We start from the raw sequence: 97,184 nt of genomic DNA, 5'->3' as shown, positions 1-97,184 counted from the left end.
ACAAGGGGGGCGGGGTGACGCCCGGCTGACGCCTAGTGCCCGGCCCCGGTCACGATCGCCTCGATCAGCTGCCGCGTCGCCTCGGCCCGGACGGGGTTGGGATAGTTGCGGTTCGCCAGCACGACGACGCCGATCCGTTCGGACGGCACCATCGCGACATAGGCGCCAAAGCCGGTGGTCGCGCCGGTCTTGTTCAGCAGGACCGGCCCGGCCAGCGCAACAGGGTCGTGAGGCGTCACCGGCTGCGGTTCCAGCGCCATCGGGGGCGCGTTGCCTGCGGCCAGCCGGGCGGGATCGACGGGCCAGGGATAGGCTTCCCACACCAGGCCTTGGGCGAAATGCGCGCTGTCGTGACGGGCGACGCGGGTCTTTGCCAAGGCCTTTGTCATCTCATCGGGCAGGTCGGGATCGCCCAGATGCGCCTCCAGGAACCGCGTCATGTCGGCCACGCTGGATTTGATGCCATAGGCCTCGGCGTCCAGCAGGCCCGGATTGACGCGGACCGGGCTGTCATCATCGACCCGATAGCCAAGGGCATAGCGGTCCGTCGCGTGATCCGGCACGGTGACAAAGGTGCTGTCCAGCCCCAGATCGGGCAGCAGGTGCCGGCCAATCGCGTCCTCGTACCCGGTGTCAAAGCTTGCGGCGGCGATCTGGCCCAGCAGGCCGATGCTGACATTGGAATAGGACCGCGTCGTGGCGGGATCGGTCGCGGGGGTCCAATCCGCCAGATAGCGGTTCAGGTCGGCCCCGCTGGTGACGCTGTCGGGCACCTGCAGCGGCAGATCGCCCGTCGCATGGGCGGCGAGATCATTCAGGGTGATCCGGTCAAAGGCGCCGCCCGCCAGATCGGGGCGTTCCTGCGACACGGGCGCGTCCAGCGACAGGCGCCCCTGCCCATCCGCCAGACCGGCCAGCGCGACGGTGAACAGCTTGCTGACCGATCCCAGCTCGAACAGGGTATCGGTGTCGACGGGGCGCTGCGCCTGCCGGTCGGCCAGCCCGTCGGCAAAGAAAAACTGTTGCCCGTCCAGCGTCACGCCGATGGCGATGCCGGGAATGTCGAACTCCTCGATGACCGGACGAAAGGCCTGTTCGGCCATGTCCTGAAAGGCGGCATCGGTCAGCGCAAAGGCATGGGCGGGCGCGGCGATCAGACCGATCGCCAGCCCCAACGGGCGAAAGAGCGTCATAGCGTATCCTTGTCCTGCATCCGGTGCGCGCAGCGTGGCGCGGCAAAAGCGTGTGTTCATGCAGGCCGGATTACGGCCCCGATGCCTTGGCATCAAACCATCAATTCTTGACCCTGACCCAAGAAAAACTAAAAGTTGCCCCATGGACCGACCCAATATCCCCCTGAACGCCCTGCGCGTGTTCGAGGCGGCGGCGCGCCATCTGACCCTGACGCAGGCGGCGGTCGAACTGTGCGTGACGCCCGCAGCGCTCAGCCATCAGATCCGGAAGCTGGAGGACCGGCTTGGCGTCACGCTGTTCCGCCGGGTGCCGCGCGGCCTTGTGCTGACGGATGAGGGCGCGGCACTGGTGCCGGTGCTGACGCAGGCCTTCGACCGCATCGGCGACACGCTGGACCGCTTTTCCGGCGGGCGCTATCACGAGGCGCTGCACCTGGGCGTCGTGGGCACCTTTGCCGCCGGTTGGCTGATTCCCCGGCTGGATGCGTTCGAGACGGCGCATCCCCAGATCGACCTGCGCGTCTTGACCAACAACAACCGCGTCAGCATTCCGGGCGAGGGTCTGGATCTGGCGATCCGCTTTGGCGACGGATCATGGCCGGGGCTGGAGGCGGTGCCGCTGATGCGCGCGCCCCTGACCCCCATGTGCGCGCGCCACCATGCCGCCCGGCTGACCCATCCGTCGGACCTGAGCGGTCAGCGGCTGCTGCGATCCTATCGCGCGGGCGAATGGGAGGGCTGGTTTCAGGCCGTGGGCCTGCCCTGCCCGCCCTTGCGCGGGCCGATGCTGGACAGCTCGATCGCGCTGGCCGAGATGGCAGCCCAGGGCCATGGCATCGCCCTGCTGCCCCATCCGATGTTTGCGGCATGGCAGGACAACGGGCGGCTGGTCCGGCCTTTCGGGCAGACCGTCGATGCGGGCCGCTATTGGCTGACCCGGTCGCAGGCCCGGCCCGAGACGGCGGGCATGGCCGCCCTGCGGCACTGGCTGCAATCGATCTGCCCGGCGTGACCGGCCCCTAGACGGCGGCGATCTGCGCGAAGGCGTCGGTCATTGCCAGATCGAAGCGGTGCAGCAATTCGCGGATCTCATCCTCGGTGATGATCAAAGGCGGGCAGAAACACACCGCCTCGCCCGAGACGCGCAGGATCAGGCCGTGATGCTGGCAGGCCGCCATGACCGCCTGCGCGGCAAGGCCCACGGGCTGGAACCCGGCCTTGGTCGCCTTGTCCGACACGAACTCGACCGCCGCGATCAGGCCCTCGCCGCGCACCTCGCCCACCATCGGATGATCCTTGTATCGCGCCAGCCCCTCGCGCAGGATCCGGCCCATGCGGGCGGCGTTCGATACCAGATCGCGTTCCTCGATGATAGAAATACATTCCAGACCCACCGCCGTCGCCACCGGATGCCCCGAGGTGGTATAGCCATGCCCGAAGGTGCCCAAGGTCTCGGACCCGTCGGCGATGCCCTGATAGATCGCATCGCTGAACACCACCGCCGCCAGCGGCTGATATGACGAGGTGATCTGTTTCGACAGAACGAGGATGTCGGGTTCGATGCCATAGGTCTCGCAGGCGAACATCTTGCCGGTGCGGCCGAACCCGTTGATCACCTCATCGGCCACGATCAGCACGTCGTATTTGCGGCAGACCGCCTGAATCTTGGGCCAATAGCCGCGCGGTGGCACGATCACCCCGCCTGCGCCCATCAGCGGCTCTCCGATAAAGGCCGCGACGGTGTCGGGGCCTTCGGTCAGGATCATCTCCTCCAGCTCGGCGGCCAGACGGTCCGAATACTGATCCTCGGTCTCGCCCTCATGGCCAAAGCGCCAGTAATGCGGGGTCGAGACATGGCGCGCGAAATCCAGCGGCAGATCAAAGCCCTTGTGATTGGCGGGGATGCCCGTCAGCGAGCCCGCCGCGATGGTGATCCCGTGATAGCCCTTGATGCGGCCGATGAATTTCTTTTTCTCAGGCCGTCCGATGGCGTTGTTATAGAACCAGACCATCTTGATGACGGTGTCATTCGCCTCGGACCCGGAATTGGTGAAATGCACCCGGTCCAGTCCCTTGGGCGTCATCTGCACCAGCTTTTCGGCCAGCAGGATCGACGGCTCGTGCCCCTTCGAGGCGAAGAGATGCATGTAGGGCAGCTGATGCAGCTGACGGATCGCGGCCTCGACCAGCCGCTTTTCGGAAAACCCCAACGCGACGCTCCACAGTCCGGCCAGTCCCTCGATATAGTCCTTGCCGCTGTCGTCAAAGACATGGACCCCCTCGCCCCGGGTGATGACCAGCGGACCGGTCCGTTCATGCGCGCGGGCATTGGTCACCGGATGCAGCAGATAGGTGATGTCGCGGCCCTGCAGGGAATTGGGAAGATGGGTCATCAAAGCGTCCTGTCGGTTGGTGCGCACCCGCGTCCCGGCCTTTGCGGGATCGGTCGGGTGCCTGCGGGAATGGCAAGGCAAGGAACCGGTGCGCTGCGGCGCGGGCGGTCAGACGTGCTGGCCCCCATTGATATGGATTTCGGCGCCGTTGATATAGGCGGCCGCATCGGTGCACAGGAAATGGATGGTGCGGGCGACCTCTTCGGCGGTGCCAAGACGCTGCAGCGGCACCTCGCGTTGGACCAGCCCTTCAGTCCCCGGCGACAGGATCGCGGTCGAGATCTCGCCCGGAGAGATGGCATTGGCGCGGATGCCGCGCGGCCCGAATTCATGCGCCAGCTCGCGCGTCAGGGCTGCCAGCCCGGCCTTGGACGCGGCATAGGCGGTGCCCGCAAACGGATGGACCCGTGACCCGGCGATGGATGTCACATTGACGATCGAGCCCTTGGCCCGCGTCAGTTCGGGCAGCAATTCGCGCACCAGCAGCGCGATGGACACCAGATTGACGTTCAGCACCTGCGTCCAGACATCGATCCCGGTCTGCGAGACGCCCAAACGTGCACCGCCCTCGCCCTTGGGCGAGATGCCCGCATTGTTGACCAGCGCCGCCAGCTGCCCGCCCTGCAGGCGCGATCGCACATCCGCGGCCAGCGCAGGGATCGAGGACAGGTCCGCCAGATCGGCCTGAATATGGCTTTCGCGCGCCATGGGCCAGCGGCATTCCTCGGAAAACGGCTGACGGGACACGGTCAGCACCCGCCACCCCTCGCTTTGCAGAACCTTGACGGTGGCATGTCCGATGCCCCGGCTGGCACCGGTCAGCAGGCAGGTTTTCGTCACGCGCGTCCTCCTGCAAAAGCCGGATCATCGGGGGGAATGCGGACAGGATAAAGCGAACTGAACCGGCCACAATGGAAATCGTCGGGATCAGGGGGATCATGGTCGCGCGGGCCGGTCTGCGGGATGCCGGCTGCCTCATCGCCGGGCTGATCCTGCCTGCCGGGGATGGTCCAGCGTCGGACTGGATTGTAACCCAGTGCGCAAGACCGGCTGGCAGGCCTGTGGGTGACCGGCCCCCGCAGCGGTCATCCGGCTGTCGTCAAGAACGAGGGGGTGCCCTGACCTCAGCGTTGGTACTTGATGAAGGGCGTCACATGGGCGACGCGATCATACAGTTGTCGGGCCTGTGCGTTGAATTCCTGCGTCAGCCAATAGACGGTCGGCGTTCCATTGGCATCGGCTGCGGCGTAAACCGCCTCGATCAGGGCGCGCCCCGCCCCGGTGCCCCGGGCCTCTGGCGCGACATAAAGATCCTGAAGATAGAAAACATCCTCGATCCGCCAGTTATGCGGATGCCGGATCACATGGACAAGGCCGACGGCCCGACCGTCCGCCTCGGCGATCAGTGCGAAGCGGTCGGTGATCGCGGGGTCGGTCAATCGGGCAAAGGTGGTCGCATAGACCTGTTCCGGCACCGATGTGTCGTAAAATTCCAGATAGGCTGTCCACAACGCCCTCCACTCCGTCTCGTCTTGCGGGGACAGGGGACGGATCGTGACGGGCATGGATGGCAGCTCCTGTTGGGCAGCACCCCGCGATGGATGGGGTGCGTTCTGTGCGCGCTTGGGGCAAAGCCTAGTCCGGCAACCGGCGGTCTGCAAAGGGCGAAAAGTTGCGCGGCATCCATGCCGGACCACGGGTGGCCCCGGACGGGGCCGCGCGGCGCCTAGACCCCCGGCATGCCATCCACGATGGTGACCGAGGCGGTGGCCGCCCCCGCGCGGACCTGACGGGCGCGCTGATATTCGTCGGAGCGATAACAGGCCTGGGCCGAGGCCAGATCGGGAAAGCGGATGATGACATGGCGTTCATAGACCGGGCCTTCCAGCACCTCGGACGTGCCGCCGCGCGCCAGAAATTCGGCGCCGAAACGGGCAAAGGCCAACGGCGCCAGCGCCTGATACCCGGCATAGGCATCGGGGTCGGTGACGGTCACATGGGCGATCCAATAAGCGCTCATGCCCCGGCGCCCCCGGCGGTCAGGCGCATTTCCTCGGCCAGCAGGCGGTTGGCGATGGCGGATGCCTCGGTCAGGTGATCCTCGACCGCGCGGGCGGCGCCTGCGGCATCGCGCGCCAGAATCGCCTCGGCGATCCGCCTGATCCGGGCCTGTCCGGAAACGTGACGCTCTTTCGAGGCCAGCGTCAGCGCCCGCAGGCGCGAGATGCGGCCGTTCAGGCGCTGCACGATCTCCCATGCGATATGATGGCCTGCGGTGGTGAAGATCACCTGATAGAACCGGGTGGTCGCGTCGATCAGTTCCTGCGGCTCTGCGGCGCTTTGCGCGCGTTCCAGCCGGGCCAGCGCGGCGCGCAGATCGACGGCGCTGGCGCCGTCCAGATGCCGCGCGCAATCCGCCGCCGCCGCCGATTCCAGCCGCAGGCGGATGTCATAGATCTGCCGCGCCCGGTCCCAGTCCAGCGTCGCCACGACCGGGCCGCTGCGGGGCGCCAGTTCGACCAGCCCCTCGGCCTCCAGATAGCGGATTGCCTCGCGGATCACCGATCGCGACACGCCCAGCTGATCGACCAGCGTGCGTTCCACCAGCCGGTACCCCGAGGGCAGTTGCCCCGACACGATGGCCCCGCGCAGCCGCCCGACCGCGATTTCGCGCAGGGTTTGCGGGACATGGTCGATGCGCAGACCGGCAAGATGATCGTTTGTCATGCAGCCAATCTAGCCCGGTGCCTGCCGCTCGGCAAGATATGATTGACAGATGGTATGTTGGTATACCACGCTGAGGCAACGAATCGAGACGAGGACGATCATGGCCGCCGCAATCCGAAAGACCTTGCTGACCATCGAAACGACGCTGATCGAGGGGGGCCGTGCCGCCCCCGTGCCCCTGCGGCTGATCACGGCGGCGGCGGTGGTCCGGAACCCCTGGGCCGGGCGGGGTTTCGTCGACGACCTGCGCCCCGAAATCCACGATGTCGCCCCCGAGCTGGGCGCATTGCTGACCGGGATGATCCTTGACGCGGCAGGCGGCGGCGCAGCGGTCGAGGCCTATGGCAAGGCCGCCGTGGTCGGTCTGGACGGAGAGATCGAACATGCCAGCGCGCTGATCCACACGCTGCGGTTTGGCAATCATTTCCGCACGGCGGTGGGCGCGAAATCCTATCTGGCTTTTACCAACACGCGCGGCCCGGCCAATTGCCCGGTGATGATCCCGCTGATGGACAAGAATGACGAAGGACGCCGGTCGCATTACCTGACGATCCAGTTCGCCATTCCAGACGCTCCCGCCGCCGATGAGATCGTCGTGGCGCTTGGCGCATCGGTCGGCGGGCGTCCGCATCACCGCATCGGCGACCGCTATCAGGATCTGAAGGATCTGGGCCATGACGCCTCGAACCCTGCCGCTGTGTGACGGCGCGCCGGTCCGGCTGATCGAGGCCGGGCCGCGCGAACCGGGACGCCGCGATGCGGTGCTGCTGATCCACGGCGTCGGCATGCGGGCCGAGGCCTGGGCCCCCCAGATTGACGCCCTGTCACAGCATTTCCGCGTCGTTGCGGTGGACATGCCGGGCCATGGCGGCAGCGCGCCGCTGCCCCCCGATGCGCAACTGCCCGATTTTGTCGCATGGGCCGCCCGGCTGATCGAGGCGCTGGCGCTTGGCCCGGTCAATCTGGCGGGGCATTCGATGGGCGCGCTGGTCGCTGCCGGGCTGGCGGTCGAACGCCCCGATCTGGTCCGCCGTCTGGCGTTGCTGAATGCCGTGCATCGGCGCGATCCGCAGGCGCGCGCCGCCGTTCTGGCCCGCGCCGATCAGATTGCGCAGGGGCGGGGTGATGCCACCGGCCCGCTGTCGCGCTGGTTCGGCCGCAGCGGTCCGGCGATCCGCAACCGGGTGGCGGGCTGGCTGGAAGCCGTCGATCCGCAGGGCTATGCCACCGCCTATCGCGCCTTTGCCACCGGCGACGCCACCTATGCCGACCGGTTGTCGCAGATCGCCTGCCCCACGCTGGTCCTGACCGGAGAGGGCGACCAGAACTCGACCCCGCAGATGAGCCGCGACATGGCCGGGGCAATCCCGCAAGCCACGCCGCTGATCGTCGCGGGGCACCGGCATATGGTCAATCTGACCGCCCCCTATATCGTGACCGACGCGCTGAAGGATTGGCTGCAGCGTCCGGTCGCCGCGGATGACGCGCCGCCGCCCCTTGATCCACGCGCGCTGCGCGATGCCTTTGGCTGTTTCATGACCGGGGTCACGGTCGTCACCACCCTTGACCGGGACGGAAAACCCTTGGGCTTTACCGCCAACAGCTTCAGTTCCGTCTCACTGGACCCGCCGATGGTGCTGGTGTCGATCGCGCGCACATCACGCAACTCTGCGCATTTTCAGTCCGCTGCGGGCTTTGCCGTCAATATCCTGTCCGAGACGCAAAAGGACATCTCGGCCACCTTCGCCCGCCCGGGCGAGGATCGCTTTGCCACGATTGGCTGGGCGCCCGGCCCCTGCGGCGCCCCGGTGATCGAGGGCGTCTCGGCCTGGTTCGACTGCGCCATGGCGCAGGTTGTCGAGGCGGGCGATCATGCCATCCTGATCGGGCGGGTCGAGGCCTTTGCCGCATCGAAGGAACCGGGTCTGGGCTATTATCGCGGCGCCTATATCACCCCCGCCGCGACATCGGCGCAGATGCCCGCAGGCCCCGAGGTGCTGATTCAGGCGATCATCGAATGCGCGGGTGCGGTGCTGATGATCGATGACGGGCAGGCCGGGCTGTCCTTGCCGCAGACCCGCGTGGGCCGTCAGGGCCTGCAACCCGCGCTGCAGGCCTTGCTGGATCAGACCAGCCCCGGCGCTGCGGCAGGCGAGATCTATGCCGTCTACGAGGGCGAAACCGAGGGGCGCCAGCACATCGCCTTTCGCTGCCCCACCACCACCACATCGGCCCTGCGGGGCAGCTTCGTGCCCTTGGACGAGGACCGCTTGCAGGCCGTCGCCGATCCCGCCTCGGCCGCGATGCTGCGGCGGCTGGTCGCCGAGGTGCGGCTTGGCGATTACGGCGTCTATTTCGGATCGCACGCGCAGGGACAGGTCACCCGCAAGCAGGCCACCACCGGCAAACAGAAGGACAGGGCATGAAATTCTCTCTTTTCGTCCATATGGAGCGGGTGTCGGCCAGCGAGGATCAGCGCCAGCTGTATGAGGACATGCTGGAGCTGTGCCGCATCGCCGACGAGGGCGGGATGCACGCCATCTGGACGGGCGAGCATCACGGCATGAATTTCACCATCGCGCCGAACCCGTTTCTGAATTTAATCGACATCGCCCGGCGTACCAAGAATGTCCGCCTTGGCACCGGCACCGTCATCGCGCCCTTCTGGCACCCGATCCGTCTGGCCGGAGAGGCGGCGATGACCGATCTTCTGACCCAGGGGCGGCTGGATCTGGGCATCGCGCGCGGCGCGTACATGTACGAATATCAGCGCATGGTGCCGGGTCTCGATGCCTGGGGGGCGGGGGCGCGGATGCGCGAACTGATCCCGGCGGTGCAAAAGCTGTGGGCGGGCGATTACGCCCATGACGGGGAATTCTGGCAGTTCCCGGCCACCACGTCATCCCCGCTGCCCGTCCAGCAGCCGCATCCGCCGATCTGGGTCGCCGCCCGCGATCCCAACAGCCATGAATTCGCGGTCAGCCATGGCTGCAACGTGCAGGTCACGCCCCTGCATCAGGGCGATGAAGAGGTGGTGAACCTGATGGCCAGCTTTGACGCGGCCTGCGCGAAATTCCCCGAGATTCCGCGCCCGAAAATCATGGTGCTGCGCCACACCTATGTGGCCGACAGCGAGGCCGATGCCCAACAGGGCGCCGAAGAGGTGAACCTGTTTTACAACTATTTCGGCGCGTGGTTCAAAAACGAACGCCCCGTCAGCATGGGCCTGATCGATCCGATCTCGCCCGCCGAGGTTGCCGCCAACAGCTTTCTGTCGCCCCAGATGATGCGCCGCAACCAGATCATCGGCGAGGCCCCCGAGGTGATCGAGCGCATCCGGTCCTACGAGGCGCTTGGATATGACGAATTCAGCCTGTGGATCGACAGCGGGATGAGTTTCGCGCGCAAGCGCGCCTCGCTGGAACGGTTCATCCGCGATGTCATGCCGGCATTCGCGTGATGCAGCGGTTTCAGCATTATATCGACGGGCAGTTTGCGGATGGCGCGCGCCGCTTTGACAGCATCGACCCGGCGACCGGCACCCCTTGGGCGGTCATGCCCGATGCGGATGCCGGTGACATCGACCGCGCCGTGCGCGCCGCCGACCGGGCCTTTCGCGCCCCCGCATGGGCCGGGCTGACCGCCACGTCGCGGGGCAGGCTGCTGTCACGGCTGGCCGATCTGATCGCCGGGGCCGCCCCCGATCTGGCCGCGCTGGAGACCCGCGACACCGGCAAGATCATCCGCGAGACCAGCGCCCAGATCGCCTATGTCGCCGACTATTACCGCTATTACGCGGGCCTCGCCGACAAGATCGAGGGCGCGCATCTGCCCATCGACAAGCCCGACATGGAGGTCTGGCTGAGGCGCGAACCCGTCGGCGTGGTCGCGGCCATCGTGCCGTGGAACAGCCAGCTGTTTTTGTCGGCGGTCAAGCTGGGGCCAGCGCTGGCGGCGGGCTGCACCGTGGTTCTGAAAGCCAGCGAGGATGGCCCGGCGCCGCTGCTGGAATTCGCCCGCCTGGTCGATCAGGCGGGGTTTCCGCCGGGCGTGGTGAACATCGTGACCGGCGGGCCGGATGCGGGCCGGGCGCTGACCAGCCATCCTTTGGTTGCCCATATCGCTTTCACAGGCGGTCCGGACACCGCGCGCCATATCCTCCGCGCCTCGGCCGAAAATCTGTCGCGGACCTCGCTGGAGCTGGGTGGCAAATCGCCCTTTATCGTTTTTGACGACGCCGATCTGGACAGTGCCGCGAACGCTCAGGTCGCAGGGATCTTTGCGGCCACGGGGCAAAGCTGCGTTGCCGGATCGCGTCTGCTGGTGCAGGCGGGCGTGCGCGATGCGTTGCTGGCGCGGCTGGTCGCCAAGGCAGAGGCTGCCGTTCTTGGCCCGCCCGGCGACATGACGACCGAGATCGGGCCGCTCTGCACCGCCCGCCAGCGCGACCGGATCGACCGGATCGTGCAGGACAGCATCGCGGCGGGCGCAGTCCTTTTGACCGGCGGCGTGGTGCCCGAGGGGCCGGGGTTCTTTTATCCGCCGACCATCCTCGATTGCAGCAACGCCCCCGACGCGCCCTGCGTGACGCAGGAACTGTTCGGTCCGGTCCTGTCGGTCCTGACGTTCGAGACCGAGGATCAGGCCCTGCATCTGGCCAATGACACGCCCTACGGCCTTGCCTCGGGCGTCTTCACCCGCAGCCTGACCCGCGCGCACCGGATGATCCGGGGGCTGCGGGCGGGGGTGGTGTGGGTCAACACCTATCGCGCGGTGTCGCCCATGGCGCCCTTTGGCGGGCATGGTCTGTCGGGCCATGGACGCGAGGGCGGGCTGGCCGCGGCGCTGGATTTCACGACGATCAAGACGGTCTGGCTGCGGATCTCGGACGATCCGATCCCCGACCCTTTCGTAATGCGATAACGACCGCGGCCCATCGCAGGCCACGGCAGCACCCCCCCTCAACAGCGGAGTTCTCGACAATGACCCTCAAAGCCTTGGCTGTATTGGCCCTGACCTCGGCGCTGGCCGTTCCGGCAAGCGCGCAGCAGATGGTGTTTACCTCTTGGGGGGGCACGACGCAGGATGCGCAGGCCGAACACTGGGCCGCGCCCTTTACCGAAAGCTCTGGCACGGCCGTGGTGCAGGACGGCCCCACCGATTACGGCAAGATCCGCGCCATGGTCGAGGCGGGCGCCACCAACTGGGACGTGGTCGATGTCGAATATGACTGGGCCCTGCAGGCAGGCGATGCAGGCCTGCTGGAGCCGCTGGATTTCGACGTGATCGACCGCGACGCGCTGGACCCGCGCTTTGTGTCCGATTACGCGGTCGGCTCGTTCTATTATTCCTTTGTGCTGGGCTGGAACCCGGCGCAGTTCTCGGGCGACCAGCCCGCCACGCTGGCCGATCTGTTCGACACCGAGAAATTCCCCGGCAGCCGCACCTTTTACAAATGGTCGGCCCCCGGCGTGATCGAGGCCGCGCTGCTGGCCGATGGCGTCGCGGCGGACGCGTTGTATCCGCTGGATCTGGACCGCGCCTTCGCAAAACTGGACAGGATCAAATCCTCCATCATCTGGTGGGAGGGCGGCGCGCAAAGCCAGCAATTGCTGGCCTCGGGCGAGGCGCCGATCGGGCTGTTCTGGAACGGACGTCTGGCGGCGCTGCAGGCGGACGGGATGCCTGTGGGGATCAGCTGGGATCACAACATCACCGCCGCCGATGCGCTGGTCGTGCCCAAGGGCGCGCCCAACCGCGACGCCGCGATGGCCTTTATCGCGCAGGCCACGGGGGCCGAGGCACAGGCGGGCTTTGCCGCCGCCACCGGCTATGCGCCCATCAATACAGGCTCGGCCGATCTGATGGAGGCGGATCTGCGCGCCACCCTGCCCGATGCGCAGACCGCCCTGCAGGTGAATGCCGACATGGCCTATTGGGCGGCCAACCGCGACGAGATCGGCAACCGCTGGTATGCTTGGCAGGCCCAGTGACCGCGATCCGGGGCGCGATCCTGTCGCCCCGGTCCCCGCCGCGACGGAAAGGTGATCCGATGCTGTCCCGTTTGATGCCCGCCCTTCGCAGATCCGGCCTTGGGCTGGCGCTGCCCGCGCTGGTGCTGCTCTTGGCCTTTTTCGTCGTGCCGGTCACGATGCTACTGACCCGGTCGGTGACCGAGCCGCAGCCGGGCCTGCAGAACTATCAGGCGCTGCTGGGTCAGGCCACCTATCTGCGGATCTTCGTGAACACGTTTCTGGTGTCGGGCACGGTGACGCTGGTGACGGCGCTGATCGCCTTTCCGGTCGCATGGCTGCTGGCGATCATCGGCCCGCGCATGGCGGGCGCGCTGTTCGCGGTCATCCTGCTGTCGATGTGGACGAACCTGCTGGCCCGCACCTATGCCTGGATGGTTCTGCTGCAACAGACCGGGCTGATCAACCGGATGCTGATGGGGGCGGGCATCATCGACCAGCCGCTGCAGCTGACCAACAACCTGATCGGGGTGACGATCGGCATGGTCTATATCATGCTGCCCTTCATGATCCTGCCGCTATACGGGGTGATCCGCAAGATCGACCCGGCGATCCTGCAGGCGGCGGCCTTGTGCGGCGCCAGCAAGGGGCAGGCGCTGCGCCGGGTGCTGCTGCCGCTGGCGGCACCCGGCGCAGCGTCGGGGGGGCTGATGGTCTTTGTCATGTCGCTTGGCTATTTCGTCACGCCCGCGCTGCTGGGCGGCACCGCGAACATGATGCTGGCGGAACTGATCGTGCAACAGGTTCAAAGCCTTGGGAACTGGGGCATGGGGGCTGCGGCGGCGTTCATCCTGCTGGTCGCGACGCTGATCCTTTACGCGCTGCAACTGCGCCTGTTCGCGGAAAGGACCGCCTGATGCTGATGAATTTCGACAAGCTGGGCGCGTGGCGGTGGGTGCTGGGGATCATCGCGGTGCTGATGGCGCTGTTTCTGCTGTTGCCGATCGTCTTCATCGTGGCGCTGTCCTTTGGCGACAGCCGCTGGCTGATCTTTCCGCCGTTCGGCTGGACCCTGCGCTGGTATCACGACCTGTTCGCCGATCCGCGCTGGCTGCAGGCGGCCTGGACCTCGGCGCGGATTGCGCTGGTGGTGATGGTGCTGTCGGTCATTCTGGGGCTGCTGGCATCCTTTGCGCTGGTGCGGGGTCAGTTCCGGGGCCGCGCGGTGCTGCGGGCATTCTTTCTGACGCCGATGATCCTGCCCGTGGTCATCCTTGCGGTGGCGCTTTACGCGTTCTTTCTGCGCATCGGGCTGAACGGCACCTTCGTGGGCTTTGTCGCCGCGCATCTGATCGTCGCCCTGCCTTTTTCCATCATCGCCATCACCGGCGCACTGGAAACCTTTGACCCCGCGATCGAGGATGCCGCGATCCTCTGCGGTGCCCATCCGTGGCAGGCGCGGTTCCGCGTCACCCTGCCCGCCATCAGTCACGGGGTCTTTTCAGCGGCGATCTTTTCCTTCCTGATCTCCTGGGACGAGGTGGTGCTGGCGATCTTCATGGCCTCGCCCACGCTGCAGACCCTGCCGGTGCGGGTCTGGACCACGCTGCGTCAGGATCTGACGCCGGTGATCGCCGCCGCCTCGACCCTTCTGGTGGGGCTGACCATCGTCTTGATGATCGCCGCCGCCCTGATCCGCAAAGGCAAATCCAGATGAGCTATCTGCATATCGACGGCATCCGAAAGACATTCGGCACGGTCATCGCCACCGACCATGTTCAGCTGACCATCGAACAGGGCGAATTCATGACCTTTCTGGGCCCTTCGGGGTCAGGGAAATCGACGACGCTGTATATCGTGGCGGGGTTTCAGGATCCGACGGCAGGCGACATTACCCTGCGCGGGCAATCGATCCTGAACACGCCGTCGCACAAGCGCAATATCGGCATGGTGTTCCAGCGCTATACCCTGTTCCCGCATCTGAGCGTGGCCGAAAACATCGCCTTTCCCCTGCGCGTGCGCCGCATGAACCGCGCTGATATCGATGACAAGGTCCGCCGCGCGCTGGCACTGGTGCGGTTGGACGGGTTCGGCGATCGCATGCCCGCCAGGATGTCGGGCGGTCAGCAGCAACGCGTCGCACTGGCCCGGGCGCTGGTCTATGACCCGCCCGTCCTGCTGATGGACGAGCCGCTGTCGGCGCTGGACAAGAAGCTGCGCGAGGAGATTCAGCACGAGATCCGCCGCATCCATCAGGAAACCGGCGTCACCATCCTGTACGTCACCCATGATCAGGAAGAGGCGTTGCGCCTGTCCGACCGCATCGCCGTCTTCAATCAGGGCCGGATCGAACAGGTCGGCACCGGGCCACAGCTTTACGCCAGCCCCGCCACCCGATTTGTCGCCGATTTCGTGGGCGACAGCGCCTTTCTGGGCGGTCGGTTGCTGCAGGTCGCAGGCGACGGGGCCGCCATGCGCTTTGCCGATGGGACCGTGCTGACTGGCCTGCCCATGCATGGCGCGGGCCGGATCGGCGGGGCGGCCGATCTGATGCTGCGTCCCGAACGGATCGGGCTGTCCGCCACGGCGGGTCCGGATGGCGCCTCGCTGCCCGTGACGGTCGAGGATGTGACCTTTCTTGGCAACAGCAGCACCGTCAGCGCCCGCACCGGGTGGGGAGAGGCGCTCGGCGTGCGGCTGAATTTCGGCCATCCGATGCTGGGACAGGTCCGGCGCGGCGACCGCCTGCATGTCCATTGGCAGGCCGAGGATGCCCACGTCTTTGCCCGCGCCTGAGGCAGGCTTGGGTCACCACCAAGCCCGCTGACCCCGATCCCGGTCAGCGCCCGGCGCGGCCCCCCGCGGACCCGGCACGCAGGGCATGGCGCCGTCGCGCCGGAGGCAGCCCGAACCGCGCCGCATAAAGGCGCGAGAAATGCGCCGCCCCGGCAAAGCCGGTGACCTGCGCGATCTCCAGCATGGACAGCCCGGTCTGGGTCACCAGCGCATCGGCCCGGACCAGCCGCATCTCGCGGTAATGATCGCTGAGGGTCCGGCCCAGTTCGGCCCGGAACAGCCGCTGCAACTGGCGGGTGCTGCAGCCGACCTGCGTGGCGATCTGGCCGGGCGACAGGGGCTGGGCCAGATGGCTGAACATCAGATCGACCGCGCGGCTCAGGCGCGGGTCGTGCAGATCCAGCCGTTCGGCGACGGGCATCAGCTGCGGCTCGTCGGCCAGACGCGGGCGGGTGTGGATGAACCAGTCGGCAACCTGGCGCGCAAATGCCGCGCCGTGATCGCGGGCGATGATGGCGCACATCATGTCCAGCGCGGCGATCCCGCCCGCACAGCTTTGCCGGTCGCGGTCGATCACATACAGCGCGCGTTCGATCAGCAGGTCGGGCATCAGTTCGGCCAAAGCCTCGATATGCGCCCAGTGCAGCGTAAAGCGCCGCCCGACCATCAGACCCAATCGCGCCAGAATCGCCGCCCCGCCCGAAATCCCGCCAAGCGCCACCCGCCGCGCCGCCAGCCTGCGCAAGCCGCGCGCCAACCCGGCATCGTGATATTGCAGCGGATTGCCCCCGGCCACGACCAGCGCCAGATCCAGCGGCCCGGCCTGTGACAGCGGCTGGCTGTCGAACCCCCCGCCCGAGGTCGAGGCCGCGAACCCTCCGTCAGGCGTCAGAAACACCATCCGGTACAGCACCCGCCCGGCCAGAAAATTCGCGGCCCGCAACGGCTCGACCGCGGCGGCCAGCGACATCAGCGAATAATCGGGCACCAGCACGAAACCGATCGTCAGCATTGTCCGGCCCCTTGTTCGCCCTGCCAGAGATATTCTGACCATGATGGCCGGGATATGCAATCCAATGTCCGTATTGGGCAAATAGGCGCACCCGCAATCGCCTAGCCTTTGCCGATATGCATCAGAATCAGGGCGGGCAGCGGGTGCGATATTCAGGCTTCAAGGTCATCGGGCAGGCGCTGACGGGGCATCGGGGCTGGCGGCCCCTGTGGCGCAATCCCGATCCACAGCCGACCTATGATTATGTCATCGCCGGCGGTGGCGGGCATGGGCTGGCGACGGCCTATTATCTGGCGCGGACCTTCAGGCAGGCGCGCATCGCGGTGCTGGAAAAAAGCTGGCTGGGGTCGGGCAATATCGGGCGCAACACGACGATCATCCGATCGAATTACGGCCTGCCCGGCAATCAGCCCTTCTACGAGTTTTCGATGAAGCTTTGGGAAGGGCTGGAACAAGAGCTGAACTTCAACGCGATGATCAGCCAGCGCGGGGTGCTGAACCTGTTTCACAGCGACGGCCAGCGCGACGCCTATCGCAGGCGGGGCAATGCCGCGATCCTGTCGGGGGCCGATGCGGAACTGCTGGATCAGGATCAGGTCCGCCGCATGTATCCGTGGCTGAATTTCGACAATGCCCGCTTTCCGATCAAGGGCGGGCTGTTGCAGCGCCGGGGCGGAACCGCGCGCCATGACGGGGTGGCCTGGGGCTATGCGCGCGGGGCCGATCTGGCCGGGGTCGATCTGATCCAGAATTGCGAGGTCACCGGATTTCGCATCGATAACGGGCAGATCCGGGGGGTCGAGACCTCGCGCGGCTATATCGCGGCGGGCAAGGTCGGCGTGGCGGTCGCGGGATCGACCAGCCGGGTAATGGCACAGGCGGGCATGCGGCTGCCGATCGAAAGCCATGTGTTGCAGGCCTTTGTGACCGAGGGGTTGAAGCCGGTGATCGACGGCGTGATCACCTTTGGCGCCGGGCATTTCTATGTCAGCCAGTCCGACAAGGGCGGGCTGGTCTTTGGCGGCGATATCGACGGCTACAACTCTTATGCCCAACGCGGCAATCTGGCGGTGATCGAGGATGTGGCCCAGGGCGGCATGGCGCTGATGCCGATGATCGGGCGGGCGCGGCTGCTGCGGATCTGGGGCGGCATCATGGACATGTCGATGGATGGCAGCCCGATCATCGACCGCACGCCGGTCGCGGGCCTCTATCTGAACGCGGGCTGGTGCTATGGCGGGTTCAAGGCCACGCCCGCCAGCGGCTATGCCTTTGCGCATCTTCTGGCCACCGACACCCCGCATCCGACCGCGCGCGCGATGCGTCTGGACCGGTTCGAACGCGGGCTTCCCATCGACGAAAAGGGCGTGGGCGCCACGCCCAACCTGCATTGAGGGCCATGACATGCTGATCCCCCACCCCCTTCTGGGCCTGCGCGACGCATCCGAATTCACCTGTCTGGGCGATGCATCCCTGCTGGACCGGCCCGACGGCATGGCGTCTGATGCCGCCGCGCGGTTTCACGATTATGTCCATCTGCGCGACAATCCGGCAGGCGTACATCGAGAGCTGTGGTTTCACGAACAGGGCGACCGCAGCTGGCTGGTGGTGACCCGCAACACCGTCACGCACGAGGTTCTGGGCGCAGAACTGGCCCGCGACGTCGCACGGGGCGGTGCCGCATGAGCCGGCTGACAGGCGGTCTGATCGACCGCAGCCACAGCCTGTCCTTCCGCTTCGACGGCAAGACCTTTGACGGGCATCCGGGCGACACGCTGGCCTCGGCCTTGCTGGCCCATGACGTGCGGCTGATGGGCCGCAGCTTTAAATATCACCGCCCGCGCGGCGTCCTGTCCGCCGGTTCCGAGGAACCGAATGCGCTGGTCCAGCTGGGCCGGGGTGCGCGGCAGGAACCCAACACACGCGCCACCGTGGCCGAGCTGTTCGACGGGTTGCAGGCCACCAGCCAGAACCGCGTGGGGTCGCTGTCCTTCGATCTGATGGCGGTGAACGACCTGCTGGCGCCGGTCTTTGCGGCGGGGTTCTATTACAAGACGTTCATGTGGCCGCGCGCCTTCTGGGAACGGCTCTACGAGCCGCTGATCCGCCATGCCGCCGGTCTGGGGCGCCTGTCGCGGCAGCCCGATCCCGATGCCTATGACACGGGGTTTCTGCATGCCGATCTGCTGATCATCGGCGGCGGGCCTGCCGGTCTGGCGGCGGCACTGACCGCCGCGCGGGCGGGGGCCGAGGTCATTCTGGCGGATGAGGATTTCCGCCTTGGCGGGCGCCTGCTGGCCGAACGCGATGCGCTGGACAGGCCCGCGACTGACTGGATCGCGGCGCTGGAGGCGGAATTCGCGACCCTGCCCAATCTGCGGGTGATGCGCCGCACCACGGTCTGGGGGGCGTTTGACCACGGCGTCCATGGCGCGGTGGAACGCGTCTCGGACCACCTGCCCGACCCCGGCGACCGCGTCCGCCAGACCCTGTGGCGGATTACCGCGAAACGCACGATCCTGGCCTCGGGCGCGACCGAGCGGCATATCCCCTTTGCCGATAATGACCGCCCCGGCATGATGCTGTCGGGCGCGCTGCGGGCCTATGCCAACCGATGGGCGGTGACGCCAGCCAAACGCGTGGCGATCTTTACGACCAACGAGGATGGCCACCGCACCGCCCGCGATCTGGCCGCCAAGGGGGTCGAGATCGCGGCGGTGATCGATGCCCGCCCCGATGCGCCGCAGACCGATTACCGCACCATCCGCGGCCATGTCACCGGATCGCGCGGGCGCCTTGGGCTGCGGGCGGTTCAGGTCACGGGCGATGGCGGCCAGGACTGGATCGACTGCGGGGCGCTTGGCATCGCGGGGGGCTGGAACCCCAACATCCAGATCGCCGCGCATCATCGCGGACGACCGGTCTGGGATGCGGGGCTGCAGGCCTATCTGGCCGGTCCGGGCGGACCTGTCGGCCTGACGCCGGTCGGGGCTGCGGCGGGACAGGGATCGACCGCGCAGGCGCTGGCTTCGGGCGCGCAGGGGGCGGTGGCGGCGCTGGCCGATCTGGGGATCGCTGCACATCTGCCCGACCTGCCCGGGGCCGAGGATCAGGCGCCCCGCGCCCACCCCCTGTGGCATGTGCCGGGCAAGGGCCGGGCATGGGTCGATTTCCAGAATGACGTGACCGTCAAGGATATCGCGCTGGCCCATCAGGAAAACATGCGCCCGGTCGAGCATCTGAAACGCTGGACCACGCTTGGCATGGCGACCGATCAGGGCAAGACCGCCAATGTCACCGCGATCGCGGTGATGGCCGAACTGACCGGCCAGCCGATGGCCGCGACCGGCACCACGGTCTTTCGCCCGCCCTATACGCCCGTCGCGCTGTCGGTTCTGGGCGGCGGCGATACCGGCGCCCATTTCCGGCCCCGCCGCCTGACGCCGACCCACCATTGGGCCGTGGCGCAAGGTGCCGTCATGACCGAGGCCGGGCCATGGATGCGCGCCCAGTATTTCCCCCGCCCCGGCGAGACGACATGGCGCCAGACGGTGGACCGGGAGGTTCGCGCGACCCGCGCGGGTGTGGGCATCTGCGATGTGACCACGCTTGGCAAGATCGACGTGCAGGGCGCGGATGCGGGCGCGTTTCTGGACCGGGTTTATGCCAATGCCATGGCCTCGCTGAAGGTCGGCATGGTCCGCTATGGGCTGATGCTGCGCGAGGATGGCTTTGTCTGGGATGACGGCACCTGCGCCCGGCTGTCCGAGACGCATTACGTCGTGACCACCACCACCGCCAATGCGGGCGCGATCTATCGACACATGGAGTTCTGCCGCCAGGGTCTGTGGCCCGATCTGGATGTGCAGTTGATCTCGACCACCGACGCATGGGCGCAGCTGGCGGTCGCGGGGGCAAGGGCACGGGATCTGATGGCGCGCATCGTCGACGGGTTCGATCTGTCGAATGCGGCCTTTCCCTTCATGGCCTGCGCGCCCCTGACCGTCTGCGGCGGGTTGCGGGCACGGCTGTTCCGCATCAGCTTCTCGGGCGAACTGGCCTATGAGGTCGCCGTCCCCGCCCGCTATGGCGCGGCGCTGATGGATGGGCTGCTGGCCCTTGGCGCGGATCTGGGCGCCACCCCCTATGGGACCGAGGCGCTTGGCGTCATGCGCATCGAAAAGGGCCATGCGGCGGGCAACGAGCTGAACGGCCAGACCACGGCCCAGATGCTGGGCTTAAGCCGCATGGTCAGCAGCAAAAAGGACAGCATTGGCGCGGTGATGTCGCGGCGCGCGGGGATGGTGGCCGACCGCCGCGTTCTGGTCGGCCTGCAGCCCGTCGATCCTGCGGATCCGGTGGTGGCGGGGTCGCATCTGTTCACCCAAGGGGCGGTGCAGGATACCGACTCGGATCAGGGCTGGATCACCTCGGCCTGTCATTCGCCGCATCTGGGAATGGCCATCGGTCTGGGCTTTCTGGACGACGGCGCCGCGCGGATGGGCGCGGTGATCACCGCCGCCAACCCGCTGCAGGGGCAAAGCGTGGCCTTGCGCGTGGTGTCACCCCATTTCATCGACCCTGACGGAGGACGCGTCCGTGACTGATCTGACCCCCGTCTGCGCCCTTGGTGCCCCCGCCCCCCGCAGCCGCCGCATCGGCGTGCTGAGCCTGACCGAGGATGCGGGGCTTGGCCTTGCCTCGCTGGCGCTGCGCCGCGATGCGCCCCCGCCAGACATCCCCTTGCCGGGACCGGGCGAATGGGTAGCAGGCGCGGGTCTTGCCGTCTTCTGGACCGGCCCCGGCCAGTGGATGGTCGAATATCCCGGCGGTGCAGATCGTGATGTCGCGGCCGATCTGGCCGCCCGGGCGCCGGCCTGTTCCGTCACCGAACAGACCGACGGTTTCGTGTCCGTCGATCTGCATGCCCCGGCCCCGGCACTGGACCGGCTGCTGGAAAAGCTGGTCAATCTGGACCCGCGCCGCTGCGGGCCCGGCACCGCCAATCGCACGGGGTTTCACCATCTGGCCGTCTTTGTCATCCGCCGCGCCGGGGACCATCTGGCGATCATCGGGCCACGGTCCGCCGCCGACACGATCTGGCACGGGCTGATCCGCGCCGCAGAACAGCAGGCGCTGGCCCCATAAGACAGGCAGGGATCGCCGCAACCGGCGGCCCTGCCCTGCCCCCCATCCTGCGGGCGCCCTGCCCGCCCGCCAACCGATCGCAAGGACCAAGATGCGCCGATATTGCCTGACCGTCACCTGCCCCTCTCGCCGCGGCATCGTCGCCGCCCTGTCGACCAGCCTTGCCGCGCAGGGCTGCAACATCACTGATTCCAGCCAGTTCGACGACGCCGAGACGGCGCGCTTTTTCATGCGCGTCAGCTTTGTCGCGGAAACCGGGACCGGCCCCGTCCAGCTGCGCGCCGGCCTTGACGCCGCCGCGCGCGAATTCGACATGCAACTGGCCATCCATGACGAGGCGGCGCGGATGAAGGTGGTGATCATGGTCAGCCGCTTTGGCCATTGCCTGAACGATCTGCTGTATCGCTGGCGGATCGGGGCGCTGCCGATCGACATCGTGGCCGTCATCTCGAACCACATGGATTACCAGAAGGTCGTCGTGAACCACGACATCCCGTTTCATTGCATCCCGGTCACCAAGGACGACAAGCCGCAGGCCGAGGCCCGCATCATGGACGTGATCGACGAAAGCGGTGCCGATCTGATCGTGCTGGCGCGTTACATGCAGGTGCTGTCGGCCCGGATGTGCGAACGGATGTCGGGGCGCATCATCAACATTCACCACAGTTTTCTGCCCAGTTTCAAGGGCGCCAACCCCTATCGGCAGGCCTATATCCGGGGGGTCAAGCTGATCGGCGCGACCAGCCATTACGTCACCGCCGATCTGGACGAAGGCCCGATCATCGAACAGGACACCACCCGCGTCACCCATGCCCAATCGCCCGAGGATTACGTCAGCCTTGGCCGCGATGTGGAAAGTCAGGTTCTGGCCCGCGCAATCCATGCCCATATCCACCGCCGGGTGTTTCTGAACGGGCACAAGACGGTGGTGTTTCCGGCATCGCCCGGCAGCTATGCCTCGGAACGGATGGGCTAGGCGGCGCCTAGCGGCTTTGCGGATAGGTGATGATCGACAGATAGCGCGCGGGCAGTTCGGTCAGATCGACCGGGCCATGCGGCGCATCGGCATCGAACAGCAGCGTGTCGCCCGGCTCCAGATCATAGACCTGATCGGCGTGGCGATAGCCAAGCCTGCCCTCCAGCATGTACAGCATCTCGATCCCCTCGTGCTGGAAGGCGGGAAAGCGGTCGCTGTCGGTGGTCAGGACGATCATATAGGGTTCGACCACGACGCCGGAACTGTTCGACCCGATATGGCCCAGCAGGTGATACTGATGCCCGGCGCGGGTGCCGGCGCGCCCGATCTCGACCCCTTGGCCGGATTTCACATGCATGGCGCCGCGCGGTTCGGCATAGCCCTGAAACAGTTGCACCAGCGGCACCCGCAGCGCATTGGCCAGCGCCTGAAGGGTCGCCAGCGAGGGCGAGATGACGCCATTCTCGATCTTGGACAGCATGCCGACCGAGATGCCGGTCTGTGCCGACAGCTCCGCCCCGGTCAGCCGCTGCCGTTTGCGCAGCTCGCGCACCGCGCGCCCGATGGCCACCTCCAGATTGCGTTCCGACGTGTCGCGCAGGGCGTGGGGGTTCTGGCCTAGCGGTTTGGCGGCGTCGGTCATGGCGGGCTTTCCTGTCAGGAAAATCATTTTGACCCCTGCGTCAGAGGAGCGCAATGGGGCAAGACCCGTCCTGCCATCCACGACATCGTCACCGCCGCGCTGACATGATCGTCGACGGCCAGCGCCTGCCATGCCTGGAAGGCAGCAAAGGAAAACCGCCACGCGGCCAGGCCGAACCGCGCTTCGGGGCGGGTGGCGGTCCATGCGGCGATGTCGCGATCCTCGCCCCGCGACCAGCCCGGCGCTGTGCATAGGGATGCTGCGCGCGGTCCAGATCAGAGGTCTGCAGGCTTTCGACCACCCGGCCCGCAGACGGCATCAGCACCCGGTCGCAGAAATTGCAGACAAGGTTCAGGTCGTGACTGATGACGATCGGTCCGATCCCCCGGTCGCGCACCAGCGTGTCCAGTATCGACAGAACCTGCATACGCGCCGTCACGTCCAGCGCGCGGGGCCTTTGCGCCGCGATGCGGGGCGCGGTTATGGGCCAGCCATGCCTGGGCCACCTGATCGCCGACCTTGCGGATTGGGTTCAGCGAGAATTTGGGATCCTGCAGGATCTTCGACATCCGCCTGCCCCGGGTGCCCAGCATCCGGGGTTCGGATGTGGCCAACAGGTCCACGTCCTGAAAACGCATCCGGTGGGCGGTGATGTCGGCGCTGTCCAGCAGCGGTCATGAGGTCAGGGCGACGCTTTCAGTCGGCGCGGGATGCGGTCAGAAACGCGCGCAAAGCCGCCGTGAATGGGGGCGCGGCCTCGATCGTCACGATATGGCGGCCCGGCAGCGACAGATGGCGGCCCTGCCGGACACCCCTTGCCAGCGCCCGCAGATCGGCGGGCGGGCAGACCGGATCGTCATCGCCCGAAATCGCCAGCAGCGGATGGCCGATCCGGTCCAGCGCGCCGCGGAAATCGGCCTGCGCCAGCGCGGCGCAGCACCCGGCATAACCATCGACCGAGGTGCGGGCGAAACTGTCCAGAACCGCCTCTGCCGCTTGAGGTTGCGCAGCGCGAAACTCTGGCGAGAACCAGCGATCCGCCGTCGCGGGAACCAGCGGGCGCAGGCCGCTTGCGCGCACGTCACCGATGCGCGCGGCCCAGCTGTCGGCGGTGCCGATCCGCGCCGCCGTGGCGCACAGAACGATCCGGTCAAGCCGCGTGGGGGCGTGCAGGGCCAGCCACTGGCCCGTCAGCCCGCCGATGGACAGGCCGCAGAAATGCGTGCGGTCGATGGCCAGCGCATCCAGCAGGGCGATCACGTCGCCGCCCAGATCCGCCATGTCATAGGGCGGCAGCGGTGCCTCGGACCCGCCATGTCCGCGCCGGTCATAGCGCAGAATGCGGAAATCGCCCGAAAGATCAGCGATCTGGGCGTCCCACATCTGCAGATCGGTGCCAAGAGAGTTGCACAGGGTCAGCCACGGCTTGCCCTTCTGGTCTCCGTCGATGCGATAGTGAAGCCGATGCGTGGGCAGGGTCAGGTGGGGCATGGCGCGGTCTCCGGATAAGGGGATGCGCGCAACCGTCCGGCTGCGCGCGGTCACAGGGCTGTCAGACGGTCACCAGCTGTGCCCTTTCAGTGCTGCGGGCATTGCTGAGGGCAAAGACCATCATCGCAAGGGTGGCGATGGCCGCAGGCAGGGCAAAGATCAGAAAGTTCTGACCCAAAGGCAGCTCTCGGGCCAGCAGCACCCCGCCCATGGTCGGCCCGACGATGGCCCCGATCCGACCCACGCCCGAAGCCCAGCCCAGACCCGTCGAGCGGACCGACAGGTTGTAAAGCTGCGCCACACTGGCATACAGCAGGATCTGCGTACCGATGGTCGTGGCGCCTGCCACGAAGATCAGCGCGAACAGCAGGCCCGGCGCCGGATTGACCCCGATCAGCGCGATGAACAGTGCGGCGGCGGCAAAGAACCCGACGACCACCCGGGGCAGACCGAACCGGTCGCCCAGCCTGCCGCCCATGATCGCCCCCGCCATGCCGCCGAAGTTCAGCGAGAACAGCGACAACAGGCTGGCGCGTTCGGCATAGCCTGCCTCTTGCAGCACCTTGGGCAGCCATGACGACAGCAGATAGACCAGCAGCAGGCAGCAGAAAAACGACAGCCACAGCATCAGCGTGCGCAGCAGACGCCCGTGCCGGAACAGTTCCGCGACGGATGCAGAGGCGCCCTTGGCCTCGGTAAAGACCAGCTGGTCATCGGCGGCCAGCGGGGTGGCAGGGTTGATCTTGCCAAAGATGTGACGGGCCTGATCCTGCTTGCCCTGCTTGATCAGAAAACCAAGCGATTCCGGCAGTCTCCACAGGATCAGCGGCAGCAGCAGCAAGGGCACGGCGGAGACGAAAAACATCGGCTGCCAGCCAAAGCCGGGGATCAGGCCGATGCCCAGACCCGCCGCGACCATGCCGCCCACCGAATAGCCCGAGAACATCAGCGCCACCATCGTGCCGCGCAGCCGCTTGGGCGCATATTCGTTCATCAGGGCGACCGCATTCGGCATCAGCCCGCCGCAGCCCAGCCCGGCGATGAACCGGAAGACCTTGAACTGGCCCGGCGTCTCGGCAAAGCCGGTCAACACGGTGGCCGAGGTGAACAGCACGAAACTGATCGCCACGCCCTTTTTCCGCCCGATCCTATCGGCCAGCGGCCCCAGGATCAGCGCGCCGAACATCATGCCGAACAGCGCCCAGGCCTGCAGCGCACCCGCCTGCGGTTTGGTCAGGCCCCATTCCTGAATCAGCGTCGGCAGCACCGTGCCCGCCACGAACACGTCATAGCCATCGACCACCAGCAGCGCGCCGCAAAGCGCGACCACGCTCCATTGAAACCGTCCGAACGGGCTTTGATCGATCGCCTCGGTCACATCGATTGTTCGCATATGGTGAATTCCTCCCTTGTCTTGATGATGTTTCAGCCGTCAGCCCGTGTCGCCTCCCGCGACGGGCAGGACAGAGCCGGTGATGTAGGACGCCTCGTCCGAGGCCAGAAACAGGATCGGCGCCACCTGTTCATCGATGCTGGCGTAGCGCCCCAGAAAGCTGGACCCCGTCACCTGATCCCTGACCTGAACCATCCATTGCCGTTCCGCCGGGCTGTCGCCTGCGGCATTGCGGGGGATGCGGCGGGGCGGGGCGTCGGTGCCGCCCGGTGCGGTGGCCACGACCCGGATATTCTGGCCCGCAAGCTCCATCGCCAGCGAGGCGGTGATCGCGTTCACGCCCCCCTTGGCCGCCGAATAGGGCACCCGGTGAATGCCCCGAGTCGCGTTGGACGACACGTTGACGATGGTGCCGCCGCCCCGCGCCGCCAGATGCGGCAGGACCGCGTGGCAGCCATACAGCGTCGGCATCAGCGACCGGCGGATCTCGGCGTCGATCTGGGCGGGCTCGAAATCCGCAAAGGGCCGCATGCGGATCGCGCCGCCCACCACGTTGATCAGGATGTCGATGCCGCCAAAGGCATCGACCGCATGACGCATGGCGGCGTCCGCGCCGGCCCATGTCTCAAGATCGGCGACAAAGCCCGCCGCCCGACCCTGCGCGCCGGCAACGACCTCGGGCAGGAACTCGGCGCGGTCCACCAACAGGACGCGGGCCCCCTCGGCTGAGGCGCGCAGGGCGACGGCCTGCCCGATGCCCTGCGCGGCCCCGGTGACCACCATGACCTTGCCCGCAAAGCGCCCGGCAAAGAAAGCGGCGGTCATGCGCTGGCCTTCAGCGGGGCGTTGGGGGTGAATTTCTCATAATAAAAGCTGGCCGGTTCGATGCGCTGGTCGTCCAGATAGCCGCGCACGGCATCGACCATCGGCGGCGGCCCGCACAGATAGATGTCGACGCCGCCCGCCGCCAGCATCTCGTCGGGCATATGTCCGGTGACCCAGCCCTTGCGGGGGTGATCGGACGCAGGGTCGGCCACCACGGTGGCAAAGGTCAGGTTCGGCAGGCGTTTTGTCAGCGCCACGATCTGATCGACCAGCACCAGGTCCAGATCGCGGGTGACGCCATAGATCAGGTGGATCTGACGCCGTGATCCGGCGCGGGCCAGAGTTTCCAGCATAGACAGGAACGGCGCCAGCCCGGTGCCGCCCGCCAGACACAACAACGGACCGTCGCCGCCGCGCAGATAAAAGCTGCCCATCGGGCCGGTCAGCTCCAGCCGGTCGCCGGGTCTGGCGCGGGCCAGCCAGCCGCTCATGACGCCGCCGGGGATCGTCCTGATCAGGAACCCCAGCCTGCGATCGCCCGGTGCATTGCTGAAGGAATAGGACCGGTGCGCGCCGCTGCCCGGCACGGCGATGTTCACATATTGCCCCGGCAGAAAGGCGGGCGCGGCCTCGTCGATGTCCAGTTCCAGCACGATGGCCGCGTCGTGATGCGGCTGGATCCGGGCCACGGTCGCGGCAAAGACCTGCTGGCCTGTCTTGCAGGCCTGCGCGGTCACCGGCACCGACAGCACGCAATCGGACGAGGGCACCATCTGGCAGGTCAGGACCAGCCCCTGGGCAGCCTCGTCCCCGGTCAGCGCATCGTCGATGTAATCATCGCCCAGATCATAGGCGCCGCTTTCAGCCCGGCATTTGCAGGTGCCGCAAACGCCGTCAGAGCAATCCATCGGCAGGTTGATCCGGTTGCGGAACGCCGCATCCAGAACCTTTTCGCCGGGCTTGCAGTCGATGATCCGGGTGATCCCGTCCTCGAAATTCAGGGCTATGGTATGGCACATGGTCGCCTCCTCCTTGCGGTTGTGCGGGGTCGGGGCGGTCAGACGTGATATACGTCGATGACCTGACGGATGTAGTCGTTCTTCAGCACGATCTTTTTCGCGGCGATCCGCAGCCCGCCATCGTCCTGCCGCAGGGTCACGAACATGGTCCCAAAGAACTGATCGGTCGCCTTGTAGCGGTGGTTCAGGGTGTGGAAGTTATAGCGGACATCGACCTCGGCCCCGCGATCGGCGATCACCTCGACATTCTGGACAGCATGGCTGGTGCGGGGTTCTGGCGTGGATGCGCCGGACCGTTCGGTCTTGATGCGGAAGACCCGATCCTCCAGCCCCTCTCGGTTGGGATAATAGATCAGCGAGATTTCGGATTGCGGATCCCGGGTCGTCTGGTCGTTGTCGTCCCATGCGGGCATCCAATAGGGCGCGTCAGGCGCATAGCAGGCCAGCCAGTCGTCCCATTGCCGGTCGTCCAGCAGGCGCGCCTCGCGATACAGGAACGCGCAGATGGCGGGGTAATCGATGCTCATGCCATCTCTCCGGTCTTTTCGCGGGCCAGAGCGTCGCGCATGACGCGGGCCCAGTAGTCGTGCTGGCAGACGAACAGGCCTTCATCCTCGCTGCGTTCGCCCGAGATCAGCGGGTTCAGGCCCATGCGGCGGGCATTGTCATCCGCGCCGTGGATCCACAAAGGCGCACCGCGCGACATGTCGTTCCACAGGCGCGCGCTGCCGGCATAGGCGGTCTGGCAGGCGCGGAATTCTTCAAGGTCATCCGAAGTGCCCATGCCGGACACGTTGAAGAAATCTTCGTATTGGCGGATGCGGGTGGCGCGGTCCCCGGCGCTTTCCCCCTTGGGGGCAAAGCAAAAGATGGTCACCTCGGTCCGATCGACGCCAAGCGGGCGGATCACGCGGATCTGGGTGCTGAACTGGTCCATCAGAAAGACGTTCGGATAGAGGCACAGATTGCGCGTCTGGTTGACGATGAAGGCCGCCTTGTCCGCACCCAAGCGCGCCGCGATATCCTCGCGCCGGTTCCAGACCGGGCGGACCTCGGGGTTGGCGGTGTTGGTCCACAGCAGGATATGGCCGTTGTCGAACCCATAGACGCCCGCGACCGATTTGCTCCAGCTGTTGGCATCGACCGCCTTGGTGCCGGTCTCGCTGCGCCGGTCCATGGTCGTGGCATAGTTCCAATGGACCGAGCTGACGTGATAGCCGTCGCAGCCATTCTCCATCTGCAGCTTCCAGTTGCCATCGTAGATATAGGATGAATTGCCGCGCAGCACCTCCAGCCCCTCGGGGGCCTGATCGACGATCTGGTCGATGATCACGGTGGTGTCGCCCAGATAATCGGCCAAAGGCGCGACATCGGCATTCAGGCTGCCGAACAGGAACCCGCGATAGCTTTCGAACCGGGCGACCCGGGTCAGATCATGCGATCCGTCCTTGGCGAACTGGTCGGGATATTGCGTCGTCCGGGCATCCTTGACCTTCAGCAGCGTGCCGGTATTGGCAAAGGTCCAGCCGTGAAAGGGGCAGGTGAAGCTGCCCTTGTTGCCCTGCTTGCGGCGGCACAGCATGGCGCCCTTATGCGCGCAGGCATTGATCACGGCGTTCAGACCGCCGGTCTTGTCGCGGGTGATGACCACCGGCTGGCGACCGATCCATGTGGTATAGTAATCGTTGATCTGGGGGATCTGGCTTTCATGGGCCAGATAGACCCAGTTGCCTTCAAAGATGTGCTTCATCTCCAGCGCGAACAGATCTTCGTTGGTAAAGATGTCGCGGCGGCAGCGGAACAGCCCGGCCTGTGCGTCGTCCTGCACGGCATGGGCCAGCAGATGGTCCAGATCGCGGGCCTTGTCGATAATCGCAGACATGCGTGGTCCTTTCCCAAGGCTGCGCCGCATGCGGGCAGGCCTTGTATGGATGTCATGAAGAAAACAGGAGGGGATGGGGCGGGCCGGGGGCAGTCCCCCGCGACCCCGGGTGCGATCAGGCGGCCGCGCGGCGGCGCTGTTCGTTCAACTGGTTGTCCACGCCGTCGATCAGGGCGGTCAGGTGGATGTCGAATGCGATCTCGGCAAAGGCGCCGGTCAGGCTGTGGGCCGCGATGCTGTCGGCGTCGCTGCGTTCCATGACAGGGGGCACCAGCCCTTCGCGGGTGGCAAAGGCGAAATCGTCGTCGATCAGGGGATCGCCCTCGATATTGATCTGGGTGGTCAGCTTGCGATGGCCATCACCGCTGACGAACAGGTGGATATGGGCCGGGCGCTGGCCGTGGCGTCCAAGCGCGCTCAGCAGCGCCTCGGTCGGGCTGCCGGGGGGCACGCCATAGCCACTGGGCAGGATGCTTTGGAATTTGTAGCGGCCCTGATCGTCGGTGATGATCGTGCGGCGCATGTTGAAGGGTGCCTGCTGGCCGGTCGGGTCGAAATGCGAATAAAAGCCGCGCGTGTCGCAATGCCAGACCTCGACCCTGGCGCCCGCCATCGGCTGGCCGTCGGCGCCGCGCACCGTGCCATGCATGAGCAGCGTGTGGCCGTCGGTGTCACGCCCGTCATCCAGCCGGGCAAAGCCCACGGCCTCGGGTGCGCCTGCCACATATAGCGGGCCTTCGATGGTGCGCGGCGTGGGGTTCTCAATGCCCAGAGCGGCGTCGATGGCATCCAGCCGTTCATCCATGAAATGATCGATCCCCAGCCCCGGAGAGACCAGCCCCGCCTGCCCCGCCGCGCCCAGATCGTTCAGCCATGCCATGCCCTGCCAGTATTCGTCCGGCGTGATGTCCAGATCGTCGATCGCGCGGAACAGATCCGACATCAGCCGGTGCACGATCTGCTTCATGCGCGGATCGCCGTCACTGTTGGTCAGGCCGCTGAGGTCTTTCAGGAAATCCTGAATGTCGGGTCGGTCAAAGATCGTCACGGTCATGGGTTTCTCCTCCTGGATTCATCTTGAAACTTGGTCGGCAGGGCTCCCTTTCCTGCCGGTGGGCGGTCTTAGCGGTCATCCTCGCGGATGGCCGAAGGGTGGCGCAGCAGCGGCGTCACCCGGATGTCCATGAAATCGAACAGGGGCAGGCCGGACAGGATGCGGTGCAGCTCGTCATGGTCCTGCACGTCAAAGACGCTGTAATTCGCGTATTGCCCGGCGATCCGCCAGATATGGCGCCATTTGCCGCTGCGTTGCAGATCCTGCGAATAGGCTTTTTCGCGGGCCAGAATCCGGGCGGTTTCGTCGGCGGGCAGATCGCGCGGCAGGGTCACGTCCATGAACACATGATACAGCATCGTCATATCCTTGCTTGGGGCAGGCTGATCGTCTTGCGCAGGCCGTCGCGGGCGAAAAACGCCACGCGATCGGAATCCAGCGTCAGGCCGAGGCCGGGGCCGGTCGGAACGGTCAGTTCGAAATCGCTGTAATCCAGCGGCTCGGTCAGGATCTCTTCGGTCAGCAGCAGCGGGCCGAACAGTTCGGTCCCCCATTGCAGATTGGCAAAGGTCGCGAAGACATGGGCCGAGATGACCGTGCCCACCGCCCCCTCCAGCATCGTGCCGCCATAAAGGCCGATCCCCGCCGCATCCGCGATGGCCGCCACGCGCAGGGCGTCGAAGGCGCCGCCGCTTTGTTCCAGCTTGACGGCAAAGACATCGGCGCCCTGCACACGGGCGATCTGGAAGGCGCTGTCGGGGCCGGTCAGCGATTCATCAGCCATCAGCGCGATGGGAAAGCGGCGCACCAGACGGCCCATCGCGGCGGCGGATGCGACGGGCTGTTCGACCAGTTCGCAGCCCACATCGGCAAGGGCCGCCATGCCGAACGCGGCCTGATGTTCCGACCAGGCCATGTTCACATCGACGCGGATCGAGACCTGGTCACCAAGCGCCCGCCCGATCGCCGCGACATGGGCGATATCCTCGCGCAGCCCGCGCGCGCCGATCTTCAGCTTGAAGACGCGGTGGCGGCGCAGATCCAGCATCCGTTCCGCCTCGGCAATGTCGCGCGCGGTATCGCCCGAGGCCAATGTCCAGGCCACCGGCAGGCGGTCGCGCCGCCGCCCGCCCAACAGCTCGCTGACTGGCAGGCCGACCCGCTGGCCCTGGGCATCCAGCAGCGCGCATTCCACCGCCGATTTGGCAAAGCGGTTCTCGCGCACCATCCGTCCGATCCGCGCCATCAGCGACCCGACCCGCGTGGCATCCTGACCGATCATCACCGGGGCGAACCATGTGTCGATATTGGTCTTGATGCTTTCGGGGCTTTCGCCGCCATAGGCCAACCCGCCGATGGTCGTGCCCTCGCCCAGACCGGTGACCCCGTCGCTGCAATGAAGGCGCACAAGCGTCACGACCTGCCCGGTCATCGTCGCGACCGACAGCTTGTGCGGGCGGATGGTGGGCAGATCGAGGATCAGCGTCTCGACCCGTGAAATCACGGGGGCGGCGGTGGCGAGGGGGGCGAATGACTGGTTCATGTCGCCAGAATGCCGGTCCGGGGCCGCTGCGTCCAAGACCGATTTGGTTTGATGCGATACCCTGTGGGTATTATGATGGCGAAACGCCCCGCAATCATCTGCGCGCTGCAGTGCAGCATACCCAAAACGATGAAAAAGAGACCCGATGGATCTGCGTCAGTTGCGCTATTTCGTGGCCGTCGCCAGCGCCCGGAACTTTACCCGCGCCGCCGAACAGCTGAACATCGCGCAGCCGCCGCTGAGCCGTCAGATCCAGCTGTTGGAGGATGAGCTGGGCGTGACCCTGATCACCCGCAAAAGCCGCCCCATCAAGCTGACCGATGCGGGGCGGCTGTTTTACGAACAGGCGCTGCAGGTGCTGGGGCGGGTGGATCAGATGAAGGATGCGACGCGCCGGGTGGGCATGAACCGCAACCGGGTTCTGTCGATCGGCTTCGTCGCCTCGACCCTTTACGGCGGGCTGCCGGTGCTGGTGCGCAAGCTGCGCCGGAACGCCCCGGAACTGGACATCCAGCTGTTGGAGATGCTGTCGATCCAGCAGGTCGCGGCGTTGAAGGAAGGCCGCATCGATATCGGCTTTGGCCGGATGCGGCACAGCGATCCAAACGTCGCCAGCACCACCCTGCGCGAGGAACGGCTGGTCGTGGCCCTGCCCCCCGACGCGGCCCTGGCACGACAGGCGACGCCGATCCGGCTGGCCGATCTGGCGGGCCAGCATCTGATCGTCTATCCCAAGGAACCGCGCCCCAGCTATGCCGATCAGGTCATGACCCTGCTGCAGGCCGAGGATATCCGCCCCCATGACGTGCTGGAGGTGCGCGAGATCCAGACCGCGCTTGGTCTGGTCGCCGCCGATTCCGGGATCTGCATCATCCCCTCATCCGCGCAGCAGATGCGGACCGACCTGCGCTATCGCGTGATCGACAGCCCGCGCGCGACCTCTCCGGTTATTCTCAGCCACCGGGCGGGCGATACATCCCGCGATCTGGATCTGGTCAAGCGCCTGATCCGCGAGATGTATGCCGAAAAGCCCGCCTGGCTGCAGGCCAACAACCTGACGCCCCCGGATGCCGACGAGGGCTGAGGTCAGACCCGCTCCAGTGCCAGCGCGATGCCCTGCCCCACGCCGATGCACATCATCGACAGCGACCGCTTGCCGCCGCTGCGCATCAGTTCCAGCGCCGCGGTGCCGGTGATGCGCGCGCCGGACATGCCCAAGGGGTGGCCAAGCGCGATGGCGCCGCCATTGGGATTCACGCGGGGATCGTCATCGGCAATCCCCAGATCGCGCAGCGTGGCAAGACCCTGAGAAGCGAAGGCCTCGTTCAGTTCGATCACGTCGAAATCGGCCTGGCCCAGGCCCAGTCTGGCCATCAGCCGGCGCGACGCGGGCGCCGGGCCAAAGCCCATGATGCGTGGTTCAACCCCGGCCACGGCCCCGCCCAACACGCGGGCGATGGGGGTCAGGCCATGCCTGCGGGCCCCGGCCTCTGACGCGATGATCAGGGCCGCCGCCCCGTCATTGACGCCCGAGGCATTGCCCGCCGTCACCGTGCCACCCTTGCGGAAGGGAGCCTTCAGCCCGGCCAGCGTCTCGATCATAGTCTCGCGGGGATGTTCGTCCTGCGTGACCAGTCTGGGATCGCCCTTGCGCTGCGCGATGCTGACGGGCGTGATCTCGGAGGCCAGCCGTCCATTGGCCTGCGCCCGCGCGGCCTTTTGCTGCGAGCGCAGGGCAAAGGTATCCTGATCTGCGCGGCTGATCGCGAAATCGCTGGCGACGTTCTCCGCCGTCTCGGGCATGGAATCGACGCCGTACTGCGCCTCCATCTGCGGATTGACGAAACGCCAGCCGATGGTCGTGTCGTGAATGGCGGCGCTGCGGGAAAAGGCGGTGTCCGCCTTGGGCATGACGAAGGGCGCGCGCGACATGGATTCCACCCCGCCCGCGATCATCAGATCGGCCTCGCCCGCGCGGATGGCGCGGGCGGCGGTCATCACCGCGTCCATGCCCGACCCGCACAGCCGGTTGATCGTGGTGCCGCCCAGCCCGACCGGAAGGCCGGCCAGCAACAGCGACATGCGCGCGACATTGCGGTTATCCTCGCCCGCCTGATTGGCGCAGCCAAAGATCACGTCGTCGACCGCCTGCCAGTCCACGCCCCCGTTGCGGGCCATCAGCGCGCGCAGGGGGATGGCCCCCAGATCATCCGCCCTGACCGATGACAGCGCGCCGCCATAGCGGCCGATGGGCGTGCGGATATAGTCGCAGATGAATGCGTCGGTCATGTCACAGCTCCGGTACGGTCAGGTCGGTCACGGCGCCATCGACATGCAACGCGGCGCCGGTCAGCGATTGCAGATCGTCGAATGACATCACGGCCAGCTTTTCGCGCAACACGAACCGGCCCGCTTCGATATCCACCACCGCCAGCGAGGTATAGACGCGGGTCACGCAGCCCACCCCGGTCAGCGGCAGCGTGCAGGCCTGAACCAGCTTGGGCTTGCCATCCTTGGTGACGTGATCGGTGATGACGGCCACGCGTTTGGCCCCATGCACCAGATCCATCGCGCCGCCCACGGCGGGCACGCCCTTGGGGCCGGTGGACCAGTTCGCCAGATCGCCGTTCTGCGCCACCTGATAGGCGCCAAGAATCGCCACATCCAGATGCCCGCCCCGCACCATCGCAAAGCTGTCGGCATGGTGAAAGAACGCCGTTCCGGGCCGGATCGTCACGGCCTTCTTGCCGGCATTGATCAGATCCCAGTCCTCGTCCCCCGGCGCGGGGGCGGCGCCGAACCCAAGGATGCCGTTTTCGGTGTGAAAGATCGCCTGACGGCCGGGCGGCTGAAAGCGGGCGACCATTTCCGGAAAGCCGATGCCAAGGTTCACATAGGCGCCGTCATGGATATCCTGCGCGGCGCGCCACGCGATCTGGGCGTTGGTCAGTCGGGTCGTCATGCTGCCCCCTGCGGGTAATGCGCGCCTGCGCGGTTCAGATCCTCTTCCTGCGCGGGATCGGGCACATGCACCACGGCATCGACAAAGATGCCGGGCGTGATCACGGCCTCGGGGTCGATGCCGCCGGGCTGGGTCAGATGGCTGACCTGCACCACGGTCCGCGCCGCCGCCATCGCCATCAGCGGGGCGAAATTGCGGGCCGCCATGCGATAGGTCAGATTGCCAAGGGGGTCGCCGGTTTCCGCCTTGATCAGCGCGACATCGGCCTTCAGCCAGCGTTCCTGCACATAGGACCGCCCTTCGAATTCCGCCACAGGCTTGCCCTGCGCCAGATCGGTGCCGAAACCGGTGGGCGTGTAAAAGGCCGGAATGCCTGCCCCGCCCGCGCGGATGCGTTCGGCCAGCGTGCCCTGCGGCACCAGGTCCAGCGCGATATCCCCGGCCAGATAGCGGTCGGTGAAGACGCGCGGATCCGCGGATCGGGGAAAGGAACAGATCATCCGTGCGACCATCCCCTGTTCGATCATCGCCGCGATGCCGACATGGCCGTTGCCCGCATTGTTGTTGACGACGGTCAGGCCTCTGGGGCTGCCCGTGGCCAGAAACCGGTCGATCAGGGCGTGGATAAGTTCGATCGGCGCGCCCGAGCCGCCGAAGCCGCCGATCATCACCGTGGCGTTGTTGGGGATACCGGCCACCGCTTCGGGCAGGGTGGCAATGCGCTTGTCCATGATCGCTCCTGTGCTTTGGACAAGGGTTAGACCGGGGAACAGCGGCAGACCAAGTATTTTGTTCGCATCTTGAGCTTTGTTCGGATACCGAATAATCATGTGCGCATGGCGAACAAAACCGACATCATCGGATCACTTGGCAAGGGCCTGCAGGTGATCGAGGCGTTCGGCGCGGATCAGCCGCGCCTGTCGATCTCGGACGTGGCGGCGGCGACGGGGCTGGATCGCGCCACCGCGCGGCGCTGTCTGCTGACGCTGCACGATCTGGGCTATGCCGATTACGACGGCAAGTTCTTTACCCTGACCGCGCGGGTTCTGCGGCTTGGCATGGGGGCGCTGGCGGCGATGCCTCTGGCGCAGCTGGTCCAGCCCTGGCTGGATCAGCTGTCCGACAGGATCGGGCAATCGACATCCGTATCGATTCTGGACGGGGCCCAGATCGTCTATCTGGCCCGCGCAGCGCAGCGGCGGGTGATGTCCATTGGCCTGATGCCCGGATCGCGCCTGCCGGTTCACTGCACGTCGATGGGGCGGGTGCTGTTGGCCGCCCTGCCCCGCGATCAGGCCCGCGCGATCATCGAGGCCTGCGATCTGACCCCCCGCACCCCCCACAGTCTGACCGACCCGGCCGAGATCATGGCCCGGATCGATGCCGCGCGTGACCAAGGCTATGCCGTCATCGATCAGGAGGTCGAGCCCGGCCTGCGATCCATCGCCGTGCCGCTCTATTCGGTGCATGGCCGGGTGATCGCCGCCCTGAACACCGGCGTCGCCGCGGTGCAGTCCGGGGCGGGCGATCTGACCGGTCTGTATCTGGAACCGCTTTTGAAGGTGCAGGAGGGGCTGCGGCGCATCCTGCGCTGACCCACCCTCACGGGCCCACGTCAGGGACGTGCCCGGCTATGCTGCGCCCGGCCCGGCCCGGCGTGTGCGCAGGGTGGTCTTGTGGCGCAGAAAGAACCGCAGCATCTCTTGCGAGGCATCGGGGCCTGCGGGGTCCACAAAGCGGCCCGTGCGCGAACCGCCCGACCACGCGTGACCCGAACCTTTGATCAGCCAATGTTCGACATAGGACCGTCCACGCCCGACCCGGTGACTGGTGCGGACATAGGCGCGTCCATCCGCGATCTGGCGGGCCTGTTCGGTTACCTCCAGCCGGGCAAAGGGTTCCAGCGCGCGCAGGGCGACAAGCCTTCCATTGCGGGGCGCGACGACGCGATCATCGCCCCCGTGAAAGATGATGGTCGGCAGGGGGTGGTTCAGCCGGATGCCCGAATTGCCCTGTTTCATCGCCATCAGGGCCGATCCATGGTCGCGCGCCGCCCCCATCGGCAGACCGGAATGGCACCCCACGGCGGCAAACAGATCGGGATAGGCGTGGGCCAGCGCCATCGCCGCCGATCCCCCCGCCGACAGCCCCGCGACATAGACGCGGGCGGGGTCGATGGGCTGCTGGGTCAGGATCTGGCGGACCATGCCAGACAGGATGGCAGGCTCGCCCGCGCCGCGCCCCTGATCCCCCTCGCGGAACCAGTTCCAGCAGCGGTTGGGATGCGCGTCGCGCGATTGAGCGGGATACAGAACGATCACGCCACGCTCTTCTGCCAGTGCGTTCATGCGGGTGCCCTTGGCGAAATCGTCCGGCGTCTGCCCGCAGCCATGCAGCATCACGACCAAGGGCAATGGCCCTGTGGCGGTCGATGGCACATACAGCTTGTAGCTGCGCGTCCCGGCCTCGCAGCCATAGCTGCCCGAGGTAAAGCGCGCCGTCTTTGGCACCGCCGCCACCCTGACCGGCGCCACCCGCACCGATGATGCAGGTTTTGGGGCGGCCTTGGGTTTTTTCGCGGTGACCTTGGGCTTTTTCGCGGCAGATCTGACGGCAGCCTTGGTCGCGGTCGTGGCCGCCCTTGTCATCGCCTTGGCGGTCGATCCGATCATCGCCGCCATCAGCCCGCCCATCGCGCCGCCCAGAGAGCTGCGCCGGGCCTTGCCGCGACCTGATCTGAGACGGGAACGTTTGACCACAGTACTGACCCGGTATCAGGAACAAAATCCTGCGTCGCATGGGCACGCCCCTGCCGCAAGCGGCAAAGCGGTCCACGCCCCGACGCCCCGACGCGCTGGCAGGCAGGCTGGCAGTCTGGCAGTCTGGCCGCCGATGATGGGTCCGCCGCCGCATCTGCCCAAAGGATAAGCCCGGACCGGCTGGCGCGAACGGAATGGTTTGCCCCGGACTGCGCCCCGGTTGTCCCTGCCGCCGATCCTGCCTAAGCTGACCGCGTGGCGCCATGGCGCAACCGCGACAAATGAGATGTGATCGATGACCGTCCCTGACAAAACCCTGCCGTTCCGCTGCGACAAGCGGTCTGTGACGGGGGATCTGGGGGTGGTCGCGACCAATTCTCCGCTTGGCTCGGCGGCGGGCTCGGCGATGCTGGCGGCGGGCGGCAATGCCGTGGACGCCGCCGTCGCCGCCCTGCTGACGCTGAGCGTGGTCGAGCCGATGATGGTCGGCATCGCCGGGGGCGGGATCAGCCATCTGCGGCTGGCCGACGGGCGCCATGTGATCGTCGATGCGCTGTCGGTGGCGGGGCAGAACGCGCGGTCCGACATGTTCACGCCCGTCTCGGACGAACCGCCCGATGACATGGACACGGCCGACCGGCGCAACATGCTGGGTGCATCCGCCGTGGCGGTGCCGGGCAATCTGCGCGGCTGGTCCCAGATGCAGCGCCGCTATGGGCGCCTGCCCTGGGCCGATGTGGTCGAACCCGCGATCAATGCCGCCGCGCGCGGCTTTGCCGTCAGCCCCTATCTGAACGGCGCGCTTGGCGAACATGGGGCCGATCTAATGGCCGATCCGGTCATCGCGGGATTGTTCATGCCGGGCGGGGCGCCGGCCCCGGTGGGCAGCCGGATGATCATGGGCGATTACGCCGAAAGCCTGCGTCTGGTGCAGGCCGAGGGTGACGAGGCCCTGCATGGCGGCGATCTGGGCCGGGCGCTGGCCGACCGGCTGGCCACCGGTGGCCCGGATGCGGGCCATGTCACGCTGGCCGATCTGACCCGCTATCGTGCCATCGAACGGCAGGCGATCATGGGCAGCTATCGCGGTTATCAGATTGCCGGGCCGCCGCCGCCCGCATCGTCGGGGGTCCATATCGTCCAGATGCTGAACATGCTGGAGGCGCATGATATCCGCGCCATGGGCTTTGGCTCGGCCGAAACGATGGCGCTGTTGGCCGAGGTGATCCGCGTGGGGTTCGAGGACCGGCGCGCCGCCTCGGGCGATCCCGATTTCGTCGATGTCCCGGTGGAGCGGTTCATTTCCAAGGAATATGCCGATGTTTGCCAGAACCGCCTGCACATGCGGACCGGGGCGCTGGCGCCCGGCGGGCAGGAAAGCCGCGACACCACCCATGTGACCGTGGCCGATCGCGACGGCAATATCGTCACCGCCACCCATACGCTGAACGGGTTGTTCGGGGCGCGTTTCATGGTGCCGGGGACCGGGATCATTCCGAACAATTACATGATGAACTATGACCCTCATCCCGGGCGGGCGCTGTCGATCCGGCCGGGCAAGCGGGTGCCGACATCGATGGCGCCGATGATCGTGCTGCAAGGCGGGCGGCCCGTCCATGCGCTTGGCCTGCCCGGCGGGGTGCGGATCTTTCCCTCGGCCCTGCAGGCCATCGTCAACCTGATCGACCACGGGATGAGCCTGCAACAGGCGGTCGAGGCGCCGCGCCTGTGGACCCAAGGCCAGCATCTGGAGCTGGAGCCCGCCTATGTCCCCATGGCCCCCGCCCTGCGCGCGATGGGATACGAGGTGCGCCTGCCCAAGACCATCGGCGGCGGCATGAATGCCATCAGTTTCGGCCCCGAGGGTCCGATGACCGGGGCTGCCTGCTGGCGGGCCGATGGCACGGTCATGGCCCATGGCGGCGGGCTGGCCCGGCCCGGCGTGCGCTTTACTCTTTGACAGGGAATTAGATTTCATGCCCCGCATCGTCCTTCTGGACCCCGCCGATCCCGCACGGCTGGACCGCATCCGGCCCTTTCTGCCGCAGGGCTGGGATCTGACCACGGCGCGGTCGCGCGAGGAGGCCGATCAGCGCGACGCCTTGCAGGGCGCCGCTTTCGCGATCACCGGCGACGTGCCCGTCACCGCCCCGATGATGGCCGTGCCGGGCCTGCGCGCGGTGCATAAATGGGGCGTGGGCTTTGACGGCATCGATCTGGACGCCGCGGCCCGCCACGGGGTCCGGGTGCTGCGCACGACCGGGTCGAACGCGGTGACGGTGGCGGAAACGACGCTTGGGCTGATATTGGCGGTGAACCGCAACATCGCGCGCGGCCATCTGGGCATCCAGCGCGGCGGCTGGCCCAAGACGGAACTGGGCGCCACCTCGATGCGGCTGTCGGGGCGGGTGGTTGGCATCGTCGGCATGGGCCATATCGGCATGGCGCTGGCACGGCTGCTGGGCGGTTTCGGCTGCGACATCCTCTATACCAAGCGCCATCCCCTGACCCCCGAACAAGAAGTCGCGACCGGCGCCCGTTTCGCGACCCTGCCCGATCTGCTGGCGGCCTCGGACGTCGTCACGCTGAATTGCGAGCTGAACGACAGCACCCGCAACCTGATCGACGCCAACCGTCTGGCCCTGATGAAGCCCGATGCCATTCTGGTCAATGCCGCCCGCGGCGGGGTGCTGGTCGAGGCCGATCTGGCCGCAGCGATCCGCGCGGGCCAGCTGCGCGGCGCCGCCGTCGATGTCTTTTCGGTCGAGCCGATCACCCCCGATAATCCCCTGCTGGGGCTGGACCGGGTGATCCTGACGCCGCATCTGGCCGCCATTTCTTCGGACGGATTTGCCCCGACCCTGCAGCGGATGATGGATAACCTGCAGGCCATCGCCGAAGACCGCGCGCCACGGGACGGGGATGTGCTGGTCTAGGCGGTTCCCGCCCCGTCCGGCAGACACAGCCCTTCGTGCAGCGCCCTGATCAGCCGCGCATCGGGCGCCGGCCGAGGGCCGACCCTTTAACCCAGGGCATAGCCCACGCCGCGCACGGTGCGCAGCGGATCTTCGCCGCCGTTCTTCATCAGCGCCTTGCGCAACCGGCCGACATGCACGTCGATGGTGCGGCTGTCGACATAGATGTCGCGTCCCCAGACCCGGTCCAGCAGCTGTTCGCGCGTCCAGACCCGGCCCGGCTTTTCCATCAGCGTGGACAGCAGCCGGAACTCGGTCGGGCCCAGATGCAGGGTCTGACCGGCGCGGAAAACGCGATGTTCGGCGGCGTCCAGGATGATGTCGGCAAAGGACAGCCGTTCCCCCATCGTGGCGGGGCGGGTGCGGCGCAGCTGGGTGCGCAGCCGCGCCAGCAACTCCACCACCGAATAGGGTTTGACGACGTAATCGTCGGCCCCGGTTTCCAGACCCCGGACGCGGTCGACCTCTTCGCTGCGCGCCGACAGCATGATGATGGGGATGTTGCGGGTCGAGGGATCGGCCTTGACCTGACGGCAGACCTCGATCCCCGAGACCTTGGGCAGCATCCAGTCCAGCACGATCAGATCGGGCTGTTCCTCGGCCACCAGCAGCAGCGCATCCTCGCCATTATCGGCCATCACCACGTCGAAGCCTTCGGCTTCGAGGTTGTAATGCAGGACTTCGCGCTGCGCGCCCTCATCCTCGACCACCAGCACGCAGGGGGCTTGCCGTGCCATCGGCCTAGACCCCCGCCATCGGGGCGACGACGCTGCTGCTTTTCGGGCGCGCCTCGTCTGGCAGATCGCCGGTGACCAGATAGACCACCTGTTCGGCGATGGATGTCGCGTGATCGCCCATCCGTTCGACATTCTTGGCGATGAAATGCAGATGCATGCAGGGGGTGATGTTGCGCGGATCCTCCATCATATGGGTCAGGAATTCGCGAAACAGCGCGTTATACATCTGATCCACCTCCAGATCGCGCTGGCGCACGTCATGGGCCAGATCGGCGTCGCGGCGGATATAGCTGTCCAGCGCGTCCTGCAGCATCTTGTTCACCGCCTGGCTCATCCGGCGCAGCGCGATGCCAGAGCCTTCCATGGCGGGCATCTGCGACAGGACCGAGGTGCGCTTGGCCATGTTCTTGGCGTAATCGCCCACCCGCTCCAGCGAGGCCGAGATCTTGATCACCGCCAGCACCATCCGCAGATCGGTGGCGGTGGGCGCGCGCAGCGCGATCAGGCGCGCGGCATCCTCGTTGATCTGCATCTCCATCAGGTCGATCGCCTTGTCGCGGCGGCGCACGTCATCGGCCAGATCCTCGTCGCGCGTGTCCAGCGCGGTCGAGGCATCGGTGATCGCGGCCTCGACCATGCCGCCCATCTTCACGACCAGCGCCTGAATGGTCTCCAGATCGCGGTCGAAGGCTGAAGAGATATGCTTGTCGCGGTTCATCGTGATGTCCTTTCAGGGCCGTGGCAAGGTCCGGCCTCAGCCGATCCGGCCCGAGATATAGGCTTCGGTGCGGCTGTCGCGGGGCTTGGTGAAGATGTCGTCGGTGTCGCCATATTCGACAAGGTTGCCCAGATGGAAAAACGCGGTCTTCTGGCTGACGCGGGCGGCCTGCTGCATCGAATGGGTCACGATCACGACCGAGAATTGCTGGCGCAGCTGTTCGATCAGTTCCTCGACCTGACTGGTGGCGATGGGGTCGAGCGCCGAACAGGGTTCGTCCATCAGCAGAACCTCGGGGCTGGTCGCCACGGCGCGGGCGATGCACAACCGCTGCTGCTGGCCGCCCGACAGGCCGGTGCCGGGTTCGGACAGCCGGTCCTTGACCTCGTTCCACAGGGCCGAGCCGCGCAGCGAGCGTTCGACGATCTCGTCCATCTCGGCCTTGTTGCGGGCCAGACCGTGGATGCGTGGGCCGTAGGCGACATTGTCATAGATCGACTTGGGGAAGGGGTTGGGTTTCTGGAATACCATGCCGACCTTGGCGCGCAGCTGCACCGGGTCGATGCGCCGGTCATAGATGTTTTCGCCGTCGATGGTGATCTCGCCCTCGATCCGGGCCGTGTCGATGGTGTCGTTCATGCGGTTGATGCAGCGCAGAAAGGTCGACTTGCCGCAGCCCGAGGGACCGATGAAGGCGGTCACGGTCTTGTCCAGAATCTCGACGTTCAGATCCTTGATGGCCTGTTTCTGGCCATACCAGACCTGTACGTTGCGGGCCTGGATCTTGATGGTTTGCTGGTCCACGGCATTCTCCGGTCGGGTGGTGTCGTACATGGTCATGTCTCCTGTGGGGCCGCGCTACCAGCGGCGCTCGAACTTGCGGCGCAGATAGATCGCCAGCAGGTTCATGCACAGCAGGAAGATCAGCAGGACGATGATGGCACCGGAGGCGCGTTCGACAAAGGCCGGATCGGCGCGCTGCGTCCAGTTATAGACCTGAACCGGCAGGGCCGAGGCCGGATCGAACAGCCCTTCGGGCGGGGCGGCGGGATATTCGCGCACAAAGGCGACCATCCCGATCAGCAGCAGGGGCGCGGTCTCGCCCAGGGCCTGCGCCAGACCCAGAATGGTGCCGGTCAGGATGCCGGGCATGGCCAGCGGCAGGACGTGGTGGAACACCGTCTGCATCCGCGACGCCCCCACCCCAAGCGCCGCATCGCGGATCGAGGGTGGCACCGATTGCAGCGCCGCGCGGGTGGCGATGATGATCGTGGGCAGGGTCATCAGCGTCAGCACCAGACCGCCGACGATGGGCGCCGAGGCGGGAAGCCCGGCAAAGTTGATGAACACCGCCAGCCCCAGGATGCCGAAGACGATCGAGGGCACGGCGGCCAGGTTCGCGATATTGACCTCGATCATGTCGGTCCAGCGGTTCTTCGGCGCAAATTCCTGCAGATAGATGGACGCGCCGACCCCGATGGGCACCGACAGGACCAGCACCACCAGCATCATGTAAAGCGACCCCAGAATGGCGACGCCGACGCCCGCCGCCTCGGGGCGCTGATCCGAGGCATCCGGCAGGGTCAGAAAGCCCCAGTTGAACCGGGTGACCATGGTGCCATTATCGGCCAGCGCCTGCGCCAGCAGCAGTTGCTGGGGCGAGACGTTGGCATCGCGCGCCGCCGTCTCGGCGGTGACGCGGCCTTTGAAATAGCCGTCGATCCGGCCGTTCACCAGCACGTTCACATCGACCACCTGCCCGACCAGTTCGGGATCGCTCAGCACACGGTTGCGCAGCTGCGCCGAGGCATCGCGCGAGATCAGCCGGTTGGCATCGCCCGCGCCCAGACCCTCGATGGTCAGGTCCAGCGCGGCGATTTCCGTTTCCAGCGCGCGGTCCAGCACCTGCCCATAGGACAGCGTCAGGACCGAGGCCATCTCGGCGGGATCGCGGTTGCCCTTGGGGTCCAGCACCTGCGCATCCAGCGCGACGGGCAGCGACAGATAGGTCTGGGTGAAGGCGCCCGAGCCGTTGCGCAGGATGGTAAAGACCAGCATCGCCAGCATCAGCACCGCGATGATGATCGCCGTCAGCCCATAGGCGCGAAAGCGCTTTTCGGCGGCGTTGCGGCGGCGGGTGCGCGCGTCCTGCACATAGAGCGATTTGCGCCCGGCAGGGGTGGTCGATGAGATGTCGGTCATTCGTACTGCTCGCGATATTTGCGCACGATGATAAGCGCGATGACGTTCAGGGCCAGCGTGATGACGAACAGCGTCAGGCCAAGGGCAAAGGCGACCAGCGTTTCGGGCGACGAGAAATCATTGTCGCCGGTCAGCTGGCTGACGATCTTGACGGTGATGGTGGTCATCGCCTCGAACGGGTTGCCGCTGATGGTGGCGGCGGCACCGGCGCCCAGCACGACGATCATCGTCTCGCCGATGGCACGGCTGGCGGCCAGCAGGATGGCGCCGACGATGCCCGGCAGGGCGGCGGGAATGACGACGCTGCGCACCGTCTCGGACGGGGTCGAGCCCAGCCCCAGGGCGCCGTCGCGCAGGCTTTGCGGCACGGCGTTGATGATGTCGTCGGACAGCGAGCTGACGAACGGGATCAGCATGATCCCCATGACCAGCCCCGCCGTCATGACCGAGCTGCCCGAATTGCCCAGACCCATGGGTTGGGCGATCCAGTCGCGCAGCATCGGGCCGACCGTCACCAGCGCGAACAGGCCATAGACGATGGTCGGGATGCCCGCCAGAACCTCGACCGCGGGCTTGGCAAAGCCGCGCAGGCGGGGGCTGGCATATTCCGACAGATAGATCGCCGCCAACAGGCCGATGGGCACCGCCACCAGCAGCGCGATGAAGCTGATATACAGCGTCCCCCACAGCAGCGGCAGCATGCCAAGGCGCGAATTGCCCTCGAAGCGCGGCGACCATGTGGTGCCGAAAAAGAACTCGGTCAGGCTGTACTGGCCAAAAAAGCTGATGGTTTCGAAGATCAGCGACAGCACGATCCCAAGGGTGGTGGCGATGGCGATCATCGAACAGAAGATCATCAGACCCATCACCATCCGCTCGACCGCGTTGCGGGCGCGGAAATCGCTGTCGATCCGGGTCATCGCCCAGCCCAGCCCGGCCACCGCCGCACCAAGGGCCAGCAGACCCGCGATGGCGCCGGACGACGCAGGGATCACCCCGGCCATGCGCAACCCCGAGGCCAGCGCCAGCACGATCAGCGCCGGCAACAGGACCGACAGCCCGACATTGGCGCCGTGATAGGTGGGACGGCTGTGCAGGGTGCGCACATCGCTGCCGCCTGCCTGGCAGGCGCGGCTGCGCCCCAGATAGAAACCGGCCACGGCCAGCAGCAGGGCGGCGAACAGGGCCCAGGACATTGGCATCAGGGAACCTCGAAATGGCGGCGAAGGGGGGCGTTTCAGGCGCGGAAAAGCATCGGACCGGCGCAGGATGCCCGCGCCGGTCCGGTCTTGTCGGTTACTGCATGGTCACTTCGTCGGCCACGGCCTGCTGGACCGAGGCCAGTTCCGGGTCGGACACCAGACCATAGGCGGCCAGCGGGCCGTCGGGACCGGCGATCGCGTCCGAGACGAAGAATTCCGCGAATTCCTTCACGCCCGGAATGACGCCGATATGGGCCTTCTTGACGTAGATGAACAGCGGACGCGACACGGGATATTCGCCCGAGGCGATCGTCTCGGTCGAGGGGGTGACGCCGCCCATGGTCGCGACCTGCAGCGTGTCGGTGTTGTTCTCATAGAACGACAGGCCGAACACGCCGATCCCGTTGGGCGAGCTGCCGATACGGGCCAGCGTCTCGGTGTAATCGCCGTCGATATCGACCGAACGGCCATCGGTGCGCAGGGTCATGCAGGCGGCCTCGCCCTCGTCCTCGCCCATTTCGGCCACGAAGACCTCCATGGCGCCGGTGTCTTCGCAACCCTGCATGATGACCTTTTCGTCGAACACTTCGCGGGTGCCGTGACGGGTGCCGGGCACGAAGGCCAGGATTTCCTGATCGGCAAGATCGGGGTTCACCTCGGACCAGTTGGCGGCGGTGTTGTCGACGATGGCGCCATCGGCGACGACCTTGGCGGACAGGGCGTTGAACCAGTCCGACGGGGTGAATTCAAAGCTGTTGCCCGTTTGCGCGCTGGCAAAGACGATCCCGTCATAGCCGATGCGCACTTCCATGATCTCTTCGACGCCATTGGCGGCACATTCGGCCACCTCGGTGTCGCGGATCTCGCGGCTGGAATTGGCGATGTCGATGGTGTTCTCGCCGACGCCCTCGCAGAAGCGGCGCAGACCGGTCGAGGACCCGCCCGATTCGATCACCGGGCTGCCAAAGTCGAAATTCTCGCCGAACAGTTCGGCGACGATGGTGGCATAGGGCAGAACGGTCGAGGAACCGGCGACCTGAACCTGATCGCGGCTCTGTGCAAAGGCACCCGAGGCGGTCAGAGCGATCGCGGACAACGCGGTGGCGGCAATGCCGAAGGATTTCATGTGTCGTCTCCTGTGGAGTGAGCTGGCTCCGACCTGCTACAACAGCTTCGTGACAGTCATACTTAACCAAGGTGACAGTTGTGTGACGATGACCGGGGCCGGGCGGGGCCTTGTCCAAGGGGATCATGGGACGGGCCGGGGTCGTGCCCGGGCACAAGCCACCCCGGTGCGACGACCGACCGGATGGTCGCAAGGCCGGGCGGCCGGACCGGTCCCCCCGTCATACCGCCCGGTCAGGGCGCGTCGATCAGGGCGCGTCGATCAGCAGCAATTCGGCGGTGATGCAGACCCGGTTCGGGCCCAGCAACCAGCCCTGCCGCGCATCGCCCCCCTCACCGACCGAGGCGATGCGCAACTGCCCGCCTGCCTGCCCGGTGATCAGGATTTCGGTGGCCGGGCCGGGAAGGGGTGCCGCATCGGCAAAGCGGGTGCCGATCAGACTGCCCAGCCCCAAAATGCGGCTGCGCGGTCGGGCCAGCCTGCGCAGCGTCGGGACAAGGTCCAGATGGGGGCGCAGGCGCACCAGACGCGCCGCCTGCCCCCCGCGATGCCTGCGGCGCTGCGCGCGTGGGGTGAACAGCGCAAAGCCGGTCTCGCTGTCCGGACCCCGGCAAAAGGCCGCGCCGTCGATGCCCCATGCCTCGATCTGCACATTGCGCGACAAGAATGTCTCTTCGGGGCGCAGATGGCCCATCCGGACCGTGCCGGTCCGGTCGGTCCACAATCCATGGGCATGGATCGCCCCGCCCTGCCCCAGATGCAGCCCCGCCATGACGATGCGCGCGCCCGCGCCCAGCCTGTGGGTCCGGCTGTAATAGGCCACGCGCCCGTCGCCGGGTGGCGGGGCGGGAATGACAAAGGCAAGCCGGTCGCAGGGCAGATCCCGCAAGCTCAGCCACGCGGCCCCGAACCCCGCCGCCCGGACGGCCTGAGCGATGGCACGGTCCAGCGGCACGCCCGCCCGCAGCAAAAGACGCAGCGGATGGGCGCGGCAGGCGACGGTGCGGACCCGCTGCGGATCGGCGGGACCGGGATGGATCAGCATCGACGCCTAGCCCGCCCCGGCCTGAACGGCTGTGCGGTCCTGCGGCTGATCGTGATCGCAGGGCCAGTCGCCGCGTTCGATCAGCGCGTCGCGGATCATCTTGCGGGTGATCTTGCCATAGGCCGATTTCGGCAGCCCATCCCAAATCAGCAGCCGCTTGGGCCGTTTATAACTGGCGATCTGCGGCGCGAGCCAGTCCAGCACCGCCTGCGGATCGTGCGTGGCCCCCGGACGCGCCACGCAGACCGCCAGCCCGGTTTCGCCCCAGACAGGATCGGGGGCGCCCAGCACGATCACCTCGGCCAGATCGGGATGGGTCAGCAGCTTTTCCTCGATCTCGCGGGGATAGATGTTGGACCCGCCCGAGATATACATGTCGGATTCGCGGCCCGTCAGATACAGAAACCCCTGATCGTCCATGTGCCCCAGATCGCCGGTCAGGAACCAGCCGTCACGAAAGGATGCCGCATTGGCAGCCGGATTGTCGTGATAGCCCGCAAAGACGGCGGGGCCGGTCACGGCGATCTCTCCGGTCCGGTTGGGGGGCAGTTCGCACCCTTGGGCGTCCTGTATCTGCACCTGCATGCCGGTGCGCGCCAGACCGCAGGTGCCGATGCGCATCGCGCCATCATCGGCGGAATGATGCGCGGGGGGCAGCACGGTGATCGCGCCGGTGACCTCGCCCAGACCAAAATACTGGACCAGCACCGGGCCCAGCTTGTCCAGCGCGCGGATCTGATCGGCCCGGTACATCGGCGCGCCCGCATAGATGACATAGCGCAGGCTGGAATGATCGAAGCGGTCCACGGACGCATCCTCGACCAGCAGCTTGACGATGGTGGGGACGGTGAACATGTTCGTCACCCGGTATCGTTCGACCAGTTCCCAGACCTGCGCGGGGTCGAACCGATCGCCCTCGGGCAGGATGGTCGGCACGCCGCGCGCGACCTGCGTCAACTGGTGGATGCCCGCGCCATGCGACAGCGGGGCGACCACCAGCGAGGCGTCATGTTCGGTGGTGCCGGGCATCAGATCGCACAGGTGGTTGGTGACGACAAAGGCCATCTGCCCATGCGTCAGCACCGCTGCCTTGGGCCGCCCGGTCGTCCCCGAAGTATAGAAAAACCACGCCGGATCGTCGCGCGCGACCGCCGCCTCGGGCGGCATCCGGCCGCGATGGCGGGCAATCAGGGCGTCGTGATCGGTGCCAAGGGGGGACGGGCCGATGGGGATGATCGCCGGGATATGGGGTGCGCAGGCTTCGGCATGGGCGGTGAACGCCGCCCCGCAGATCATCGCCCGGGCGCCCGAGGATTGCGCCAGATAGGCCAGATCGCCGGGCGAGAGGCGGAAATTGGCGGGCACCCAGACCGCGCCGATGCGCCAGCAGGCGAACATGGTTTCGAACATCTGCAGGCAGTTGGCCGATTGCACCAGAACGCGGTCGCCCTTGGCCAGCCCGTAATCATGGATCAGCGCATGGGCCAGCGCGCCCACCCGCGCCTGCATCTGCGACCATGTCGTGACCTGATCGCCATGGATCAGCGCGGGGGCATCGGGCAGGCGGCGGGCGTTCTGGGTCAGGAAATGGCACAGGTTCATCACCCGGTCGGAAACGGGCCTCATTTCACCCGCTCCAGGATCGAGACATAGTTGGTGACCGCAGCGCCGCCCATGTTGAATACCCCGGCCAACGTCGCGCCGGGCAGCTGCATCTCGCCCGCCTCGCCGGTCAGCTGCATCGCGGCCATGACATGCTGGGACACGCCCGTCGCGCCGATCGGATGGCCCTTGGATTTCAGCCCGCCCGACAGGTTCACCGGCAGACGCCCGTCCCTGCGGGTCACGCCGTCACGGATGACGCGGTGGCCCTGGCCGGGTTCGGCCAGCCCCATCGCCTCGTATTCCAGCATCTCGGCGATGGTGAAGCAGTCATGCGTCTCGACCAGCGACAGATCGTCCAGCACCAGGCCCGCATGATCCAGCGCCTGCGACCACGCGGCGCGCGCGGCGCGCATCTGCAGCATGTCGCGACGCGACAGGGCCAGCGGATCGTTGGCCTGCGCGCGGGCGCGAAAGGCGATGGCGCGGCGCATGGTCAGCGCGGTCTCGGCATCCGCCAGCACCAGCACCGCCGCCCCGTCCGAGATCAGCGAACAATCGCTGCGCCGCAAAGGCCCCGCCACGCGTGGATTGCGGTCGGACACGGTGTTGCAGAACGCGACGCCCAGATCCTTTTGCAGATGGGCATAGGGGTTGCGCATGCCGTTTTCGTGATTCTTGGCGGCGATCATCGCCAGTTCCTCGGACCGGTCGCCGTATCGCTGGAAATAGCCGGCGGCGATCTGCCCGAACAGGCCCGCGAACCCGGCGTCGATATCGGCCTCTTCCTTGCGGAAGCTGGCGCCCAGCAGGATGTCGCCCACATCCGCCGTGGGCGTGGCGGTCATCTTTTCGGCGCCCACCACCAGCGCGATCCGGCCCCGGCCTGCGGCGATGAAATCCATCGCGCCATGCAGGGCGGCAGAGCCGGTGGCACAGGCGTTCTCGAACCGGGTGGCGGGAACATGGGCCAGATCGGGGACCGCCATGCCGACCAGGGCTGCCTGAAAATCCTGCCGCGAAAAGCCGTTGTTGAAGACGCCGGTAAAGATGCCATCCACCTCGGCGGCACTGATGCCCGCATGATCCAGCGCCAAAGGCACCGCCTCGGCCATCAGGGCGCAGGTGTCGGGGGCGTCGGATTTGCCAAAGCGCGTATGGCTCCAGCCGATGATCATCGGGTCGGTCATGCGGGTCGTTCCTTATGGGGGGGCGTCAGGCGGGCCTCGATCCGGGCGGCCTCGGCGCGCAGATGGCGGGTCAGGTCGGGCAGGCGGTCGGGGCGCATCCGCGCCTCGACGGTGGCCACCGACAGCGCGCCCGCCAGCCGCCCGTCGGAATGGTGCAGGGCGATGCCCAGACCCCATGACCCCTCGATCACCAGACCGGGGTTCAGGGCCACGCCATCGGCACGGGTCCGCGCGATCAGCGCGCGCATCCGGTCGGGGGTCAGCGCCGGGAACCGATCGGCCAGCACCGGGGCGATCGCGGCCAGAACGGTCCGGGCCTGATCGTCGGGCAGGCTGGCCAGCATCGCCAAAGACCCCGCCCCCACGCCCAGAGGATGGGTCTGCCCCGCGACCAGCGCGTGGCTGCGCAGGGGATAGCTGCCCTCTTCGCGCATCAGGCACAGCGAACCGGCGCCGCGCCGCACCGACAGCAGCGCCGCATCTCCGGTAACCTGCGCCAGCCGCATGACGCTTTCGCCCGCCGCAGCCAGCAGGCCGGGACGGCGGGCCGCCTGCGCGCCCAGCACCTGCAGTTGCGCGCCCGGATGATAGCGGCTGGCGGCATCCTGTTCGGCCATGCCCGCCCGGATCAGCGCCAGCAGCAACCGCCGCACGGTGGCCTTGTTCAGCCCGGTCTGCGACACCAGCCCGGCCAGTGTCGCGCCATCATCCCCGCTGGCGCCGATGCGGTTCAACAGCAGCAGCGCCCGGTCCACGCTTTGCGTGCCAGTGTCTGGTTGGTCCATATTATGGTTCGATACAATAGGCTGCATCACGCTGTGATCCCCGGATATCGCATCAGGATGGCGGAAATATCCGCGCCTGCGCAAGTTTTTTCTTGCCACCGATTGAAATGACGCACCATGATATGAACCGACGCCACGGGAGGGTGGCTTGTTCGACAGGGAGGATGGCGATGCGACTTGCAGCATGGGGACGGCTGGCGCGGGCGACGGCACTGGTCTCGGCGCTTGGGACGGGGGCGGCGATGGCGGAAACGCTGCGCCTGTCGCACAATACCGGCGACGGCACGACCTGGCATCAGGGCGCGGAACGCTTTGGCGAATTGCTGGCCGAGCGCAGCGACGGAGAGATGGAGCTGCGGGTGTTCCCCAACGCCCAGCTGGCAGGCGGCGACCAGATGCGGCAGGCCGATATGGTCGGGCGCGGGGCGCTGGATTTCGTCATGACCTCGGCCATCAACGTGACGCCGCTGGTGCAGGAGATGGCGGTGTTCTCGCTGCCCTATCTGTACGAGAATTACGCGCAGGTCGATGCGACCACCGCCGATGGCGGCCCCGCCGAGGCGCTGCGCGAGATCCTGCGGACCAAGGGCATCGAGGTTCTGGCCTGGGGCGAGAACGGCTTTCGCGAGGTCACGAACAACACCCGCCCGATCAAGTCGCCCGAGGATATGCGCGGTCTGAACATGCGCGTCGCGGGTCCGATGTATATCGACGTGATGAACGCGCTTGGCGCCAATCCCCAGCAGATGCAGTGGACGGAAACGCTGACCGCGCTGCAGCAGGGCGTGGTGGACGGGCAGGAAAACCCCATCGGTGCGGTGATCATCCCCCAGCAGGTCTATGAGGTGCAAAGCTATCTGACCGCCTGGCACTATTCCTATGATCCGGTCTTCCTTGGCGTCTCCAAGGCGAAATTCGACGCCTATGATGCCGAGACCCAGACCATGCTGCGCGAGGTCGCGGCCGAGGCGATGGCCTATCAGCGCCAGATCACCCGCGAAGGGACCGAAACCGGTCTGGCCTTCCTGCGCGACAAGGGGATGGAGGTCTATGAACCCACCCCCGAGGAACTGGCCGCCTTCCGCGAGGCCACCCAGCCCGCCTTCGATCAATGGGCCGAACGGGTCGGTCCAGAACTGGTCGCCTCGTTTCAGGATGCGATTGCACAGGCCGAATAGGCCGCTGCGGGGGGCGCGATGCCCCCCATGCCTGCCCATGACCCCCCCGAGGTGCCCATGCTGTCCTTTCTGTCGCGCGAAGCCGAACGGCTGATCTGCGCCGTCCTCTTTCTGGGCATGACCCTGCTGGGCTTTGCCAATGTGGTCGTGCGCTATGCCACCAATTACTCGCTGGCCTCGTCCGAGGAATTGCTGACCAACGGCTTTCTGCTGCTGACCGTCTTTGGCGCGGCCATCGCGGCGCGGCAGGGACAGCATCTGGCGGTGACGGCGGTGGTGTCGATGCTGCCGCGCAGGCTGGCGCAGGGGGTCGTGGCTCTTTCGGTGGTGCTGTCCGTGGGATTGCTCTTGGGGTCAAGCTGGCTGGCATGGGGGTCGGTGCTGACGCTTTATCAGAACGGCATGACCTCTTACGCGCTGCGCATTCCGATGTGGTATTATCAGGCGGCGGTGCCTTTCGCCTTTCTGCTGATCGCCTGGCGGTTCGTGCAGCATTCAATCGAGGAATTCCGTCTGGCGGGGTCCGATCATGCTTGAGATGGGCCTGCTTCAGATGGGTCCGGGCACGCAGATGATCGTGCTGTTTTTTGTGGCTCTGGCACTGCGCGTGCCGGTGGCTTTTTCGCTTGGGCTGTCGGCGCTGTATGCAATGTGGCGGATGGGCTTCGGCCTTGATCTGGCGGGCGATCTGATCACCGCCGGGGTCGCGCGCTATTCGTTGCTGGCCATTCCGTTCTTCATTCTGGCGGGGGCACTGATGGGATCGACGGGGATTGCCGAACGCATGATCCGGTTCTTTCGCGTCCTTGTCGGCGGCCTGCCCGGCGGCATGGGCGTCGTGGGCACCGTCGTCTGCCTGTTCTGGGGCGCGGTCAGCGGATCGGGCCCCGCATCGGTCGCGGCCATCGGCCCGATGATCATCAAGGGGATGGAGGAAGACGGCTATACCCGCGCCCATGCCGCGGGGCTGGTCTGTGCCGGCGCGGCGCTGTCCATCGTCATTCCGCCGTCGATCGGGCTGGTGCTATTCGGGGTGATCGCCGAGGTGTCGATCTCGCAACTGTTCATCGCGGCGATCGTGCCGGGGCTGTTCATGGGGCTGACCATGCTGGCCGTGCTGCCCTTCATCGCGCCCAAAGGCGGGCCGGGCGGCGGGGCGCTGGACCGGCTGATCCCCGACCCCTATGCGGGCCTGCCCTATGGCGCGCGCCTGTGGGGCAGCTTTCGCGACAGCTTCTGGGGGCTGATGACGCCGGTGGTGATCCTGGGCGGCATCTATTCCGGCATCTTCACCCCGACCGAGGCCGCGCTGGTCGCCACCGTCTATGCGCTGCTGGTGGGCGGGCTGATCTATCGCAGCCTGTCCATCCGCGCGCTTTATGACACGCTGGCCGATGCGGCGGGGTCGTCGGCCACGGTGATGCTGATCGTGGCCTATGCGGGCCTGTTCGGTTGGGTCATCACGGTCGAGGATCTGGTCGGCACCTATTCCAGCGGGTTGCTGGGTATCAGCGACAACCAATGGGTGATCCTGCTGGTCGTCATGCTGATCCTGCTGATCGCGGGCATGTTCATGGATGCGATCACGGTCATGTTCATCACCCTGCCCATCGTGCTGCCGGTGATGCATGAGCTGGGCTGGGATCCGGTCTGGTTCGGGGTCATGGTGATGATCAATCTGGCCATCGGCCTGATCACCCCGCCCGTGGGCGTCAACCTGTTCGTGGCGGCGAACGTCGCGCAGATCTCGATCGAGCGTGTGGCGCGCGGGGCGCTGCCGTTTCTGATCTCGGCCCTGGTGGGGCTGGCGGTCGTGGCCGCCCTGCCCCGCATGTCGCTGTGGCTGGTCGAATGGCTGATGTAGCGCCCCATGCGGGCAGAAGGACGGATATGACACAGAAAACCGCGATCATCACCGGCGCTGCGCGCGGCATCGGTCTGGCCACCGCCCGGCTGCTGTCCGAACGGGGCTGGCGCGTCGTTCTGGCCGATATCGATGCAGAGGAACTGGCCCGCATCGCCACGGGCTGGGACGACGCGCTGGCCATGCCCTGCGACGTGTCGGACCCGGATCAGGTCACCGCGGTGGTCGATGCCGCAACGGCCTGGTCGGGCCGCATCGACGCGCTGGTCAACAATGCCGGCGTCGCCGATTTCCGGCCCATGGCCGAGACGGATCTGGCGACATGGCGACGGGTGATGTCGGTCAATCTGGACGGAGTGTTTCTGTGTTCGCAGGCGGCGATCCCGCATCTGGCGCGGCAGGGCGGGGCGATCGTGAACATCGCCTCGATCTCGGGGTTGCGGGCCAGCACCTTGCGGGTGGCCTATGGGACATCCAAGGCAGCGGTGATCCATCTGACGCGGCAGCAGGCGGCGGAACTGGGCCAGCAGGGCATCCGCGCCAATTGCGTGGCGCCCGGCCCGGTCGATACCAAGCTGGCGCTGGCCGTCCACAGCCCCGCCATCCGCGCCGCCTATCACGATGCGATCCCGCTGAACCGCTATGGCCGCGAGGATGAGATTGCGCAGGCCATCGCCTTTCTGTGCAGCGATCAGGCGTCCTACATCACCGGTCAGGTGCTGGCCGCCGATGGCGGGTTCGAGGCGACCGGCGTCGGCCTGCCCGCCCTGCGCGCCGGGAACTGATATCCCGGGTTCACGATCGAGGAGTCTTTGGACGGCACGCTTGGGGGGCCGGTCATGGCGCCGGGGGCGGAAGCCCTGCCAGAGCATGCGCGGCGACGGCGGTGAAGAAGACCGCGCTGGCCACGATGACGAACAGATGCCAGATCGTGCGATGAAACGGCAGGCGCGACCACAGGTAAAAGGCAAAGCCGGTCGTGTACAGAATGCCGCCTGCAAGGATCAACGCAAAGACCCCGGCGGACATCTCGCCGAACAGTGCCGCACCGGCGGCGGCGCCCGACCATCCCATGACCAGATAAAGACCGATGGCCGCGCCCCGCCACCGGTCCGGCGCCCAACTGCGAAGCCCGGCCCCAAGCGCGGCGCAGGCCCAGATCCAGACCAGAAACCAGCCCGCCGGGTTCGGCGACAAAAGCGCGAAGGCGGTGTAGGTTCCGGCGATCTTCAGATAGATCGCCGAATGGTCCATCCGCTGCAGAGCATGGCTCCAGGTTTCGGGATGGGTCATGTTGTACAGGGTGGAACACAGGATCATCGCGATCAGCGTCGTCCCATAGATCGAAACACCCACGACGCCGGACATCCCGCCATCCAGCGACCATGTCCGCAGGATCAGGATCGGGACGGCCAGCAAGGCCGCCGTCAGACCCATCGCATGCACGATGAAGTCCGAAACGATCTCGGACCGGCTATAGCCTGTGCGCTGCGGCAGAGAGAAATTCATTCCACGGTCCTTGCAAGGCGACACCCCCGGAACCGCGCTCCGGGGAATCACAAGGCAGACGGCGGCACCCCGTGACCAATGTCAATCGCTGGCCCGGGGCAAGGTTCCGCATCCGCGCGAACGCGCCGCAGCGATTGACCGGTTTTGCAGCACGGCCCCCCGGACGGTGCGCATCGCAAAGGGTCAGTTCTGCGGCTGCGCTGCGCAGACCGTCTTCGCCTCATGGCTGCTGCCGGGGTCCGGTCGTCTGGACGAACCGCACCGGTTCGGCAACCGCGCATCGCACAAGGGCATCACGCCGTTTCCCCTGCCCGTCACAGGTTTCCCACGATGATCGCCATGCAGGACCATCAAAGCGCGCGTCGCACCATAGCGTCGGGCCGAAATTCATGTCACGCAGGCCCGGCCTTTGATCGCCCAAGGAGACTGTCATGCGGTTCTGGACCACGATCACCCTGATCCTTGTGCTGTCCGCCGTCGGATTGACCTATGAGATCGCCGCCGGTCGGGTGCTGGCACCGTTTTTCGGCACCTCTCTGGTGACATGGACATCGGTCATCGCGACGATTCTGGCCGGGTTCTCGCTTGGCAGCGCGCTTGGTGGTCTGATCGCCGAACGCCCGCGCCCTGCGGCGGTGCGGGGCGTGCGTGTGGCGCTGCTGGCGACGGCGGCGCTGATGGCGGTGTCTCCTGCCGTGCTGGGCCTGATCTATGCGTTGGGCGCGCGCGGCACGGCGGGGATGCTGGTGGCGGTCGTGGTGGCGTTCTTTCCCGCATCGGTGCTGGTCAGCCTTCCGTCGCCCTTTCTGGCAAAACTGGCGGTCGAGGCGCGGCCCGGACGCGAGGGGTCGTCGCTTGGCCTCGTTCTGGCGGCAGGCTCGCTTGGGGCGATCGTCGGGGCGATCCTGGCGGGCTTTGTGGCGCTGCCGCTGGCAGGCTCGGTCGCGACCTTTGCCGGATGCGGGCTTGCGGTGCTGCTGTGCGTTCCGCTGATCCGGGGCGATGCGTCCGGGGATGGCAGCAACGGGCCGGGCATGCGGGTCACTCCGGGAACGGTGCTATGCGTGGCCGGGGGGGCACTGGTCGTCGCGGCAACCGCAGCCATCGGACCGATCTGCCGTTACGAATCCGGGCTGTCCTGCATCGATGTCCAGCGTCATGGCGATGCGGTCTATCTGCTGTCAGACCGGACCCTGCAGGCGGCGGAACGGACCACCCCGGATGACGCACAGGCAGAGGACGGCGACCAGCTGGTCCTGCCCTATACCGAATGGCTGTGGGCGCGCATGGATGCGGATCTGGGGGCGGCACCTGCGGTCCTTTTCATCGGCGGCGGCGGGTATACGCTGCCCGGCATGCTGCTGTCCCGGCGCCCCAAGGCGGTTGCGCTGGCGGTCGAGATCGATCCGCTGATCACGCAGGTGGTGCGGGACCACCTGCCCTGGGCGGGTGCGATCATCGAACAGACCGGCTTTGATGCCGGGGATGCCGGCTCGCAGGACGGCAGCAAGGGCCGTCTTGGCATCGTCCATGCGGATGGCCGGGTGTTTCTGAACCAGACCGACCGCCGCTTTGACGCGGTGGTGATGGATGCGTTCTCATCCGGGTCGGTTCCGGCCCATCTGGCCACGCTCGAAACCTATGAGAGGCTGCGCGCGATCGTCGACGGCCCCGTCTATGTGAACCTGATCGATGCCGCCGATGGCCCGCTGGCGCGCGGCATCCACGCCATTCTCAGCGAACTGTACCCCCATGTCGAGGCCGTGCAGGGGCCGGTCAGCGACCGTGGCCGGGCCAATATCCTGCTGGCGGCCTCGGATCAGCCCTTTGCTGCGCCGGATGCGCTGCCCGACGGCTATAGCGTCGCGCGCATCGCACCGGGCCGCGCCCTGACCGACGACCGGGGCTGGGTCGGCCATCGCTAGACCCCAAAGCCGCCCCACCCGCAACCCGACACCCCCGAGGATCAGATGAAGATCACCGCCCTTGAGACCATCCGCATCGCCGAGCGTCCGAACCTGCTGTGGATCGAGGTACAGACCGATGAAGGCCTGACCGGGCTGGGCGAGACGTTCTTTGGCGCCGCCACGGTCGAGGCGCATGTCCATGAATATATCGCCCCGCGCGTGATCGGGCGGGATCCGCTGGAAATCGACCGGCTGGCGGGCGATCTGGTCGGCTATCTGGGCTTTCGCTCGTCAGGGGCCGAGGTGCGCGGCAATTCCGCCTTCGACATCGCGCTGTGGGATCTGTTCGGCAAGGCCGTGGGTCAGCCCATCGCGCAATTGCTGGGCGGCTTTACCCGCCGCAGCATCCGCACCTACAACACCTGCGCGGGGACCGATTACATCAAGAAGGCGACCGGCCAGACCACGGTCAATTACGGCCTGAGCGGGGCGCAGGCATCCTATGACGACCTGAACGGCTTTCTGCACCGGGCGGACGAGCTGGCGATCTCGTTGCTGGAAGAGGGCATCACGGCGATGAAGATCTGGCCCTTCGATGCGGCAGCCGAGGCGACGCGGGGGCAGTATATCTCTGTGCCTGATCTGAAAAAGGCACTGGAGCCGTTCGAGAAGATCCGCCGGGCCACGGGCGACCGCATGGACATCATGGTCGAATTTCATTCGATGTGGCAACTGTTGCCGGCGATGCAGATCGCCAAGGCGTTGGCCCCCTATGGCACTTTCTGGCACGAGGATCCCATCAGGATGGACAGCCTGTCCAGCCTGTCGCGCTATGCGGCGGTGTCGCCCGCGCCGATTTCCGCGTCCGAAACCCTGGCGTCCCGTTGGGGGTTTCGCGATCTGCTGGAAACCGGGGCTGCGGGCGTGGTGATGCTGGATCTCAGCTGGTGCGGCGGGCTGTCCGAGGCCCGCAAGATCGCCGCCATGGCCGAGGCCTGGCATCTGCCGGTCGCGCCGCATGACTGCACCGGCCCCGTGGTTCTGTGCGCCTCGACGCATCTGTCGCTGAACGCGCCAAACGCGCTGGTGCAGGAAAGCGTCCGGGCGTTCTATCGCACATGGTACCGCGATCTGGTAACCGCCCTTCCCGAGGTCAAGGATGGCATGATCACCGTGCCCCCCGGCCCCGGTCTGGGGATGGAACTGAACCCGGACCTGGACCGCGCCTATACCGTTTCGCGCAAGCGCTCGGACGCGACGACCCTGTGATCGGGGACCGGCACGGGCCGGGCCTGCCGGACGATCGCCCTTGGCCCTGCGCGCCTGACCCTTGGGCGCGCCGCTTTCCCTCGGCTACAGATCCTTGACCAGCCGCAGCGCGTCATAGATCGCGGCATGGGTGTTGCGTGCGGCCACCGCGTCGCCGATGCGGAACAGCTGGAACGCCGCGCCAGGGTTTGGGGCCAGTGCCTGCGGGTGGCCTGCGATCAGGGCGGCCTGATCGACCTGCCCCAGATTGCGCGACAAAGGCTTCAGATCGAAATAGAGATCGTCCAGCGGCCGGGTGCCGTGATTGACCACCACCTGATCGACCAGCCGGTCGCGGGTCATGGCGCCGTAATCGCTGCCAAGCGTGGCGCGCAGGCGGTTGCCGTCGCGCGTGACCCGGATCAGCCGCCATGTCACCGTAAAGGTCACATCGCGGGCCTGCAGGCTGCGCATGTAGGGGACGAGGTTCATCGCCATCACCTCGGGGGCAAAGCTGCGGTCGGGGGTCGCGATCTCGACCCGGGCGCCGGTGGCGGCGATCAGATCGGCGGCCTGCAGGCCCGCATGATCGCCCGCATCGTCAAAGACCAGCACATCCTGACCCGGCTTCACATCGCCCGACAGGATGTCCCAGGCCGAACAGACCAGATCGTTGCCCGTGCCCAGAATCTCGGTATGGGGCAGCCCGCCGGTGGCGATGATCACCGCGTCGGGATCGGTGTCCAGCACGTCGCCCGCCTCGGCATAGCTGTTGAACCGGAACCGCACGCCCGCCTTGTCGCATTGCGCCATGCGCCAGTCGATGATGCCGGTCATCTCGCGCCGCCGGGGTTGCAGGGCGGTCAGGCGGATCTGCCCGCCGGGCGCATCCGCCGCCTCGAACACGGTCACCGCATGGCCGCGCGCGGCGGCGACGCGCGCCGCCTCCATTCCCGCGGGTCCGGCCCCGACGATGGTGATGCGGCGCGGCGCGGGGCTGGGCGCAATGTCATGGGGCATGGTTTCCTCGCGCCCCGTCGCCGCATTGTGCAGACAAAAAGCCAGCCCCCCCTGATAGATCCGGTCGAGGCAGTAATTCGCACCCACGCAGGGGCGGATGTCATCCTCGCGCCCTTCGATGATCTTGCGCACCAGATGCGGGTCGGCCATATGCGCCCGCGTCATCCCCACCATATCCAGCAGCCCCGAGGCGATGGCATGGCGCGCGGTCGCCACATCGGGGATGCGCGCGGCGTGAAAGGTCGGAAAGCCGGTTGCACGGCGGATCTGGCCTGCGAAATCCAGATGCGGGGCGCTTGGCATGCCCTGCACCGGGATCAGGTCGGTCAGCCCGGCATCGGTGTCGATATGCCCGCGCACCACGTTCAGGAAATCGACCAGCCCGCTGTCCTTCAACCGGTGAGAGATGGCCATCCCCTCCTCTGCGCCCATGCCGCCAGCCAGCACCTGATCGCCGGTATAGCGCAGGCCGACAATGAAATCGGGCCCGCAGCGGTCGCGGATCGCCTGCAGCACCTCCATCGTGAACCGCAGGCGGTTGTCCAGACTGCCGCCATAAGGCGCGTCCAGATCGTTGGTCAAAGGCGACCAGAACTGTTCCAGCAGATGGCCGTAAGCCTCCAGCTCGATCCCGTCGACGCCAGCGGCCTTCATGCGTTCGGCGGCGTCCGTGAAATCGCCGATGATGCGGGCGATGTCCCAATCCTCGATCCGCTTGGGAAAGGCGCGATGCGCGGCTTCCCGTTCATGGCCGGGGGCGACGACGGGCAGCCAGTCGCCCTTGTCCCACCGGGTGCGGCGGCCCAGATGGGTCAGCTGGATCATCACCGCCGCGCCATGGTCGTGGCATTCGTCGACCAGCCTACGCATCCAGCCCACCACCTCGTCGCGATAGGCCAGAATGTTGTTGAAGACCGGCGGGCTGTCGCGCGACACCGAGGCCGACCCCGCCGTCATCGTCAGCGCCACCCCCGCCCGCGCCCGTTCGACGTGATAGGCGCGATAGCGATCCTTGGGCATCCCGTCTTCGGGATAGGCCGGTTCATGGCTGGTGATCATGATCCGGTTGCGCAGCGTCAGATGCTTCAGCCGGTAGGGTTGAAGAAGGGGATCGTGGGACATCTGGGCAGCCTCATCCGGAACACATCAAGGGACAGAATGTCAAAATGTTCACTTATGTCAATTTAATTGTCGTTGATGTCGTGAGGTGGGGCGCCGCTGTCGGGATGGCTTGCCGGGGGTCGGACCGGCCCTTAGGATCGCGGGATGGATGACAAGGCGACATCACCCTCTGGCTGGCGCGGATCGCGGGATGGCTGGTTGGAGGCGGGCTATCGCGCGCTGATCGACGGCGGCGTGGACGCTGTCAAAATCATGCCTCTGGCCAAGCATCTGGGGCTGTCGCGCACCAGCTTTTACTGGTTCTTTCAGGACCGCGAGGCGCTGCTGGCTGCCCTGCTGGACGGCTGGCACGCCCGCACCACCCTGCCCCTGATCGCCGCAACCCGCCACTATGCCGAGACGCAGGCCGAAGCGATGCTGAACGTCATCGGCTGCTTTCTGTCCGCCGACACCTTTGACTCGCGGCTGGAATTCGCGATCCGCAGCTGGGCCTTGCAGGATCCGGCGGTGGCCGACCGGGTCAGCGCGGCGGATGCCCGGCGTCTTGACGCACTGCGCGACATGCTGATGAGCTGGGGGCACGACCCGATGGCCGCCGATGTCCGCGCACGGACCGTCTATCTGGTTCAGATCGGCTATATCTCGATGCAATCGTCCGAGGATCTGCAGACCCGCCTGACGCGCATCCCGTCCTATGTCGCCATCTATACGGGCACGCCGCCGCAACCCCGAGAGATCGCGCGCTTCAACGCACGGTTTCAGGGCGGTGGCGCGCCGTGATGGCGCCTTGCCGCCCGATGACAGGCGATCGCCTGTCGGACCGTACGGCCTGACGGTCCGTGACGGATGGTCCCGGACAAAGGCGGGGCGTGGAAGGCTCCGATGCAACAGGTCAGCGCAAGACGATGGACAGCAGACGCCTGACCAGTTTGCCAAAGGGGGGGCGCAGCAGCGTGGTGGCGTTCCAGCGGCCCTGATCATAGATGCCCTTGGCGTGGCTGAAGCGGCGGAACCCCTCGACCCCGTGATAAGCGCCCATGCCGCTGGCGCCCACACCGCCAAAGGGCAGATCGTCCTGCGCCACATGCATGATCGTGCCGTTGATCGTGACATTGCCGGATGTGGTGCGGTCCAGCACCCGCCGTTGCGCCGCCCTGTCATGGCCAAAGTAATACAGCGCCAGAGGACGCGGGCGGTCGTTCACATGATCGATCGCCTGATCCAGCTTGTCATAGGTCAGGACCGGCAGGATCGGGCCAAAGATCTCTTCCTGTGCGATATCCATGGCATCGGTGACGCCAAGCACCACCATCGGCCTCAGGGCGCGGGGATGGGGATCGGTGCCGGGATGGCCCACCGGACGCAGCGTGGCACCCCTGGCGCGGGCATCCTCCAGCAGGCCCGTCAGCCGGGCCAGATGCCGGCCGCTGAAAACCCAGGTGTAATCGCGCCCCGAGGGGCCGTCGGGATAGGCGGCGCGGACCGCCTTGTCATAGGCGGTGACGAACTGGTCCAGATCGCCCCGGTGAACCAGAGCGTAATCGGGCGCGATGCAGGTCTGCCCGCCGCTGATCAGCTTGCCAAAAGCGATGCTGCCTGCCGCATGATCCATGTCATGGCCGCGCTCTACGATGACCGGAGACTTGCCGCCCAGCTCCAGCGTGACCGGCACCAGATTGGCGCTGGCCGCCGCCATGACATGACGGCCCACCGCCGTGCTGCCGGTAAAAATCAGATGATCGAAGGCCAGCGCACTGAAGGCGGCCCCGACATCGGCGTCGCCCATCACCAGCGCGACCTGATCCGCAGGGAAAAGATCGGACAGGATGCGGTCCAGCACCGCATTGGTGGCGGGGGTGTATTCGGACGGTTTCAGCATGACCCGGTTGCCCGCCGCCAGCGCCGTGGCCAGCGGCATCAGGGCCAGGGTCACCGGGTAATTCCACGGCGCCATGACCCCCACCACCCCAAGCGGCTGGTATTCGACCCGCGCGCGGCCCGACTGCATGGTGATCGCCACATGGCGGCGTTGCGGACGCATCATCCGCGCCAGATTGCTGCGCAGGTAATCCACGCCGCTGACCAGACCCGCCAGCTCCATGATCGCTGTCTCGTGGCGCGAGCGGTGGCCGAAATCGGCATCGAGCGCGTCCTCGATGGGCGCGCGGTGGGCGATCAGCGCGCGGCGCAGGCGGATCAGGTCATCGCGGCGGGCGGCCAGCGAGGGGGCGCCGCTGGCCCGGAAGGCCTGGCGCTGGATCGCCAGCATGGTGGCCGGGTCGGAAGTCTGGGACATGGCCGATCCCCTCAGCGCGCTGCGGGATGATCGGTCGGGGCCGAGGCCGCCCCGACCCGCATCCGTGCGACCGGATCAGGTTGGGCCATGTGGGGATGGCCAAGGGTGCAAGGGATCGGGTCGGTCATGGGATGATCTTTCGGTGCGACGGTTTGCTGCCATGGTAACGCAGCCCGATCCGATCCTGCACCGGTCGGACAGGCAATGCCATCCCGGGCTGGATTTCCCGAAGGCGGGATGGCGGACGCGGCACCGGCCCGAACCGGGGCGCGGGCGACAGGGCCGATTGGCGGGGATGCCCGGCGCGGGATGGGCGTCACGGTGTTCATGATTGATTTTCCCGGAAGGCGTGCCGGATCTGGCCGGCCAGAGGCCGCGCCAGATAGGACGTGATCCTGCGCGACTGCGCGCGGATCAAGGCCCCGGTCTGCATGCGGGGCAGAATGGCCTGCCCCTCCAGCCGCGCCGGATCCCGGGGGCATGATGGGCATGCGGGTCAGGAAGCAGGTCTCTCCGGTGGCGGCATCGGTGCTGGCATCGGGCGGGATGCCGATGACCTCGGGGGTGGTGTGCAGGTCCAGCCCGACAAAGCGCAGCCGGGCGGTCTGTCCGGCACAGAGGTGATCGACATCCTGCGGAATGGTGCCCATTGCCGCAATCAGGTGAGCGAGGCCGGGCAGGAACAGCGCCTGTCCGCCCGGCGCCAGTGCGCGGGCCATGATGGCCGATAAGACCATGCTTTCCTGATCCGATACCGGCTGCCGGCGCGGATAATACTGTTCGACCAAGACCGAACAGACGCGCGTCACATTGGGTGCATCCGCGGGGGTGGACGCCATGGGGCGATCTTCATTGGGGCAGAATATTGTCGGGCAAAACACGGGCGGCGATAGAACGATCGTCGGGGCTGATCGCTGTCAGGACGCCACCGCGCCTTGAATGGCGCGGCGGCGGCTTTCAAGGCACTCTCAGCCCATCACGTCGTCGCTGAAGACCCTATTGGGCTGATCCTCGGGCAGCGCGGGTCGTCCTGATCCGCCATGGCGACGCGGTCAGCGGACAGACCGTCGGGGCCATCTGCGACCATCGCCGCACCGCCGGCGGCAAAGGTCGCCCTTGGACATTTCTTTTGCGATGGCTGCCAGCTGAACGACCCTGACGGTTTCGGCAAGATCATCCGAACTGAGGCCGAGCGTCGCGTAGAAGACCTGCGCGCCGGGATGCTGATACCGGACAGCTCGGGGCCCTCGATCACCAGCGGTTCGGCCCCCGAATTGCTGATCCTGACGGTCCCGCCTTCCTTGAGGTCGTGGTCGGCCAGACCGGTCGGGGCCGGGTCTTCGAGAGACGAGAAATGCAGGCGGTCGCTGAGGCAGGCGGGATCAAGGCTCTGGATCCCGATCTCGGCAGTCGGATTGCCCGGTGCGGGCGAGATGTCCAGATCATCAAGCCGAGAGGCCACCGACGCATCAGATTCGATGCGCAGCGCCCAGGTCCGCCCGGCCTTCAGCGTCGGATATAAGTTTTGCCACCCCGCCGCACCCGTGCCCGGAAAGGCGGTCTGGTCCATCCGTTCGCCGTTCAGGAACCATGACAGCCCCTGTCCGGGCATGGCCCCAGCCACGGCGGCGGCATCGATGACCGGACCGTCCAGCTGGGCGTTTTCGGCCTGATCGATGACGAAGGCGGTGCCGTTCACCGTCCCGGACCCGTCGCCGCCCACGGCGTTGAGCTGTGTCTGCACCTCGAGCCGATCGATATTGGGGCCGATATTCGCGGTCGAGCGCAGCGTTACGGCGTTGGTGCCCTGCCAGCCGTTGCGCCGGGATCTCGATCATGTCCAGCGGGTCGATATCGTCGGCGATCACCGACCCGTCGGGGCGGCGCAGCACGTTGCAGCCGACGATATCGACCACCGCATCGACGTTGATGACACGCATGTTGTCACCGACAGGGAACCGGGCGAACAGGATCGCCCCCTTGAGGTTGGACCCAAAGGCGATCTTCTGTCCCACACTAGGGCAGGCGGCCGGCGCCACGGTTGTCGACGCCATCCGGAACGTTATCGGCATCGGGCTGACCTGCGGTGGCATAGCCGTCGGTATCATTGTTCCCCTCATTGGTGCCCACGACCTCGTTGGGGTCCAGACCGGCCGTCGGATTGCCGCCGTTCAGGATGTATCGGTCGCGCAGCACGTTCGCGGCAGCAACAGCCACCCTCTTCGACGGCAAAGAAATAGCCGTACTGCTTGGGCGCATTGCCAATCGTCTCGTCGAAGGGCTGGGCCGGATCGGCAGGCGTCCTGGCGCCGGATGCCGTGCCATTGGTCGGGGCATACAGATTGCCGTTCGAATGCCAGACCAGATCATGGGCATTGCGCACCCCGGTGGCGACAATCGCAACCTCGGCATAGGGATTGTATTCGCCGGGAACGGTGCCGTCCTGATTGACCAGCGCCGGATCGAGGCTGGTGATGGGATCGTGGTCCGGATCGGTCCCGTCCCTGATGGCATCGTCCCCGGCCTTATCGTCCCAAATGTGACGTTCGGTCCGGAAACCGGACCGACGGATGGCGCGCTGCTCAATCACCCCGATCCGGCTGGTCGGCATTGCCGTGCATCAGGCCGCGCCCGGCATAAATGCCGGCTGCTGTCTCCAGTGCAAAGCGGGTGCGGTCGCGGATGGACCAGTGCTGCGATGCAAACACCCCCCCGGAGGGTCACGCCGACGCGTAAAGATGCGCCGCAAGCCAGTGCCAAACGATATCAGGGGCTGGCGGGCGCGCCCGACCGGATGACGACCGAATAATCGGTTCTGCCATCCGCCTGCTGGGCGATCCGGCTGATGCGCGCCTGCGCCTTGACCGTCTGCAGGGGCAGGCCCGCGCCGGTCACCCCGTGGTCATGAAGATAGCCGGGCACATAGCCCGACAGAAGAATGCGCCAGTCCATCGGGATGCCCGGCTCGACCAGCCGGGCCAGCTGAAAGATGATCGTGGTGCAGTTGGCAAAGATCGTATGATAGAAAGCCGGTTCGGCGGCCAACTGGTTGGCCTTGTCCAGATAGGTCAGAAACAGCGCGCGGCGTTGCGCCGGTGTCAGGTCCAGCGGATACAGCGCGACATCCTCGCGGCGGATGGTGGTGCGCAGCCGCAGGATGTCAGCCTCGTCGGCGGCGATCATGACCAGTTCGAACTTTTTGAAGAAGCCGCCGATCTCGGAAAAGGATTCGTCCCGCTCGCGCCGGATCTCGGCCGAGAAGGTCAGATGAGCGCCGTCCGAGAATCCAAAGCTGACCAGCGTATGGGCGATGGCGGGATTGCCCCAGGTCGAGGTGGCCAGATCGACCGATGACAGCGCGTCGATGTCATAGCGGCGCGTTTCCCAACGCGGGGTGAAATCCTGCGTGCTGCGCCAGTCGAAATTCCTCACATGGTTCAGAATGGCGGTGTGACCCTCGATCCAGGCCGTCACGCCATGGGCGACATCGGGGGCCCAGTCCCGATCCGCCGAAGGCCGGATCGATGTCCACCAGATCAGGGCGACGACCATTGATGCCACCGCGACAGCCCGACTGGCCCCGCGCCGCCCCTTGGCACGCAGCCCCAGAACCGCAAGGGCCACCCCGGCAACGACAAGGATCCAGAACCACCGGGCCGGGCCGTCCAGCTGAAAGCGCAGCGCCAGAGCGATAAGGCCTGCCACGAAACCCACGCAGGCGGTCAGGGCCGCCCCGGCAAGCCACCGCCGTGCCTGCCCCGACCGGCCTGCCTGTGGCAAGGCGGTCCTACTCACCCGCCAAAGCCTCGCCCACGATGGTGAACGGGCTGGCGAGGGTGGTCCCCACGGTGTTGAAGATGAAGGCGCCTGCCTGACGGATCCCCAGACCGGGTGTGTTGTCCCCCTCGGCCCGCTGTCCGGAATACAGCGCCGCCAGCCCGACATAGCGGTCGTGGTTCAGCCCGTCGGACGGCGCGACGCTGGAGATGTCGATGATCGCCAGCCCCGCCTCGCGCGCCGCCGCCTGCACGCGCGGATCGGCGATGTCCAGCGCGCCGACCCGCGCGCGGGTGCGGCTGATCTGGCTGCTGACGCGCAAGGCCCGGTCATCGGGCGAGACCAGGACCGCCAGCGGCGGCGTCATCGGGCCGATGACCTGCATCTGGGCCCGGAACACATCGACATCGATATCGGGCGCGGCCAGCACGACCGTCAGGCGGTCGATCACATCGTCCTGCCCCGACAGGCGCAGCTGGCGCAGCGCCTCGACGGTCAGCCAGCCGCCCATCGAATGGGCAAAGACGGTGATCGTGCCAATCCGTCTGTCGCGCGCCAGCCCGCCCAGCAGATCGGTCAGCGCATCGCGCGAATAGGTGACGGATTCCTTGTCCGCCACATAGCCCGCGATCGCCCCCTGAGACGGCCAGGAGAACAGGATCGGCGTATCGTCCAGACCGGAATCGACCGACATCTGAGTCAGGCGATACAGCGCCTCGGGGAAATTATAGTTATAGCCGTGAACAAAGATCACCACATCCTGCTGACCGTCCGCCGCCGTGGCGACCTGATCCAGAAGGCCCTGCCGGTTCAGGATGGTTTGCCCGACCGTGGCAAAGGTCGTGTGCGGATCGATCTGAGGATCGTCCTGCGGCAGAGGCCATTCGATGCGGCCCGGCTGGTGATCGGGCGGCACCGAAATGTCGAAGGACGCGTAATTCGGCTGGCTGGAACGCCCCGCGGTAAAGACATTCGCATTCGCCGCCGCCCGTTCGCGGGTCGTGGCGGCATAGACGGTGACGATCTCGGCCCCCGGCGCGTTCGCGCGTGTGGTCTGCAGCACCTCGGGACCGGGTCTGGTCGCGCAGCCTGAAAGGAACGCGGCGACGGCCAGAAGCATCAGCCGCGATGTGGTCCTGTGCATGGCGTGCCCCCCGTCCGCTGCTGACCCATTCTGTAAGTCAGATTGTCTGCTGAAACGAGGGGTTTATTGCCCGTCCGCAACGGGTTGGGGCTTGCGGAAATGCCAGGGCGCGCGCGCCGACCGACGGCGATCCGGGCGCGGCTGGCGTCCGTCCGCAGCATCAGGCCCCGGAAAGCAGACCGTCACTGCGGGTCCAGCGTGCCCGTCAGCCTGAAGCGGATCCCGGTCGGGTCATAGGCGATCTCACCTGTGCCATCGAAATAGGCGGCGACGTTCTGTTCGATCAGCCGCGATCCAAAGCCGCGCCGGGTCGGCGCCGCGACCGGCGGCCCGTCGCTTTCAACCCAATCGAACGCAAAATCCCGTCCCTGCCAGTGCCAGCAGATCGCGACCCGACCGGCATCGTTGGACAGCGCGCCGTATTTGACGGCATTCGTTGCCAGCTCGTGGATGGCAAGGGACAGCGCCATCGCCTGTTGGGCCGACAGGCTGACTTTCGGGCCCTGCATCGTGATGCGGTCGGCATTGGCCCGATGCGGCGCCGTCGCGGCATCGACGACATCGGCAATGTCGGAATTGTCCCAATGCGATTGGGTCAGCATGTCCTGCGCGCGGGACAGGGCGGCCAGACGGCTGACGATGGCATCGCGCCCCTCCTGAATGCTGGGCGCCTGGCGCAGCGTCTGGTTCACGATCGACTGCACCACCGCCAGCGAGTTCTTCATGCGATGCGCCAGCTCGGAATGCAGGACGCGCTGTTCGACGTCGCGTTTCTTGCGCTCGTCGATATCGCTCACCACGACACAGACGGCGATCAGGCGGTCATCGTCGCCCCGGATCGCCTCGCCCGCGATCTCGATCCATGTGCGCAGACCGTCGGGGCGCCGCAGCTGCACATCGACGCTGTGGCTCTGGACCTCGCCGGCGATGATCCGGGCCAGAGGAGAGTGCAGCGGATCGAAGGGGTCGCCATTGGCATCGAAGGCGGTGAAAGGCGCATCGCCCGCGCCCGGCCCCATCCCAAGCGGGCTTTGGCCCAGAATCTGCGCCATGCGATCGTTGCGCATGATGACGCGACCCGAGGGCGCCTCGGCCAGCAGCACGCCCACGGGCATGGCGTCGATCACCGTCGCAAGCTGGGCCCGACTGATCCGCAATGCCGCCTCGGCCTGCAACCGTTCGGTCACATCCATCAGGACCGAGGCGATGCGCCGGTCGTCCAGTGCCCGGACCCGGTGGTCGAAAGACCGGCCAAGCGTGGGGTGGGTGGTTTCCACCAGTTCGGGCTGGCCGGTGCGCAGCACCCGGTCATAGACGGCCAGCAGATCGGGCAGGGCGTCGGGCATCAGGACCGACAGGCGCGCCCCGATGAAATCGCTTGCCGGGATGCCGGTGATGCGGCCGACCGCCGGGTTCGTCTCTTGGAACAGCATGTCGATCAGTGCGCCTGCGTCATCGCGCAGGGCGCTGGCGACATAGAACCCCTCTTGCATATTGTCGAAGAGGCCGCGCCAATGGCCTTCGGACAGCCGGATCGCGATCTCTTTCTCGACCGTGCGGGCCAGAGAGCGCAGGCGCCGCAGTTCCACCTCGGTCCAGATGCGGGGACTGGTGTCGATGGCGGCCAGCGCACCGGCCAGTTCGCCCCCCGGCAGCATGATCGGCACGCCCAGATAGGCGACCACGCCCAGATCGTTGATCGCCAGATTGTCGCGCAACAGCGGATCGTCATTGGCATCGGACACGATCAGCGGCGCCTTGCTGTCCACCACATGCTGGCAAAACGAATGCGACATCGGGGTCTGGCCCAGACTGGCCCATGGCTCTGGCAGGCCGCTGTGACCGGCAAAGACCTGACGATCTTCGTCCACCAACGACACGATGGCGACCGGAACCTCCAGAATATCGCGCACCTGATCGGTCAGATGGCCGAACTGTTCCAGTCCGGAATGCTCCAGCAAGCCGCTATATCGAAGCGCGCGGATGCGGGCAGAGGTTGACGGCGGCGGGCTGGGCGAAAGCATTGTGACGAACCTGATTGCGTCGCATGGTTATGTCGCAACCCCGGCCAAGCGTCAAATTCGAACGGTGGGCCTGTCAGCCGTGCTGATGCCGCCCGGCAACAGGTCCGCGCCGCCCGCCCCGGACCCTTAAGGGCCCGGGGCGGGCGGCAGGCCTTGCGACCGCGACCCTGTCCGCCGCAGCCGCGTACCCGAAGGTTTCACCGCCCGGCATCCATCCTGTGCAGCTTTTCGACCCGGCGGCGGAAATCCTCGTCTGTCGAGAATTCGGCCTTCAGATAGGAATCGATCAGGTCCAGCGCCAGCCACGGCCCGACGATCTGCGCGCCGATGCACATGACGTTCACGTCGTCATGTTCGACGCATTGATGCGCGGAATGGATATCGTGGCACACGGCGGCGCGGATGCCCCTGACCTTGTTGGCGGCGATGGACGCACCCACGCCCGTGCCGCAGACCAGCAGGCCACGCTCGGCCCGGCCATCGGCCACGGCGCCGGTGACCAGCTGGGCGATATCGGGAAAGTCCACCGGCTTGTCGTCATGAGAGCCGACATCCTCGACCTCGTGACCCAGCTTGCGGATGTGGTCCACGACCGTGGCCTTCAGCGGGAAGCCCGCGTGATCTGATCCGATGACAATACGCATTTAATGACCTTTCAGAGGGTTATCGAAGAAGACCGGGCAGCCACAGCACCAGATCCGGAGCAAAGGTGATGATCGCCAGCGTCACCAGCAGCGGCACGTAAAAGGGCAGCAGGGCCCGCAGCAGCTGGCGCAGGGTGATCTTGGCGATGTCGCAGACCAGAAACAGCGACAGGCCCATGGGCGGGGTCAGCAGTCCCAGCATCAGGTTGAAGATGACGATGATCCCCAGATGCACCGGATCGACCCCGGCCAGAACCAGCGGCGGCGCAATGACCGGCACGACCAGAAGGGTTGCGGTGGTGCTGTCCAGAAACATCCCGGCGATGAAAAAGATCAGGTTCGCGATGATCAGCAGCATCACCGGGCTGTCGGCGAATTGCAAAATCCAGCGGGCAAAATCCTGCGGGATCTGTTCGACCGCCAGAATCCAGCCGAACAGCGATGCGACCGCGACGATGATCAGGATCGCGCTGGTGCTGCGCACGGTCATCAGCATCGCGTTCCACAAATGCGGCACGGTCAGCTCTCGATAGAACAGGCTGCTGATCAGCAGGACATAGACAACGGTGACGGCGGCGGCCTCGGTCGGGGTGAACAGGCCCAGAAGCATGCCCGCGATCATCAGCACCGGTGCGAACAGCGCAGGCAGCGCGGGCAGCAGATCGGCGCCGATCTGACGCAGGGTCGGGGCACGGTCGGCGCGCGGCATCTTGTGCACGATCGCCAGAATGGCGGCGGTGATCATCAGCAGCACGATGCAGATCAGCGCGGGCACGATGCCCGCCAACAGCAGCTGCACGATCGACACGCTGGTGACCGAGCCATAGACGATCAGCGGGATGCTGGGCGGAAAGATCGGCCCGACCACGGCGGATGCCGCCGTGACGGCACCCGCGAAGGGGGCCGAAAAGCCGCGCTTGCGCATCGCCTCGATCTCGATCCGGCCAAGGCCGCCGACATCGGCCAGCGCGGCGCCGGACATGCCCGAAAAGATCAGGCTGGAAAAGATGTTGACCTGGGCCAGCCCGCCCGGCAGCCGCCCCACCAGCGTGTCGGCAAAGCGAAAGATACGGTCGGTGACGCCCGCAAGATTCATCAGATTGCCGACGAAGATAAAGATCGGCACCGCGACCAACGGAAAGCTGTCCAGCGCATAGGTGACCCGCTGCGTCAGCAGGCCAAGGGGCAGCCCCTCGATCAGGACATAACCGATGGCGGGGATCAGGATCGCATAGACGACCGGAAAGCCAAGGACGAACAGCCCGAGAAAAAGGGCGATCAGCGCGATGCCCATCAGAGTGCCACCGAGCCTTGGCCCGTGTCGCCCTTGCGCCACTGGACCAGATGCACAAGACAGGCGCCCGCGAACCCGAATGTCGTGGCGCCCATGAAGATCCAGAAGGGGATCTTCAGCGTCGGCGTCGCGCCGCGCATGTTGCCCATGCTGTTCTGGAACGCCACGAATGCCAGAAACCCGCAGGTGGCGATCCCGGCGGTCAGGATCAGAAAGCGGACCGCGCGGCGCAGGCGCCCCGGCAGATTGTCCAGCAGTTCTGACATGACGATGTTTTCGTGGCTGGCGGCGACCAGCGGATAGGCGACAAAGACCGTGCAGATCAGCAGAAAGCGGGTCAGTTCTTCGGCGCCGACGATGGCCGAGCCCAGAACCTCGCGGGCGATGATCTGGATGAACGGCACCGCGACCAAGGCGGCCAGCAACAGCACGCAGATGAATTCCAGTGGTTTGCGCATCATGGTTCCCCTTGGGTGGCGGCCGGCCCGAAGGCCGGCCCGGTCCCAATCACTCGATCGCCATGATCTGTTCGATATAGGGCTGATAGCTGGGGAAATCGCCGTTGATCTGCGCCAGCACGCGTTCGCGGAAGGCGTCGATGTCCAGCCCGTCTTCCTCGGTGACGACGGTCATGCCCTTGTCCTGCAGCTCGGCCACCAGTTCGGCCTCGGATTCCTGTGCCCAGACCAGCGATTCCTCGGCCTTGGCGTCCAGCACGTCGGTGATCTGGGCCCGCGTTTCCTCGGACAGATCCTGCCAGACGCTCTCATTGATAAAGACCGCCAGCACCGACTGCATGTGCCCGGTCATGGCGACATGGCTCTGCACCTCGTGCAGGCTGTTCGAGGTGATCATCGTCAGCGGGTTTTCCTGCCCCACGACCAGACCCGTCATCAGCGCGGTCGGCAGTTCGGCCACCTCGACCGGGGTGGGCGTCGCGCCAAAGCCCGTCACCATCGACACCCACAGATCCAGCGGCACGGCGCGGAACGGCTTGCCCGCCAGATCGTCGGGGGATTTCACCTCGAAATTGGACGAGATATGACGCGCACCGCGATAGATGCGGCCGATGATCCGCACGCCGCCTTGTTCGACCAGCTGTTCATTGATCTGCTGCAACGCGGGCGAGGTCGCAGGATCGGTCGCGGCCAGCGCATGCGCCCCGTCGCGATAGATGAAGGGCGCGTTGAACACCGACACATCCGGCACCATCTGCGCCAGCGAGGCGAAATCGTGATGCCCCATCTGGATCGAGCCCATCTGCACCCCGCCGACCATTTCCGACACGCCACCCAACTGGCTGGCCGGGAACACCTGCACGGTGACCTCTCCGCCGGTCGCTTCGTTGATGTCGGCGGCGGCTTCCTCGGCATAGCGGGTCTGGATATCGCCCTCGGCGCCGACATGGGCATAGCGCAGATCCTGCGCGAATGCGGGCATGGCGGTCAGCGTCATGGCTGCGACGGCCAGCAGCCGTCCGGTCTTGATGAACATGGTTGTCCCCTCCCTGGGATGGTTCAGTTGGTCTGTGCGGTGGCGGCGCCGCGATAGGTCTCGATCAGGCTGCGCCGCCGCAGGTCGTCGCCGATGGCAAAATGATCGCGCAGATGCCGGTCGGCCCGTTCGGGATCCTTGGCCACGATGGACAAGAAGACCTCGCGATGGGCATCGACCAGAACCTTGACGATTTCGGGGTTGCGATAGGTGGTCACCCGGCGCTGCACATGGCTGCGCTGCAGCAGTTCGGCCATGGCCCCATAGAGCGTGGTCAGCGCCCGGCTGTGACTGGCCGCGACGATCGACTGGTGGAACATGAAATCGGCCCGCCCCCCGGCCTCGGGGTCGTTCAGCGTGTCGATCAGCGTGCCAAGCCATTGCCCGATCCGCGCCAGATCGGATTCATTGGCGCGTTCGCAGGCCAGCCGGATGGCCTGGCATTCGATCGCCATGCGGGCCTGCATGACATCTTCCAGAATGTCGCGTTCCTGCGACAGGCAGAAGGTGAAGAAATCCGACAGCACGCGGATATCGGCCTTGGCGATATAGGTTCCGCTGCCCTGACGGACGTTCAGAAACCCCAGCATGACCAGCGATTTCATGACCTCGCGCAGCAAGGGGCGCCCGACATCCAGCTGCTGGGCCAGCTCGCGTTCCGGCATCACCCGGTCGCCGACCTTCAGCTCTCCCCTCAGGATGCGTTCCTTGAAATACGATACGACCCGGTCGGAACCGGTCTGTCGCGCATCGTTTTCAAGCAATTCGACCATCGTCACCCCTCCCCGGATGACGGCAGGTTCCTACCAATCGTGCAGGTCGGTCAATCGGTGCTTGCGCGGGTCGGGTGATCTGGACCGCCTTCGCGAGGTTCTCCGGGCGATGGTCCTTGTTTTATCGTTATAATTCATAATCTTGAATAATTCTTTTCCCACCACTTCAATCTGATAATTGGTAAGACCAATCGACGGCTGATCCCGCCGCTGGATGCTGCCCCCCCGTCCCGCGCGCCTCCGCACCGCTGCCGATCATCCCCCGCCCTTGAAACGGACGATCACGCCGACGTGATGTCCCGCCCGGTAACGGCAGACGTCTGCGCCCGAACTGGCTCACAGGACCGAGCGGTTTCAAAGAGGATTTCCCGTGCGCCTGCCTTGCGACGACATGCCCCGCCCGACCGGTCAGACCCCTGACGGCGATCTGCCCGCAGGGCTGCACCGGCCAGATGCGCCGCGTCCGGCCCTGTGGTGCGCCATTTCCTTTGCCAGCCGAATCAGACCCTGCCCCGTCCCCTTCGCAGGAGCGTATCGATGACGATCCACCCGCCCGCCCCCCGCCTGCGGATCATCCGCCCGGATGATCGCAGCCTTGATCCGGGGCTGAAGGTCAGCTCTGCCTCCGAGCCTGCGGCAGCGGCACTGGCGCGGGCAAGCAATGCGATTCTGGCGCATCAGCCCGCAGCCGGCCCGGCACTGGCCGAGGCCCTGGCGGCGGACGGCGATCATGTGGCGGCTCATGCGGTTCTGGGCTTTGCCCGGCTGATGCTGGCACGCGAGGAATTGCAGGCCCCGGCCGCTGCCGCCCTGGGCGATGCCACGGCGGCGATGGCGCGGCGCGATGGTGGCACGAACGACGAACGCGCGCTGGTCGCCGCGCTGACGCTGGCCGTCGCGGGGCATGTCCGGGGCGCCGCCGATGCGCTGGATGCGGCCTTCGCCACCCGTCCGGGCGCGCTGCTGCCCCTCAAGCTGTCGCACGGACTGCGTTTCATGGCGGGCGACCGGGCGGGGCTGCTGGCGCGCAGCCATGCCGCCTTGCACGACCTGCCCGTGGACGGCATGGCCAGCGGCTTTGTCCTGGGTTGCCACGCCTTCGCGCTGGAAGAACATGGCCGATATGCCGAGGCCGAAATCCACGGCCTGCGCGCCGTTCAGCTGGCGCCCGAGGACAGCTGGGGCCGCCACGCCGTCAGTCACGTCCACGAGATGCGGGGCGACACGGCAGCAGGCATCCACTGGCTGGAGAAAAGCCGGCACCACTGGTCAGGATGCAACAATTTCAGCTTTCACATGGCCTGGCATCTGGGCCTGCTGCATCTGGAACAGGGCGCGCATGACCGGGTGCTGGCGATCTATGACCACGACATTCGTCCCGAACAGACCGACGATTTCCGCGACATGGCCAATGCCGTGTCGCTGCTGTGGCGGCTGGACCGGATGGGCGTCGATGTCGGGTCGCGCTGGCACGATCTGGCCGGGATCGCGCAGCGCCGCCAACAGGATGTGACGCTGGTCTTTGCCGCGCTGCACACGATCTGCGCGCTGGTGGCGCTGCGCGACGATGCCGGGGTGGCCGCCGCGCTGGCCGCGATGACCACCCGCGCGGCGGCGCAGGACGAACAGGCTTGCGTGGCGCGCCGCATCGGTCTGCCGCTGGCCCGCCTGATGGCGGGGCGCGCCGCCGGTGCCGAACGACAGGGGCTGGATCGCCTGCTGGCCGAGCTTCCCGCCATCGGCGGCAGCAATGCACAGCGCGACCTGTTCCTTTTGGGCCTGACCGAGATGGCGGGACAGGCGGGCGATGCCGCAGCCGTGGCCCGCCTGCGCGCCGCCCGCGCCGCCCGCGCCGCGCTGAAGACCGACGACCGCCTGATCGCCCGCATCGCGGGCCACACCGCAGCCTGACCCCGCATCCCAAAGGAGCCTTGCCATGACCGCCCTGATCTCGACCAAGCCGTCCTTGCTGCCCGCCCTTTCCCGGCATCTGATCGTGACCGCGCTGCTGGCCGGGCTGGCCGCCGACCTGACCTGGGAATTCTGGGCCCGTATCCTGACCCCCCTGTGGGTCGGTGGCCCGCTGGAGCCTGCGGCCCTGGTCCAAAGCGTGTTCGGATTTCGCAACCCCGTTTTGGCCGAACTGATCCACGCCGTGGTCGGCGTCGTCTTTTATCCGCTTGGCTATCTGTTCATCGCGCGGCCCTTGCAGCGGCTGGTCGTGCCCAGCCTGCCGGTGCTGCTGACCGGGGTGGGGTTCGGCATCGGGCTGTGGGTGTTCGCGCTGTATGTCATGGCCCATCTGATCGCCGGATTGCCCGCCTTTCTGGGCTTCATCACCCTGACCTGGGCCTCGCTGGTCGGGCATGTCCTGTTCGGCGTCGTGGTGGCCCTGGTCGTGCGGGCGCGCGGTGATTGACGTCTGCCAGCCAAGCGCCGCCAGCCCGGCGGATAAAAAGGCCGGGCCGCGCTGTGCCCGCCGCCATGCAGGCACAGCACCACCGCCCCGCCCCCACTATCGCCAGCCAAATCCGGGCGATGATGGCCGATTCCAGACCCCTATCTTCGACAGAGGTGCATGACGATGCCGATCAGCCCCGGCCCGCAAATACCGGCCACAATCGCTGCACAGCCCGACCGCGTGGCCGACATCGTCGCCCGCAGCCTGTCCCTGCACGGCATTCGCCACGCCTTCGGCATGCCCGGAGGAGAGGTCGTGACCCTGATCGACGCGCTGGCGCTGGCGGGCGTCGACTTTCATCTGGCCCGGCACGAAACGGCGGCGGCGCTGATGGCGGCGGGCTGTTCGGTGCTGACCGGCGCGCCGGGGCTGCTGGTCACCACCGTCGGGCCGGGCCTGACCAATGCGATCAACGGCATCGCCGACGCGGCGCAGGAACATGTGCCGCTGCTGGTGATCTCGGGTGTGGTCGATCGGGGGATGCGCGCGCGCTATACCCATCAGGTCATCGATCACGCCGCGATCCTGCGGCCTCTGGTCAAGGCCAGCTTTGACATCGAGGCCGGGTCTGCCGGGGCCACGGTGGCCCGCGCGCTGGCGCTGGCACTGCGGCATCCGCAGGGGCCGGTGCATCTGGATCTGGCCCCGGCCATGGCGGCACAGCCCGCGATCGAGGCGCCATGGGGGCCGGTGCCCGAAACCCGCGCCACGCTGCGCGCCGATGACCCGGCGCTGGCCCCGCTGCTGGCGCGGCTGGCGGGGGCCGCGCGCCCGGTGATCCTGGCCGGATGGCAGGCGGCGCAGGCCGGGGCCGACATGGCCGCGCTGGCCGAGGCGCTGCAGGCGCCGGTGCTGACCACCTATAAGGCCAAGGGCGGCCTTGACGAAACGCATCCGCTGGCCCTGGGTGGCGCGGGGCTGTCGCCCAAGGCGGACCGCATCCTGCTGGACCTGCTGGCGGGCGCCGATCTGGTGCTGGCTCTGGGCTATGACCCGATCGAGATGCGCCCGGGCTGGATGGACCCCGTCCCCGCCGACCGCCTGATCGAGATCACTGCCGCCCCCGCCGATCACGCCATGCACCGCGCCGGTCAGCGTCTGCTGGCCTGTCCGGCGCAGGCAGCCGCCGCGCTGGTGGCGGCCCTGCCGGTGGCCGCGGCCCGCGACTGGTGGCACCCGGCCCGCACGGCGCTGGATGCGGCATTTCACAAACCCAAGGATTGGGGCCCGCATGCGATCATCCGCACGCTGGCCGCCCATGCCGGTCCCGATACGGTCGTGACGGTGGACAGCGGCGCGCACCGGATCCTGCTGTCGCAGATATGGCAGGCCCGCCGGCCCGCACGGCTGCTGCAATCGGCAGGCTTCTGCACCATGGCGGCAGCTCTGCCTCTGGCCATCGGGGCGGCGGTGGCACGGCCCGGACACCGCACCATCGCCGTGATGGGCGACGGCGGATTCGAGATGTGCGCCGGAGAGATGGCCACCCTGCGCGACCTGAACCTGCCGGTGACGGTTGTGGTCTTTCAGGATGACAGTCTGGCCCTGATCGCGCAAAAACAGGCGCAGGCCGGGCTGAGCCCGCGCGCCACCGCTTTGGGGCGCAGCGATCTGGCCACTGTCGCGCGCGGCTTTGGCGCGCATGGCGACAGCGTGACCGATGCGCCCGCGCTGGCCCGGGCGCTGGATGATGCCGCCGCCCGTCCGGGTGCCACACTCATCACCTGCAGGTTCGATGCCGATGACTATCACGACGCTTTCTGACTTTCCCGCAGGGACCGCCGCCCGGCATGCCAGCCGCATGGCGGCGCGCGATATCCGGCTGGATGTGTTCCGGGGGCTTGGCATGCTGATCATCCTGATCGCGCATGTGCCGGGCAATCCCTGGACTCTGTGGATTCCCGCGCGCTTTGGCTTTTCCGATGCGACCGAGATGTTCGTGTTCCTGTCGGGCATGGCCTCGGCCATCGCCTTCGGGGGCACGTTCGACAGGCGCGGGCCGGGGCTTTTGACCGCGCGGGTCGCGCAGCGGCTGTGGCAATTGTGGTGGGCGCATCTGGGGTTGTTTCTGGCGGTCTTCGCGCTGGTTCACGGGGCCGGGATGCGCCCCGACGGGCAAAGCTATGTCAGCCGTCTGAACCTGCAGCGCTTTGCATCCGATGCGGGTCTGGTGGTGGATTTCATGACGCTGCGCTATGTCCCGAACTATTTCGACATCTTGCCGATGTATATGGTCATTCTGGCGCTGCTGCCGGTCATGCTGATGGCCGAACGGCTGCACCGGGCGGCCCCGCTGGTTCTGATGATCGGCTTGTGGGGGCTGGCACAAAGCCGCCTGATGCCGTTCCCGGCAGAGCCATGGTCCGACCGGGGCTGGTTCTTCGACCCGTTCGGCTGGCAGCTGTTGTTCTTTACCGGGTTCTTTCTGCGGCGCGGAACGTGGCGGGCGCCCCGCGCGCGCGGCTGGTTGCTGGCGCTGGCGGTGGCGGTCGTGATCCTGACGGTGCCCTTTGCGTGGTATCAGACCCTGCGCGCCTTTCCCGTGCTGCGAGAGATGGCCGATGCGTTGCGGCCCCTGACCTCGAAAACCACGTTCGGCCTGCTGCGATACGTCCATTTCCTGTCGCTGGCGGTGATCGCGCTGGCGCTGGTCGGCCCCGGCGGGGCGCGGCTGTCCCATCCGGTGCTGGCACCCCTGACCAATGCCCTGCGCCGGATCGGCCAGCAATCGCTGGCGGTGTTTCTGGCGGGCATGTTTCTGGCCCAGGCTCTGGGCATTGCGCTGGACCAGACGGGGCGCGATGCGGTAACCGTCACGCTGGCAAATCTGTCGGGCTGCGCAATCCTGTACGGCGTCGCGCGCGTCACCGGCTGGTTCAAATCAACCCCCTGGAGCACCCCCCGCCCATGACCAGCAGCCTTGACGGCATTCGCATCCTCGATCTGTCGCGCATTCTGGCGGGGCCGACGGCCACGCAGCTTCTGGCCGATCTGGGGGCCGAGGTGATCAAGGTCGAACGCCCCGGCGCGGGCGACGACACGCGCAGCTGGGGCCCGCCCCATGTGACCCGCACGGACGGGACCGAGACGGACCTGACGGGATATTTCCTGTCGGCCAACCGGGGCAAGCAATCCATCGCGGTGGATTTCACCACCCCGGAAGGGGCAGGGATCATCCGCGCCCTGGTCAAACATTGCGACATCGTGGTGGAAAATTTCAAGCCCGGCGATCTGGCGCGGCGGGGGCTGGATTACGACGATCTGGTGGCGCTGCGGCCGGGGCTGATCTGGTGTTCGATCACCGGATTCGGGCGGACGGGCGCGGATGCCGACCGAACGGGCTATGATTTTCTGGTGCAGGCGATGGGGGGCATCATGTCTCTGACCGGCGATCCGGATGGCGCGCCGATGAAGGTCGGCGTGGGCATCGCGGATGTGATGTGCGGCATGTATGCGGCGACCGGCATTCTGGCCGCCCTGCACCACCGCGACCGCAGCGGACAGGGGCAGCGGGTCGATGTGGCCCTTTATGATGCGCAGCTGGCCTGGCTGATCAACGGCGCGACGAACATGCTGGTGTCCGGCAAGGCCCCGCGACGGCTTGGCAACCGCCATCCCAATATCGCGCCCTATCAGACGATCGAGACGGGCGATGGCACGCTGGCACTGGCCTGCGGCAATGACGCGCAATTCGCGCGACTGGCCGGGGTGCTGGGCGCCCCCGGACTGGCCGATGATCCGCGTTTCGCGACCAACCGCGCGCGGGTCGCGCATGTCGATGCGCTGGAGGCGGCGCTGCTGCCGCTTTTTGCGCAAGGGACCGCCGCCGCGTGGGAACGGCGCCTGACCGCCGCAGGTGTGCCCGCAGGCCCGGTGCGCAGCGTCGCGCAGGTGCTGGCCGATCCCGACACGGTGGCGCGGGGCATGCTGACCACCCTGCCCGCCGAAGACGGCCTGCCGCCGCTGCGCCTGTTGGGCAATCCCTTGCGGATGTCGGCCACGCCGGTCTGCGCGCCGCGACGCCCGCCCTTTCTGGACGAACACCGCGACGACATCCTGCGCCGGTTCGGCCCGGCCTGACCGGGCCTTGATCAGTCGTCCGCGATCGCAGGCCAGTTGGCCTCGGACCGCGCAAGATATCGCGGGATGTCCTTGCGCCAGATTTTTTGCACCGCACGGTCATAGTTCAGATAAAGCTTGCCATCGACGATGGTGAAGGCTGCGGGATCGACCCCCACCTTATAGCCGCGCGCCACACCATAGGCGCAATAGCTGCCATATTGCGGCAGATAGGCCGCCGGATCGGCCCTGAACGCCGCCCGGTTCTCTGCCGAGGAAAAGCGATAGGTGACCCCCTCGTGCAGGTGGCTCAGCGCCGCATCGCCAAGGACCGGCGCGTTCTGGCGGAAATAGGCGACCAGATCGTATCCGGCCGCACCCAGTCCCGCAGGGGCATTGATCTGCACGCCGGGCGTCTGCGCCACCACCCCCGGGCCGGTCGCGCCCGAAAGGCCCAATGCAAGGCCCGCCAGAACGACGGGTATCAGAAAGGTCTTCATCGCAGTCTCCTCCTGTTCTGCTGTCTGGTCTTCGGTCGGTCCGCGCGCCCCGTGACAGGACCGCCGGGCTTCAGCCTTTTGCGGATGCTGCCGGGCCAGCGCGGATCGCCGATGTTGCGCCGGTCCAGGCAGCACCGCTCCCGATATCCGGCAGGTCTGACAGGGACCGGCTGGCGGGACGGACCCGTCAACCGGTCCCTGTCCGGACGATCAGTCATTTGCGCTCGACCCGTCGATCATCCCCGAGCCGCGGAAAACCGATGCGCCGATCAGCGTGGAGGCATCGACATTGCGACGCGCCAGCTCGTTGCCCTTCAGAATTGTACCGGCTTCGATCTGGATCCTGTCCGGCACGAACATGATCGAGCCCCGGTCGGACGACCCGTCATTGCTGGGAAAGCTGTCGGCAGCGGCATGGGCCGCCGGTGCGAGAACGGACAAGAGGGCGGCTGCAAAGATCGTCACACGGGTCATGATAAGCTCCTGTTGGGTGGGTGCCGAAGCGGTCTTGCTTCACAAGTCAGATCGGCGCAGACGGCCAGACATTACGCCGGTCGCGGCTTTGTGAAGGCGATCGCGGGGCGGCGGGCAGGGCGACGCGGGGTGGGCCCGTTGTCCTGCGCCATGCAAGGCGCGGCGCGAGGGGCTGATCGCTGCGGTCCGATGCGGGCTGCTGGCCGTGCGGCCTTGATGGTGGCGGGATCAAATCCGCCGCAGGGGGCATTGCGCCACTTTCCCCGCTCGCTTCCGCAGGTTAGGGATGCGCAGCCTTCAGAAAGCCCGCCGTGACGCGCCACCTTGTCCCTTCGACCCGCATCGCATTGCTGCATGCCGCCCTGTGCCGGGCCCTGCGGTGGATGCTGGTCCTGCCCTTTGTGGTGCTGGCGGGCCTTGGCCCGGGAACGATGGTCGAGGCTGCGGACGATGGTGGAATGCGGTTCGTGCTGTGCACCGGTCAGGGGATGGTCGAGGCGATCATGATGCCCGATGGACAGGTGCACCTGTCGGGCAGTGCTTACCAAACCGGGCCAGACCAGACCGGACAAGACCACCCCCAGCCCGGCCCTTCGCCTGCCGAGCAGCCCTGCGCATGGGCGCTGCAGGGGCAGCCCGTGCTGGCCGATTCGGCGATCGGCCTTGATCCGCCGCTGGTCTTGCGTCTGGCGACGGCCTTTGTCGTGGATATTCCCCTGCATCTGCGCCGTGCGGATGTCCTGACCCCTGCGGCGCGGGGGCCTCCGGCCATTCTCTGATCCCGGCCTTGTGCCGATCCGGCTGACGGATTCCGGCTGGCCCATCCCGCAGTGACGCCCCGCGTCGCGCAGATGATCCTTTTTTCCGATGAAAGCCCGACATGACAAGTACATCGTTGTTTGCCGCGCCTGCGGCTGCGGCGCTGTCGGCCCCTGCCGCAAGGCCGCAGCGCCGGATTGCCCGATCCCTGCCGTGGACCGGGCCGCGCGCCGATGTGACCGCGACAGCGGGCACGACCGGGACACCACCCGACCGCCGTCCGTAACCCTCGCCGTTTTGGGCGGCGCGGGGGTCGCGCCGTCCGATCGATATCCAACCGACAGGAAACCCCATGTCCGATCCGACCATGGACGCCACCCCCCACGCCGCTGTGAACCGGCCCTCTGGCCCTTATCCGTCTGCAGCCGCGTCCGACCTTTATCGCGCCGTCTGGCGCTGGCATTTCTATGCGGGGCTGTTCGTCCTGCCGTTTCTGATCACGCTGGCGTTGACCGGCGCCGCCTATCTGTTCAAGGACGAGATCGACATGATCGTCCATGCCGATCTCAAGCGCGTCGCCATCGAGGACGGCGCGATCCTGCGGCCCGAACAGCTGGTCGCCTCGGCCATCACCGCCGTGCCGGGACGCGCGGTCAGGCTGACCCGGCCCGCCGCGCCGCATGTCTCGGCCGAGGTGACGGTGGCTGCCGATGACGGGCGCCGCATGGCGGTCTTTGTGAACCCCTATAGCGGCCATGTGCTGGGCGCGCGGCCCGACCGCAGCACGGTCATGTGGACGGTGCGCCACTTGCACAGCCTGAAATATTTCGGCCCCGTCGCCCGGGGCGTGATCGAGATCGTGGCGGGCTGGTCGATCCTGCTGGTCGGTACCGGCCTTTATCTGTGGTGGCCGCGCGGACAGGCGGGCGGCGTTCTGTCGGTGCGCGGCACCGCGAAGAAACGGGTCTTCTGGCGCGACACCCATGCGGTGACGAGCGTGGTCGTCGGCGGCTTCATCGTGTTTCTGGCGATCACCGGCATGCCCTGGTCGAATATCTGGGGCGGCAAGGTCAATGAATGGGCCAACGGGCAGAATTTCGGCTATCCCGCAGGCCTGCGGGTCGATGTGCCCATGTCTGATCAACGGCTGAGCGAGACGACGCAGACCTCGTGGTCGATGGAGCAGGCGCGCATCCCAAAGGTGACCGCGCCGTCCGAGGGCGCCATCCCCATCGGGCTGGATGCCGCCGTCGCCGCCTTCGACCGGCTTGGCCTGCATGCGGGCTATGCGGTCTCGCTGCCATCCTCGCCGACCGGGGTCTATACCGGATCGGTCTATCCCGACGATGTCAGCCGGCAGCGCGTCATCCATCTGGACCAGTACAGCGGCCAGCCGCTGGTCGACATGCGCTATGCCGATTACGGCCCCGCCGGGCGCTGGCTGGAGTTCGGCATCAACACCCATCTGGGCCAGCAATTCGGGCTGGCGAACCAGATCGTGCTGCTGGCGGTCTGCGCGGGCATCGTCCTGCTGGCCGTGTCGGCGGGCGTGATGTGGTGGAAACGTCGCCCGGCAAAAGGCATGGGCGTGCCGCCGATGCCCACCGACGCCAGGGCGTTCCGGGGCGTGCTGGCGATCCTGATCGCGGGCGGCATCCTGTTCCCGCTGACCGGGGCATCGCTGCTGGTCATGCTGGCGCTGGACATGGCGGGTCGCCGCCTGCGCGGCAGGGCCGGACCCCGCGCGACCCTCTAGAACATACCGTGGGGGCCGGGCGCGCGGCCCCCACGGTCAGACCCGTCAGCCTGTGGCCGGGCCCTGATGGCGGCTGGCCTCGGCCGCGATGGCCTGCAGCCGGGTGAAGATCGCGAAGCGGGCCGGATGGCGGTTGCCCGTTGCACCGGGCCGGGGGTCGTAATGGGCCGAGAACGCCGACATCGCAGTCATTGCGGACCCGACATCGGGATGCAGACCCGCCGCCACGCTGCCAAGGATTGCCGATCCCAGCAGCACGGGTTCCCCGGTCGCGGGGGCGGACAGTCCGACCCCCGTGGCATCGGCCAGCAGCTGCCGGATCAGGTCGCTGCGTCCCGCACCGCCGCTGATGACGATGCGGCGGATGGGCGCGCCCGCAGCGGCCTGTGCCTCGATGATCTGGCGCAGGCCATAGCCGATCCCGCACAGCCCCGCGACGTACAGGCGAATCAGGCTGGCCAGATCACGCTCCATCCCCAGACCGGCGATCACCGCGCGGGTCTGGGGGTTCGCATGCGGGGCGCGGTTGCCCAGAAATTCGGGCACGACATGCACGCCATCGGCCAGCGCCGCGATATCGGGGTTGCCGTCCAGCGTCTGTTCGGCCTGCTGCGCCAGCCAGTCCGGCAGGGACAGCCCGGCCCCTTCGGCCAGTGCGCGGGCACGGGGCGTGTGGGGGTGATGGTCCAGCAACTGATCGATCGCGGCCCCGGCGGCGGATTGCCCGCCCTCGTTCAGCCACAGGCCCGGCACCATCGCCGAATAATAGGGCCCCCAGACCCCCGGCACGAAGACCGGATCGCGGGTGCTGGTCATCGTGCAGGACGAGGTGCCAAAGACATAGGCCAGATTGTCGGTGGCCCCACCCTGCGCCACGCCATCCTGCGCCCCGACCGAGCCGATGCCCCCGGCATGCGCGTCGATCAGACCGGCGGCCACCGGCACGCCCGCCGTCAGCCCGAAATCAGCGGCCGCCTGCGCCGTCAGGCCATCCGCCAGCGCGAACCCTGCGGGCACGATCTGCGTGCCGATCCGGTCGAACCCGGCATCGGCCAGATCGCCCAGCCCGATCATGCGGAAATACCCGGCATCCCAGGCATCTTCATGCGCCAGATAGGTCCATTTGCAGGTGACCGTGCAGATCGACCGGGCCAGAGAGCCCGTGGCGCGCCATGTCAGAAAGTCGGTCAGGTCCATGAACTGCCACGCTTGGGCATAGATCCCGGGGCGGTTTTCCTTCAGCCATAACAGCTTGGGTGTCTCCATCTCGGGCGAGATGCGGCCCCCCACATAATCCAGAACCCGGTGGCCGGTGGCGTTGATGCGTTCGGACTGTTCCAGCGCGCGGTGATCCATCCAGACCATGATGTTGCGGTCGGGATGAGCCGGATCGCCCACCGGCAGGGGCGCGCCGCCCGGCCCCAGCACGACCAGCGAACAGGTCGCATCGAACCCGATGCCGCGAATGGCGCCTGGATCGATGCCCGCATCAGCCACCGCACCCCGCACGGATCGTGCAACCGCGCGCCAGATATCCTCGGAGGATTGCTCGACGATGCTGCCCGGCTGCCGGTGCAGGGCGATCGGGTGCTTGCCCGTGCCGATCATCCGGCCATTGGTGGTGAAGACGCCCGCGCGCGCACTGCCCGTGCCGACATCGATGCCCAGCAGATATCCGTCCGTCATGATGCGGTCCCCCCTTGCGGCCCCTTACAGATCGACGCTGTTGGGCAAAATGACCATATCGCGGATCACCACCCCCCGCGGGCGGGTCAGCATGAACAGCACCGCCTCGGCCACCTCGCGCGGCTGCATCAGCGATCCGTTGGCCAGCGCCTCCTCCATCTTCTCGCGGGGCCAGTCGTCCAGCAGCGCCGTGACGACCGGGCCGGGCAGCACCGCCCCCATGCGGATGCCATGCGGGGACACCTGCCGCCGCGTCGCATGCAGGAATGCCTGCACCGCGAATTTCGAGGCGGTATAGACCGGCTCCCACACCACGGGCACGACGCCTGCGACGGAACTGGTGAACAGGATATCGCCGGACTTGCGCGCGATCATGCCCGGCAGGACGGCCTGCACGCTGCGAAAGGCCGCATTCACGTTCAGGTTCAGCACCCGGTCCCAGATGTCGGGATCGCCTGTCGCCGCAGGACCGCCGACATAGGCGCCCGCATTGGCATGAAAGATGTCCAGCGGCCCGACCAGCGCCTCGATCCGGGGCACCATCGCGGACACTTGCGGCCCGTCCAGCAGGTCGACGACCAGCGGATGGGCATTCGGACCCAGTTCCGCGCACAACGCGCTCAGGCGATCCCCGGCGCGGTCGATCAGCACGACCCGGGCGCCGTTTTCGATCAGGATGCGGGCGCATTCCAGCCCGATCCCGGATGCGGCACCGGTGATCGCGGCGGTCTTGTGGTTCAGTGTCATGGCATCCTCCTCAGGCGCGTCCGTTGTTGGCGCGCGACCGTCGCGCAAGGCTGTCGACGATGACCGCGATGGCCAGCACCGCCCCGGTGATCATATAACGCAGGGACGAGCTGAGGTTCAAAAGCGTCAGCCCGTTCGAAATCGCCATGATCACCAGCACGCCCAGCAGCGCCGACCATGCCGATCCCCGCCCCCCGAACAGCGATGTCCCGCCGATCACCGCCGCCGCGATGGCGTTCAGGTTCACGTCGCCCGTCCCGGCCTGCTGACTGGCCGAGGCCAGACGCGCGGCGGCGAAGATGCCGCCAAGGGCCGCAAACGTCGAACAGACCACAAAGGCCGACAGGCGGATGCGCCGCACATCGATGCCCGCCCGGCGCGCGGCTTCGGCATTGCCGCCGACGGCGAACATCGAGCGGCCCCATTTGGTGCGCACCAGCGCATAATCCAGCGCCACGACGAACAGCACGAAGACGCCGAACATCAGCGGCACGCCCCGGCTGCGCTCGAGGTAGGACACCGCAAAGACCAGTGCCAGCGTCAGACAGGCCGCCTTGGCCACCGCGACGCTGAGCCCGGTCGAAGACAGGTTCGCGGCGATCCGGCGCCGGTTGGCGCGCATCGTGCCCCACACGATCGCGATGCCCGGCAGCACCGCCACCGCATAGGACAGCCATGCGGGCATGATCAGGATCTGGCCGAACCGCACCAGAGGCGAGGTGAACGGCAGGTTGATCGACCCGGACGGCCCCAGAATGTACAGTTGCAACCCCAGCAGCGCCAGAAGGCCCGACAGGGTGGCGACAAAGCTGGGCATCTCGAACCGGTTGCGCAGAAAGCCATAGGCCATGCCGACCAGCGCGCCCATCGCCAGCGCGCCTGCGATCGCCACGGGCAGCGGCAGGCCGGTCTGGATCCATAAGACCCCGATGATGGCCGAGGACAGCCCGCTCATCGAGCCGATGGACAGATCGATTTCGCCCAGCAGCAGGACGCAGACGACGCCCAGGGCGATAAAGCCGACGGCGGCGGCGTCGAACAGCATGTTGACCAGATTGGCGGGCGCCAGAAAGATCGGGTTCAGCGCCGTGAACGCGCCCGAGATCAGCAGCAGGCCGACCGCGACCGGCAGCATGCCCAGATCGCCGGACCGCACCCGGTCGATGAAGCCGCGCAGCGCGCCGGACAATCCGGCATCATGGCGCACGCGGCTGTCGCCCTGATCCAGTCTGGCGCCCTGACCGACCTTGCCCGCCAGAGCAGGTCCGTTGCGGTCGGCGCCGGTTGCGGGATGCTGCGTCATTGGATCTGCTCCATGTCTTCGCGTTTCATGTCTTCGCGTTTGCGGGCCGCACGCCGCGACACGGAGTTTTCGCTGGCGCCGGTGATGGCCGCGACCAGTTCCTGATGCGAGGTGTCGGCGGTGAAGACGCCGTTGTTCCTGCCCAATCGCAGCACCACGATGCGGTTGGCGACGGCGCGCACATCCTCCATGTTATGCGAGATCAGGATCACCCCATGGCCGCGCGCGCGCACCCGCTCGATCAGGTTCAGCACCTCGGCGGTCTGGGCCACGCCAAGGGCGGCGGTCGGTTCGTCCAGCATGATGATCTGCGGCTCCAGCAGCAGGGACCGGGCGATGGCCACGGTCTGACGCTGGCCGCCCGACAGCGACGCCACGGGTTCGCGGACAGACGGGATGCGCGCGGCCAGTTCCTGCAACAGGGTCCAGGCGCGGACCTCCATCTGGACCTCGTCCATGGCCCAGGGGCCGATTTCCTGACCCAGAAACAGATTGGCCACGACATCCAGATTCTCGCACAGGGCCAGATCCTGAAACACCGTGGCGATGCCCAGTTCCAGCGCGCGGCCGGGCGTGTCCAGCGTCACCGGGTTCCCCGACACCTCGATCGTCCCCGATGTCGGCTGGTGGACGCCTGCCAGCACCTTGACCAGCGTGGATTTGCCCGCGCCATTGTCGCCGACCAGCGCCACGACCTCTCCGGCGTGGACGTCCAGATCGATATCCTCCAGCGCGGTGACCGCGCCGAATTTCTTGCCCACGCCCCTCAGGCGCAGGATCAGCGCGCCCGGTGCGGGCGCCGTGGTCGGATGGTTCATCGCTGTCTCCTCCCCAGGAAAGGGCTGCGGCGCGCATCCCGCGCCGCAGCCGTCATCGGTTACTCGGCGATGCCGAGGGCCGCGCAGGGTTCGGCATATTCGCCGCTGCAGATCTCGGCCGGGGTCTGGATGCCCGCGTCGAAGATCAGCTCCTTGATGTTGGCCTGGGTCACCACGGCGGGCACGAACAGCTGCGACGGCGTGTCATAGAGGGTCGAGGTCGCCTCGGGCGTGCCACCCTCCAACAGGGTCACCGCGACCTGCGCGGCGGCGGCGGCCACGATTTCCGACGGCTTGGAGATGGTGTTGTACTGATCGCCCGCGATGATCAGCTGCAGCGCCGCGATGGTCGCATCATTGCCGGTCACCGGGGGCAGCGGATCGGTCCCCGCCGCCTTCAGCGCCGCGATGGCGCCGCCGCCGGTGCCGTCATTCGCCGCCACGATGCCCATAATGTCGGCACCGAACCGCGTCACCTGACTGGCCGTCCATTCCTGCGCACGCGGCGGCGCCCAATCGGGCGTGTCGAATTCCGACAGCGTGACATAGGGCGACGCATCCAGCGCCCGGTCGATGCCGTCGCGGATCAGGCCCGCCGCCGCATCGGTGGGCGAGCCGTTGATCTGCAGCACGCCTGCGCCATCCGGAACGCCATCGGCCTGCATCTTCTCGACCAGCGATTGGGCGATGGCGTAGCCGATGCCCTCGTTGTCGAAGGAGACGTAGAAATCGGCAGGCGTATCCGGGATCGGGCGATCATAGGCGATGACCTTGATGTCCTGGGAATGCGCGATCTCGACCAGGGCTGCGGCTGCGGCGCTGTCGACCGGGTCCAGCACGATGACCGTCGCCCCCTGCGCGATCACCGAATTGAACTGCTGCTGTTGCAGCGCCACATCGCCGTTGCCGTTCTGATAGATCAGCGTGCAATCGGCGCAGGTCTCGGCCATGGCCGCCTGAAAGCCGGGCCAGTCATGCTGTTCATAGCGGGTGGATGCCTGATCGGGCATCAGAAACGCCACGGTCTGGGCCGAGGCCGCGCTGGCGCACAGCCCCATGGCAAGCATCGAGGCCGCTGAAAGGGTGGTGATCTTGGTCATTCGTCATCTCCTCCGGTCCGGTTTCGCACATCGCCGAAGCCCCGGGTGCCGCCATCGGCCCGCCGGTCCTGCGACCGACCGGCATCCTGTGGCATCCCTTGGGTATCCTCCCTGCAGATCACATCCGCGATGTCGTCGACTGATTCTTTGCACAATCGATTGCGCAAGGTTGCTACATCGATGCAACTCGGTCAACATTTCTTTCTGGAACAGAACGGGCGCGGATACGGGGACGGAATGCAGAACGGCGCGAAACGGACCACGATCTATGATCTGGCCGTGCTGGCGAACGCATCGCCCAGTGCGGTCAGCGCGGTCCTGAACGGGTCGTGGAAAAAGCGCCGTCTCAGTCAGGCTTTGGCCGACCGGGTGATGCAGGCCGCCGAACAGCAGGGCTATGCCGTGAATGCGCAGGCCAGCCTGCTGCGCCGGGACCGTTCGCATATCGTCGGCATGATCGTTCCGAAATACGACAACCGCTATTTCGGCCATATCGCCGAACAGTTCGAGGCGATGGCCCGCGCCCGCAATCTGTTTCCCGTCGTCACCTGCACGCAGCGCGATCCCGACATGGAGTTCGACGCCGCGCGGGAACTGGTGTCCTATCAGGCGGAATGTCTGATCGCGACCGGGGCGACCGATCCCGACCGCATCTCGGCCTTTTGCAAGGCATCGGGGGTGCAGTCGATCAATCTGGATCTGCCCGGCAGCGGCGCGCCCTCGGTGATTTCGGACAATTTCGCGGGGGCGCGCGATCTGACCAACCTGATCCTGGACCGGTGCCGGACGGATCTGGGCTGGACCGGGCCGCTGCGCTTCGTGGGCGGTCGCCGCGACGATCACAACACGGCAGCGCGGCTGAGCGGCTTTCTGGCCGCCCACGCCGCGTGGGGATTGTCGGTCCCCGACGATCATATTCTGGCCTATGGATATTCGGCGCAGACCGCGCAGGACGCCCTGTCCGGGTTCAGGCCCCGGCAGCCGACGGGCGTCTTCGTCAACTCGACCATCTCGCTGGAGGGGGTCGTGGGGTGGTTCACCCAGTTGCAGGACGGGCGCAGATGGGTCCGCTATGGATGCTTCGACTATGATCCGTTCGGATCGTTTCTGCCCGGCAATGTCGGCATGATCGAACAGGATGTCGACGCCATGCTGGCCAGCGCCTTCGACCTGATCGGCCATCCCACCAGCGCGGCCACGCGCATCCTGATCCCCTGCCGTCTGAGGGCGTTCTGATCCACACCGATGCCCGCGCCGGTCACGCCAGCGGCTGGAACCGCAACAGGCGACTGCCATCCTGCGGATCGGTCAGCTGCGTCGCGCGGACATCGAAGACGCGGGCCAGCAGGTCCGGGGTCAGGACGCTGGCGGGGGGGCCAAGCGCCTGCAGGCGGCCCTCTTTCAGCACCGCCACCCGGTCGCAGCGCATCGCCTGATTAAGATCATGCAGCGCGGTCACGGTCGAGATGCCCAATCCCGCCACCAGATCCAGCACCTGCAGCTGGTGGCGGATGTCCAGATGGTTGGTCGGCTCGTCCAGCAGCAGGATCTGCGGATCCTGCGCCAGCGCGCGGGCGATATGGGCGCGCTGGCGTTCGCCCCCCGACAGGGTGGACCAGTCGCGCGAAGCCAAAGCGGACAGATCGACCCGGGCCAGCGCCCGCGCGACATGCCGGTCATCGACCTCTGACCAGCCGCGCAGCGCATCCAGCCAGGGCGTGCGCCCGAGGGCCACGGCATCGCGCACGGTGATGCGGTCGGATGTCCCGGCACTTTGCGCGACCAGCGCGATGCGGCGGGCGATCCGGCGCGACCCATGCCGGTGCAGGGGCTGGCCATCCAGCGTCAGGACGCCCCGATCGGGCCGCCCCAGCCCCGCCATCAGCCGCAGAAGCGTGGATTTGCCGGACCCGTTGGGTCCGATCAGACCCAGCATCTCGCCCGGGGCGACGGTCAGCGACACCGCCTGCAGCAGGGCGCGACCCCGGACGCTGCGTCCGACCTCATGGGCCTGCAGGGTCATGAGGTCGGCCTTGCGCGGATCAGGATCACCGCAAAGGCGGGCGCGCCGATCAGCGCCGTGACCACGCCGATGGGCAGGGTCTGCCCCGGCACCAGCATCCGCGCGATCACATCCGCCGCGATCAGGAACACCATGCCGATCAGGGCGGACACCGGCACCAGCCTGCTGTGGCGCGTGCCGACCAGAAACCGCGCGGCATGGGGCACGACCAACCCGACAAAGCCGATCGCCCCGGTGATCGACACCAGCACCGCCGTCGCCCCCGCCGTCGCCAGAATCAGCACCGCCTGAACCCGGCGCACCGGCACCCCAAGCGAGGCCGCCGATTCCGTCCCGAAGGTGAATGCGTCCAGCGCCCGGACATGCCACAGGGCCACCGCCATGGCGATGGCGACGGCCCCCATCGACAGGCCGACATCGCCCCACCGCACCCCCGACAGATTGCCCAGCAGCCAGAACATGATGCCCCGCGCCTGTTCGGCGCTGGCGGATCGCGCGATGATAAAGCTGGTCAGCGCGCTGAACAGCTGCGATCCCGCGATGCCCGCCAGCACGATCTGCGCCGCGCCCCGGGCCGTGGGACCGCCCCCCGCCAGCCGCGCCAGCCCGACAACCAGCGCAAAGGCGGCCAGCGCCCCGGCCAGCGCGCCCACCGACATCGGCAGCGCGGCAGACCCGATGCCCACCCCGGCGACCGCCACCAGCACCGCGCCGGTCGACGCCCCTGCCGAGATGCCCAGCAGATAGGGATCGGCCAGCGCATTCCTCAGCAGCGTCTGCAACATCAGCCCCGAGATCGCCAGCCCTGCCCCGCAGGCCCCCGCCACCAGCGCGCGCGGCAGGCGATAGGACCAGATGATGCCCTGATCGATCGGATCGACGGCATGGCCCGCATCCCACAGCTGGTTGGCCAGCGCCCGCCAGACGGTGTCCAGCGCGATCGGGGTCTCGCCCATCGCGGTGCCCGCCAGAGGGGCCAGAACGATCAGCAGCGGCACCCACCACCAGCGGGGCCCGTGCAGGCGCGGCCGGGTCGCGGCCAGCGGATCGGCGATCATTCGGACAGCCCGTCCATGCCCGCCGCCAAAGCCTCCAGCCCGTCGATCAGGCGGATGCCGGCATGCATCGCCTCGGCGTCCATGATCACGATGCGGTTGTCGCGCACCGCGCTCATCTGCCGCGTCACCGGGTCGGTTTGCAGAAAGCGCAGCTTGGCCTCGACATCGTCGGCGGGAAAGCGGCGGCGATCCATGCGCGCGATGACCAGGACCGACGGATCGGCGCGGGCGATCGTCTCCCACCCGACGGTCGGCCATTCCTCGTCCGAGGTGACGACATTGCGCAGGCCCAATCGGTCCAGCATCCAGCCCGGAACGCCCATGCCGCCCGCCATATAGGGGTCCAGCTGCAGATCGGCCGAGGAAAACCAGACCGCCGCCGAGGCATCGGGCAGATCCATGGCCTGCGCACGCGCCACGACCGCCGCCTCGCGCGCCTGCAGAGCGGCTGTCAGCGCATCGCCCGCATCCTGTGCGTCCATCACCTGCGCCAGCTGGTCGATGCTGTCCCACAGACTCCGGATGTCAAAGGGCGCCAGACGCGTCCCATCCGCGCCGACAAGGTTGTTCTTGCCCTGACAATCGGTCGGCATCACCCAGACCGGAATGCCCAGATCGGCGAATTGCGCCCGGGTGCCGACCGCGCCCTGTTCGCCGATCATCCATTCGAACATGGTGGGCACAAAGGCAGGCCGCTTGTTCACCACGGATTCAAAGCTGGGGGTGTTGTCGCTGATGCGTTCGACGCGGGCGTCCTGATCCGCATGATCGGGCAGGACCGCGTTGAACCACAGCGCGGTTCCCGCCATCCGGTCGGCCTGATCCAGCGCATAGAGGATCTCGGTCGTGGACTGGCCGATCGAGACGACAGTGTCGGGACGGGCGGGAATGGTCACCGCATGCCCGCAATTGTCGATGGTCACAGGGTATTGGGTCGGCGCGGCATGGGCGGTGGTCGCCGCACCGATGGCCAAGGCAGTGGTCAGGAAAAATCGGTTCATCATGGTCGTCCTTCATCTGGCGAAGGACGGGGTCGAAAAAGGCGCGATTGCCCCGGGCCGGGAACCCCAGCCCGCGTTGCAACAGGCGGAAGGGGCAGCCGGGAACGGCGCATGCGGTCTTTCTCCGGGGCACCCCGCCCGGGTTGGATACGGTCATGATGGCAGGTCTCCTGACTTGCGGATCGTGGCCTTGCCCGCCTTCCCGGCGCAACGGGCGCGCCAGTGGCATATGGGGTCGGCTACCGCTTACAGTTGCGGGGGCAGTCGCGGAATAGGCGCCTGATGGCTACACCTCACCGCGTTCCCTTTTCACCCTGTCGGAGCCTTGGCCGACACGGGAACCATCATGATCCGGGCATGCCGCCGGGGGCAGGAAAAGTCAATTGCGGATGCGGGTGCCGATGCGGGCCTCAGCCATCGGCCTCGGTGAACACCTCGTCGCGGCGGGACCGGATCTGGGGCAGAAAGACCAGCACCAGCACGGCGCAGGCGGCCAGCAACAGGCCCAGACTGATGGGCCGGGTCAGGAAGGTCGTCGGATCGCCCCGCGACAGGATCATCGCGCGGCGCAGGTTTTCCTCCAGCAGCGGTCCCAGAACAAAGCCCAGCAGCAGCGGCGCCGGTTCGCAGCGCAGCTTGGACAGAACATATCCCAGCAGGCCGAAGAAGGCGACGGCGTACAGATCGAAGGTGTTGTTGTCGACGGAATAGACCCCGATGGCGCACATCGCCATGATGATCGGAAACAGCACGTAATAGGGCACGCTGAGCAGTTTGACCCACAGTCCGATCAGCGGCAGGTTCAGCACGATCAGCATCAGATTGCCGATCCACATGCTGGCGATGATGCCCCAGAACAGCGCGGGCTGGTCGTTGACGACATTCGGTCCGGGCACGATGCCCTGAATGATCATCGCCCCGATCATCAGCGCCATGACCGGGTTGGCGGGAATGCCAAGGGTCAGCAGCGGGATGAAACTGGTCTGCGCGCCCGCATTGTTGGCGCTTTCGGGTCCGGCGACGCCGGCGATGGCGCCCTGCCCAAAGGCCTCGGGGGTCTTGGACAGCTTCTTTTCCATCGTATAGCTGGCAAAGCTGGCCAGAATCGCGCCGCCGCCGGGCAGGATGCCCAGCACCGATCCGACGACGGTGCCGCGCAGGATCGGGGCGGCCATCTCGCGGAATTCCTGACGGTTGGGCATCAGGCGCTGGATGTTTCTGGTCATCACCTCGCGCGCATGTTCGGTTTCCAGATTGCGCAGGATCTCGGCGATGCCGAACAGGCCCACGGCCAACGCGACAAAGTTCAGCCCGTCCGCATAGGCGGTGATGCCAAGCGTGAAGCGCGGCGTGCCGGTATAGATGTCGGTGCCGACCATGCCCAGCAGCAGGCCCAGCACCATCATCGCCAGCGCCTTGAGAACCGACCCATGCGCCAGCGCGACCGCCATGATCAGGCCCAGCACCATCAGGCTGAAATATTCAGCCGCGCCGAATTTCAGCGCCACCACCGTCAGGGGCGGCGCAAAGATCGCCACCAGCAGCGTGGCCACGGTGCCCGCAAAGAACGACCCGATGGCGGCGGTGGCCAGCGCGATGCCCGCGCGGCCCTTCCGCGCCATCTGATAGCCGTCGATGGCCGTCACCGCGCTGCTGCTTTCACCCGGCATGTTGATCAGGATGGCGGTGGTCGAGCCGCCATATTGCGCCCCGTAATAGATCCCCGCCAGCATGATCAGCGAGCTGACCGGCTCCAGCTGGAAGGTGATCGGCAGCAGCATGGCGATGGTGGCCGTGGCGCCGATGCCGGGCAGCACCCCGATCAGCGTGCCCAGCAGCACCCCGATCAGGCAGAAGGCCAGGTTGGCCGGGGTCGAGGCGACGGAAAAGCCCATCGCCAGATTGGACAAAAGATCCATGATCGCTAATCCTTAAAACCGGACCCAGGGTCCGAACAGACGAAACGGCAGGCCCAGCCCGGTGCTGAAGATCAGCGTCGACAGAATCGTGACCACCGTCGCCAGGATCAGCGACGGCAAGGGCCGCATCTTGACCGAGGCCTGCGACGCGATCAGCGTCGCTATGAACAGCGCGGGCACAAAGCCAAGGCCGCGCACGGTCAGACCGAACACCACCGGCGCCGGCAGGATCAGCGCCATGCCGCGCCAGGCGATCCGGCCAAAGGGCTCGGTCATGCGGCCAAAGGATTTCAGAAAGATCAGGACGCCCAGCCCGAACAGCAGGGCCGACAGGATCATCGGAAAGAAGCCCGGTCCCATGCGGAACAGCGTTCCGATCGGCAGGCCGGTGGTCTGATAGCCGAAAAACCCCGCCGCCCCCATCAGCAGCAGCCCCGCCGCCTGATCGGTCTTGTCGTTGGTCGTCGTGGACATGGTGTCCCCCCTGATGTCATTGACCCTTGATGTCACTGGCCGCGATGACCCCCGCCACCCCGCAAGAGGTTCGCAGGGGTCGCATGGCCGATGCCGCGATCAGTCGGCGTAGACGCCTGCGGCCTCGATCACCGGCTGCCAGCGGGCGATCTCGGCCTCCAGCTTGGCTTGCAGGGCGGCAGGGGTCGCATCCTCGGCGCTGGAGGGCGCGGTGCCCAGATTGGCCATCGCCTCGGCCACGCCGGGATCGGCCAGGGCCGATTGCAGGGCGGTCGCCAGACGCTCGTTCACCTCGGCGGGGGTGCCCTTGGGGGTATAGATGCCGTGCCAGATCGACACCTCGAACCCGTCCAGACCGGATTCGGCGCCGGTGGGCAGGTCG

At 66.8% G+C, this 97,184-nt stretch carries 93 protein-coding genes and 1 riboswitch (1 of these 94 running past the window's edge); of the genes, 34 read left to right on the top strand and 59 right to left on the bottom strand.

The annotated features are described in order from the left end of the window. Positions 1–32: 32 nt before the first annotated feature. Entirely contained in the window at positions 33–1,193 is a 1,161-nt protein-coding gene (gene ampC, locus EG885_RS00980) for a class C beta-lactamase (protein WP_131572591.1), read from the bottom strand. A 142-nt stretch (positions 1,194–1,335) separates the two neighbouring features. Here ampC and EG885_RS00975 point away from each other — a divergent pair, with 142 nt between their 5' ends. Beyond that, a complete protein-coding gene (locus EG885_RS00975) occupies positions 1,336–2,205 on the top strand; it encodes a LysR family transcriptional regulator (protein WP_131572590.1) in 870 nt (289 codons plus the stop codon). Between the two features lie 7 nt (positions 2,206–2,212). Here the strand turns inward: EG885_RS00975 and EG885_RS00970 are convergent, their stop codons facing one another. From EG885_RS00970 to EG885_RS00950, 5 genes are all read right to left on the bottom strand, one after another. Beyond that, the gene (locus tag EG885_RS00970; protein ID WP_131572589.1) at positions 2,213–3,586 is read right to left on the bottom strand and encodes an aspartate aminotransferase family protein; all 1,374 of its coding nucleotides are present in this window, start codon (positions 3,584–3,586) and stop codon (positions 2,213–2,215) included. A 108-nt stretch (positions 3,587–3,694) separates the two neighbouring features. Next, positions 3,695–4,426 carry an SDR family NAD(P)-dependent oxidoreductase gene (locus EG885_RS00965; RefSeq protein WP_131572588.1) on the bottom strand — a complete coding sequence of 244 codons (732 nt, stop codon included), beginning with the start codon at positions 4,424–4,426 and terminating at the stop codon, positions 3,695–3,697. Positions 4,427–4,710: 284 nt separating this feature from the next. Beyond that, positions 4,711–5,151, bottom strand: coding sequence for a GNAT family N-acetyltransferase (locus EG885_RS00960; protein ID WP_131572587.1), 441 nt, complete (start codon positions 5,149–5,151; stop codon positions 4,711–4,713). Positions 5,152–5,312: 161 nt separating this feature from the next. Further along, the gene (locus tag EG885_RS00955; protein WP_131572586.1) at positions 5,313–5,606 is read right to left on the bottom strand and encodes a DUF1330 domain-containing protein; all 294 of its coding nucleotides are present in this window, start codon (positions 5,604–5,606) and stop codon (positions 5,313–5,315) included. Beyond that, on the bottom strand, positions 5,603–6,313 hold the full coding sequence (locus EG885_RS00950; protein WP_131572585.1) for a GntR family transcriptional regulator: 711 nt from the start codon (positions 6,311–6,313) through the stop codon (positions 5,603–5,605). The genes EG885_RS00955 and EG885_RS00950 overlap by 4 nt, the downstream gene beginning before the upstream one ends. Positions 6,314–6,413: 100 nt before the next feature. Here EG885_RS00950 and EG885_RS00945 point away from each other — a divergent pair, with 100 nt between their 5' ends. From EG885_RS00945 to EG885_RS00910, 8 genes are read left to right on the top strand one after another with little or no spacing between them, the layout of a single operon-like run. Next, positions 6,414–7,016 carry an amino acid synthesis family protein gene (locus EG885_RS00945; protein WP_131572584.1) on the top strand — a complete coding sequence of 201 codons (603 nt, stop codon included), beginning with the start codon at positions 6,414–6,416 and terminating at the stop codon, positions 7,014–7,016. Further along, entirely contained in the window at positions 6,988–8,739 is a 1,752-nt protein-coding gene (locus EG885_RS00940) for an alpha/beta fold hydrolase (protein WP_131572583.1), read from the top strand. The genes EG885_RS00945 and EG885_RS00940 overlap by 29 nt, the downstream gene beginning before the upstream one ends. Next, the gene (locus EG885_RS00935; RefSeq protein WP_131572582.1) at positions 8,736–9,773 is read left to right on the top strand and encodes an LLM class flavin-dependent oxidoreductase; all 1,038 of its coding nucleotides are present in this window, start codon (positions 8,736–8,738) and stop codon (positions 9,771–9,773) included. The genes EG885_RS00940 and EG885_RS00935 overlap by 4 nt, the downstream gene beginning before the upstream one ends. Continuing rightward, positions 9,773–11,236, top strand: a complete 1,464-nt coding sequence (locus EG885_RS00930) for an aldehyde dehydrogenase (protein WP_131572581.1) — start codon at positions 9,773–9,775, stop codon at positions 11,234–11,236. Before EG885_RS00935 ends, EG885_RS00930 begins: the two co-directional genes overlap by 1 nt. Positions 11,237–11,295: 59 nt before the next feature. Continuing rightward, positions 11,296–12,306: an ABC transporter substrate-binding protein gene (locus EG885_RS00925; protein WP_131572580.1), complete on the top strand. Its 1,011-nt coding sequence runs from the start codon at positions 11,296–11,298 to the stop codon at positions 12,304–12,306. Between the two features lie 59 nt (positions 12,307–12,365). Beyond that, positions 12,366–13,202, top strand: a complete 837-nt coding sequence (locus EG885_RS00920) for an ABC transporter permease (RefSeq protein ID WP_131572579.1) — start codon at positions 12,366–12,368, stop codon at positions 13,200–13,202. After that, positions 13,202–14,002 carry an ABC transporter permease gene (locus EG885_RS00915; RefSeq protein WP_131572578.1) on the top strand — a complete coding sequence of 267 codons (801 nt, stop codon included), beginning with the start codon at positions 13,202–13,204 and terminating at the stop codon, positions 14,000–14,002. Before EG885_RS00920 ends, EG885_RS00915 begins: the two co-directional genes overlap by 1 nt. Beyond that, a complete protein-coding gene (locus EG885_RS00910) occupies positions 13,999–15,081 on the top strand; it encodes an ABC transporter ATP-binding protein (protein ID WP_207392159.1) in 1,083 nt (360 codons plus the stop codon). Before EG885_RS00915 ends, EG885_RS00910 begins: the two co-directional genes overlap by 4 nt. Before the next feature lie 43 nt (positions 15,082–15,124). Here the strand turns inward: EG885_RS00910 and EG885_RS00905 are convergent, their stop codons facing one another. Beyond that, on the bottom strand, positions 15,125–16,093 hold the full coding sequence (locus tag EG885_RS00905) for a GlxA family transcriptional regulator (RefSeq protein WP_131572577.1): 969 nt from the start codon (positions 16,091–16,093) through the stop codon (positions 15,125–15,127). A gap of 143 nt (positions 16,094–16,236) precedes the next feature. On the opposite strand from EG885_RS00905, the gene EG885_RS00900 reads away from it, so the two are divergent. The 5 genes from EG885_RS00900 (at position 16,237) to purU (ending at position 22,217) form a co-directional block, all read left to right on the top strand. Next, complete coding sequence (locus EG885_RS00900) at positions 16,237–17,487, top strand: sarcosine oxidase subunit beta family protein (RefSeq protein ID WP_131572576.1); 1,251 nt, start codon at positions 16,237–16,239, stop codon at positions 17,485–17,487. Between the two features lie 10 nt (positions 17,488–17,497). Then, positions 17,498–17,779 (top strand): sarcosine oxidase subunit delta, encoded by a 282-nt coding sequence (locus tag EG885_RS00895; protein ID WP_131572575.1) that lies wholly within the window; start codon positions 17,498–17,500, stop codon positions 17,777–17,779. Next, the gene (locus EG885_RS00890) at positions 17,776–20,700 is read left to right on the top strand and encodes a sarcosine oxidase subunit alpha family protein (protein WP_131572574.1); all 2,925 of its coding nucleotides are present in this window, start codon (positions 17,776–17,778) and stop codon (positions 20,698–20,700) included. Before EG885_RS00895 ends, EG885_RS00890 begins: the two co-directional genes overlap by 4 nt. Next, positions 20,693–21,241, top strand: a complete 549-nt coding sequence (locus tag EG885_RS00885) for a sarcosine oxidase subunit gamma (protein WP_131572573.1) — start codon at positions 20,693–20,695, stop codon at positions 21,239–21,241. The genes EG885_RS00890 and EG885_RS00885 overlap by 8 nt, the downstream gene beginning before the upstream one ends. Before the next feature lie 91 nt (positions 21,242–21,332). Beyond that, positions 21,333–22,217, top strand: a complete 885-nt coding sequence (gene purU, locus EG885_RS00880; RefSeq protein WP_131572572.1) for a formyltetrahydrofolate deformylase — start codon at positions 21,333–21,335, stop codon at positions 22,215–22,217. Between the two features lie 7 nt (positions 22,218–22,224). On the opposite strand, the gene EG885_RS00875 is transcribed toward purU, so the two are convergent. The 11 genes from EG885_RS00875 to EG885_RS00825 all read right to left on the bottom strand — a co-directional run bounded on the left by EG885_RS00875 (position 22,225) and on the right by EG885_RS00825 (position 32,067). Continuing rightward, positions 22,225–22,860, bottom strand: coding sequence for a helix-turn-helix domain-containing protein (locus EG885_RS00875; RefSeq protein ID WP_131572571.1), 636 nt, complete (start codon positions 22,858–22,860; stop codon positions 22,225–22,227). Positions 22,861–22,948: 88 nt separating this feature from the next. After that, on the bottom strand, positions 22,949–23,299 hold the full coding sequence (locus EG885_RS23020; protein ID WP_207392158.1) for an ABC transporter ATP-binding protein: 351 nt from the start codon (positions 23,297–23,299) through the stop codon (positions 22,949–22,951). A gap of 257 nt (positions 23,300–23,556) precedes the next feature. Continuing rightward, positions 23,557–24,351 (bottom strand): 3-oxoadipate enol-lactonase, encoded by a 795-nt coding sequence (pcaD, locus tag EG885_RS00865; protein ID WP_131572570.1) that lies wholly within the window; start codon positions 24,349–24,351, stop codon positions 23,557–23,559. A 61-nt stretch (positions 24,352–24,412) separates the two neighbouring features. Beyond that, positions 24,413–25,744 carry an MFS transporter gene (locus EG885_RS00860; protein WP_131572569.1) on the bottom strand — a complete coding sequence of 444 codons (1,332 nt, stop codon included), beginning with the start codon at positions 25,742–25,744 and terminating at the stop codon, positions 24,413–24,415. A 39-nt stretch (positions 25,745–25,783) separates the two neighbouring features. Further along, positions 25,784–26,569, bottom strand: coding sequence for a benzoate diol dehydrogenase BenD (benD, locus tag EG885_RS00855; protein WP_131572568.1), 786 nt, complete (start codon positions 26,567–26,569; stop codon positions 25,784–25,786). Then, the gene (gene benC / locus EG885_RS00850) at positions 26,566–27,588 is read right to left on the bottom strand and encodes a benzoate 1,2-dioxygenase electron transfer component BenC (protein ID WP_131572567.1); all 1,023 of its coding nucleotides are present in this window, start codon (positions 27,586–27,588) and stop codon (positions 26,566–26,568) included. Before benC ends, benD begins: the two co-directional genes overlap by 4 nt. 38 nt (positions 27,589–27,626) lie before the next feature. Continuing rightward, on the bottom strand, positions 27,627–28,115 hold the full coding sequence (benB, locus tag EG885_RS00845; RefSeq protein ID WP_131572566.1) for a benzoate 1,2-dioxygenase small subunit: 489 nt from the start codon (positions 28,113–28,115) through the stop codon (positions 27,627–27,629). After that, positions 28,112–29,470 (bottom strand): SRPBCC family protein, encoded by a 1,359-nt coding sequence (locus tag EG885_RS00840; protein WP_131572565.1) that lies wholly within the window; start codon positions 29,468–29,470, stop codon positions 28,112–28,114. The genes benB and EG885_RS00840 overlap by 4 nt, the downstream gene beginning before the upstream one ends. 115 nt (positions 29,471–29,585) lie before the next feature. Further along, positions 29,586–30,524, bottom strand: coding sequence for a catechol 1,2-dioxygenase (gene catA / locus EG885_RS00835; protein ID WP_131572564.1), 939 nt, complete (start codon positions 30,522–30,524; stop codon positions 29,586–29,588). A gap of 68 nt (positions 30,525–30,592) precedes the next feature. Continuing rightward, a complete protein-coding gene (catC, locus tag EG885_RS00830) occupies positions 30,593–30,883 on the bottom strand; it encodes a muconolactone Delta-isomerase (protein WP_131572563.1) in 291 nt (96 codons plus the stop codon). A 2-nt stretch (positions 30,884–30,885) separates the two neighbouring features. Further along, positions 30,886–32,067: a muconate/chloromuconate family cycloisomerase gene (locus tag EG885_RS00825; RefSeq protein WP_131572562.1), complete on the bottom strand. Its 1,182-nt coding sequence runs from the start codon at positions 32,065–32,067 to the stop codon at positions 30,886–30,888. A gap of 145 nt (positions 32,068–32,212) precedes the next feature. On the opposite strand from EG885_RS00825, the gene EG885_RS00820 reads away from it, so the two are divergent. Next, complete coding sequence (locus tag EG885_RS00820) at positions 32,213–33,151, top strand: LysR family transcriptional regulator (RefSeq protein WP_131572561.1); 939 nt, start codon at positions 32,213–32,215, stop codon at positions 33,149–33,151. 2 nt (positions 33,152–33,153) lie between these two features. On the opposite strand, the gene pcaF is transcribed toward EG885_RS00820, so the two are convergent. From pcaF to EG885_RS00805, 3 genes are read right to left on the bottom strand one after another with little or no spacing between them, the layout of a single operon-like run. Continuing rightward, a complete protein-coding gene (pcaF, locus tag EG885_RS00815) occupies positions 33,154–34,356 on the bottom strand; it encodes a 3-oxoadipyl-CoA thiolase (RefSeq protein ID WP_131572560.1) in 1,203 nt (400 codons plus the stop codon). 1 nt (position 34,357) lies between these two features. Beyond that, positions 34,358–35,029, bottom strand: coding sequence for a 3-oxoacid CoA-transferase subunit B (locus EG885_RS00810; protein WP_131572559.1), 672 nt, complete (start codon positions 35,027–35,029; stop codon positions 34,358–34,360). Further along, positions 35,026–35,760, bottom strand: a complete 735-nt coding sequence (locus EG885_RS00805; protein ID WP_131572558.1) for a 3-oxoacid CoA-transferase subunit A — start codon at positions 35,758–35,760, stop codon at positions 35,026–35,028. The genes EG885_RS00810 and EG885_RS00805 overlap by 4 nt, the downstream gene beginning before the upstream one ends. 105 nt (positions 35,761–35,865) lie before the next feature. On the opposite strand from EG885_RS00805, the gene EG885_RS00800 reads away from it, so the two are divergent. Further along, positions 35,866–36,624, top strand: a complete 759-nt coding sequence (locus EG885_RS00800) for an IclR family transcriptional regulator domain-containing protein (RefSeq protein WP_131572557.1) — start codon at positions 35,866–35,868, stop codon at positions 36,622–36,624. Between the two features lie 36 nt (positions 36,625–36,660). Here EG885_RS00800 and EG885_RS00795 read toward each other — a convergent pair whose 3' ends face one another. Continuing rightward, entirely contained in the window at positions 36,661–37,788 is a 1,128-nt protein-coding gene (locus EG885_RS00795) for an extracellular catalytic domain type 1 short-chain-length polyhydroxyalkanoate depolymerase (protein ID WP_242679447.1), read from the bottom strand. Positions 37,789–38,083: 295 nt separating this feature from the next. On the opposite strand from EG885_RS00795, the gene ggt reads away from it, so the two are divergent. Both ggt and EG885_RS00785 read left to right on the top strand, forming a co-directional pair. Then, on the top strand, positions 38,084–39,748 hold the full coding sequence (gene ggt / locus EG885_RS00790) for a gamma-glutamyltransferase (protein ID WP_131572556.1): 1,665 nt from the start codon (positions 38,084–38,086) through the stop codon (positions 39,746–39,748). Positions 39,749–39,764: 16 nt separating this feature from the next. After that, positions 39,765–40,724, top strand: coding sequence for a 2-hydroxyacid dehydrogenase (locus tag EG885_RS00785; RefSeq protein WP_131572555.1), 960 nt, complete (start codon positions 39,765–39,767; stop codon positions 40,722–40,724). Positions 40,725–40,810: 86 nt separating this feature from the next. On the opposite strand, the gene phoB is transcribed toward EG885_RS00785, so the two are convergent. The 10 genes from phoB to EG885_RS00735 all read right to left on the bottom strand — a co-directional run bounded on the left by phoB (position 40,811) and on the right by EG885_RS00735 (position 51,370). Continuing rightward, positions 40,811–41,500: a phosphate regulon transcriptional regulator PhoB gene (gene phoB / locus EG885_RS00780; protein ID WP_131572554.1), complete on the bottom strand. Its 690-nt coding sequence runs from the start codon at positions 41,498–41,500 to the stop codon at positions 40,811–40,813. A gap of 4 nt (positions 41,501–41,504) precedes the next feature. Beyond that, positions 41,505–42,218, bottom strand: a complete 714-nt coding sequence (gene phoU, locus EG885_RS00775; protein WP_131572553.1) for a phosphate signaling complex protein PhoU — start codon at positions 42,216–42,218, stop codon at positions 41,505–41,507. A 36-nt stretch (positions 42,219–42,254) separates the two neighbouring features. Continuing rightward, a complete protein-coding gene (pstB, locus tag EG885_RS00770) occupies positions 42,255–43,058 on the bottom strand; it encodes a phosphate ABC transporter ATP-binding protein PstB (protein ID WP_207392157.1) in 804 nt (267 codons plus the stop codon). Positions 43,059–43,076: 18 nt separating this feature from the next. Further along, complete coding sequence (pstA, locus tag EG885_RS00765) at positions 43,077–44,420, bottom strand: phosphate ABC transporter permease PstA (protein ID WP_131572552.1); 1,344 nt, start codon at positions 44,418–44,420, stop codon at positions 43,077–43,079. Further along, positions 44,417–45,622, bottom strand: a complete 1,206-nt coding sequence (gene pstC / locus EG885_RS00760; protein WP_131572551.1) for a phosphate ABC transporter permease subunit PstC — start codon at positions 45,620–45,622, stop codon at positions 44,417–44,419. Before pstC ends, pstA begins: the two co-directional genes overlap by 4 nt. Positions 45,623–45,716: 94 nt before the next feature. Further along, the gene (locus EG885_RS00755; RefSeq protein WP_131572550.1) at positions 45,717–46,748 is read right to left on the bottom strand and encodes a substrate-binding domain-containing protein; all 1,032 of its coding nucleotides are present in this window, start codon (positions 46,746–46,748) and stop codon (positions 45,717–45,719) included. Positions 46,749–46,995: 247 nt separating this feature from the next. Further along, positions 46,996–47,793, bottom strand: coding sequence for a PPC domain-containing DNA-binding protein (locus EG885_RS00750; protein ID WP_131572549.1), 798 nt, complete (start codon positions 47,791–47,793; stop codon positions 46,996–46,998). Positions 47,794–47,799: 6 nt separating this feature from the next. Then, entirely contained in the window at positions 47,800–49,419 is a 1,620-nt protein-coding gene (locus tag EG885_RS00745) for an acyl-CoA synthetase (protein WP_131572548.1), read from the bottom strand. Further along, the gene (locus tag EG885_RS00740; protein WP_131572547.1) at positions 49,416–50,585 is read right to left on the bottom strand and encodes an acetyl-CoA acetyltransferase; all 1,170 of its coding nucleotides are present in this window, start codon (positions 50,583–50,585) and stop codon (positions 49,416–49,418) included. The genes EG885_RS00745 and EG885_RS00740 overlap by 4 nt, the downstream gene beginning before the upstream one ends. Then, positions 50,582–51,370, bottom strand: coding sequence for an IclR family transcriptional regulator (locus EG885_RS00735; protein WP_131572546.1), 789 nt, complete (start codon positions 51,368–51,370; stop codon positions 50,582–50,584). The genes EG885_RS00740 and EG885_RS00735 overlap by 4 nt, the downstream gene beginning before the upstream one ends. A 170-nt stretch (positions 51,371–51,540) precedes the next feature. Here EG885_RS00735 and EG885_RS00730 point away from each other — a divergent pair, with 170 nt between their 5' ends. The 4 genes from EG885_RS00730 to EG885_RS00715 are packed head-to-tail and all read left to right on the top strand — an operon-like array spanning position 51,541 to position 55,197. Continuing rightward, the gene (locus EG885_RS00730) at positions 51,541–52,548 is read left to right on the top strand and encodes a DctP family TRAP transporter solute-binding subunit (RefSeq protein WP_131572545.1); all 1,008 of its coding nucleotides are present in this window, start codon (positions 51,541–51,543) and stop codon (positions 52,546–52,548) included. Positions 52,549–52,566: 18 nt separating this feature from the next. Beyond that, on the top strand, positions 52,567–53,085 hold the full coding sequence (locus tag EG885_RS00725; protein ID WP_242679446.1) for a TRAP transporter small permease: 519 nt from the start codon (positions 52,567–52,569) through the stop codon (positions 53,083–53,085). Continuing rightward, the gene (locus EG885_RS00720; RefSeq protein WP_242679445.1) at positions 53,078–54,412 is read left to right on the top strand and encodes a TRAP transporter large permease; all 1,335 of its coding nucleotides are present in this window, start codon (positions 53,078–53,080) and stop codon (positions 54,410–54,412) included. Before EG885_RS00725 ends, EG885_RS00720 begins: the two co-directional genes overlap by 8 nt. A 26-nt stretch (positions 54,413–54,438) precedes the next feature. Next, a complete protein-coding gene (locus tag EG885_RS00715) occupies positions 54,439–55,197 on the top strand; it encodes an SDR family NAD(P)-dependent oxidoreductase (RefSeq protein WP_131572544.1) in 759 nt (252 codons plus the stop codon). 52 nt (positions 55,198–55,249) lie between these two features. Here the strand turns inward: EG885_RS00715 and trhA are convergent, their stop codons facing one another. Next, entirely contained in the window at positions 55,250–55,921 is a 672-nt protein-coding gene (gene trhA, locus EG885_RS00710; RefSeq protein ID WP_131572543.1) for a PAQR family membrane homeostasis protein TrhA, read from the bottom strand. Between the two features lie 431 nt (positions 55,922–56,352). Between trhA and EG885_RS00705 the strand changes: the two genes are divergently transcribed. Further along, positions 56,353–57,846 (top strand): fused MFS/spermidine synthase, encoded by a 1,494-nt coding sequence (locus tag EG885_RS00705; RefSeq protein WP_207392156.1) that lies wholly within the window; start codon positions 56,353–56,355, stop codon positions 57,844–57,846. Between the two features lie 45 nt (positions 57,847–57,891). Further along, positions 57,892–59,097: a mandelate racemase/muconate lactonizing enzyme family protein gene (locus tag EG885_RS00700; RefSeq protein ID WP_131572542.1), complete on the top strand. Its 1,206-nt coding sequence runs from the start codon at positions 57,892–57,894 to the stop codon at positions 59,095–59,097. An 84-nt stretch (positions 59,098–59,181) separates the two neighbouring features. Here EG885_RS00700 and hpbA read toward each other — a convergent pair whose 3' ends face one another. Beyond that, a complete protein-coding gene (hpbA, locus tag EG885_RS00695) occupies positions 59,182–61,218 on the bottom strand; it encodes an N-methyl-L-proline N-demethylase HpbA (protein WP_131572541.1) in 2,037 nt (678 codons plus the stop codon). 144 nt (positions 61,219–61,362) lie between these two features. Here hpbA and EG885_RS00690 point away from each other — a divergent pair, with 144 nt between their 5' ends. Beyond that, the gene (locus EG885_RS00690; protein WP_131572540.1) at positions 61,363–61,998 is read left to right on the top strand and encodes a TetR/AcrR family transcriptional regulator; all 636 of its coding nucleotides are present in this window, start codon (positions 61,363–61,365) and stop codon (positions 61,996–61,998) included. Positions 61,999–62,110: 112 nt separating this feature from the next. Here EG885_RS00690 and EG885_RS00685 read toward each other — a convergent pair whose 3' ends face one another. The 12 genes from EG885_RS00685 to EG885_RS00630 form a co-directional block, all read right to left on the bottom strand. After that, entirely contained in the window at positions 62,111–63,514 is a 1,404-nt protein-coding gene (locus tag EG885_RS00685; RefSeq protein ID WP_131572539.1) for a coniferyl aldehyde dehydrogenase, read from the bottom strand. 11 nt (positions 63,515–63,525) lie between these two features. After that, positions 63,526–64,353 carry a hypothetical protein gene (locus EG885_RS00680; RefSeq protein WP_131572538.1) on the bottom strand — a complete coding sequence of 276 codons (828 nt, stop codon included), beginning with the start codon at positions 64,351–64,353 and terminating at the stop codon, positions 63,526–63,528. 137 nt (positions 64,354–64,490) lie between these two features. After that, entirely contained in the window at positions 64,491–65,258 is a 768-nt protein-coding gene (locus EG885_RS00675) for a hypothetical protein (protein ID WP_131572537.1), read from the bottom strand. 372 nt (positions 65,259–65,630) lie between these two features. Beyond that, positions 65,631–66,125 (bottom strand): hypothetical protein, encoded by a 495-nt coding sequence (locus tag EG885_RS00670; protein WP_131572536.1) that lies wholly within the window; start codon positions 66,123–66,125, stop codon positions 65,631–65,633. A 155-nt stretch (positions 66,126–66,280) separates the two neighbouring features. Beyond that, the gene (locus EG885_RS00665; protein ID WP_207392155.1) at positions 66,281–67,309 is read right to left on the bottom strand and encodes an Lnb N-terminal periplasmic domain-containing protein; all 1,029 of its coding nucleotides are present in this window, start codon (positions 67,307–67,309) and stop codon (positions 66,281–66,283) included. Further along, entirely contained in the window at positions 67,302–68,435 is a 1,134-nt protein-coding gene (locus EG885_RS00660) for an alpha/beta hydrolase (protein WP_207392154.1), read from the bottom strand. Before EG885_RS00660 ends, EG885_RS00665 begins: the two co-directional genes overlap by 8 nt. A gap of 182 nt (positions 68,436–68,617) precedes the next feature. Beyond that, the gene (locus tag EG885_RS00655) at positions 68,618–70,459 is read right to left on the bottom strand and encodes an HWE histidine kinase domain-containing protein (protein WP_131572535.1); all 1,842 of its coding nucleotides are present in this window, start codon (positions 70,457–70,459) and stop codon (positions 68,618–68,620) included. Between the two features lie 197 nt (positions 70,460–70,656). After that, positions 70,657–71,103, bottom strand: coding sequence for a ribose 5-phosphate isomerase B (rpiB, locus tag EG885_RS00650; RefSeq protein WP_131572534.1), 447 nt, complete (start codon positions 71,101–71,103; stop codon positions 70,657–70,659). Positions 71,104–71,122: 19 nt separating this feature from the next. Further along, on the bottom strand, positions 71,123–72,397 hold the full coding sequence (locus tag EG885_RS00645) for a TRAP transporter large permease (protein ID WP_131572533.1): 1,275 nt from the start codon (positions 72,395–72,397) through the stop codon (positions 71,123–71,125). Next, on the bottom strand, positions 72,397–72,858 hold the full coding sequence (locus EG885_RS00640; RefSeq protein WP_207392153.1) for a TRAP transporter small permease: 462 nt from the start codon (positions 72,856–72,858) through the stop codon (positions 72,397–72,399). Before EG885_RS00640 ends, EG885_RS00645 begins: the two co-directional genes overlap by 1 nt. Before the next feature lie 46 nt (positions 72,859–72,904). Continuing rightward, positions 72,905–73,891, bottom strand: coding sequence for a TRAP transporter substrate-binding protein (locus EG885_RS00635; protein ID WP_131572532.1), 987 nt, complete (start codon positions 73,889–73,891; stop codon positions 72,905–72,907). 23 nt (positions 73,892–73,914) lie between these two features. Then, a complete protein-coding gene (locus EG885_RS00630; RefSeq protein ID WP_131572531.1) occupies positions 73,915–74,664 on the bottom strand; it encodes a FadR/GntR family transcriptional regulator in 750 nt (249 codons plus the stop codon). Between the two features lie 537 nt (positions 74,665–75,201). Between EG885_RS00630 and EG885_RS00625 the strand changes: the two genes are divergently transcribed. From EG885_RS00625 to EG885_RS00605, 5 genes are all read left to right on the top strand, one after another. Further along, complete coding sequence (locus EG885_RS00625; RefSeq protein ID WP_131572530.1) at positions 75,202–76,575, top strand: tetratricopeptide repeat protein; 1,374 nt, start codon at positions 75,202–75,204, stop codon at positions 76,573–76,575. A 25-nt stretch (positions 76,576–76,600) separates the two neighbouring features. After that, positions 76,601–77,083 carry a hypothetical protein gene (locus EG885_RS00620; RefSeq protein ID WP_131572529.1) on the top strand — a complete coding sequence of 161 codons (483 nt, stop codon included), beginning with the start codon at positions 76,601–76,603 and terminating at the stop codon, positions 77,081–77,083. A gap of 165 nt (positions 77,084–77,248) precedes the next feature. After that, a complete protein-coding gene (locus tag EG885_RS00615; RefSeq protein ID WP_131572598.1) occupies positions 77,249–78,889 on the top strand; it encodes a thiamine pyrophosphate-binding protein in 1,641 nt (546 codons plus the stop codon). Then, positions 78,867–80,036 (top strand): OpgC family protein, encoded by a 1,170-nt coding sequence (locus EG885_RS00610; protein ID WP_131572528.1) that lies wholly within the window; start codon positions 78,867–78,869, stop codon positions 80,034–80,036. Before EG885_RS00615 ends, EG885_RS00610 begins: the two co-directional genes overlap by 23 nt. Further along, a complete protein-coding gene (locus EG885_RS00605; protein ID WP_131572527.1) occupies positions 80,033–81,205 on the top strand; it encodes a CaiB/BaiF CoA transferase family protein in 1,173 nt (390 codons plus the stop codon). Before EG885_RS00610 ends, EG885_RS00605 begins: the two co-directional genes overlap by 4 nt. Positions 81,206–81,216: 11 nt before the next feature. Here the strand turns inward: EG885_RS00605 and EG885_RS00600 are convergent, their stop codons facing one another. Continuing rightward, a complete protein-coding gene (locus EG885_RS00600; protein ID WP_131572526.1) occupies positions 81,217–81,684 on the bottom strand; it encodes a YHS domain-containing (seleno)protein in 468 nt (155 codons plus the stop codon). Between the two features lie 210 nt (positions 81,685–81,894). After that, complete coding sequence (locus EG885_RS00595; protein WP_131572525.1) at positions 81,895–82,158, bottom strand: hypothetical protein; 264 nt, start codon at positions 82,156–82,158, stop codon at positions 81,895–81,897. 311 nt (positions 82,159–82,469) lie between these two features. Between EG885_RS00595 and EG885_RS00590 the strand changes: the two genes are divergently transcribed. The 3 genes from EG885_RS00590 to EG885_RS00585 all read left to right on the top strand — a co-directional run bounded on the left by EG885_RS00590 (position 82,470) and on the right by EG885_RS00585 (position 84,673). Next, positions 82,470–82,937 carry a hypothetical protein gene (locus tag EG885_RS00590; protein WP_131572524.1) on the top strand — a complete coding sequence of 156 codons (468 nt, stop codon included), beginning with the start codon at positions 82,470–82,472 and terminating at the stop codon, positions 82,935–82,937. Positions 82,938–83,038: 101 nt separating this feature from the next. Next, positions 83,039–83,203 carry a hypothetical protein gene (locus EG885_RS22590; protein WP_165570993.1) on the top strand — a complete coding sequence of 55 codons (165 nt, stop codon included), beginning with the start codon at positions 83,039–83,041 and terminating at the stop codon, positions 83,201–83,203. 66 nt (positions 83,204–83,269) lie between these two features. Then, positions 83,270–84,673, top strand: coding sequence for a PepSY-associated TM helix domain-containing protein (locus EG885_RS00585; protein ID WP_242679444.1), 1,404 nt, complete (start codon positions 83,270–83,272; stop codon positions 84,671–84,673). A gap of 45 nt (positions 84,674–84,718) precedes the next feature. Here EG885_RS00585 and EG885_RS00580 read toward each other — a convergent pair whose 3' ends face one another. Genes EG885_RS00580 through EG885_RS00560 form a run of 5 tightly spaced genes read right to left on the bottom strand, consistent with a single transcriptional unit; the run spans position 84,719 to position 90,327 of the window. Continuing rightward, positions 84,719–86,359, bottom strand: coding sequence for an FGGY-family carbohydrate kinase (locus EG885_RS00580; protein WP_131572523.1), 1,641 nt, complete (start codon positions 86,357–86,359; stop codon positions 84,719–84,721). 24 nt (positions 86,360–86,383) lie between these two features. Continuing rightward, positions 86,384–87,106, bottom strand: a complete 723-nt coding sequence (locus EG885_RS00575; RefSeq protein WP_131572522.1) for an SDR family oxidoreductase — start codon at positions 87,104–87,106, stop codon at positions 86,384–86,386. Positions 87,107–87,116: 10 nt separating this feature from the next. Then, positions 87,117–88,409, bottom strand: coding sequence for a sugar ABC transporter permease (locus tag EG885_RS00570; RefSeq protein WP_131572521.1), 1,293 nt, complete (start codon positions 88,407–88,409; stop codon positions 87,117–87,119). Continuing rightward, the gene (locus tag EG885_RS00565) at positions 88,406–89,227 is read right to left on the bottom strand and encodes an ATP-binding cassette domain-containing protein (protein ID WP_131572520.1); all 822 of its coding nucleotides are present in this window, start codon (positions 89,225–89,227) and stop codon (positions 88,406–88,408) included. Before EG885_RS00565 ends, EG885_RS00570 begins: the two co-directional genes overlap by 4 nt. A gap of 59 nt (positions 89,228–89,286) precedes the next feature. Next, positions 89,287–90,327 (bottom strand): ABC transporter substrate-binding protein, encoded by a 1,041-nt coding sequence (locus EG885_RS00560; RefSeq protein ID WP_131572519.1) that lies wholly within the window; start codon positions 90,325–90,327, stop codon positions 89,287–89,289. A gap of 180 nt (positions 90,328–90,507) precedes the next feature. Between EG885_RS00560 and EG885_RS00555 the strand changes: the two genes are divergently transcribed. Then, on the top strand, positions 90,508–91,563 hold the full coding sequence (locus tag EG885_RS00555) for a LacI family DNA-binding transcriptional regulator (RefSeq protein ID WP_242679443.1): 1,056 nt from the start codon (positions 90,508–90,510) through the stop codon (positions 91,561–91,563). 22 nt (positions 91,564–91,585) lie between these two features. Here the strand turns inward: EG885_RS00555 and EG885_RS00550 are convergent, their stop codons facing one another. From EG885_RS00550 to EG885_RS00525, 6 genes are all read right to left on the bottom strand, one after another. Beyond that, positions 91,586–92,350 (bottom strand): ABC transporter ATP-binding protein, encoded by a 765-nt coding sequence (locus EG885_RS00550; RefSeq protein WP_131572518.1) that lies wholly within the window; start codon positions 92,348–92,350, stop codon positions 91,586–91,588. Then, positions 92,347–93,408, bottom strand: coding sequence for a FecCD family ABC transporter permease (locus tag EG885_RS00545; protein WP_131572517.1), 1,062 nt, complete (start codon positions 93,406–93,408; stop codon positions 92,347–92,349). Before EG885_RS00545 ends, EG885_RS00550 begins: the two co-directional genes overlap by 4 nt. Further along, complete coding sequence (locus tag EG885_RS00540; RefSeq protein WP_207392152.1) at positions 93,405–94,409, bottom strand: ABC transporter substrate-binding protein; 1,005 nt, start codon at positions 94,407–94,409, stop codon at positions 93,405–93,407. The genes EG885_RS00545 and EG885_RS00540 overlap by 4 nt, the downstream gene beginning before the upstream one ends. Before the next feature lie 143 nt (positions 94,410–94,552). After that, positions 94,553–94,770: riboswitch (cobalamin riboswitch) on the bottom strand. A 49-nt stretch (positions 94,771–94,819) separates the two neighbouring features. Next, on the bottom strand, positions 94,820–96,328 hold the full coding sequence (locus EG885_RS00535) for a tripartite tricarboxylate transporter permease (protein ID WP_131572515.1): 1,509 nt from the start codon (positions 96,326–96,328) through the stop codon (positions 94,820–94,822). Between the two features lie 12 nt (positions 96,329–96,340). Further along, positions 96,341–96,802, bottom strand: coding sequence for a tripartite tricarboxylate transporter TctB family protein (locus tag EG885_RS00530; protein ID WP_131572514.1), 462 nt, complete (start codon positions 96,800–96,802; stop codon positions 96,341–96,343). A 99-nt stretch (positions 96,803–96,901) separates the two neighbouring features. Continuing rightward, positions 96,902–97,184, bottom strand: partial view of a tripartite tricarboxylate transporter substrate-binding protein gene (locus EG885_RS00525; RefSeq protein WP_131572513.1) — the 3' end only. The gene runs 692 nt beyond the window's last position; the window shows 283 of its 975 coding nt (coding positions 693–975); the start codon falls outside the window, past its right edge; the stop codon is at positions 96,902–96,904.

Origin of the sequence: Paracoccus nototheniae, from assembly GCF_004335005.1 — a bacterium.
Classification (GTDB): Bacteria; Pseudomonadota; Alphaproteobacteria; order Rhodobacterales; family Rhodobacteraceae; genus Paracoccus; species Paracoccus nototheniae.
The sequence above is the reverse complement of the archived record's forward strand: the minus strand, read 5'-3'. Positions and strand labels throughout refer to the sequence as shown.

What these genes read in the sequence shown, in the direction of transcription:
- ampC (WP_131572591.1), bottom strand. Translation starts at nt 1,193, where the DNA reads ATGACGCTCTTTCGCCCGTTGGGGCTGGCGATCGGTCTGATCGCCGCG.
- EG885_RS00975 (WP_131572590.1), top strand. Translation starts at nt 1,336, where the DNA reads ATGGACCGACCCAATATCCCCCTGAACGCCCTGCGCGTGTTCGAGGCG.
- EG885_RS00970 (WP_131572589.1), bottom strand. Translation starts at nt 3,586, where the DNA reads ATGACCCATCTTCCCAATTCCCTGCAGGGCCGCGACATCACCTATCTG.
- EG885_RS00960 (WP_131572587.1), bottom strand. Translation starts at nt 5,151, where the DNA reads ATGCCCGTCACGATCCGTCCCCTGTCCCCGCAAGACGAGACGGAGTGG.
- EG885_RS00955 (WP_131572586.1), bottom strand. Translation starts at nt 5,606, where the DNA reads ATGAGCGCTTATTGGATCGCCCATGTGACCGTCACCGACCCCGATGCC.
- EG885_RS00950 (WP_131572585.1), bottom strand. Translation starts at nt 6,313, where the DNA reads ATGACAAACGATCATCTTGCCGGTCTGCGCATCGACCATGTCCCGCAA.
- EG885_RS00945 (WP_131572584.1), top strand. Translation starts at nt 6,414, where the DNA reads ATGGCCGCCGCAATCCGAAAGACCTTGCTGACCATCGAAACGACGCTG.
- EG885_RS00940 (WP_131572583.1), top strand. Translation starts at nt 6,988, where the DNA reads ATGACGCCTCGAACCCTGCCGCTGTGTGACGGCGCGCCGGTCCGGCTG.
- EG885_RS00935 (WP_131572582.1), top strand. Translation starts at nt 8,736, where the DNA reads ATGAAATTCTCTCTTTTCGTCCATATGGAGCGGGTGTCGGCCAGCGAG.
- EG885_RS00930 (WP_131572581.1), top strand. Translation starts at nt 9,773, where the DNA reads ATGCAGCGGTTTCAGCATTATATCGACGGGCAGTTTGCGGATGGCGCG.
- EG885_RS00925 (WP_131572580.1), top strand. Translation starts at nt 11,296, where the DNA reads ATGACCCTCAAAGCCTTGGCTGTATTGGCCCTGACCTCGGCGCTGGCC.
- EG885_RS00920 (WP_131572579.1), top strand. Translation starts at nt 12,366, where the DNA reads ATGCTGTCCCGTTTGATGCCCGCCCTTCGCAGATCCGGCCTTGGGCTG.
- EG885_RS00915 (WP_131572578.1), top strand. Translation starts at nt 13,202, where the DNA reads ATGCTGATGAATTTCGACAAGCTGGGCGCGTGGCGGTGGGTGCTGGGG.
- EG885_RS00910 (WP_207392159.1), top strand. Translation starts at nt 13,999, where the DNA reads ATGAGCTATCTGCATATCGACGGCATCCGAAAGACATTCGGCACGGTC.
- EG885_RS00905 (WP_131572577.1), bottom strand. Translation starts at nt 16,093, where the DNA reads ATGCTGACGATCGGTTTCGTGCTGGTGCCCGATTATTCGCTGATGTCG.
- EG885_RS00895 (WP_131572575.1), top strand. Translation starts at nt 17,498, where the DNA reads ATGCTGATCCCCCACCCCCTTCTGGGCCTGCGCGACGCATCCGAATTC.
- EG885_RS00890 (WP_131572574.1), top strand. Translation starts at nt 17,776, where the DNA reads ATGAGCCGGCTGACAGGCGGTCTGATCGACCGCAGCCACAGCCTGTCC.
- purU (WP_131572572.1), top strand. Translation starts at nt 21,333, where the DNA reads ATGCGCCGATATTGCCTGACCGTCACCTGCCCCTCTCGCCGCGGCATC.
- EG885_RS00875 (WP_131572571.1), bottom strand. Translation starts at nt 22,860, where the DNA reads ATGACCGACGCCGCCAAACCGCTAGGCCAGAACCCCCACGCCCTGCGC.
- pcaD (WP_131572570.1), bottom strand. Translation starts at nt 24,351, where the DNA reads ATGCCCCACCTGACCCTGCCCACGCATCGGCTTCACTATCGCATCGAC.
- EG885_RS00860 (WP_131572569.1), bottom strand. Translation starts at nt 25,744, where the DNA reads ATGCGAACAATCGATGTGACCGAGGCGATCGATCAAAGCCCGTTCGGA.
- benD (WP_131572568.1), bottom strand. Translation starts at nt 26,569, where the DNA reads ATGACCGCCGCTTTCTTTGCCGGGCGCTTTGCGGGCAAGGTCATGGTG.
- benC (WP_131572567.1), bottom strand. Translation starts at nt 27,588, where the DNA reads ATGTGCCATACCATAGCCCTGAATTTCGAGGACGGGATCACCCGGATC.
- benB (WP_131572566.1), bottom strand. Translation starts at nt 28,115, where the DNA reads ATGAGCATCGATTACCCCGCCATCTGCGCGTTCCTGTATCGCGAGGCG.
- EG885_RS00840 (WP_131572565.1), bottom strand. Translation starts at nt 29,470, where the DNA reads ATGTCTGCGATTATCGACAAGGCCCGCGATCTGGACCATCTGCTGGCC.
- catA (WP_131572564.1), bottom strand. Translation starts at nt 30,524, where the DNA reads ATGACCGTGACGATCTTTGACCGACCCGACATTCAGGATTTCCTGAAA.
- catC (WP_131572563.1), bottom strand. Translation starts at nt 30,883, where the DNA reads ATGCTGTATCATGTGTTCATGGACGTGACCCTGCCGCGCGATCTGCCC.
- EG885_RS00825 (WP_131572562.1), bottom strand. Translation starts at nt 32,067, where the DNA reads ATGAACCAGTCATTCGCCCCCCTCGCCACCGCCGCCCCCGTGATTTCA.
- EG885_RS00820 (WP_131572561.1), top strand. Translation starts at nt 32,213, where the DNA reads ATGGATCTGCGTCAGTTGCGCTATTTCGTGGCCGTCGCCAGCGCCCGG.
- pcaF (WP_131572560.1), bottom strand. Translation starts at nt 34,356, where the DNA reads ATGACCGACGCATTCATCTGCGACTATATCCGCACGCCCATCGGCCGC.
- EG885_RS00810 (WP_131572559.1), bottom strand. Translation starts at nt 35,029, where the DNA reads ATGACGACCCGACTGACCAACGCCCAGATCGCGTGGCGCGCCGCGCAG.
- EG885_RS00805 (WP_131572558.1), bottom strand. Translation starts at nt 35,760, where the DNA reads ATGGACAAGCGCATTGCCACCCTGCCCGAAGCGGTGGCCGGTATCCCC.
- EG885_RS00800 (WP_131572557.1), top strand. Translation starts at nt 35,866, where the DNA reads ATGGCGAACAAAACCGACATCATCGGATCACTTGGCAAGGGCCTGCAG.
- ggt (WP_131572556.1), top strand. Translation starts at nt 38,084, where the DNA reads ATGACCGTCCCTGACAAAACCCTGCCGTTCCGCTGCGACAAGCGGTCT.
- EG885_RS00785 (WP_131572555.1), top strand. Translation starts at nt 39,765, where the DNA reads ATGCCCCGCATCGTCCTTCTGGACCCCGCCGATCCCGCACGGCTGGAC.
- phoB (WP_131572554.1), bottom strand. Translation starts at nt 41,500, where the DNA reads ATGGCACGGCAAGCCCCCTGCGTGCTGGTGGTCGAGGATGAGGGCGCG.
- phoU (WP_131572553.1), bottom strand. Translation starts at nt 42,218, where the DNA reads ATGAACCGCGACAAGCATATCTCTTCAGCCTTCGACCGCGATCTGGAG.
- pstB (WP_207392157.1), bottom strand. Translation starts at nt 43,058, where the DNA reads ATGACCATGTACGACACCACCCGACCGGAGAATGCCGTGGACCAGCAA.
- pstA (WP_131572552.1), bottom strand. Translation starts at nt 44,420, where the DNA reads ATGACCGACATCTCATCGACCACCCCTGCCGGGCGCAAATCGCTCTAT.
- pstC (WP_131572551.1), bottom strand. Translation starts at nt 45,622, where the DNA reads ATGCCAATGTCCTGGGCCCTGTTCGCCGCCCTGCTGCTGGCCGTGGCC.
- EG885_RS00755 (WP_131572550.1), bottom strand. Translation starts at nt 46,748, where the DNA reads ATGAAATCCTTCGGCATTGCCGCCACCGCGTTGTCCGCGATCGCTCTG.
- EG885_RS00750 (WP_131572549.1), bottom strand. Translation starts at nt 47,793, where the DNA reads ATGCTGATCCATCCCGGTCCCGCCGATCCGCAGCGGGTCCGCACCGTC.
- EG885_RS00745 (WP_131572548.1), bottom strand. Translation starts at nt 49,419, where the DNA reads ATGAGGCCCGTTTCCGACCGGGTGATGAACCTGTGCCATTTCCTGACC.
- EG885_RS00740 (WP_131572547.1), bottom strand. Translation starts at nt 50,585, where the DNA reads ATGACCGACCCGATGATCATCGGCTGGAGCCATACGCGCTTTGGCAAA.
- EG885_RS00735 (WP_131572546.1), bottom strand. Translation starts at nt 51,370, where the DNA reads ATGGACCAACCAGACACTGGCACGCAAAGCGTGGACCGGGCGCTGCTG.
- EG885_RS00730 (WP_131572545.1), top strand. Translation starts at nt 51,541, where the DNA reads ATGCGACTTGCAGCATGGGGACGGCTGGCGCGGGCGACGGCACTGGTC.
- EG885_RS00725 (WP_242679446.1), top strand. Translation starts at nt 52,567, where the DNA reads ATGCCCCCCATGCCTGCCCATGACCCCCCCGAGGTGCCCATGCTGTCC.
- EG885_RS00720 (WP_242679445.1), top strand. Translation starts at nt 53,078, where the DNA reads ATGCTTGAGATGGGCCTGCTTCAGATGGGTCCGGGCACGCAGATGATC.
- EG885_RS00715 (WP_131572544.1), top strand. Translation starts at nt 54,439, where the DNA reads ATGACACAGAAAACCGCGATCATCACCGGCGCTGCGCGCGGCATCGGT.
- trhA (WP_131572543.1), bottom strand. Translation starts at nt 55,921, where the DNA reads ATGAATTTCTCTCTGCCGCAGCGCACAGGCTATAGCCGGTCCGAGATC.
- EG885_RS00705 (WP_207392156.1), top strand. Translation starts at nt 56,353, where the DNA reads ATGCGGTTCTGGACCACGATCACCCTGATCCTTGTGCTGTCCGCCGTC.
- EG885_RS00700 (WP_131572542.1), top strand. Translation starts at nt 57,892, where the DNA reads ATGAAGATCACCGCCCTTGAGACCATCCGCATCGCCGAGCGTCCGAAC.
- hpbA (WP_131572541.1), bottom strand. Translation starts at nt 61,218, where the DNA reads ATGTCCCACGATCCCCTTCTTCAACCCTACCGGCTGAAGCATCTGACG.
- EG885_RS00690 (WP_131572540.1), top strand. Translation starts at nt 61,363, where the DNA reads ATGGATGACAAGGCGACATCACCCTCTGGCTGGCGCGGATCGCGGGAT.
- EG885_RS00685 (WP_131572539.1), bottom strand. Translation starts at nt 63,514, where the DNA reads ATGTCCCAGACTTCCGACCCGGCCACCATGCTGGCGATCCAGCGCCAG.
- EG885_RS00680 (WP_131572538.1), bottom strand. Translation starts at nt 64,353, where the DNA reads ATGGCGTCCACCCCCGCGGATGCACCCAATGTGACGCGCGTCTGTTCG.
- EG885_RS00670 (WP_131572536.1), bottom strand. Translation starts at nt 66,125, where the DNA reads ATGCCGACCAGCCGGATCGGGGTGATTGAGCAGCGCGCCATCCGTCGG.
- EG885_RS00660 (WP_207392154.1), bottom strand. Translation starts at nt 68,435, where the DNA reads ATGCACAGGACCACATCGCGGCTGATGCTTCTGGCCGTCGCCGCGTTC.
- EG885_RS00655 (WP_131572535.1), bottom strand. Translation starts at nt 70,459, where the DNA reads ATGCTTTCGCCCAGCCCGCCGCCGTCAACCTCTGCCCGCATCCGCGCG.
- rpiB (WP_131572534.1), bottom strand. Translation starts at nt 71,103, where the DNA reads ATGCGTATTGTCATCGGATCAGATCACGCGGGCTTCCCGCTGAAGGCC.
- EG885_RS00645 (WP_131572533.1), bottom strand. Translation starts at nt 72,397, where the DNA reads ATGGGCATCGCGCTGATCGCCCTTTTTCTCGGGCTGTTCGTCCTTGGC.
- EG885_RS00640 (WP_207392153.1), bottom strand. Translation starts at nt 72,858, where the DNA reads ATGATGCGCAAACCACTGGAATTCATCTGCGTGCTGTTGCTGGCCGCC.
- EG885_RS00635 (WP_131572532.1), bottom strand. Translation starts at nt 73,891, where the DNA reads ATGTTCATCAAGACCGGACGGCTGCTGGCCGTCGCAGCCATGACGCTG.
- EG885_RS00630 (WP_131572531.1), bottom strand. Translation starts at nt 74,664, where the DNA reads ATGGTCGAATTGCTTGAAAACGATGCGCGACAGACCGGTTCCGACCGG.
- EG885_RS00625 (WP_131572530.1), top strand. Translation starts at nt 75,202, where the DNA reads ATGACGATCCACCCGCCCGCCCCCCGCCTGCGGATCATCCGCCCGGAT.
- EG885_RS00620 (WP_131572529.1), top strand. Translation starts at nt 76,601, where the DNA reads ATGACCGCCCTGATCTCGACCAAGCCGTCCTTGCTGCCCGCCCTTTCC.
- EG885_RS00615 (WP_131572598.1), top strand. Translation starts at nt 77,249, where the DNA reads ATGCCGATCAGCCCCGGCCCGCAAATACCGGCCACAATCGCTGCACAG.
- EG885_RS00610 (WP_131572528.1), top strand. Translation starts at nt 78,867, where the DNA reads ATGACTATCACGACGCTTTCTGACTTTCCCGCAGGGACCGCCGCCCGG.
- EG885_RS00605 (WP_131572527.1), top strand. Translation starts at nt 80,033, where the DNA reads ATGACCAGCAGCCTTGACGGCATTCGCATCCTCGATCTGTCGCGCATT.
- EG885_RS00600 (WP_131572526.1), bottom strand. Translation starts at nt 81,684, where the DNA reads ATGAAGACCTTTCTGATACCCGTCGTTCTGGCGGGCCTTGCATTGGGC.
- EG885_RS00595 (WP_131572525.1), bottom strand. Translation starts at nt 82,158, where the DNA reads ATGACCCGTGTGACGATCTTTGCAGCCGCCCTCTTGTCCGTTCTCGCA.
- EG885_RS22590 (WP_165570993.1), top strand. Translation starts at nt 83,039, where the DNA reads ATGACAAGTACATCGTTGTTTGCCGCGCCTGCGGCTGCGGCGCTGTCG.
- EG885_RS00585 (WP_242679444.1), top strand. Translation starts at nt 83,270, where the DNA reads ATGTCCGATCCGACCATGGACGCCACCCCCCACGCCGCTGTGAACCGG.
- EG885_RS00580 (WP_131572523.1), bottom strand. Translation starts at nt 86,359, where the DNA reads ATGACGGACGGATATCTGCTGGGCATCGATGTCGGCACGGGCAGTGCG.
- EG885_RS00575 (WP_131572522.1), bottom strand. Translation starts at nt 87,106, where the DNA reads ATGACACTGAACCACAAGACCGCCGCGATCACCGGTGCCGCATCCGGG.
- EG885_RS00570 (WP_131572521.1), bottom strand. Translation starts at nt 88,409, where the DNA reads ATGACGCAGCATCCCGCAACCGGCGCCGACCGCAACGGACCTGCTCTG.
- EG885_RS00565 (WP_131572520.1), bottom strand. Translation starts at nt 89,227, where the DNA reads ATGAACCATCCGACCACGGCGCCCGCACCGGGCGCGCTGATCCTGCGC.
- EG885_RS00560 (WP_131572519.1), bottom strand. Translation starts at nt 90,327, where the DNA reads ATGACCAAGATCACCACCCTTTCAGCGGCCTCGATGCTTGCCATGGGG.
- EG885_RS00555 (WP_242679443.1), top strand. Translation starts at nt 90,508, where the DNA reads ATGCAACTCGGTCAACATTTCTTTCTGGAACAGAACGGGCGCGGATAC.
- EG885_RS00550 (WP_131572518.1), bottom strand. Translation starts at nt 92,350, where the DNA reads ATGACCCTGCAGGCCCATGAGGTCGGACGCAGCGTCCGGGGTCGCGCC.
- EG885_RS00545 (WP_131572517.1), bottom strand. Translation starts at nt 93,408, where the DNA reads ATGATCGCCGATCCGCTGGCCGCGACCCGGCCGCGCCTGCACGGGCCC.
- EG885_RS00540 (WP_207392152.1), bottom strand. Translation starts at nt 94,409, where the DNA reads ATGAACCGATTTTTCCTGACCACTGCCTTGGCCATCGGTGCGGCGACC.
- EG885_RS00535 (WP_131572515.1), bottom strand. Translation starts at nt 96,328, where the DNA reads ATGGATCTTTTGTCCAATCTGGCGATGGGCTTTTCCGTCGCCTCGACC.
- EG885_RS00530 (WP_131572514.1), bottom strand. Translation starts at nt 96,802, where the DNA reads ATGTCCACGACGACCAACGACAAGACCGATCAGGCGGCGGGGCTGCTG.